This window comes from Acidithiobacillus sp. 'AMD consortium' (assembly GCF_008926505.1).
Classification (GTDB): domain Bacteria; phylum Pseudomonadota; class Gammaproteobacteria; order Acidithiobacillales; family Acidithiobacillaceae; genus Acidithiobacillus; species Acidithiobacillus ferridurans.
Genome location: NZ_CP044411.1, coordinates 1838519 through 1953861 on the forward strand (window position 1 = coordinate 1838519; position 115343 = coordinate 1953861).

General features: G+C 57.2%; 109 protein-coding genes, 5 tRNA genes and 2 pseudogenes (2 of these 116 running past the window's edge). 58 read left to right on the forward strand and 58 right to left on the reverse strand.

Annotated elements, in window-relative coordinates; genetic code table 11:
• Both nhaA and nadC read left to right on the forward strand, forming a co-directional pair.
• Window positions 1-891, forward strand: partial view of a Na+/H+ antiporter NhaA gene (gene nhaA / locus F6A13_RS09470; protein WP_172959315.1) — the 3' portion only. The gene continues 465 nt to the left of window position 1, outside the view; the window shows 891 of its 1356 coding nt (coding positions 466-1356); its start codon lies beyond the left edge, outside the window; it ends in the stop codon at window positions 889-891.
• Complete coding sequence (gene nadC, locus F6A13_RS09475; RefSeq protein ID WP_113525375.1) at window positions 888-1715, forward strand: carboxylating nicotinate-nucleotide diphosphorylase; 828 nt, start codon at window positions 888-890, stop codon at window positions 1713-1715. Before nhaA ends, nadC begins: the two co-directional genes overlap by 4 nt.
• A 12-nt stretch (window positions 1716-1727) precedes the next feature.
• Here the strand turns inward: nadC and F6A13_RS09480 are convergent, their stop codons facing one another.
• A complete protein-coding gene (locus tag F6A13_RS09480) occupies window positions 1728-2966 on the reverse strand; it encodes a hypothetical protein (RefSeq protein WP_126604247.1) in 1239 nt (412 codons plus the stop codon).
• Between the two features lie 160 nt (window positions 2967-3126).
• On the opposite strand from F6A13_RS09480, the gene F6A13_RS09485 reads away from it, so the two are divergent.
• The 3 genes from F6A13_RS09485 (at window position 3127) to F6A13_RS09495 (ending at window position 5635) form a co-directional block, all read left to right on the forward strand.
• Window positions 3127-3744, forward strand: a complete 618-nt coding sequence (locus tag F6A13_RS09485; RefSeq protein WP_225981788.1) for a TetR/AcrR family transcriptional regulator — start codon at window positions 3127-3129, stop codon at window positions 3742-3744.
• An 89-nt stretch (window positions 3745-3833) separates the two neighbouring features.
• Complete coding sequence (locus F6A13_RS09490) at window positions 3834-4562, forward strand: dienelactone hydrolase family protein (RefSeq protein ID WP_113525373.1); 729 nt, start codon at window positions 3834-3836, stop codon at window positions 4560-4562.
• Window positions 4559-5635, forward strand: a complete 1077-nt coding sequence (locus tag F6A13_RS09495; RefSeq protein ID WP_126604248.1) for an NADH:flavin oxidoreductase/NADH oxidase — start codon at window positions 4559-4561, stop codon at window positions 5633-5635. The genes F6A13_RS09490 and F6A13_RS09495 overlap by 4 nt, the downstream gene beginning before the upstream one ends.
• Before the next feature lie 50 nt (window positions 5636-5685).
• Here F6A13_RS09495 and F6A13_RS09500 read toward each other — a convergent pair whose 3' ends face one another.
• Window positions 5686-6312: a nucleotidyltransferase gene (locus tag F6A13_RS09500; RefSeq protein WP_113525371.1), complete on the reverse strand. Its 627-nt coding sequence runs from the start codon at window positions 6310-6312 to the stop codon at window positions 5686-5688.
• Between the two features lie 54 nt (window positions 6313-6366).
• On the opposite strand from F6A13_RS09500, the gene F6A13_RS09505 reads away from it, so the two are divergent.
• From F6A13_RS09505 to F6A13_RS09520, 4 genes are all read left to right on the forward strand, one after another.
• Window positions 6367-6451, forward strand: a tRNA-Leu gene (locus tag F6A13_RS09505).
• Between the two features lie 69 nt (window positions 6452-6520).
• A complete protein-coding gene (locus F6A13_RS09510; RefSeq protein ID WP_126604249.1) occupies window positions 6521-7087 on the forward strand; it encodes a DUF805 domain-containing protein in 567 nt (188 codons plus the stop codon).
• A gap of 32 nt (window positions 7088-7119) precedes the next feature.
• Window positions 7120-7914, forward strand: a complete 795-nt coding sequence (locus F6A13_RS09515; protein WP_126604250.1) for an FkbM family methyltransferase — start codon at window positions 7120-7122, stop codon at window positions 7912-7914.
• A gap of 152 nt (window positions 7915-8066) precedes the next feature.
• Window positions 8067-8921 carry an alpha/beta fold hydrolase gene (locus F6A13_RS09520; RefSeq protein ID WP_225981789.1) on the forward strand — a complete coding sequence of 285 codons (855 nt, stop codon included), beginning with the start codon at window positions 8067-8069 and terminating at the stop codon, window positions 8919-8921.
• Here the strand turns inward: F6A13_RS09520 and F6A13_RS09525 are convergent.
• The 3 genes from F6A13_RS09525 to rluC all read right to left on the reverse strand — a co-directional run bounded on the left by F6A13_RS09525 (window position 8914) and on the right by rluC (window position 11222).
• Window positions 8914-9483, reverse strand: coding sequence for a methyltransferase family protein (locus tag F6A13_RS09525; RefSeq protein WP_113525367.1), 570 nt, complete (start codon window positions 9481-9483; stop codon window positions 8914-8916). The two genes, F6A13_RS09520 and F6A13_RS09525, sit on opposite strands and share 8 nt — an antisense overlap.
• 123 nt (window positions 9484-9606) lie before the next feature.
• Window positions 9607-10272 (reverse strand): HAD family hydrolase, encoded by a 666-nt coding sequence (locus F6A13_RS09530; protein WP_113525366.1) that lies wholly within the window; start codon window positions 10270-10272, stop codon window positions 9607-9609.
• Complete coding sequence (rluC, locus tag F6A13_RS09535) at window positions 10269-11222, reverse strand: 23S rRNA pseudouridine(955/2504/2580) synthase RluC (RefSeq protein ID WP_126604252.1); 954 nt, start codon at window positions 11220-11222, stop codon at window positions 10269-10271. The genes F6A13_RS09530 and rluC overlap by 4 nt, the downstream gene beginning before the upstream one ends.
• A 197-nt stretch (window positions 11223-11419) precedes the next feature.
• On the opposite strand from rluC, the gene F6A13_RS09540 reads away from it, so the two are divergent.
• Window positions 11420-13771, forward strand: coding sequence for an Rne/Rng family ribonuclease (locus F6A13_RS09540; RefSeq protein ID WP_126604253.1), 2352 nt, complete (start codon window positions 11420-11422; stop codon window positions 13769-13771).
• A gap of 42 nt (window positions 13772-13813) precedes the next feature.
• Here the strand turns inward: F6A13_RS09540 and cysS are convergent, their stop codons facing one another.
• On the reverse strand, window positions 13814-15202 hold the full coding sequence (cysS, locus tag F6A13_RS09545) for a cysteine--tRNA ligase (protein WP_113525363.1): 1389 nt from the start codon (window positions 15200-15202) through the stop codon (window positions 13814-13816).
• On the reverse strand, window positions 15199-16647 hold the full coding sequence (gene gltX, locus F6A13_RS09550; RefSeq protein WP_215886242.1) for a glutamate--tRNA ligase: 1449 nt from the start codon (window positions 16645-16647) through the stop codon (window positions 15199-15201). Before gltX ends, cysS begins: the two co-directional genes overlap by 4 nt.
• A 97-nt stretch (window positions 16648-16744) precedes the next feature.
• Between gltX and F6A13_RS09555 the strand changes: the two genes are divergently transcribed.
• From F6A13_RS09555 to F6A13_RS09570, 5 genes are all read left to right on the forward strand, one after another.
• Entirely contained in the window at window positions 16745-19234 is a 2490-nt protein-coding gene (locus F6A13_RS09555; RefSeq protein ID WP_151528163.1) for a penicillin-binding protein 1A, read from the forward strand.
• Window positions 19235-19399, forward strand: coding sequence for a hypothetical protein (locus tag F6A13_RS15390; protein ID WP_172959316.1), 165 nt, complete (start codon window positions 19235-19237; stop codon window positions 19397-19399).
• Between the two features lie 81 nt (window positions 19400-19480).
• Window positions 19481-20017, forward strand: coding sequence for a hypothetical protein (locus F6A13_RS09560; RefSeq protein WP_126604254.1), 537 nt, complete (start codon window positions 19481-19483; stop codon window positions 20015-20017).
• Complete coding sequence (locus F6A13_RS09565) at window positions 20014-21012, forward strand: aminoglycoside phosphotransferase family protein (RefSeq protein ID WP_126604255.1); 999 nt, start codon at window positions 20014-20016, stop codon at window positions 21010-21012. Before F6A13_RS09560 ends, F6A13_RS09565 begins: the two co-directional genes overlap by 4 nt.
• A 4-nt stretch (window positions 21013-21016) precedes the next feature.
• The gene (locus F6A13_RS09570) at window positions 21017-21763 is read left to right on the forward strand and encodes an HAD family hydrolase (protein ID WP_113525358.1); all 747 of its coding nucleotides are present in this window, start codon (window positions 21017-21019) and stop codon (window positions 21761-21763) included.
• Window positions 21764-21816: 53 nt separating this feature from the next.
• On the opposite strand, the gene F6A13_RS09575 is transcribed toward F6A13_RS09570, so the two are convergent.
• Together F6A13_RS09575 and F6A13_RS09580 are read right to left on the reverse strand one after the other, a co-directional pair.
• Entirely contained in the window at window positions 21817-22560 is a 744-nt protein-coding gene (locus F6A13_RS09575) for a winged helix-turn-helix domain-containing protein (protein WP_126604256.1), read from the reverse strand.
• A 3-nt stretch (window positions 22561-22563) separates the two neighbouring features.
• Window positions 22564-25305 (reverse strand): sensor histidine kinase, encoded by a 2742-nt coding sequence (locus tag F6A13_RS09580; RefSeq protein WP_151528164.1) that lies wholly within the window; start codon window positions 25303-25305, stop codon window positions 22564-22566.
• Window positions 25306-25666: 361 nt separating this feature from the next.
• Here F6A13_RS09580 and F6A13_RS09585 point away from each other — a divergent pair, with 361 nt between their 5' ends.
• The 10 genes and pseudogenes from F6A13_RS09585 to F6A13_RS09630 all read left to right on the forward strand — a co-directional run bounded on the left by F6A13_RS09585 (window position 25667) and on the right by F6A13_RS09630 (window position 35845).
• Window positions 25667-25759, forward strand: coding sequence for a K(+)-transporting ATPase subunit F (locus F6A13_RS09585; RefSeq protein WP_113525355.1), 93 nt, complete (start codon window positions 25667-25669; stop codon window positions 25757-25759).
• Window positions 25756-27507 (forward strand): potassium-transporting ATPase subunit KdpA, encoded by a 1752-nt coding sequence (gene kdpA, locus F6A13_RS09590; protein ID WP_126604257.1) that lies wholly within the window; start codon window positions 25756-25758, stop codon window positions 27505-27507. The genes F6A13_RS09585 and kdpA overlap by 4 nt, the downstream gene beginning before the upstream one ends.
• 12 nt (window positions 27508-27519) lie before the next feature.
• Window positions 27520-29589 (forward strand): potassium-transporting ATPase subunit KdpB, encoded by a 2070-nt coding sequence (gene kdpB, locus F6A13_RS09595; RefSeq protein WP_113525353.1) that lies wholly within the window; start codon window positions 27520-27522, stop codon window positions 29587-29589.
• Window positions 29590-29601: 12 nt separating this feature from the next.
• Window positions 29602-30222 (forward strand): potassium-transporting ATPase subunit KdpC, encoded by a 621-nt coding sequence (gene kdpC / locus F6A13_RS09600; protein WP_151528165.1) that lies wholly within the window; start codon window positions 29602-29604, stop codon window positions 30220-30222.
• Between the two features lie 242 nt (window positions 30223-30464).
• Complete coding sequence (locus F6A13_RS09605; RefSeq protein WP_113525351.1) at window positions 30465-30689, forward strand: hypothetical protein; 225 nt, start codon at window positions 30465-30467, stop codon at window positions 30687-30689.
• A gap of 50 nt (window positions 30690-30739) precedes the next feature.
• Window positions 30740-30985: a hypothetical protein gene (locus tag F6A13_RS09610; protein WP_113525350.1), complete on the forward strand. Its 246-nt coding sequence runs from the start codon at window positions 30740-30742 to the stop codon at window positions 30983-30985.
• A gap of 190 nt (window positions 30986-31175) precedes the next feature.
• Window positions 31176-32174 (forward strand): glutamate 5-kinase, encoded by a 999-nt coding sequence (proB, locus tag F6A13_RS09615; RefSeq protein WP_126604259.1) that lies wholly within the window; start codon window positions 31176-31178, stop codon window positions 32172-32174.
• A 79-nt stretch (window positions 32175-32253) separates the two neighbouring features.
• Complete coding sequence (locus F6A13_RS09620; RefSeq protein WP_126605659.1) at window positions 32254-33450, forward strand: porin; 1197 nt, start codon at window positions 32254-32256, stop codon at window positions 33448-33450.
• 54 nt (window positions 33451-33504) lie between these two features.
• Window positions 33505-33822, forward strand: a pseudogene (locus F6A13_RS09625) (P-II family nitrogen regulator); the annotation flags it as partial.
• A 400-nt stretch (window positions 33823-34222) separates the two neighbouring features.
• On the forward strand, window positions 34223-35845 hold the full coding sequence (locus F6A13_RS09630) for a cation:proton antiporter (RefSeq protein WP_126604260.1): 1623 nt from the start codon (window positions 34223-34225) through the stop codon (window positions 35843-35845).
• A 16-nt stretch (window positions 35846-35861) separates the two neighbouring features.
• Here F6A13_RS09630 and F6A13_RS15835 read toward each other — a convergent pair whose 3' ends face one another.
• The 5 genes from F6A13_RS15835 to F6A13_RS09650 all read right to left on the reverse strand — a co-directional run bounded on the left by F6A13_RS15835 (window position 35862) and on the right by F6A13_RS09650 (window position 40343).
• Window positions 35862-35990 (reverse strand): hypothetical protein, encoded by a 129-nt coding sequence (locus F6A13_RS15835; RefSeq protein ID WP_264158123.1) that lies wholly within the window; start codon window positions 35988-35990, stop codon window positions 35862-35864.
• A gap of 213 nt (window positions 35991-36203) precedes the next feature.
• Window positions 36204-36809, reverse strand: coding sequence for a thioredoxin fold domain-containing protein (locus tag F6A13_RS09635; RefSeq protein WP_126604261.1), 606 nt, complete (start codon window positions 36807-36809; stop codon window positions 36204-36206).
• Window positions 36810-36925: 116 nt separating this feature from the next.
• Entirely contained in the window at window positions 36926-37366 is a 441-nt protein-coding gene (locus F6A13_RS09640) for a hypothetical protein (RefSeq protein ID WP_126604262.1), read from the reverse strand.
• Between the two features lie 655 nt (window positions 37367-38021).
• On the reverse strand, window positions 38022-39143 hold the full coding sequence (locus F6A13_RS09645) for a carbohydrate porin (protein WP_126604263.1): 1122 nt from the start codon (window positions 39141-39143) through the stop codon (window positions 38022-38024).
• A 12-nt stretch (window positions 39144-39155) separates the two neighbouring features.
• The gene (locus F6A13_RS09650) at window positions 39156-40343 is read right to left on the reverse strand and encodes a PQQ-binding-like beta-propeller repeat protein (RefSeq protein ID WP_126604264.1); all 1188 of its coding nucleotides are present in this window, start codon (window positions 40341-40343) and stop codon (window positions 39156-39158) included.
• Window positions 40344-40762: 419 nt separating this feature from the next.
• On the opposite strand from F6A13_RS09650, the gene F6A13_RS15630 reads away from it, so the two are divergent.
• Window positions 40763-42097 carry a hypothetical protein gene (locus tag F6A13_RS15630; RefSeq protein ID WP_225981790.1) on the forward strand — a complete coding sequence of 445 codons (1335 nt, stop codon included), beginning with the start codon at window positions 40763-40765 and terminating at the stop codon, window positions 42095-42097.
• A 21-nt stretch (window positions 42098-42118) separates the two neighbouring features.
• Here F6A13_RS15630 and F6A13_RS09660 read toward each other — a convergent pair whose 3' ends face one another.
• From F6A13_RS09660 to F6A13_RS09680, 5 genes are all read right to left on the reverse strand, one after another.
• Complete coding sequence (locus F6A13_RS09660; RefSeq protein ID WP_225981791.1) at window positions 42119-42478, reverse strand: roadblock/LC7 domain-containing protein; 360 nt, start codon at window positions 42476-42478, stop codon at window positions 42119-42121.
• A 17-nt stretch (window positions 42479-42495) separates the two neighbouring features.
• Complete coding sequence (locus F6A13_RS09665; protein ID WP_113526601.1) at window positions 42496-43287, reverse strand: MBL fold metallo-hydrolase; 792 nt, start codon at window positions 43285-43287, stop codon at window positions 42496-42498.
• 142 nt (window positions 43288-43429) lie between these two features.
• Window positions 43430-44185, reverse strand: a complete 756-nt coding sequence (locus F6A13_RS09670; RefSeq protein WP_113526600.1) for a TIGR02186 family protein — start codon at window positions 44183-44185, stop codon at window positions 43430-43432.
• Entirely contained in the window at window positions 44186-45103 is a 918-nt protein-coding gene (locus tag F6A13_RS09675; protein WP_113526599.1) for a sulfite exporter TauE/SafE family protein, read from the reverse strand. It lies immediately after the preceding gene.
• A gap of 1 nt (window position 45104) precedes the next feature.
• Window positions 45105-45638, reverse strand: coding sequence for a universal stress protein (locus F6A13_RS09680; RefSeq protein WP_113526598.1), 534 nt, complete (start codon window positions 45636-45638; stop codon window positions 45105-45107).
• A 249-nt stretch (window positions 45639-45887) separates the two neighbouring features.
• On the opposite strand from F6A13_RS09680, the gene purH reads away from it, so the two are divergent.
• The 7 genes from purH to F6A13_RS09710 all read left to right on the forward strand — a co-directional run bounded on the left by purH (window position 45888) and on the right by F6A13_RS09710 (window position 52419).
• Window positions 45888-47453, forward strand: a complete 1566-nt coding sequence (gene purH / locus F6A13_RS09685; RefSeq protein WP_113526625.1) for a bifunctional phosphoribosylaminoimidazolecarboxamide formyltransferase/IMP cyclohydrolase — start codon at window positions 45888-45890, stop codon at window positions 47451-47453.
• Between the two features lie 13 nt (window positions 47454-47466).
• Window positions 47467-48729: a phosphoribosylamine--glycine ligase gene (gene purD / locus F6A13_RS09690; protein WP_113526597.1), complete on the forward strand. Its 1263-nt coding sequence runs from the start codon at window positions 47467-47469 to the stop codon at window positions 48727-48729.
• A gap of 15 nt (window positions 48730-48744) precedes the next feature.
• Window positions 48745-49308 (forward strand): L-threonylcarbamoyladenylate synthase, encoded by a 564-nt coding sequence (locus tag F6A13_RS09695; protein WP_126604265.1) that lies wholly within the window; start codon window positions 48745-48747, stop codon window positions 49306-49308.
• 4 nt (window positions 49309-49312) lie between these two features.
• Window positions 49313-50203 carry an oxygen-dependent coproporphyrinogen oxidase gene (gene hemF, locus F6A13_RS09700; protein WP_113526595.1) on the forward strand — a complete coding sequence of 297 codons (891 nt, stop codon included), beginning with the start codon at window positions 49313-49315 and terminating at the stop codon, window positions 50201-50203.
• Window positions 50200-51291 (forward strand): quinone-dependent dihydroorotate dehydrogenase, encoded by a 1092-nt coding sequence (locus tag F6A13_RS09705; RefSeq protein WP_126604266.1) that lies wholly within the window; start codon window positions 50200-50202, stop codon window positions 51289-51291. The genes hemF and F6A13_RS09705 overlap by 4 nt, the downstream gene beginning before the upstream one ends.
• Window positions 51292-51452: 161 nt before the next feature.
• Window positions 51453-51602 (forward strand): hypothetical protein, encoded by a 150-nt coding sequence (locus tag F6A13_RS15405; RefSeq protein ID WP_172959317.1) that lies wholly within the window; start codon window positions 51453-51455, stop codon window positions 51600-51602.
• Window positions 51603-51870: 268 nt separating this feature from the next.
• On the forward strand, window positions 51871-52419 hold the full coding sequence (locus F6A13_RS09710) for a GNAT family N-acetyltransferase (protein ID WP_172959318.1): 549 nt from the start codon (window positions 51871-51873) through the stop codon (window positions 52417-52419).
• 3 nt (window positions 52420-52422) lie between these two features.
• Here the strand turns inward: F6A13_RS09710 and F6A13_RS09715 are convergent, their stop codons facing one another.
• The 6 genes from F6A13_RS09715 to F6A13_RS09740 form a co-directional block, all read right to left on the reverse strand.
• Window positions 52423-53994, reverse strand: a complete 1572-nt coding sequence (locus tag F6A13_RS09715; RefSeq protein WP_126604267.1) for an alkaline phosphatase family protein — start codon at window positions 53992-53994, stop codon at window positions 52423-52425.
• A 60-nt stretch (window positions 53995-54054) separates the two neighbouring features.
• On the reverse strand, window positions 54055-54774 hold the full coding sequence (locus F6A13_RS09720) for a TonB family protein (protein WP_126604268.1): 720 nt from the start codon (window positions 54772-54774) through the stop codon (window positions 54055-54057).
• Between the two features lie 21 nt (window positions 54775-54795).
• On the reverse strand, window positions 54796-55197 hold the full coding sequence (locus F6A13_RS09725) for an ExbD/TolR family protein (RefSeq protein ID WP_126604269.1): 402 nt from the start codon (window positions 55195-55197) through the stop codon (window positions 54796-54798).
• Entirely contained in the window at window positions 55197-55880 is a 684-nt protein-coding gene (locus F6A13_RS09730; RefSeq protein WP_126604270.1) for a MotA/TolQ/ExbB proton channel family protein, read from the reverse strand. The genes F6A13_RS09725 and F6A13_RS09730 overlap by 1 nt, the downstream gene beginning before the upstream one ends.
• Window positions 55881-55944: 64 nt before the next feature.
• Window positions 55945-56706, reverse strand: coding sequence for a winged-helix domain-containing protein (locus F6A13_RS09735; RefSeq protein ID WP_225981792.1), 762 nt, complete (start codon window positions 56704-56706; stop codon window positions 55945-55947).
• A gap of 176 nt (window positions 56707-56882) precedes the next feature.
• Window positions 56883-57404 (reverse strand): DUF3568 family protein, encoded by a 522-nt coding sequence (locus tag F6A13_RS09740; protein ID WP_113526588.1) that lies wholly within the window; start codon window positions 57402-57404, stop codon window positions 56883-56885.
• Window positions 57405-58143: 739 nt separating this feature from the next.
• Between F6A13_RS09740 and F6A13_RS09745 the strand changes: the two genes are divergently transcribed.
• Window positions 58144-58365 (forward strand): type II toxin-antitoxin system Phd/YefM family antitoxin, encoded by a 222-nt coding sequence (locus F6A13_RS09745; protein ID WP_113526587.1) that lies wholly within the window; start codon window positions 58144-58146, stop codon window positions 58363-58365.
• Entirely contained in the window at window positions 58365-58778 is a 414-nt protein-coding gene (locus F6A13_RS09750; protein ID WP_113526586.1) for a type II toxin-antitoxin system VapC family toxin, read from the forward strand. Before F6A13_RS09745 ends, F6A13_RS09750 begins: the two co-directional genes overlap by 1 nt.
• Before the next feature lie 653 nt (window positions 58779-59431).
• Here the strand turns inward: F6A13_RS09750 and F6A13_RS09760 are convergent.
• From F6A13_RS09760 to F6A13_RS09795, 8 genes and pseudogenes are all read right to left on the reverse strand, one after another.
• Window positions 59432-60910 carry a hypothetical protein gene (locus tag F6A13_RS09760; protein WP_225981793.1) on the reverse strand — a complete coding sequence of 493 codons (1479 nt, stop codon included), beginning with the start codon at window positions 60908-60910 and terminating at the stop codon, window positions 59432-59434.
• Between the two features lie 13 nt (window positions 60911-60923).
• Window positions 60924-61213: pseudogene (locus F6A13_RS09765) on the reverse strand (transposase); the annotation flags it as partial.
• A gap of 37 nt (window positions 61214-61250) precedes the next feature.
• Window positions 61251-62609, reverse strand: a complete 1359-nt coding sequence (locus tag F6A13_RS09770) for a sugar porter family MFS transporter (RefSeq protein ID WP_126604271.1) — start codon at window positions 62607-62609, stop codon at window positions 61251-61253.
• A gap of 514 nt (window positions 62610-63123) precedes the next feature.
• The gene (gene sixA / locus F6A13_RS09775) at window positions 63124-63606 is read right to left on the reverse strand and encodes a phosphohistidine phosphatase SixA (RefSeq protein WP_126604272.1); all 483 of its coding nucleotides are present in this window, start codon (window positions 63604-63606) and stop codon (window positions 63124-63126) included.
• Window positions 63607-63715: 109 nt separating this feature from the next.
• Window positions 63716-63802 (reverse strand) — tRNA-Leu (locus F6A13_RS09780).
• 95 nt (window positions 63803-63897) lie between these two features.
• Window positions 63898-64434, reverse strand: coding sequence for a Slp family lipoprotein (locus tag F6A13_RS09785; RefSeq protein WP_113526583.1), 537 nt, complete (start codon window positions 64432-64434; stop codon window positions 63898-63900).
• Window positions 64435-64548: 114 nt separating this feature from the next.
• On the reverse strand, window positions 64549-65820 hold the full coding sequence (locus F6A13_RS09790; protein ID WP_225981794.1) for an ATP-binding protein: 1272 nt from the start codon (window positions 65818-65820) through the stop codon (window positions 64549-64551).
• 20 nt (window positions 65821-65840) lie between these two features.
• Entirely contained in the window at window positions 65841-66521 is a 681-nt protein-coding gene (locus F6A13_RS09795; protein WP_113526581.1) for a response regulator, read from the reverse strand.
• A gap of 577 nt (window positions 66522-67098) precedes the next feature.
• Between F6A13_RS09795 and orn the strand changes: the two genes are divergently transcribed.
• From orn to F6A13_RS09850, 11 genes are all read left to right on the forward strand, one after another.
• Window positions 67099-67683, forward strand: coding sequence for an oligoribonuclease (orn, locus tag F6A13_RS09800; RefSeq protein ID WP_113526580.1), 585 nt, complete (start codon window positions 67099-67101; stop codon window positions 67681-67683).
• Between the two features lie 145 nt (window positions 67684-67828).
• Window positions 67829-68914 carry an LLM class flavin-dependent oxidoreductase gene (locus tag F6A13_RS09805; RefSeq protein ID WP_151528166.1) on the forward strand — a complete coding sequence of 362 codons (1086 nt, stop codon included), beginning with the start codon at window positions 67829-67831 and terminating at the stop codon, window positions 68912-68914.
• Window positions 68914-69876: an SDR family oxidoreductase gene (locus F6A13_RS09810; protein ID WP_151528167.1), complete on the forward strand. Its 963-nt coding sequence runs from the start codon at window positions 68914-68916 to the stop codon at window positions 69874-69876. Before F6A13_RS09805 ends, F6A13_RS09810 begins: the two co-directional genes overlap by 1 nt.
• A gap of 21 nt (window positions 69877-69897) precedes the next feature.
• Entirely contained in the window at window positions 69898-70788 is an 891-nt protein-coding gene (locus F6A13_RS09815) for a diiron oxygenase (protein WP_151528168.1), read from the forward strand.
• A gap of 59 nt (window positions 70789-70847) precedes the next feature.
• Window positions 70848-72479, forward strand: coding sequence for an alpha-D-glucose phosphate-specific phosphoglucomutase (locus F6A13_RS09820; RefSeq protein ID WP_151528169.1), 1632 nt, complete (start codon window positions 70848-70850; stop codon window positions 72477-72479).
• A gap of 15 nt (window positions 72480-72494) precedes the next feature.
• A complete protein-coding gene (locus F6A13_RS09825) occupies window positions 72495-72857 on the forward strand; it encodes a YtxH domain-containing protein (RefSeq protein ID WP_113526576.1) in 363 nt (120 codons plus the stop codon).
• A gap of 34 nt (window positions 72858-72891) precedes the next feature.
• Window positions 72892-72968: transfer RNA gene (locus F6A13_RS09830), tRNA-Pro, on the forward strand.
• Window positions 72969-72986: 18 nt separating this feature from the next.
• Window positions 72987-75554 carry a magnesium-translocating P-type ATPase gene (gene mgtA / locus F6A13_RS09835; protein ID WP_113526575.1) on the forward strand — a complete coding sequence of 856 codons (2568 nt, stop codon included), beginning with the start codon at window positions 72987-72989 and terminating at the stop codon, window positions 75552-75554.
• A 301-nt stretch (window positions 75555-75855) separates the two neighbouring features.
• Window positions 75856-76446 (forward strand): cytochrome b, encoded by a 591-nt coding sequence (locus tag F6A13_RS09840; protein ID WP_113526574.1) that lies wholly within the window; start codon window positions 75856-75858, stop codon window positions 76444-76446.
• A gap of 213 nt (window positions 76447-76659) precedes the next feature.
• The gene (locus tag F6A13_RS09845) at window positions 76660-77454 is read left to right on the forward strand and encodes a hypothetical protein (RefSeq protein ID WP_113526573.1); all 795 of its coding nucleotides are present in this window, start codon (window positions 76660-76662) and stop codon (window positions 77452-77454) included.
• Between the two features lie 544 nt (window positions 77455-77998).
• Window positions 77999-79315, forward strand: a complete 1317-nt coding sequence (locus tag F6A13_RS09850; protein ID WP_113526572.1) for an MFS transporter — start codon at window positions 77999-78001, stop codon at window positions 79313-79315.
• Here F6A13_RS09850 and F6A13_RS09855 read toward each other — a convergent pair.
• The 7 genes from F6A13_RS09855 to rpsU form a co-directional block, all read right to left on the reverse strand.
• Window positions 79197-80123 carry a LysR family transcriptional regulator gene (locus tag F6A13_RS09855; protein ID WP_126604275.1) on the reverse strand — a complete coding sequence of 309 codons (927 nt, stop codon included), beginning with the start codon at window positions 80121-80123 and terminating at the stop codon, window positions 79197-79199. The genes F6A13_RS09850 and F6A13_RS09855 overlap by 119 nt on opposite strands.
• A gap of 440 nt (window positions 80124-80563) precedes the next feature.
• Window positions 80564-80640 (reverse strand) — tRNA-Ile (locus F6A13_RS09860).
• A 56-nt stretch (window positions 80641-80696) separates the two neighbouring features.
• Window positions 80697-82592, reverse strand: coding sequence for an RNA polymerase sigma factor RpoD (rpoD, locus tag F6A13_RS09865; protein WP_113526571.1), 1896 nt, complete (start codon window positions 82590-82592; stop codon window positions 80697-80699).
• A gap of 110 nt (window positions 82593-82702) precedes the next feature.
• Window positions 82703-84445, reverse strand: a complete 1743-nt coding sequence (gene dnaG, locus F6A13_RS09870; RefSeq protein WP_113526570.1) for a DNA primase — start codon at window positions 84443-84445, stop codon at window positions 82703-82705.
• A 3-nt stretch (window positions 84446-84448) separates the two neighbouring features.
• The gene (locus tag F6A13_RS09875) at window positions 84449-86773 is read right to left on the reverse strand and encodes an endonuclease MutS2 (protein ID WP_113526569.1); all 2325 of its coding nucleotides are present in this window, start codon (window positions 86771-86773) and stop codon (window positions 84449-84451) included.
• An 11-nt stretch (window positions 86774-86784) separates the two neighbouring features.
• Window positions 86785-87231 carry a GatB/YqeY domain-containing protein gene (locus F6A13_RS09880; RefSeq protein ID WP_113526568.1) on the reverse strand — a complete coding sequence of 149 codons (447 nt, stop codon included), beginning with the start codon at window positions 87229-87231 and terminating at the stop codon, window positions 86785-86787.
• The gene (gene rpsU, locus F6A13_RS09885; RefSeq protein WP_009564692.1) at window positions 87231-87446 is read right to left on the reverse strand and encodes a 30S ribosomal protein S21; all 216 of its coding nucleotides are present in this window, start codon (window positions 87444-87446) and stop codon (window positions 87231-87233) included. Before rpsU ends, F6A13_RS09880 begins: the two co-directional genes overlap by 1 nt.
• A gap of 287 nt (window positions 87447-87733) precedes the next feature.
• On the opposite strand from rpsU, the gene F6A13_RS09890 reads away from it, so the two are divergent.
• The gene (locus tag F6A13_RS09890) at window positions 87734-88591 is read left to right on the forward strand and encodes an RNA polymerase sigma factor RpoD/SigA (RefSeq protein ID WP_113526567.1); all 858 of its coding nucleotides are present in this window, start codon (window positions 87734-87736) and stop codon (window positions 88589-88591) included.
• Here the strand turns inward: F6A13_RS09890 and rdgB are convergent.
• Entirely contained in the window at window positions 88558-89181 is a 624-nt protein-coding gene (gene rdgB, locus F6A13_RS09895) for an RdgB/HAM1 family non-canonical purine NTP pyrophosphatase (RefSeq protein WP_113526566.1), read from the reverse strand. The two genes, F6A13_RS09890 and rdgB, sit on opposite strands and share 34 nt — an antisense overlap.
• Window positions 89178-89906, reverse strand: coding sequence for a ribonuclease PH (gene rph / locus F6A13_RS09900; RefSeq protein ID WP_113526565.1), 729 nt, complete (start codon window positions 89904-89906; stop codon window positions 89178-89180). Before rph ends, rdgB begins: the two co-directional genes overlap by 4 nt.
• A 139-nt stretch (window positions 89907-90045) precedes the next feature.
• Between rph and F6A13_RS09905 the strand changes: the two genes are divergently transcribed.
• Complete coding sequence (locus F6A13_RS09905) at window positions 90046-90540, forward strand: Crp/Fnr family transcriptional regulator (RefSeq protein WP_113526564.1); 495 nt, start codon at window positions 90046-90048, stop codon at window positions 90538-90540.
• A gap of 26 nt (window positions 90541-90566) precedes the next feature.
• Here the strand turns inward: F6A13_RS09905 and F6A13_RS09910 are convergent, their stop codons facing one another.
• Window positions 90567-91124: an LON peptidase substrate-binding domain-containing protein gene (locus F6A13_RS09910; protein ID WP_113526563.1), complete on the reverse strand. Its 558-nt coding sequence runs from the start codon at window positions 91122-91124 to the stop codon at window positions 90567-90569.
• A 24-nt stretch (window positions 91125-91148) separates the two neighbouring features.
• Between F6A13_RS09910 and hemW the strand changes: the two genes are divergently transcribed.
• Window positions 91149-92306, forward strand: a complete 1158-nt coding sequence (gene hemW, locus F6A13_RS09915; protein WP_126604277.1) for a radical SAM family heme chaperone HemW — start codon at window positions 91149-91151, stop codon at window positions 92304-92306.
• A gap of 14 nt (window positions 92307-92320) precedes the next feature.
• On the opposite strand, the gene F6A13_RS09920 is transcribed toward hemW, so the two are convergent.
• A complete protein-coding gene (locus tag F6A13_RS09920) occupies window positions 92321-92632 on the reverse strand; it encodes an encapsulin-associated ferritin-like protein (protein ID WP_113526561.1) in 312 nt (103 codons plus the stop codon).
• A 23-nt stretch (window positions 92633-92655) separates the two neighbouring features.
• Here F6A13_RS09920 and F6A13_RS09925 point away from each other — a divergent pair, with 23 nt between their 5' ends.
• The 3 genes from F6A13_RS09925 to F6A13_RS09930 all read left to right on the forward strand — a co-directional run bounded on the left by F6A13_RS09925 (window position 92656) and on the right by F6A13_RS09930 (window position 95485).
• Entirely contained in the window at window positions 92656-93450 is a 795-nt protein-coding gene (locus F6A13_RS09925; protein WP_113526560.1) for a pseudouridine synthase, read from the forward strand.
• Window positions 93451-93565: 115 nt separating this feature from the next.
• Window positions 93566-93724 carry a hypothetical protein gene (locus F6A13_RS15410; protein ID WP_012537140.1) on the forward strand — a complete coding sequence of 53 codons (159 nt, stop codon included), beginning with the start codon at window positions 93566-93568 and terminating at the stop codon, window positions 93722-93724.
• Between the two features lie 225 nt (window positions 93725-93949).
• Window positions 93950-95485, forward strand: coding sequence for a DHA2 family efflux MFS transporter permease subunit (locus F6A13_RS09930; protein WP_113526559.1), 1536 nt, complete (start codon window positions 93950-93952; stop codon window positions 95483-95485).
• 9 nt (window positions 95486-95494) lie between these two features.
• Here F6A13_RS09930 and F6A13_RS09935 read toward each other — a convergent pair whose 3' ends face one another.
• A complete protein-coding gene (locus F6A13_RS09935) occupies window positions 95495-96445 on the reverse strand; it encodes a D-alanyl-D-alanine carboxypeptidase family protein (protein WP_113526558.1) in 951 nt (316 codons plus the stop codon).
• A 167-nt stretch (window positions 96446-96612) separates the two neighbouring features.
• On the opposite strand from F6A13_RS09935, the gene F6A13_RS09940 reads away from it, so the two are divergent.
• The 4 genes from F6A13_RS09940 (at window position 96613) to F6A13_RS09955 (ending at window position 99646) form a co-directional block, all read left to right on the forward strand.
• On the forward strand, window positions 96613-97374 hold the full coding sequence (locus F6A13_RS09940) for a sulfite exporter TauE/SafE family protein (protein WP_113526557.1): 762 nt from the start codon (window positions 96613-96615) through the stop codon (window positions 97372-97374).
• A gap of 15 nt (window positions 97375-97389) precedes the next feature.
• Entirely contained in the window at window positions 97390-98397 is a 1008-nt protein-coding gene (locus tag F6A13_RS09945; protein ID WP_126604278.1) for a class I SAM-dependent methyltransferase, read from the forward strand.
• 72 nt (window positions 98398-98469) lie between these two features.
• A tRNA-Ala gene (locus F6A13_RS09950) sits at window positions 98470-98545 on the forward strand.
• A 102-nt stretch (window positions 98546-98647) separates the two neighbouring features.
• Entirely contained in the window at window positions 98648-99646 is a 999-nt protein-coding gene (locus F6A13_RS09955; RefSeq protein WP_151528170.1) for a site-specific integrase, read from the forward strand.
• A gap of 187 nt (window positions 99647-99833) precedes the next feature.
• Here the strand turns inward: F6A13_RS09955 and F6A13_RS09960 are convergent, their stop codons facing one another.
• The 13 genes from F6A13_RS09960 to F6A13_RS10015 form a co-directional block, all read right to left on the reverse strand.
• The gene (locus F6A13_RS09960; RefSeq protein ID WP_151528171.1) at window positions 99834-100547 is read right to left on the reverse strand and encodes a hypothetical protein; all 714 of its coding nucleotides are present in this window, start codon (window positions 100545-100547) and stop codon (window positions 99834-99836) included.
• A 155-nt stretch (window positions 100548-100702) separates the two neighbouring features.
• On the reverse strand, window positions 100703-101488 hold the full coding sequence (gene istB, locus F6A13_RS09965) for an IS21-like element helper ATPase IstB (RefSeq protein ID WP_172959310.1): 786 nt from the start codon (window positions 101486-101488) through the stop codon (window positions 100703-100705).
• 11 nt (window positions 101489-101499) lie between these two features.
• Window positions 101500-103023: an IS21 family transposase gene (gene istA / locus F6A13_RS09970; RefSeq protein WP_215886354.1), complete on the reverse strand. Its 1524-nt coding sequence runs from the start codon at window positions 103021-103023 to the stop codon at window positions 101500-101502.
• Between the two features lie 126 nt (window positions 103024-103149).
• Window positions 103150-103626 (reverse strand): hypothetical protein, encoded by a 477-nt coding sequence (locus F6A13_RS09975; RefSeq protein ID WP_151528172.1) that lies wholly within the window; start codon window positions 103624-103626, stop codon window positions 103150-103152.
• A gap of 398 nt (window positions 103627-104024) precedes the next feature.
• A complete protein-coding gene (tnpC, locus tag F6A13_RS09980; RefSeq protein ID WP_126605549.1) occupies window positions 104025-105662 on the reverse strand; it encodes an IS66 family transposase in 1638 nt (545 codons plus the stop codon).
• Between the two features lie 49 nt (window positions 105663-105711).
• Window positions 105712-106059, reverse strand: a complete 348-nt coding sequence (gene tnpB / locus F6A13_RS09985; RefSeq protein WP_012536650.1) for an IS66 family insertion sequence element accessory protein TnpB — start codon at window positions 106057-106059, stop codon at window positions 105712-105714.
• Window positions 106050-106382 carry an IS66 family insertion sequence element accessory protein TnpA gene (tnpA, locus tag F6A13_RS09990; RefSeq protein WP_151528173.1) on the reverse strand — a complete coding sequence of 111 codons (333 nt, stop codon included), beginning with the start codon at window positions 106380-106382 and terminating at the stop codon, window positions 106050-106052. Before tnpA ends, tnpB begins: the two co-directional genes overlap by 10 nt.
• A gap of 75 nt (window positions 106383-106457) precedes the next feature.
• The gene (locus tag F6A13_RS15415) at window positions 106458-106622 is read right to left on the reverse strand and encodes a hypothetical protein (protein WP_192796457.1); all 165 of its coding nucleotides are present in this window, start codon (window positions 106620-106622) and stop codon (window positions 106458-106460) included.
• A gap of 166 nt (window positions 106623-106788) precedes the next feature.
• Window positions 106789-107574: a hypothetical protein gene (locus F6A13_RS09995; protein ID WP_151528174.1), complete on the reverse strand. Its 786-nt coding sequence runs from the start codon at window positions 107572-107574 to the stop codon at window positions 106789-106791.
• Between the two features lie 13 nt (window positions 107575-107587).
• Window positions 107588-108088: a hypothetical protein gene (locus F6A13_RS10000; protein ID WP_151528175.1), complete on the reverse strand. Its 501-nt coding sequence runs from the start codon at window positions 108086-108088 to the stop codon at window positions 107588-107590.
• A 762-nt stretch (window positions 108089-108850) separates the two neighbouring features.
• Complete coding sequence (gene dinB, locus F6A13_RS10005; RefSeq protein WP_151528176.1) at window positions 108851-109975, reverse strand: DNA polymerase IV; 1125 nt, start codon at window positions 109973-109975, stop codon at window positions 108851-108853.
• Window positions 109976-110385: 410 nt separating this feature from the next.
• Window positions 110386-112206, reverse strand: coding sequence for an SLC13 family permease (locus tag F6A13_RS10010; RefSeq protein WP_225981796.1), 1821 nt, complete (start codon window positions 112204-112206; stop codon window positions 110386-110388).
• Window positions 112207-112305: 99 nt separating this feature from the next.
• The gene (locus F6A13_RS10015) at window positions 112306-113070 is read right to left on the reverse strand and encodes an IS1595 family transposase (protein ID WP_151528177.1); all 765 of its coding nucleotides are present in this window, start codon (window positions 113068-113070) and stop codon (window positions 112306-112308) included.
• Between the two features lie 121 nt (window positions 113071-113191).
• Between F6A13_RS10015 and F6A13_RS10020 the strand changes: the two genes are divergently transcribed.
• Together F6A13_RS10020 and F6A13_RS10025 are read left to right on the forward strand one after the other, a co-directional pair.
• On the forward strand, window positions 113192-114529 hold the full coding sequence (locus F6A13_RS10020) for a phospholipase D-like domain-containing protein (protein ID WP_151528178.1): 1338 nt from the start codon (window positions 113192-113194) through the stop codon (window positions 114527-114529).
• Between the two features lie 567 nt (window positions 114530-115096).
• Window positions 115097-115343, forward strand: the 5' portion of a protein-coding gene (locus F6A13_RS10025; protein ID WP_151528179.1) for a hypothetical protein. It continues 197 nt past the right edge of the window; only the first 247 of its 444 coding nucleotides appear in the window; the start codon lies at window positions 115097-115099; its stop codon lies off the right edge, out of view.

Sequence of the window (115343 nt, forward strand, 5' to 3'; positions counted from 1 at the left end):
GTCCTGCTCGCCTGGCGCATCCCTCGTAATCTGATCATTTTTCTGACTGCACTGGCCATCGCCGATGATCTGGGCGCAGTGCTGGTCATCGCGATTTTTTACACACCGGCGCTCCATATCAAAGCGCTGATGATCGCCCTGCTCTTGCTACTGGCCTTGCTTTTGTTCAACCGGAGCGGCGTTCGTCATACCCTGCCCTATCTGCTGGTCGGGCTACCCTTCTGGTATTTCGTGATACTCTCCGGAATCCATGCCACGGTGGCCGGGATTCTTCTGGCTTTTACCATCCCGGCGCGGGGCCGCATACTGCCGGGCGAACTGGCGGACAACCTCAGTGCCCACGGACAACACCTGCGCGATACCATAATCCACGGCAAACGTCTGGATCCTCTGGTCAACGAACAACTTGCCGGGATCATTCAGGACATCCGCAACATCAGCGTCGCCGCGCTGGCCCCCCAACAACGTCTGGAGCATGCCATTCAGCCCTGGGTGACTTTTGCGGTCCTTCCGGTTTTTGCGCTCGCCAACGCCGGCATCCATTTTGCGCACATCTCCGTGAACATGCTGTTCAGTAGCGTTACCATCGGTATTTGCCTGGGATTGGTATTGGGCAAATTCCTGGGCATCGGCCTCAGCAGTTGGTTGGCCGTGCGCCTCAAAATCGCGCGGCTGCCTGCCGGGGTACGATGGCCACACCTGCTGGGCGCTGCCTGGCTCGGCGGCATCGGTTTTACCATGTCTTTATTTATCGGCCAACTGGCCTTTGGCGATCCGCAGCTGCGAGAAGAAGCCAGGCTCGGTATCCTGCTCGCATCGCTGATAGCCGCAAGCATAGGTTTGCTCTGGCTATTTCAGGTAAGCCGCAAAAAAGGAGACCTACCCGCATGATCCCCGCTGACATATTACACACGGTACAAGAGGCTCTTGCCGAAGATATCGGCAGCGGTGACCTGACCGCAGCACTCATTCCGGCAGATCAGGAATTGCGCGCGCGCATCATCAGCCGGGAAGCCGGCATTCTTTGCGGACGCCCCTATGCGGATGCCACTTTCGCCGCGCTATCCCCCGCCCTTCAGATCCACTGGCAATTGGCCGAAGGCGCGTGGATGCTGCCCGATCAGGAAATCTGCAGCATCGCCGGTCCTGCCAGGGCTCTGCTCAGCGGCGAGCGCACCGCACTGAATTTCCTGCAGACGCTCTCCGGTACCGCCACCCAGGTCAGCGCTTTTGTCGACATGCTGCGCGGCCATAAAACCCGGCTGCTGGACACCCGTAAAACCATCCCCGGCCTGCGTCAGGCGCAAAAATATGCGGTGCGTATCGGCGGCGGACACAACCACCGGCTGGGCCTATACGATGGCATTCTCATCAAGGAAAATCACATCGCTGCCTGCGGCAGCGTCGCGGCGGCACTGCAGGCGGCCCGGCAACTGGCTCCGGCACTCACCCGCATCGAAATTGAAGTGGAAAATCTGAGCCAGTTGGAAGAAGCGCTGAGCGCGGGCGCCGACATGATCCTGCTCGACAACTTTACCCTGGAGGATTTGCGCCTTGCCGTGCAGCGAGTCGCAGGGCGTCTGCCCCTGGAGGCATCGGGGAATATGGACCTGCACAATATCACTGAAGCAGCGGCCACCGGCGTGGATTTCATTTCCGTGGGCAGCCTCACCCGCCATCTGCGCAGCCTGGATCTGTCGCTGCGTCATCGCTGAGCGTTCCGCCGCTCAGGAGGCACGTGCCGCCGCATCCAGACTGCGCAGGGTCTCATCCGCACCTGCCGCCGCCGTCAGGTCGGCGACATTATCCTTGGTGAAGAAGCCCTGAAAACCTCCGAAGCGCTGTACGTACTCCACGATCAGCGAGGAATGCTCCGAAGCGCTGGAGAAAATCTGCTTCAGCCCTTCCCTCTCCGAACCAGCAACCTCCAGCAGAAATTTCTGCCCGCAATTCTGCAGGACGTGCACCACATGGTCGATATTGGCCTGACCTCCGGTGTGTCCATCCCGCACCGCCACCGCCAGATGATGTAAACGCGGCCCGAAGTTGCGCACGAAGGCCTCGGTGGGGGACGGTCTGCCGATCAGGTGATTGCAAAAATACGGATGGTTGGCGGCGGTAAAAACCTTGGCCGGGCTCTGCAGTTCACTGGTAAAATGCATGCTCTTGGTCACATTCGTGGAAGAATTCTGATCGGGAATATCGTAGGAACCCCAATAGTAATAACTGGAGAGAGTCAGATACTCGAGAATAGCCGCCTCCCGATTCTGACTGTAGACCCTGGTCGCCAGGTGATCGATGGGCAGAAGGAGCTTGTCCAGACCGAGCCTCTCACGCAATTCCTTGGCCCGTTCAAAGGCGGCCTGCATGTCCTCCCGGATCGAGGATAGCCCCAGGGAATAGACCCGGATGTGGTCGTCCGGGCGCTCCCAGTAACCGACGACATTGTGGGTATAGGGAGACGGTTTGACGATGGCCATATTCCCCGGCAACTCCAGGTGGCGAACCTGCTCCTGATTGAAAAAACGGATTTCCCGGCCCTTCTGCACCTCCACCACCTCATGCAGGTTTTGAACCTGAAAGATCTCCCCCATATACCGGGAGTTCGGCCGCTGCGCCCCGATGGGATAGACCTCGTTGAGACTGCGAAAAATACCGTGCAGGTTGGGATCTTTCACCTCCCGCACCAGCACGTCGGGGGCACTCATGTCGATCCGCAGGATGTGCGTCGAGTGCTGCTCTGTTTCCAAGGTAACCAGGTAGTCATAAGGCGTCATCAGGCAGAGTTCGCCGACATAAGCCACGGAATGCCCGGGCTCCACCGTGATCATCAGACTGTCGATACGGCCGATATTTTCGCTCAGGCCCTGGCGGTCACGGTCTTCCAGCAACCGTCCCAGCCACTCCTCAAAAAAAGCGGAATTCTGCTTGTCGCCCTGCCGCTGAAAATCTGCCGATGCCTGCATATCCACTTCTCCATTCATGTCGTGTCGATCAGTGTAACCCCCCTGATCCAGGCAGCCAACGTACCCCCCTTCGCACTGCCCTTGCTTCATCGGCCGCGTCTTGCCGGAAAAGCACATGCACTTCTTGACAAGATACCGATTGGTCGGTATCCTTAATTTTATGATGACACAGCCCCTACGAAAAACCCGTAACCCGGAGCAGACCCGCAGCGATCTACTGGATGCCGCCTATATCGAGATTTTGGAATCCGGCTTTCAGGCGGCCAGTCTGGAACGCATTCTTGCCAATACCTCAGTAAGCAAAGGCGCGCTCTACCACCACTTTGGCACCAAGCGCGAACTGGGGCTGGCCGTAGTCGAAGAAGTGATTGCGCCGCAACTTGCGGTGCGGTGGTTCGCCCCTTTTGCCGAGCACAATGACCCTTTGGTCAGCCTCCATCGTATTCTCGAAGAAAAAATCAATACCGCCGACGAATCCGTCATCCGCTACGGCTGCCCCCTCAATAATCTCATCCAGGAAATGAGCCCCCTCGACGAGGCGTTCCGCTGCGGGTTACAGCAGATTCTCGATCGCTGGGTCTCGGTCATGGCCGACGCCCTGGCCGAGGGGCAGACCGCCGGCAAGGTGCGCACTGACGTCGAGGCGAAAGAGGTAGCACTCTTCATCGTTGCCGCCATCGAAGGCTGCGTCGGCCTGGGCAAAAATGCGCAGTCCGTCGAAGCCTATCGGCGTTGTTTGCGACAGTTGCAACTCTACGTCCAGTCACTGGCGGCCTGAAGGGTATCCCGCATCGTGCCGTGAACATCCGCTTCTCCATTTCCGGCGTGCCGCTTTTTTCTGCTTTCTGACCGCAGCAAGGAGATATCATGTCGCAAATCACATCTGAATGGGTTCAACTGGAAAACGGCCTACGCGCCTGGTATGCCCGCCCTGCCGACGTGGGTCCACACCCGGCCGTGCTGATCTTCATCGAGGCATTCGGAGTCAACGCACACTTTCAGGACGTGGCCCAACGTCTTGCCCGGGCGGGTTATTGCGCCATAGTGCCCGACCTGTATCACGGCAAGACCTATGAATATTCCGATTTCAACAGTGCCATCGCCCACCTCAAAACTCTGAACGACGCAGTCGTCATGCAGGAAGCGCACATGGCCATCCAGGCACTGCAGCAACGCGCTGAGGTGCGTAAGGACGCCATCGGCACGCTGGGGTTCTGTATGGGTGGACGCTACGCCTTCATGGCCAACGCCATCCATGCAGAACATCTCCGCGCCGCAGTCGCCTTCTACGGCGGCGGTATTGCTCCCGATCAGGATTCCGTCGGACGTAAATCGGTGCTGCACCTGGCGGATCAGATGGGGGCGCCGCTGCTGCTGCTCTATGGCGCCGAGGACCAATCCATCACCCCCGGAGAACATGGCCGCATCGCCACTGCGCTCAGCGCCGCCGGCAAGCGCTATACCCTGACCGTGTTTCCAGGCGCGCCACACGGTTTTTTTGCGGATCCTCGGGACAGCTTCCGTCCCGATGCCGCGCAGGAAGGCTGGCGCCTGACCCTTGACCACTTCACCCGTTATCTCGGAGCATCCGCATGACGCACAAGCTGTTTTCCTCCTGGACGTTGCGCAGCGTCACCCTGCGCAACCGCATCTGCGTGGCGCCCATGTGCCAGTACTCCACGCCCGATGGCGTCGCCGGGGACTGGCATATGGTGCATCTCGGCAGCCGTGCCGTAGGTGGCGCCGGGCTGGTCATGGTTGAAGCGGCCGCCATCAGCCCGGAAGGCCGCATTTCCCCCCGCGACCTCGGTATCTGGACGGATACGCAGGCGCAGGCACTGGCCCCTATCGTGGCGTTCATGAAGGCGCAGGGGGCGGTCACCGCCATTCAGATCGCCCATGCGGGACGCAAGGCGTCCACCCGGCCGCCCTTTCTCGGTGGCGACCCCATTGCGACCGACGCAGAGGACGGCTGGGAGCCTCTGGGACCCAGTGCCCTGCCCTTCCACCACAGCCATACCGTGCCCCACGCCATGGACGCCCAAAACCTGGAGAAGGTACGTAGGGACTTTGTGGCCGCGGCCAGGCGCGCACTGGCCGCAGGATTCGAGGTTCTGGAACTGCACATGGCCCACGGCTATCTGCTGCACAGCTTTCTGTCCCCCATCAGCAACCAGCGGACCGACGAATACGGCGGCAGCCTGGAAAACCGCATGCGCCTGCCACTGGAAATCACCGCTGCCGTGCGCGCGGTGTGGCCCGAAGATCTGCCCCTCTGGGTGAGGATTTCCGCCACGGACTGGGTGCGCGGCGGCTGGGACCTGGAGCAGTCCGTCGTCCTCTCCAAGGCGCTGAAGGACCGTAGCGTGGACGTTATCGATTGCAGCAGCGGCGGCATGACGCCGGATGCCGTCATCCCCGCCGGCCCCGGCTTCCAGACGCCTTTCGCCAGCGCCATCCGCCAGGAGGTCGGCATACCCACCGTCGCTGTCGGCCTCATCACCGAGGCAATGCAGGCAGAACACATCCTCGTCACCGAGCAGGCCGACGCCGTGGCCCTGGCCCGGGAACTGCTGCGCAATCCCTACTGGCCCCTGCACGCAGCCCGAGAGCTCGGCGTCGAACTCGCCTGGCCCGTACAGTACGATCGCGCCAAAGCTCGTCCATAATCCCCCTGCCATTCGGGGACTGCCATCGGGGTGGCGGTAATGAGGGGATGTCAAACGGGGTTCGGGACGGATTCCACCAGCAGCTTCTGCAACTGCGCGAGTGTCGCCCTGCGCAGGGGTCGACCGTCCACGGGGGATGCGGGACTGCGCCGGTCCTCGTCCAGATCAAAGAGGACCAGACGCAGATCAGCCCCGGCAAAATTCAGTTTCAGGCAAGGATAATCCCGGGCCGGGGCATCCCCATAATGAAGCCGCTGCCAGACCTCTTCATAAGCCACCTTCTGATCCATCAGAAAAAAAATCACGCTCTCCGGCGTGTCCACAAAAAGATGGAGGGTGACGGGCACGTGACGCGTCGCCGTCCCGGTCAGAACCGGCCCGGTCAGACGCGGCCGAAACTCCGCCAGCCACTGCATGGCCTGCGCAGCCTGCTCGCGGAGCAGGCGCAACTCCGCCTCATGCGCCTGACCATGGAAAAGCTGCAGACGTGACTGAAGCTCTTCCTCGATCTCCGCATTACTTGGCCAGTCCTGTTGAGCATCGCCACCAGCGCCCAGGCGGCGCGCCGCCTTTTCCTTGGCCACCCGGAAGTCCACCACCCCTTCGTCAGCCATGATCCGCGCCGATTCCACCACTAGCAGGCGCCGCAAACGGGATTGTTGCTGTGACTTAACCATTTCCGCACCCCGCTCATTGTCTACAAACGACATTCCGCATAAGATAGCGCGAATGCGAGAGTGGCGGAATTGGTAGACGCACTGGATTTAGGTTCCAGCGGTTACGGCCGTGCGAGTTCGAGTCTCGCCTTTCGCACCAACTTCTCAAAATAGCCGTTGCGCCGTAAGGTTGTCGCGTGCTGCAAGTTGGGTACAAATGGGGGCATAAATGAATATGCAACAATCCATTATGTCAGGATATCAAAAGTTTTTTACCAGAAGCGGCCGGGCACCGCGCTCAGAATACTGGTATTTCCTTTTATTCTATCTATTGTTGAATATTGCCGTACAACTACTGGGTATCTATCTCCGGACCCACGATCATTCCGGCACCACTTCCATTCTCCTTTCGATTGTCGCGATGGGGTTCTGGCTGGCAGCCCTGGCCACTGCCGTACCAATGCTGATGGTCACGGTCCGTCGTGTTCACGATATTGGACGGACGGGTTGGTGGGTAGGCGTCTCCTTTATCAACGGGCTCCTGCTCGACGGAGCGTTTGGATATGTGATCTTCAGAACCACTATCATGCACAATACCCAAAATCTGCAGGCTGGTCTGCCCAGTGGCGGTATGGCAATCGTCTTGGGCATATTGGGCTTGATCGGCATCGCGTTGGGCCTTACGATCTTCATCTTCACCCTCCTGCCGGGAAGCCCAGGAGAGAACCGTTATGGCCCGAATCCTCTGGACTCCCACGCCACGCCTGTTTCCGGGCGCGAGTTCGATAGATCCTGATCGAGGCACCTGTAATTCATGAGGATTTAACATTGACCACCTTCAGACCAATTGCATTTGTCATGGCGTCAACCAATCATGGAACCATGATAGTCAACAGAAATGACTACAGAATCGTTCCCGGCGGGGAATTTGGCGTTGGCCATCAAATACTCACGTCGTCATCTTTCGACCAGCCCGAAGTGGATCTCGTCCTGCAGTTGTTATCCGCCAGAAGAACCCACCATGGCGATGGCGTCTTTGCCATCGATTGCGGCGCCAATATAGGCGTCCACACCATAGAGTGGGCAAAGCTCATGTATGGCTGGGGATCGGTGGTCGCCTTTGAAGCGCAGGAAAGAATTTTTTATGCGCTGGCGGGGAACATCGCCATCAACAACTGCTTCAACGCCAGAGCCGAATGGGCTGCCGTCGGCGCCGGCAACGGATTCATCGGGGTTCCGTCACCGGACTACAACCTGCCGTCGAGCTACGGCAGCCTGGAGTTGAAAAAATCGGCGAGCAACGAGTTCATCGGCCAGGAAATAGACTATTCAGAGGAAAAAACCATCCGGACGCGGATGGTTGCCATTGATCAGGCGATAAGTGGACGGGTTGATTTTATCAAAATAGACGTCGAGGGAATGGAAATCGATGTGCTCCATGGCGCAAGGGAAACGATCATACGCAATAAGCCAGGCATGCTCATTGAAAAAATAAAATCAGAGGAAAACGAACTGATCGGATTCGTTACCGGGCTAGGCTATAAAACATTCCAATTTGGGATCAATATAATCGCCGTACACGAATCGGATCCGGTGATCTCCATCATAAATACCACGGTGTAGATTCACGCCATGGAGCGGAGCACGACGTGTGCGGCGGCCGGGCAGAGCATCCTTACCGACGGCGCGAAGCGGATTGTCCTGGCAGATCGCCTGCGACCGAACACAATGCCTGAAAAATGAAACGGTCATTCACCTCGGATTCCGGCCGGATCGTGTCCTATGAAGACATCGGTGACCCGAACGGAAAGTTGCCGGTATTGTTCCTTCACGGTACGCCCGGCTCCCGCCTGCAACTGGAGTTACTGCCTGCAGCCCTGCGTAGCGGTCTGCGCTGGATCGCCTTCGACCGGGCGGGTTATGGAGCATCGGACCGGCAGCCGGGACTGACCATGACCGAAGTGGCGGCGACGGGCGAAGTTCTGGCCAACCATCTGGGGCTGGACGCCTTTCACGTGCTGGGTTTCTCGGGCGGTGGTCCCTACGCGCTGGCCTGCGCCCGCGCCATGCCGGGGCGGGTGCGCACCGTGCATCTGGCGAGCAGCTCGGGACCGGCGGAGCTTCCCGAGGTACGATCCGCCTTCGGTCTTCAGGACCACACCATCTTTATCCTGGTGCGCCATGCACCGTGGCTTTTCAGGGCGCTGTTGCGCCTCAGAATGGCGGGCGTGCAGCGGAGGCCGGAGCGCTTCGTGGCGCAGTTCGCGGCAAAGATGACTACCCGGGACCATGCCCTGCTGGCGGCGCCCGACGTTCTGGCGAAGCTTTGCGACGATTTGCGGGAGGCTTTGCGGCAAGGGACTGCGGGGTTGGCTGACGATTTCGCGGTGCTCAACCGCCCCTGGCCCTTCCGCCTGGAGGATATCCGGGTGCCGGTGCATGTCTGGCAGGGTACACAGGATCATGTGAACAATCTGCAGGTCGGTCTGGCGATGGCCGCACATTTGCCAAGTGCGCAGATCCATCTCCTGGAGTCAGGCTCGCATACGCTGTTGCTGACCCATGCCGCGGAGATCCGTGCGGCGTTGGACCAGGATGAGGCCCTGGCTGCTCAGGAACCCGCTAAATGATACCGGGAACAAGGCAGTACGTGCAGTTGCGGTATTCCTGATAAGCGATCCCGAAGGCGTCCACGAGTATGCGTTCCTCTTTGACGATTCTCCAGAGGTAGGCCAAAATAACAGGAACGACGATCAGGATGGCGGTGGCCCAGTAGCCAAACGACAGCGCCAACCCCAAAAAACAGAGTAGCGCTCCCGTATAGGATGGATGGCGCACCATGCGATAGGGTCCATGTCGGATCAGCCGGTGCCCAGGCTGAATGGCCAGATCCACGGTGAAATATCTCCTCAACGTCATGATCGCGTATGTTCGCAACAGGAGTCCCGCCATGAGTAACGAAACCCCCACCCGCGGTAGATAGAGCGCGATATGTGGCTCCTGACGGATTTCCAGAGCCAACACGCAAGCCCAACTTCCTACGCTGGACAAGATCACGACGTTGAATATTTTTGAAGACCCGCCATCCTGCCTGTTCGCATTCATGGGGGAACGGAAAAAGTATTCCAGGTACAGCTCCAGCAATATCCACGCTGACAACAGCGCTAACAGCAGAACAGCAGATACCATCATTCCTCACCGCCCTTGAGCCCCTTGCCCCGATCACCAGCGATGAAACAGTGTACCACCATATCTCCACATCCTGAATCCTTGAGATTATCCCGAATGTTACGACAGCTATTCAACGCCGGTGCGTTAGCGGATGAGCCACCCAGGCAAGGCGGTGGGGTCGGCAAAACACATCGCGGCACCGCTGGCATCCAGGCGTTCCGCGCCGTGTACGCCGCACAGCACCCCCACCGGCAGGACCCCGGCGGCCACGGCCATTTCCATGTCATGCACAGTGTCGCCCACCATGATGGCCGCTGCTGGGGGCAGGTCATAGTGCCGTAGCAGTTCGCGGAGCATCAGGGGGTCGGGTTTGGAGCGGCTTTCATCGGCACAGCGGCTGGCGCTGATGCAGGCGGCAAGGAGGGGATGTTCGCCCAGCACCCGATCCAGCCCGCGACGGGTTTTACCGGTAGCCACCGCAATCTCGTAACCAGCGCCAGCGAGTTGCACCAGCGCGTCTTCCACCCCGGGAAAGAGGGGCATTTGGCCGACCGGGGTGCCGAAAAAGCACTCCCGGTAACCCGCCAGAATCCGTTCCCGGGTAGGCTGATCCGCATCGGGGGCGAGGGCCGCCAGGGCGTCTTCCAGTCCCAATCCGATAATTTCCCGGTACTGCTGTACGCCGCGATCCGCCAGCCCTGCATAGGCAAACGCATGGGACAGGCAGCCGCAGATGGTAGAGATGCTATCCATGAGGGTACCGTCCCAATCGAAAACGATCAGCCGGCAATCACTGGGGGGCGGGATCATCCGGCGGATTCCTTGCGCAGTTGGGTCAGGACGGCCTGCAGATCAGCCGGCAGCGGGGCCTCGATGCGCATGGGTCGGCCGTCCTGCGGGTGGCGGAAGGCCACCAGGGCCGCATGCAAAAAAAGTCGCTGCAGGCCCAGGATACGCAGGCGCTGGTTGAAGATCGCATCGCCATATTTCTCATCACCCGCCACCGAATGCCCTATCGCTTGCAGGTGAACCCGAATCTGGTGCGTACGCCCGGTATCGAGGTCCGCCTGCAACAGCACCGCACCGCGGAAACGTTCCAGTGGTAGAAAACGCGTATGTGCAGCCTTACCCTCCACCGGGTCCACCCGCACCATGCGCTCGCCGGACTGCAGGGTGTTCTTGCGCAGGGCCAGACGCACGGAGCGCACCTTGCCCTGCCAGTCACCGGCCGCCAGCGCCAGATAACGTTTCTCCATGAGGCCTTCCCGCAGGGCTTCATGGAGCGCACGCAGCGCCGAGCGCTTCTTGCTGAATATCAGACAGCCGGAGGTGTCGCGGTCCAGGCGATGTACCAGTTCCAGTTCACGGGCATCAGGCCGCAACTGGCGCAATGCCTCGATGACGCCCCAGCTCAAGCCCGACCCCCCATGCACGGCCAGCCCGCTGGGCTTGTCCAGCACCAGCAGATAAGTGTCTTCGTAAAGGACAGCGGCTTCCAACTGGCTCTGCAGGTAGGTGGGCAGCACGGCGGGATCGCTGGGCGCCGCCACCCGCACCGGCGGCAGGCGCAGCACATCGCCCTCAGCCAGGTGGTAGTGCGGCCGCGCCCGCCCTTTGTTCACCCGAACTTCGCCACTGCGCAGGATTTTGTAGATATGGGAGCGCGGCACACCTTTCATCACCCGCAAGAGGAAGTTGTCCAGCCTCTGCCCGGCTTCCGCGTCGGTTACCTGCCATTGCCGCACCCCGTTTCCCGTCATTTTCCCTGCCTCTGTGCTTTTTTCATTTGCGATTCTATTCTTTTATGGCATATATTTCGACCTGGGCCGCTGCGCTTCTCGGAGCGCGGCCCCAATTTCAGCATCGACGGGTAACCCCGTCGGTCCCAATTACAAACGCTGCGCTCCCTGGTGGGCCCTTTGGGCTTGCGGGTTGAGCGCCGGAGAACGAAGAACTTATGAAACGGATGTTGATTAATGCCACCCACGCGGAGGAGTTGCGGGTGGCTTTGGTAGATGGTCAAAAACTCCTCGATCTGGATATCGAACGTGCGTACCGGGAACAGAAAAAAAGCAATATTTACAAGGGTCGAATCACCCGTGTGGAACCGAGCCTAGAAGCCGCCTTCGTCGACTACGGCGCCGAACGGCACGGTTTTCTGCCCCTCAAGGAGATCGCCCGGGAATACTTCCAGCAGCAGGAGCAGGGCCGCAAGCGCATTCAGGATCTGGTGCGGGAAGGTCAGGAAATCATCGTTCAGGTAGACAAGGAAGAACGCTCCAGCAAAGGCGCGGCGCTCACCACCTTCGTCAGTCTGGCGGGACGCTATCTGGTACTGATGCCGAACAATCCGCGTGCCGGTGGCGTCTCCCGGCGCATCGAAGGCGAGGACCGCACCCAGATTCGCCAGCACCTGCAACTCCTGGACATCCCCGAAAACATGGGCGTCATCGCCCGTACCGCGGGGATCGGTCAGGAGCTGGAGGCTCTGCAGCGCGACCTGGAATACCTCAAACAGATCTGGCAGGCCATCGTCGATACCGCGGCGCCGCGTGCCGCGCCTTTCCTGATTTATCAGGAGGGCAACGTCGTGGTCCGCGCCTTGCGCGATCACTTTTCCGAAGATATCGGCGAGGTGCTGATCGACGAGGAAGGGGCCTACCATGCCGCGGTGCAGTTCATGGGCTCCATGATGCCGAAAATGGTGCATCGCCTGAAATACTACGACAACGACGTACCTCTTTTCTCCCGCTATCAGATCGAGCAGCAGATCGAGTCCGCATTCAGCCGCGAAGTGCGCCTGGAGTCGGGGGGAGCCATCGTCATCGACCACACCGAAGCGCTGGTGGCCATCGACGTAAATTCGGGGCGCGCCACCAAGGGACAGGACATCGCGGAGACCGCATTTCAGACCAACCTGGAAGCCGCTGAGGAGATCGCCCGGCAGATTCGTCTGCGTGATCTGGGCGGGCTCATCGTGGTCGATTTCATCGACATGGAAATCCCCAAACACCAGCGCGAAGTGGAGAACAAACTCAAGGAGGCACTCAAGCTGGATCGGGCCCGGGTACAGTTGGGGCGTATCTCCCGCTTTGGCCTCATGGAAATGTCCCGGCAACGTCTGGGTGCGAGTCTGGAGGAAGCCTCTTCCGAACCCTGCCCGCGCTGCAACGGTACCGGTCAGATACGGGGCTGCGAAGCCACCAGCATGCACGTCCTGCGCCTGCTGTATGAGGAGTGCATGAAAACTGGTGCCGCCGAAGTGGAGTGTCAGGTCCCGGTGGATGTAGCCGTCTATCTGCTCAACGAAAAACGCCGCCAGATTCTGGAACTCGAGGCCAAAACCGACACCCGTATTCTGATCCGTCCCACGCCAGAGATGGTTACGCCCCATTATCAGATTCAGCGGACGCGCGTGGAGGGGGGCAGCAGCCGGACGGCTCCGGCGCCTGGCGGTGAAGGCAACACGCTGCCCACCCGCCCCAACCGCCCGACGAACGAATCCGCGGCGCTGAGTCCGTTGACCGCGCCGCCACCGCCCGAGGTGTTGCCACCACTACGCACACCACCGGCACCCAGCAGCCCGAAAACGAAAGCACCCGCCAAGGTCGTTCCGCCGGAAGAGGGCATTCTGGCCCGGCTGGTGCGGGCGCTGGTATCCCGTTATGTGCCCGTTGATGCCGCGACTTTCCTGGCGGAAACCAGTGGTGCCGAGATGTCGGCAAGCACGGAGCAGGCCAACGAGACCAACAGCGATGAGCAGGAAAACGGCAGCGAAGGGCGCAGCAGTGGCCGGCGCCGCCGCCGCGGTGGACGTCGGGCGCGCGCCCGGCGTTCCACCCAGGGTGGAGAGAATGGTACGGAATCCTTTTCGGCAGATGAGGAAGTCCCTGAGGAGAGCTATACGACAGAGGGATTTCAGGATAATGATCTGCTGGCAGGCCCCGAGGATGACAGCCATGTCCTGGAGGAACTCGTCTATCCCGGCTCGGTACCCGCCGCTGCCGACTGGCACCAGATGCTGGTCCCCGTCACGACGCGGACTCCGGTTGCCAATCTGACCGTTCAAAGTGATCCGGCACGGGAAGTAGAAAGCCTGCCCGCAGAGGAGCCCACGTCCTTGGCCGTTCAAGAACCGGCCAAAGACACCACTCGGGAATCCTTGCCGGTGGCCGTGCGACAGGAGCCCACTCCGGAACCCGTGCAGGGTGACCTACTGGCCGTGGAGGCCATAGAACAGGGGGGAGCAGAATCTGTTGACGTCCCCGGTGACGCCGAGCAACGGTCTTTCCCGCTGGGCGACGGTTGAGCAGCGGCTACGTCGCGCTACCAACCGGGGCGTAGTGGTGCCTTATCCCCGCCGCCATGTGGTGCCGCCGGGGCCATCTTCGAGGATGACTCCAGCGCCTGCCAATTCCTGCCGGATGGCGTCGGCTCCGGCAAAATCACGGGCCTGCCGCGCCGCAGCGCGCGCGGCAATACGCCCATCGATCCAAGGCACGTCCGCGTCGTCGCCGCGAAGAAAACCCTCGGCATCCTGTTGCAGCAAACCCAGCACACCCGCCAGTTCCCGTAACAGGGTGGCGAGCGGCGCTGCCACCTCACTGCCTTCGTCCCGCAGGCGATTCAGTTCGCGGGCCAGATCAAAAAGCACGGCAAGGGCTGCCGGTGTATGAAAATCATCACTCATGGCGGCATGGAAACGCTCCCGCCACTCGCTACCCATCTCCGCCACGATTTCAGGCCTGGGCATTCCACGCAGGGCAGTATAGAGCCGCGTGAGACCCGCCCTCGCCTGCTCCAGCGCCTCTTCCGCATAGTTCAATGGGCTACGGTAATGGCTGGAGAGAATGAAAAAACGCAACACTTCGCCGGAATAGCGGGGCAGAAGCTCCCGCACCGTGAAGAAATTATTCAGGGATTTTGACATTTTCTCGTCGTTGATGCGGACAAAGCCGTTGTGCATCCAGTAATGGGCAAAAGCACAGCCCGCGCCCTGGGACTGGGCGATTTCATTCTCATGATGCGGGAACTGCAGATCGGCACCGCCGCCATGTATATCAAAGGCACAGCCCAGGGCATCGGCGGACATGGCGGAGCACTCGATATGCCAGCCCGGCCGCCCCTCTCCCCACGCTGAAGGCCAGGACGGCTCGCCGGGCTTGGCCGCTTTCCACAGGGCAAAATCCAGAGGATCGCGTTTTTCTTCGCCGACTTCGACCCGCGCACCCGCCGTCAACTCGTCAATGGACTTGCCGGATAGGCGGCCATACTCCGGAAAGCTGCGCACTGCGTAGTATACATCGCCATTGGCCGCCACATAGGCATGCCCTCTGTGGATGAGTTCGCCGATCAGGGTTTGCATGGCGCCCACATGCTCCGTCGCCCGCGGTTCCAGATCAGGTCTCCGGCAGAGCAACGCCGCCTCATCTTCATGCATGGCGTCGATGAAACGTGCTGTGAGGGACTGAATCGACTCGCCACACTCCAACGCCCGACGAATGATCTTGTCGTCGACATCAGTGATATTGCGAACGTAGGTCACCTCATATCCGCGCTCACGCAGATAGCGCACCACCGTATCAAAGGTGACCATGACCCGGGCATGGCCGAGATGACAGAAGTCGTATACGGTCATCCCGCAGACATAGAGTCCCACATGATTGGGACGCAACACCTCTAGCGGCGTTTTACTGCGGCGCAGGGTGTCAAAGAGGGTCACTACGGGCAGATTGATCATGGGGTGGTCTCGATGGGCGTTGAGGGGCGTTGGGCCGCGGCATGGAGACGCGCCAGAGCGCGCTCTTCACCGATAAGGGGAAGGAGCGCCGCCAGTTCCGGGCCGTGAGTGAGCCCGGTGAGCGCGGCGCGCAGGGGCATGAACAACGCCTTGCCGCGATGCCCGCTAGCCTGCTGCAAGGCTTTTGTCCAGCTCCGGTACTCTCCACCGGACGCCTGCAGCGTCGCCTGAGCGACGGACCAGAACTCCGGACTAACGCCGATGATGGCCTCGACCGCGTCGTCAGCCAACGCGGGAACGCCAAAACAGCGCTCGGCCCAATCCAGGGCATCGCCGGGCAGCAGGATATTGGCACGCACCGCCGCCACGAAAGGCATTTCCAGCCCCATCGGCACCTTACCCCGCAGCAGTGGCGCCAGCCAGTTCCAGACGGCGGCCTCGTCCAGCGACTGCACCGCCTCGTGCTGCCAGTGCTGCAACTGCGCCATATCAAAATGGCTGGGCGCCCGGCTGATCTGGTTCAGCGCAAAGCCCTGCGCCAATGCCCTGCTATCCAGAAAGCCAGTCGCACTGTAATGATGACCCAGACGGGCGAGGTAGTTGCGCAGCGCCGCGGCCAGATAACCGTCCTTGCGCAAATCACGCAGGCTGGCAGCTCCGTATCGTTTGGACAGGGGCTGACCGTCGGCCCCAAGCAACAAAGGCAGGTGCCCATAAGCGGGAACCGGTAACCCCAGCGCCTGCAATATCAAAACTTGCCGGGGCGTATTGGTCAGATGATCCTCGCCGCGCAAAACCAGATTCACCTCCATCAGCGCGTCGTCGACCGCATTGGCGAAAAAAAAGGCGGGGCTGCCGTCGCTGCGACGGATGACAAAATCCCCCAGATCGGCCAGCGCATAGTGTCGCTCACCCCAAACCAGATCCGGCACCGTGAGGGTGCCCTGATCTGGCACCCGGAACCGCAGGGTAGGCAATAACCCGGCAGCCTCGCGCTCGGCCCGCGCCGCGGCGTCGAGGTGCCGGCACCGCCCCCCATAGCGCGGCGCCTTTCCGGCGGAGCGCAGCACGGCGCGCTCGGCGGCCAGATCATCGGCACTGCAATAGCAGGGGTAAGCCTGCCCGGCCGCCTGCAACTGGGCATAATACGCATCATAGAGGCGCAGACGTTCCATCTGCCGGTAGGGGCCGTGGTCGCCACCACGGTCCGGGCCTTCGTCCCAGTCGATGCCGAACCACCGCAGATCTTCCAGCAGGGCTCTCTCATAGATCTCTGGAGAGCGCTGCTGATCCGTATCTTCCAGACGCAAAGTGAATGTTCCACCCGCGCCACGCGCCGCCAGCCAAGCGAAAAGGGCTGTGCGGGCATTGCCAAGGTGCAGGTAACCGGTGGGGCTGGGCGCAAAGCGACTCTTCAGATTCATGGTGGTATAGTATTGCGCCATCGGCCGCATCGCAATGCAAAAGCCGGGATAGGATACTTCGCAAAGTGCAGGCCAGCATGCGCTTTGCGAAGTACTCATACACACGGAAAGAAACGGAATGGCTCAAGCGAATACCCCGCGCGCGCGCGCCAGGCAACCGAAGCGCCACCATTATGGACGCTGGATTTTACTGATCATCCTGCTGATTCTGATCAATATCGGGATCGGCGTCGGCATTTATGTCTACCGCATCTGGCAAACTCTACCGCCTGTCCACGAACTCAAGGAATGGCATCCGGATGAACCCTTGCGGATATACGCCGCGAACGGCGCGCTGCTGCAGGAGGTCGGTCCTCAGATGCGCTATGCGCTGCCCCTCGACCAGATTCCGGCCCGGTTGCAGGAAGCCTTCATATCCGCCGAAAACGCCCGTTTTTACAGTAACAACCCGCTGTATTACCCGGTCAGCTATCCCGGGATTCTGCGGGCGGCGGTGGTGGACGTCATTCATATGGCGCCGATGCAGGGTGCCAGCACCATCCCGGAGCAGGTGGCCCGGAACTTTTACCTGACTCCGCAAAAAACCATTTCCCGGAAGATCGCGGAAATTCTCCTGGCATACAAACTCGCCGCTCATTTCACCCATAAGCAGATTCTTGAACTTTATCTGAACAAGATTTATCTCGGGCAAGGGGCCTACGGCGTGCAGGCAGCGGCCCGGACCTATTTCGGAAAAGGCGTCAGTGAACTGACACTGGGGGAGATGGCAACTATTGCCGGGCTACCGCCGGCGCCTTCGGTCCTAAACCCCGTAGTGAATCCCGATCTCGCCAGGAGGCGCCGCGGCTATGTGCTCAAACGCATGGAAAAGCTCGGCTATATTTCTGCGGATGAGGAGGCGAAGGCCAATGCGGAGCCCATTCTCTCGCGCTATCATGCCGCCGCCAGCAATGGCGCGCCCTACGTCACCGACTGGATCGCCAGTTGGCTTACCCAGCAATTTGGCAGCGATTTCACCTACCGTTCCGGCCTCAAGGTGTATACCACCATCGTGCCGCAAGATCAGGAAGCGGCGAATGAGGCGATTGCCGTGGGCCTGGAAAACTACGATATGGGGCTCTCCAGCATGGATCCCAAAAGCTACCGTGGCCCCATCGCACGTCTCAGCGGGGCTGCGCTGCAGGCGGCTCTCGCCGGCAAGCGGCCGGACATGTTGCCACCACATGATCCGGCCAACCTCAAATGGGGCGTAGTGGTCAGCGCCGACCCCAAAAGCGCCACGGTCTCTCTGGAAGGCGTAAAAAATGTCACGCTGACCCTGCGCGACGTCAACTGGGCACGCCCCCGTGTGGGCGCACCCATGCCGCGTACGGTAAACGCGGTCCTGCACAGCGGCGACCTGATCTGGCTGCGCCCTTATGTCCACGCTGTCACGGCGGGGGCTGGCCAGGAATGGGGAGCCAATGTCTGGTCCTCGGCCGGGAAGAACGCGGGCTGGCAGCTTTCACAAGTTCCCCAGGTACAGGGCGCCCTGGTCAGTCTGGACAGTCGCACCGGGGCCATCCACGCCTTGGTGGGCGGCTTCAGCTATGAACTCAGCCATTTCGATCGCGCCGTGTTTGCCTACCGGCAACCCGGATCGGGCTTCAAGCCGTTCGTCTACGCCGCGGCCATGGATGCGCCGGCACTGCTGGCTTCGGGCAAGAACACCTACATGACGCCCCAGACCCCGATTCCGGACACCCCCCTGTCCATCACCCTGCCTACCGGCCAGGTCTATGTACCGACCAACTACAGTAACCAGTTCTCCAATACGCCGATCCCGGTATGGTCGAATCTGGCGTACTCCCATAACGTGCCCAGTGTGCGTATCCTGATGGATATCGGCATTCCCTACGCGGCGCAGTATGTGCAACGCTTTGGTTTTCCGGCAAAGCAGGTGCCTCAGGTGCCGTCCATGGTGCTGGGCGCGGGGGACTACAGTCCCCTGCAACTCGCTCGCGCCTATGCGGTCTTCTCCAGTGGCGGCTTTTTGCCCAAGCCCTATCTCATCACCAGAATCGTGAACAGTCGTGGCACCCAGATCTCCCTGCTCAACTGCCCCATGGGCTATACTCCGCCCCCCCAGCAGACGGCCATACCCCCCGGGGTGGCCTACCTGATGACTGAAATGATGCAACAAGTGATCAAAATCGGGACCGGTGTCGCCGCCCAGAGCCTCGGGCGCAATGACATCGCCGGCAAAACCGGCACGACCAACCACGAAAACAACGCCTGGTTCAACGGGTTTAGCCCGCGCATCACCACCAGCGTCTGGGTGGGCTACGACGATAACCGCACCATGGGCCGCTGGGCTGCGGGCGCGCGGGAGGCGTTGCCGATCTGGATTCACTATATGCGTACGGCCATGGCGGGCAGCCCGGCTACCGGATTCTTCCGGCCGCCCTCGGTGACCGGCCCGACCATCAGCGGTGGCAGCAATATCATCGGCGTCAGTGATTATCTTGCAGGATATCCGCCCGTTGCCGCGCCCACGGCGTCAACGACAAGCGGCGCGGGAACGGATATCGGCGACCGACTGATGAACACTATCAAGAGCCTTTTCTGAGTGGATAACCCAAGCCAAGCGCCCGCTGCCGCCTGGCGCCGCCCCGTCTGGTCCACCGCCCGGGAATCCTGCGTGGGTACGGCGCTGGGCAGCAGCCCCTTCGTCCAGGTCCCCTGCGCCATATTGCTTTTAGCGGCCTCGCCCGTGCTGCAACCGCCTAACTAACCACATCGCCCATGTTCCTTGCGGGCAGGAAGGGATATCGCACAGGCAGGCCCCGTTCAGCCGGGAAAGGAGAAACGGAGATTGGCAACACGTCCCAAAAAGTGGGCCCGGTCCAACCGCGGTCGATGGGCGATTTTTGTCATCCTCGCCGTGCTGCTCACAGCCATTGCGGTGGGTATAGCCCTCCATCTGCCGGTTCGTCCGCGGAGTGTCGGCGCGCCGCTCGTGACACGGAAACCGGCGGCGCCGATACCCTCCCAACGCGCCGTGGACCTGGGGTCTTATGGCGTCACCATTACGGACCATACCGGGCGAATCCATGTCCTGACCATTCATCCGGTGGCCATCCTGCAGGGCGATGGCCCTTGGAAGAGCCTTCTCCCATTGCAGGGGCAACTGGATGCGCGCATCGCCAACCCCTTCATGGCGTTTCCTGACCTGGCCGGCATCACCAGCTCCACCTCAGCCAGGGCTGCGCTGGAGCAACAAATCCAGCGAAATATCGCGCCGTTGCTGAATGGTGCGGAGTCGGGCTGGAAAATCATCGGGATAGAATTACATCCGGTACTGCGGCCTCCACCCCCGGAGATTCAGGGCAAGGCAAACGGCGCCCAATGAAATACCTGGGCCGTCTGAATCCCTACGATCCACTCTACGCGTATCTCGATAGGCAGATATTTCCACGACCAGACCATGGGCAGGGCTCCAGTCAGTTTCGGGTATTTCAGTTTCCGGCATCCAATGCGGTATTTCTCTATGAGGAAACCCATTCCCAGCAGAAAGTGATCGGCAAGTTCTTCAACCGTATCCATAGGGACCCGCAACAGGCCTGGGACCGGGCGCACAATGAATGGCGGCATATGCATCTGTTGCGCGACCTGGGTTTCCAGACCGAACGCCTGTATATTCCGCAGCCCCTGGGAATTTCACGGGATATCAACAGTGTCATCATCGAGGAATTCTGTCCTGGACAATCCCTCTCCAGCGTCATCAGAGAGTGTATTGAACACAACGATGCGGCGTTATTATATGCGCGCCTGACGGACCTCGGCTATTTCCTTGCCAAATTGCATAACCGGACAGCTCGCGTGGAGACCGTACGCTTTGATGCCCAATTTGCCTATTTCGACAAGATCACGGCGCGCCTGCAGAGACGCCAGCGGATATCCACCCATCAGACCGGAGAACTCCATCATTACCGGGAACGCTGGCAGTATATGGGCTGCATGTGGGCGGACCGGCAGGTGCTGATCCATGGCGATGCCACGCCCTCCAATTTTCTCTTCGCAGCCCGTCGGCGTACCATTGCCATCGATCTGGAACGGATGCAGTATGCAGATCGCGCGTATGATCTTGGCATGATCGCGGGAGAACTGAAACATCACTTCATGCGCAGCACCCATCATGGGGAGCATGCCGAACCATTCATCGGCCATTTTCTCTGGGAATACAGCACCCATTTTCCGGATCGTCATGCCGCTTTCGCGTCGATTACCGAACGGATCCCCTTTTACATGGGCATGACCCTGTTACGCATTGCCCGCAATTCCTGGCTGGACTGGCGTTACAGTCAGGTCCTGATCCACGAAGCCACTCACATTCTGCGGAGATAACACCATGTCCATACGCGCCGTATTTTTCGATCTTTATGGCACCCTGATCAACATTGAAACCAATGAGGAAATGGAGGAGATTTATCGCGGCATATCCCATTATCTCACCTATCACCGGGTCTTCATGAACCGGCGTGAGGTCCGCGAACGCTACTTTGCCATCCTGAAAGAAGGAAAACGCCAATCTGCGGAAAGATATCCGGAAATCGACGTCGAGGCGATCTGGCACACGCTGCTCGTCCAGGAGAACAGCAAACCCCTCAAAGGCCGGGCGAAACTGGCCAGAGAACTGGCCCGCCTGCATCGTGGTCTCTCCCGCACCCGCCTGGAGCGTTACGACGGTGTCAAACGCATCCTGAAAAGTGTTCAGGAAAGCTACCGGATGGCGACCGTTTCCGACGCGCAACGCTGCTTTGCGCTCCCCGAAATGCGCGCGCTGGGTATCAAGAAATATTTTGACGTACGGGTTATTTCCGGTGACTACGGCTATCGCAAACCAGACCCGCGATTATTCACTATGGCCGCAGAGCAACTGGAAGTGGCTCCCCATGAAACGATCTATGTCGGCAATGATATGTATCGGGATATTTATGGCGCCCAACAGGCGGGGATGAAAACCATTTTTGTGGACTCCAATCAGGGCAGCAAATCCTATAACGACGTAGTGCCCGATTATTATGCGAGAGATCTTTATCAGGTGCTGGATGGCATCGGGTTCCTCGCACTGAAACATGCGGATGGCGATGACTGATTACTGTTTTACCCTCGCCGTCAAAGCCCGTGGTATCTTTCCTCTGAGCACGGTTATTTTGAGACCTCCGGATTGCCAAATCGATACCCAACTCCTTTTTCGGTTACCAGATATTGTGGCATTCCGGGATCATCCTCAATCTTCTCCCGCAGTCGTTTGATATATAACCTTACATAGTGGGCCTGATCGCTACTGTGCTCTCCCCACACTGCGCCGAGAATTCGTCGATACGACAATATTCGCCCCTGATTCATCACAAAAAGGTGGAACAGTTGATACTCCTTGGGCGTAATCGGAATGGGCACCCCGCCCTTGCGAAGGGTATGGGTGAGATCATCCAGCTCCAAGACACCAATGACCCAACGGGAAGATTCGGCGGATGAGCCTACTGGCCGTCGCCGCAAATGGGCGCGCAGGCGCGCCAGCAGCTCGCCAATGGTAAACGGCTTGGTCAGATAATCGTCGGCGCCACTATCGAGAGCCTGTATCTTGTCAGCCTCGTTTCCACGCGCCGAGATGACGATGATCAATGCCTGTTCCCCGCCGTGGTCGCGTAATCGACGGATCAGTCCCTGCCCATCCCCATCCGGTAAACCAAGGTCCAGCAGAACCAAAGCGAATGGCCGACCTTCCTGGATTTGTCGTTTTTCCCAAGCCTTCCAGGCATCTTTCAGCGTGGTTTCCCAGTACAAGTGATATCCTGGTTCGCGGTCCATCGCCGCCTGTAGAAACCCGCCGATACTCGGGTCATCCTCCACCAACAGGATATCCAGATCACCTTCGTGTAGGTTTGTCATGGCTTAATCTCCGTCAGACGGCATAGGCGGCTCGGGCTCCCGAAGTACGGTAAAACAAAACACCGCACCGCGCACTGCGACCCGGTTACGCACCCAGATACGTCCGCCATGCAACTCTATAATAGCCGCACAAATGGCGAGGCCCAGTCCGCTACCACCCAGTCCGACGGGTGGCTGGACCTGGCTGAAGCGGGTAAATATTTCCTCTTCGCGGCCCGGTGGTACGCCAAAGCCGTGGTCGATGACGCAAACGGTGATCTCGGCATCGTTCGCATAGGCTTCCAGTTCGATAGCGCGGCCACTCGGGCTATATTTACAAGCATTTTCCAGCAGGTTGGTGAGCACTTGCACCATAAGTTGCGGATCCACGAGGAGCAATGGCAAATCTTTGGGTATCCGCGCCTGAAAAGGACGATCAGTGCATACGGCCTTAACCTGATCGCGTGCGGTAACCAGCAGGTCTTCCAGGGGAACCCATTCTTTCTTGATATGGAGTCGCCCGGACTGCAATGCGGCCATATGCAGAATGCGGTCCACGGTATGTTCCATCTTTTGGGTTTGCTCGCGAATATTCTCCAGGAGATCACGCTCCTCGGCAGTCAGGCCCTGCGCATTGCGCGAAAGTGTCGTCGCGGTGCCCAACACGCCAGCCAAAGGCGTCCGGAGATCATGGGAAACGGCGCCTAAAAGCGCATTTTGCAATTGCTCGACCCGCAAACGGACATCGGCTTCAGTACGCTGAAGAGAAGCTTGCGCCGAATCCAGAGCCACCGCGATGAGCCGCGCTACTGTTTCGAGAAAGCGCAACCAGTCGGCAGGAGCCCGGCGCAGGTCGAGATCCGACAGCATCATGACCCCCAGCACCCGCTCACCAGACAGCATGGGCATAAACAGTGCGGGAATATCCGCCAGCGTATCGGTGCTCATCCCGGCGTTCTTTTTATTCAGAAAACTCCACCGGGCAGCAGCCCGCAGGTTGCGTTGCGGAGCTTCCAGTTCGGTGGACGCTGGAAACATCTGCAAAAGACCATCCGCGTTTTCCGCAGGCGGCAGCCAGAATGCGGCCGCAATACCCAGGGTCTGGTTCAACTTCTCGATGCTGGCGTTCAGAATCCCCTCGACGCCACGGGCACTGCTGAGCGCCTGAACCAATTGATAGAGATTGCGAGCGCGCCGCTCGCGGAGCCGGGCCATGAGTTCCTGCTCGCGGGATCGCGCCACCAGCTGACTGATGAGCAGGATCAGAGAGAGGATCAGCGTAAAATAAGCAAGCGAGCCCACTGTGGTTGGCAAACCGCGATCCAATCCAAATGAATAGTAGCTCACCACGGCGGCAATGAACGTGATGAGGGAGGGCCAGCGACCATACATCAGGGCGGTGCCCACCGCGCCCAGCATATAGAGCATGAACACTCCGGCAAAACCCAGGTAGGCCCCCAAAGACCATGCCAGACCGCTTAAAGCAAGACCTATGGCCCCGCTGATCACAAAGGCGCGATTCCGAGTGCGGCGGCGCAGGGAGGTGTCCACGATGCCAAGGTATTGTTGATTCCGCAGGCGGCGATCTTCGGGTATGGCTTTTTTTACCGGCAATGGATGAATTACCACATCGATGCCGCGCTCGCTGTTCAACAGATGGGCCGTCAAAGAACCGGGCCACCACCAAAGAAACTTGCGCAGGCCTTGCGCCTGTCCCAGTACAATCTGGGTGACGTCGCGCAGCCGCGCATATGCCAAAACCTCCGCGCCGATATTTACTCCGGTCAGACGTGCGGTTTCCGCACCCAAACTTTCCGCAAGATGCAGGTGATTCCATATCCATGCCTGGGTCTGGGGGTTCTGCAGCAGGCCGCGTGGAGTGTCCACATGAATCACCAACCAGTCGGCCCGTTGGGCGGTCGCCAGGTGATATGCCGCGCGCACCAGATGCTCATCTTCCGGGCGGCCACTCACGGCTACCAGCAAACGATCCCGGCTTCCGCTACGTCGCCCCTCCTCCGGATTCTGTTGATGAAACTGTCGCAGTTCCAGATCAACCCGGTCCGCTGCCAGTCGCAATGCCAATTGCCTCAGGGCGATGAGGTTGCCTTTACGGAAAAAATGCGTCATCGCGCGCTGACCGCGATCGCCCAGGTACACCTTGCCCTCCTTCAGCCGTTGCAAAAGATCCTCGTCACTGATATCTACCAGAATCACTTCATCGGCCTGCTGAATGATCTGATCCGGCAGGGTCTCCTGAACCTGTATCCCGGTAATCTGCTGGACGACCTCGTGAACGCTCTCCAGATGCTGAACATTCACCGTGGTCGCCACGGAAAGACCCGCGTCCAGCAGTTCCTCCAGATCCTGCCAGCGCTTCTTGTGGCGAGAGCCAGGGGCGTTGCTGTGGGCGAGTTCGTCCAAGAGGAGCAGTCCGGGACGACGGGCAAGCGCCGCGTCCAGATCAAACTCTTCAAGCACAACGTTTTTATAGGGAATATGCACTCGCGGTAACGTCGGCAGGGCATCAGCCAACGCTTGAGTTTCACTGCGCTGGTGGGTTTCGACGACGCCCACCAAAACGTCCACCCCCTTGGCCATCTCCTGTTGCCCGTAGCGCAACATGGCGTAGGTCTTCCCAACGCCCGGGGCGGCACCAAAGAAAATCTTGAGGCGGCCGCGCTGGCGCGCCTGCTCCTCCTGCTGTACCTGTGCCAGCAGGGCATCCGGATCGGGTCGTCCGTCTTTGCGATCTTCAGTCGACATCTGCTACTACCAGGTACCGGATACCATCATCCATAATGCTCCTTTGTTGTCGCATCTTCCGGCGTTTGAGCATAGGGCAAAGCCCGGTCATTACCAAGCGGGATAACGCCACCATGATCTGCAATGGGTATGGTTTACCCAGAAAATATACCATTTATATAGAATTTATAGATGATTTATATGGAATTTATAGAGGCAATCTTGCTAGGCTTTCTGGCGACTACATGATGAATACGTGCGAGACATTGCCTAGCGCACACCAAGGAGGCTACATGGAGCTTATATACCTATTGATTATTATCGGTTTTTTCCTGGCGTCCATAGGGGTTGTTGAGCTATTGGATCGCCTGAGGAGCATAAAATGAACGCTTTTGTGTGGATAGGCCTCGGATTGGGCGCCATGCTCTTCATCTATCTCTTGGTATTCCTGATTAGTCCGGAGCGCTTCCTATGATATCTACCATCATACTGACAGCCGCGGTTTTGCTGTTGACCATTCTGCTGGCCTTGCCGCTGGGACGCTATATGCATCGCGTCTATGCGGGTGATCGATTCTGGGCGACACGCCTGATGGGTCCCGTGGAGCGGGGACTGTACCGCGTCATCGGTGTTTCGGCGAGCGAGGAAATGGATTGGAAGCGCTACGCCATCGCCCTGTTGATCTTTAACCTGATCGGTGGCGTTTTTCTCTATGCCTTGTTGTTGGCGCAAGGCGCGCTGCCCCTGAATCCTTTACACTTCGGTGGCGTCCAGGGTGGCTCCGCATTCAATACTGCGGTGAGCTTTCTCACCAATACCAACTGGCAGGATTACTCCGGTGGCTCGACCATGAGCTATCTCTCGCAGATGCTGGGCTTGACCGTGCAGAATTTCCTCTCGGCGGCGACGGGTATCACCATCGTCCTGCCCATCATTCGCGCGATCGCCCGTCATAAAACCAAGGATCTCGGCAATTTCTGGGTCGACATGACCCGCACCGTTTTATACGTGCTGCTTCCCCTCTCCGCGCTCTTTGCGTTGATTCTCATGGAACAGGGTGTGGTCCAGACCCTCACCGGCGAGGTGCGGGCGGATCTTGTTGCCCCCTTTGTATCCGGCGGCAAGACCATTCTTCATCAGATAATGCATGTGGGACCGGTAGCCTCTCAAGAGGCCATCATGATGCTCGGCAACAATGGGGGCGGTTTCTTCAATATGAACGACGCCCACCCTTTTGAAAATCCCACCGCGCTTACCAACTTTCTAGAAACCCTGGCCATGATTCTCATCCCCTCCGCACTCGTGTTCCTATTTGGGCATATGGCCAAGGCCAAGCGCACGGCATGGGCTATCCTGATTTCCATGCTGGTGCTTTTTATCCCGCTGACGCTCGTAAGTCAGCACTATGAACTGGCCGGGAACCCCGTGCTTACCCAGTTGGGGACCTCCCAGGCCAACACCGCGAGTCTTGCCGGTGGTGGCAATATGGAGGGAGTGGAAGACCGTATCGGCGCTGGCGCGACCGCGCTCTTTGCAACATTGGCCACTGCGACCTCTACGGGGGCGGCCAACGGCGCCTACGATTCCCTCATGCCATTGTCCGGGGGGGTAAACCTTTTTCTGATGCAATTGGGTGAGGTCGTGTTTGGCGGTGTCGGTTCCGGTCTCGCCACTTTCCTCGCCTTCATGATTTTTGCGGTTTTTCTCGGTGGTCTCATGGTGGGACGCACGCCGGAGTTTCTCGGCAAGAAGATCGAGTCCTTTGAAATAAAAATGGCCTCTCTCTCCATACTGGTCATGCCGTTGCTGGTGTTGATCGGTACCGCCCTCGCCGTCACCACGGTGGCGGGGCGGGCCGGTGTATTCAATCCCGGGGCGCACGGTTTCAGCGAAGTGCTCTATGCCGTAACAAGTCCGGCCAACAACAATGGCAGCGCATTCGGCGGTCTGAGCAGCAACACGCGGTTCTACAACCTGCTTACCGGCATGTGCATGCTGCTGGGCCGGTACTGGACCTATCTGCCGTTGCTGGCGCTGGCGGGTGCCCTGGTCGAGAAAAAGAAAATCCCCGCAGGATCGGGGACACTGACGACTTACACGCCTATTTTCATTGGCCTGACGGTGGGCGTCATTCTCCTGGTTGGCGCGCTCAACTTCTTTCCGGCGCTGGCGCTGGGTCCGATTGCAGAGCAACTGGCGCCCCTTGCCACCCTGACTCATTAAGGAATCATATCCATGGAATCTATCCACCATAAACATGCGGCATCTCCGATCCACTGGAAAGATCAGAGCCGGGGCGCCCTCTGGGACAGCTTCAGCATGCTCTCCCCGCGTCGCCAGTTGCGCAATCCGGTGATGTTCGTCGTCTACGTCGGCTCCTGGCTGCTCCTGGCCCTCTTTTTTCACGATCTGATCGTGCATAACAGTGAAGCGCCTTTTACCGCTGTGATCGACCTCTGGCTCTGGCTCACACTGATTTTTGCCAATTTTGCCGAAGCGCTGGCCGAGCGTCAGGGCGAGGCCCAGGCCAACAGTTTGCGGCAGAGCCGGCAGGAAGTTACGGCCAAAAAACTGCCGAAACCGGTGCGCGAGGCGAGCTATAAGGAGGTTCCCGGCGCCAGCCTGCGCAGCGGCGACTTTGTCCTGATAGAAGCGGGAGACCTCGTCCCCACCGACGGCGAGGCGGTGGCGGGGGTCGCCGCCGTCGATGAAAGCGCCATCACGGGCGAGAGCGCACCCGTCATCCGCGAAAGCGGTGGTGATCGTAGCGCGGTGACCGGCGGTACCCGGGTGATCTCGGACTGGCTCATCATCCGGGTAACGCAGGAGGCCGGACACACCTTCCTCGACAAAATGATCGCCATGGTGGAAGGAGCGGCACGGCGCAAAACCCCCAACGAAATCGCCTTGAGCATCCTGCTGGTGGTGTTGACGCTGGTCTTTCTCGTGGTCACCGTCACCCTCTTTCCGTTTTCCTGGTACAGCGTGCATTATGCCGGCCACTCCGGATCGGTGATCAGCCTGACGGTGCTGGTAGCCTTGCTGGTCTGCCTGATTCCCACCACCATCGGAGCGCTATTACCCGCTATCGGTATTGCCGGCATCGTGCGCTTGCTGCAGAGCAATGTGGTGGCGACTTCCGGGCGTGCCATCGAGGCGGCGGGTGACGTGGATGTGCTGCTTCTCGATAAAACCGGCACCATTACCTACGGCAACCGATCCGCAGCGGCGTTTTACCCCGTTTTAGCGGTTACCCAGGAAATCCTCGCGCAGGCGGCCCGCCGCGCCTCTTTGGCCGATGAGACGCCGGAGGGCAAAAGTATCGTGACCCTTGCCGACAAACATTACCCGCAAAGCCGGGAAGCCTTGCCACCGGAAGCCCAATTGATCCCTTTTACTGCCGAAACCCGCATGAGTGGGGTGGACTGGAATGGGCAGCAATTGCGTAAGGGATCTCCCGACGCCATGAAGGCGTGGGTCCAGTCGCTGGGGGGCACCTGGCCTAACGAGCTGGACGGCATAGTGCAGGAAATCGCGGGGGGTGGCGCAACACCCCTGGTGGTCTGCTCTGGCGCAGCGGTATTGGGTGCCATCGAGTTGCGGGACATCGTCAAAGCCGACATCAAATCGCGCTTTGCCGAATTGCGGGCGATGGGTATCCGCACCGTCATGGTGACCGGCGACAATCCGTTGACTGCCGCCGCCATTGCCGCTGAAGCGGGGGTCGATGATTATCTCGCGGAAGCCAAACCGGAAACCAAGCTCGCGCGCATTCGAGAATACCAGAATGAGGGTTACATGGTCGCGATGACCGGCGATGGCACCAACGATTCCCCGGCTCTTGCTCAAGCGGATGTCGGACTTTGTATGGCCAGTGGTACCCAGGCGGCGCGCGAAGCCTCCAACATGGTCGACATGGACTCCAACCCCACCAAGCTTCTGGAGATCGTCCAGATCGGCAAGCAACTGCTGATGACTCGCGGCGCCCTTACCACCTTCAGTGTGGCGAACGATGTGGCCAAATACTTCGCCATCATCCCGGCGGCGTTCGTGTCGACTTACCCCCAATTGAGCGCGCTGAACATCATGGATTTGAGCTCACCCACTCATGCCATCATGGCCGCGGTCATCTTCAACGCGCTCATCATCCCCTTTCTGATTCCTCTGGCCCTCAAAGGCATCAAGTTCCGTGCCGACTCGGCACAGCACATCCTGCGCCGCAACGTGTGGATCTACGGATTGGGCGGCGTTATTGCGCCATTTATCTTTATCAAGTTGATAGACATGCTGCTGGTTGTGCTGTAGGAGGATGACGCCATGATCAAAGACATCAAAACCGCGCTGTTGCTGTTCCTGATTCTGGCCGTGATGACCGGCCTGATCTATCCCTTGGCCATGACGGGTATCGGTCAGGTGGTGTTTCCCCATCAGGCCAACGGCTCGCTCATTCGTCAGCATGGACGGGTCGTGGGCTCCAGCCTCATTGGTCAGTATTTCCGCGAACCGCAGTATTTCTGGAGCCGCCCTTCGGCGACTTCACCGGTACCATACAACGGGGCGGGGTCCAGTGCCTCCAATCTGGGTCCGAACAATCCTGTTCTGGCACAGCACGTGGCGGCGCGGATCAAGGCCCTTAAAGCCGCCGATCCCGCGGAAAAGGGGCCGGTTCCGGTGGATCTCGTGACTTCCTCGGCGAGCGGGCTTGACCCGGATATCAGCATCGCCGCGGCGCGCTATCAAATCCCGCGCATTGCGCAGGCTGGCGGTATCGCCGCCGCAACGTTGCGCCACTTGGTCCAGCAAAATACGACGGAACCGTTGCTGGGTTTCATCGGAGAACCGGTGGTCAATGTGGTGAAGCTCAACCTCGCGTTGCATGCGCGATATGTCGCCGCACATGTGGCAACGGGATCCCTCACGAAAGGGCCACAATCATGATGGCCTTCTGAGTGTGCGCAGCTTTGGTCACCCTGCTCACGATCGCGCTTGGCATATACCACTGCGAGGCGCGGAGAGTGGCACTTCTTCGCCGCAAAATCAGCGCGTTTCAGGGCGGAGCAATCCGCCCGGCAGGCCCACCCGGCGCCTAGGGGTAATACGACACCACCAAAACCTACCGTTGGCGGAGGGGGTTTCTCTCTTCTACTAACGGCAGGATATCTACGGAGGTACAAAAACACATGGAGACGTTGAAAGAAAGCATCCTCGCGGCCGAGTGGGCGGGTTACCGTTGGGCGCTGCAACACCCGGATGCTACCGCCGATGAGCTTGAGGACGCCTGCGAAGCGTATTTACCCGAACACATGTCTGGCGTGCTGGCTTACGCATTTGAGCGTGGTTGGGCGATGGCGCGCGAGGGAAAGACACCGCAGTCCATCCATTCCGATGAGCCCTCGCTACCGTGACTTGATCATGGTCGATGTGCCGACGCTGCCAACCCACTAAGGAACTCCCCATGTCACCATTAACGCTCTTCGGCGTAATCGCTGTCACATGGATGATGATCTTTTATGCCCTGGAGGAGCGCTCCCTTTGGTGGACTCTGGCATTTTCCGTATCTTGCCTCAGCACCTCCATTTATGGATTCCTGGCCGGTACCTGGCCTTTTGGCGTGGTCGAGTTTATCTGGTGCCTGCTGGCGTTGCGTAAATGGTATCTGCTTTATGCTCGGAAAGAACACGTTACGGGCAAGACGGAATAATGCAAACCGGTGGAAATACTAACTCCTGTCCCATAATATTACGTTATCGTATGTGTAGTTTGCTCGTCGTGTTACGGGCAACAATATACGCAAATTATATACTATTTATATGGAATTTATAGATGATGACCATATACAATATCCGTTGATGACATAACCAAACCGGTTTATCAACCAATGGAGTCTTTCAATGCGCATGAATACCGTCGGTAAAACGACACTGCATTCCGTAGTGCCCGACCGTGCAGCGCTACAGCAGCACGCACGCCGCTGGGTTATCAAGATCGGGAGCAGTCTGCTGACTCAAGACGGCCAACGACTGGATTTGTCGGCCATGCAGAACTTTGTGCAGCAAATACTGCGACTTCGCGCCGACGATATTGAGGTCGTATTAGTTTCCTCCGGTTCCGTCAGTGCCGGCAAATGTCACCTGGGATGGGCACAGAAGATGACCACCACCGAAGAGCGTCAGGCGGCGGCCAGCGTGGGGCAATCCGCCCTGATTCATGCTTATGAGAATCTCCTGGCCGAGGGAGGGACGCATTGCGGGCAAATACTGCTGACGCGCGATAACTTCAGAGATCGGAAGCGCCTCAAGAAGACCCGGTCCGCCATCGAAATGCTCTTGAGAATGCAGATGTTGCCCATTATCAATGAGAACGATGTGATCGCCGATCTGGATAATGCTCTGGGCAACAACGACCATTTGGCCGCCCTGGTCAGCAACGTCTGGCATGCCGACCTGATGGTATTGCTGACCGATCAATCAGGGCTATTTACAGCCGACCCGCGCGCACGGCCTGATGCCGAAATGATCACAGAAGGTATGGCGGGTGACCCACGGTTTGAGCGTATGGCGGGTGGAAGCGGTGGCACCGTGGGTACCGGCGGGATGCTCACCAAAATACACGCCGCCACCCATGCGGCGCGCTCTGGTGCGACCACGCTCATTGCCGATGCCCGAATCCCGGATGTGCTCCTGCGCTTGCACAAGGGAGCACTTTTGGGGACGTTTCTGCGTTCTGGAAAATTCGACCGGAAATTGCGTCGGGATGCCTGGACACGTCTTCAGATCCACCACGGCCAACAGTGGGTGATCCATCCCGTGCGCCGGGTAAAAGATGAGGTGGTGTCTTTTTATTCGGAAACGCTGCCTTTTACCGCAATACCAATATTCAACGGCCAATAAATTTGCACATTCATTGGCTACGGGATCGCGCCAGTCATACCTGGTGTACAGGCCTCTTTTACCCAATTGGAGAAACATGATGAACCGCTTCACCACGAAAAAAGCCCCTCGCACCGGTAGCAAACTGGCTTTAACAATCCTGCCACTGGCGGTTTTGTCCACACTGGCGATGGTATCAGACACCGCTCAAGCCGCCCCCTTCGCATTGCCAGCCCCCCTGAGCTTTGACGCCGGGCCCTTGGGCAAACTTGATGTCCAAGGGGTGTTGAGCGGCTATGGCGTCTGGCAGGACAACAAGTTCGCAGGATCAGGCAATCCTGGCAACAAGTCTGCGTCCGCCGACATCAGCAACGGTCAGGTGATCATCCAGAAGAACTCCGGTCTGGTGCAATTTTATCTGCAGGCAGGGGCGTATAACGTCATGACCCTGGGCTCCAGCTATTTCTCCACCGGTACCTTCACTCAGAACACCTTCGGCGCCCTGCCGGTCGGTTATCTTGAAATCGCCCCCACCGATAACTTCAATGTCCAGATCGGCAAACTCCCGACCCTGATCGGCGCCGAATACACCTTCAGCTACCAGAACTGGAACATCGAGCGCGGCCTGCTCTGGGGCCAGGAGAATGCCGTCAACAAAGGCATCCAGGCCAATTACACCATGGGGCCGGTCACCGCTTCCTTGTCTTGGAATGACGGTTTCTACTCCGATCGCTTCAACTGGGTGACGGGCGCCCTGACCTGGGCCATCAACAAGGAAAACAGTGTCTTCTTCCAGGCTGGCAGCAATATGGGACATACGAATTTCGCCTATTCGTCCATTGCCACCACGCCGCTACAGAACAACGAGAGCATTTACGACCTGGGTTATACCCATACCGGCGCAAACCTCGTCGTGACGCCTTATGTGCAGTATACCAGCGTGCCGGCGAGCGCAATTCAGGCGCTGGGTGCCGGCACCAGAAAGACCAGCACCTTCGGTGCCGCCATTCTTGCCGATTACAGCCTGACGGACAAAATCTCCGTCGCCGGGCGGGTGGAGTACATCAGCAACTCCGGCACTGCTACAGATGGTGCCGCCAACCTCACCGGCTTCGGCCCCGGTTCCCATGCCTGGTCGCTGACCGTGACGCCGACTTATCAGGACGGCGGCTTTTTCGCTCGGGCCGAGCTTTCTTATGTTACAGCATCCATGCAGAGCGGCACTGGTTTCTCGGGTACCAACGGCCTCGCCCAGAACCAACTCCGGGGCATGGTCGAAACCGGCTTCATGTTCTAACCCCCGGGGTCGTTGCCCCCCGAGATGTTCCAACCCTGCGCAAGAGGTGTCGTCATGAAATTGATTACTGCCATAGTAAAACCCTTCAAGCTCGATGATGTCCGTGAGGCATTGTCGGCAGTCGGGATCCAGGGCCTCACGGTCACCGAAGTCAAAGGTTTCGGGCGCCAGAAAGGTCATACCGAACTCTACCGCGGCGCGGAATACGTGGTGGATTTTCTCCCCAAGGTCAAAATCGAGACGGTAATCAGCGATGACGTCGTCGACCAGGCCATTGAGGCCATCGAAAAAGGTGCCCGCACCGGCAAGATTGGTGACGGTAAAATCTTCGTCTCTGAAGTGCTGGAGACCATCCGTATCCGCACCGGGGAAATTGGCGATGGCGTCTGTAACCCACCTTTTACGGTGCGCTTTCGGCGTCATGAGCGCTCTGTCACTGATCGGCGATCTGGCAGAAGGCGTTTTTGTGCTTGGCGAGATATTCCTGCTGAAGCGACTCGATTCCTCCTTTTTCGGCTATCATCGTGAATCCAGACGGATTGGACGATTAAAAAAGTTCAATAGGAAATCTGTGGAAAAGCAGACGTAAAGCTATGCCTATGAAATGATTGATTATAATGATACCATACCCATATACCATCGTCGTCAGGATATTTGATGGCTCAGGTGGACATGGAGGCTGAAACTTGGCAGGCCGTTCACTGACGGTTGTCCAGATGCGCTGTAGTCCCGATGTCTGTCTTTCACCCTTCATGAACACTATGCAGGAACGATGATACCGGAAACTGCCATTCTCTATCTCTTTGTGGCGGCCTCATTGCTATCGGTACTGGCGAACCGCTTTCACATGCCCTATACCGTTGCGCTGGTGCTGGGCGGCCTAGTGCTGGGGGCGTTACACCTGTTTCAGGCGCCGGTACTGACCCATGATCTGGTATTCACCCTCTTCCTGCCTGGGCTGATTTTCGAGTCCGCCTACCATCTTTCCTCCGGCGCCCTGTGGCGTGACCGTCTCGCCATATTTGGCCTGGCGGTGCCGGGTGTGCTTATTTCCATGATTGTGACCGCCTTCGTGTTTCTTTGGAGCAGTCAATATCTGCCCAATTTATCGAATGTGGTCATGCCCGTCAGTGTCGCACTGGTATTCGGCGCCGCTGTGGCAGCCACCGACCCAATTTCTGTGGTCTCCATGTTTCGCAAACTGCAGGCGCCCGCACGGCTGACCTTTATGGTAGAGAGTGAAAGTCTGCTTAACGACGGTACGGCTATCGTCTTTTTTAGCCTTTTCCTTGCCTTGGCGGAAGGCAAAACGGTATCCGCTTCGTCACTGGGCATTCAGTTTTTCGCAGTGGTCGGCGGTGGCGCGCTGGTGGGCGTGGTCATTGGCTGGCTGAGTTCCGAAATCATCAAGCGCGTCAATGATGGCATGGTCGAAATCACTATCACCATTCTCGCGGCCTATGGCAGTTTTCTCGCTGCGATGCAGCTCGACTATTCCGGCGTCATCAGTACCGTCGTCGCCGGGCTGATCTGCGGCAATTACGGGGCCAAACAAGGGATGACGGCATCTGTTAAAATGGCGGTCGACACTTTCTGGGAATATATCGGTTTTGCCCTGAATTCACTCATCTTTCTGCTCGTTGGTTTCACCATCCACTTGCCTGACCTGCTCGGTATCTGGCCCTTGATTCTGGCCGCTTATGTAGCGGTCACCATTGCCAGAGCCGCGGTCATTTACGGGATGAGCGGATTATTGAGCCGCACGCGGGCCAGGATACCTCCTGCCTGGAATTTTGTGCTGGTCTGGGGCGGCATCCGCGGGGCGCTATCCATGGTGCTGGCCCTGAGTCTTCCGCATGACTTTCCTCATCGCTCCCTGCTGATTAACCTGGTCTTTGGCGTCGTATTACTGACCATCCTGATTCAGGGACTGAGCATTTCGCCGCTGGCACGGGCGCTCAAGGTGCTGGGTAACGGCCAGTCCTCCCAGGATTTTGAAATGCAGAGGATGCGCGTCGTCCTGGCGCAAATCGGTAATCAAGAGATCGGGCGGCTGCAGCAGGAAGGTCTGCGGGACGGGCACGCGCTGGACCTGCTGGCCACCTATTACCAGCAGGCGCAGAAGGATGCCGAAAAAAAGCTGGCTGGCCTGGATAAACGGGACGAAAAACGTGTACTTCAGGGCGATTTCTCCCGGTTATACCGGCGCCTACTCCTTAAGGAAAGACAGAAACTTCTTGATGCCCGCAACGAAGGTCTGCTCAGCGAGGCAAGTGGCGACCAGATGCTGGCCGACATTGACGCCAACCTGCTGGAAATTGAGTCCCAGCCAGAGGCCGTTATGGAGCGTTTATCCGCAAAACAGAAACCTGCGGAGGGAGTCACTCCGGGGTGATTCGTTTCAGCCCGGTTCAGACGACATGCTTAACGCCCTGGTGATCCAGCGCGGATACCATACCGGGGATAGCCCCCGCCAAAGGACGCGTATCCGTATCTGCCGAGAGTCCCAGCATCAGGACCGCATTCGCTCCCACTGGCACAAAGGTAATCAATCCTTTTACAGTGAGGTTGCGACATTGTGAGCACCCCGTCGTTGCTCGGCGATTTGATGGAAGGCTTATTATTCTCGGTGGCATATTCCTGCCGTGGTACAGGATCGCCGGAATTGTCAGCGGCTTCGGCGCAAAGGGGCCAGGATGGCGGGGTATGACTGGGCGGTAACTCATCCTCTGGCTGTGCTTTTCAGATGAACCCTATCTGAAATACGGCAACATGCTAACCAACCTGTGCCTGGATATCAATCCCATAACTGTTTTAATCCTACCGTCTTCAGCCCGGTATATAAGGGCGGGTGTTCCTGTTACACCCAATGACCTAACAACAAGAAGATTATCATGAAGCTTGATTCTCGTCGACGCGCTGGCTGGCACTGTCGGCAGGGTGCTAGTATTTTCGCTACGAAAAGCATCACCAACGATGTTTTCAAAGTGCTGCAACGCAAACAGTGGATGTGGGGCCTGCAACCATGCCGCCGCTTCCCCCAGGCTTCCAGGAGTCAGGATCGCTACTGGTATATACCTCACGGTTAGTTTCCCGGACTCAATCAGGGGGATCTCATTTTCGTATAGTACATGACAATATGGACAATTCGGATCCTGAACATCATATATAACCGGGCCATGCGTTCCATCCTGGATATAGGTAACACGATGCCGGAGTATTTGCGTCCATAATCTATTTGCTTTGCCGCCACTATGCGGCGCATCACCGGCCATGGCAACGCTCATGCTCATCAAACACAACACACAGAACATCAGCAATGAGTTCATGATATTCCGGATACCGCTATAATTCGTCATCACAAATATCCGGCATGACTGACAACATCACAATATTGCATATCAAAGACCGCTCCACATCATTTGCCTAGTCCACGTCGAGCGTTACAGAACCATGGCGAACGCTGGCATGGGCTCTACCTGCCATCGCCGTTGAAACGGCACAAACGCCCGGAACTGGCAGGATAAATTTCCGATATTCTTATCCATCTCTCATGGTCGGCCATCTGAATCTTGACGATTGGTCGTCTTATTTTTACCACCATACCGCACTGGGACATATCACCGATTTTGAGATGCTCACGAAACCTCACCGTTTCAGCGAAACCATTTCCTTCAGGGCGGGGCGTTTCTGTTTTTTGTGTATCAATAACCTGATGTGCATGATCGGTTATCTTGTTAGACTGGTTTACAGCAATCGGCGTTTTTTTTGCTGGTATGGCGGAGATTTTTTGGAGATCCTGCTGCGATGCGAGCCCCTCATAATAACTAGCCTGGCCCTTGTCCTCAGACATTGCGCATCCGGAGAGCAGTTGCACAACAACAAGCGCCATGATTACTTCAGCTATCCTTACCATTTTAATTTCCTTATAATGCAATAGTTATATGTTACCAAGGACGGTATTCCGTATTTCTTCGAGCCAGACTTTACACTAATAATCTAGATATTTTCCGGCAATCCTCTTGCCCGGCCAGATTCGGCAGATGGCGCCGTCACCGAAACCAACCTTACGGCACTCGCAACTGCTGCGCAAGCAGCCCCACGGAGCCCCCCATCGCGGCGTTTCCGGACCCAGCCTTAAAACCCCTGCCGCGGGTCATGACACCCCCACGCAGCACGCCCGGCAACTTGATAGCCCATGGCCAGAGCATGGTGATGCGAATCGGAACATGACACACCCCGCTACATCTCCCCTGTTGCATATGTATAAGCGAGATCTTGCTATACTTCAAGTGAATCGCTGGCATACATAAGCATGATCATATCATTTACGAAGAACAACAGTAAATCATGTAGCGCCAATACAGGTTTCCGTGATCCACTTCGGGGATCACCCTTGGAGGCATTTCTGCCTGGATATAAAAAAGCCGGGGTAAATCCGCCCGGCAATCAAGGAGAAGGTACTACACGACAACGCTAAATAAAACGAGGTTCTTTATCCGTGATCTGGACGCCCGACTTGGGCAATCATTCGATATAATCATATAAATGCAGAATTCGTTCCCATTTTACTAGGAAAAAGTGACATGCAAGCGTACGATGCCGACCAGCGCATTTGGATATACTGCACTGGGGTGAACGACATACTGAAGGTCTGTTTGTAGATATAAACGACGGACTATCCGCGCCGAATAATAGCCCTCAAAGTCTGTCTCCGCATTATAAGGAGCGCCCCTCAACCATGCCCGGGCCATGCCGATACCAGCACTATCGCGCGGGCGCACCGCCCAGAAGTGTTTCAGGCGCAACCCGGCACCCATATACCAAGGCAGACTATTCACCGGATTAGGCGCAGCTTCAAACTCCAAAAAGCTGCCCCAATCGATACCGTCCATCTCCCAGCGGTATTCTCCCGTGGTATACATACCACTGGCGTCATTACCCAGCGTTGCCTGATACTGTGGCAACTGGCGGTTACGCCACCCGCCCACTTTCACCGTATATTTTCCATCACCCAGAGAACCACTCTTGTCGGCCTCCAGCCAGATCATGTCTCCACGATGCGTAGGATCCCTGAAAGGATGAATGGCATCTCCCTCGAAAATGCCGACCATTCCCGTCCAGCCGTCAGCGCTATAGCTCCCCATCACCCCAAGGCTGGAAAATGGGTAAGAAGAAGCTCCTGGAACATTGATTCCCATAGCGGACCCAAACCCATAAGAAACATTCAGAAAATTACTCGCTACACCGGTGGAATCGAAATAATCATTGGCACTGATGAGTCCCGCCCTCAATGTGGCATTATCTATATTTTGCCGGTAGTACAGTTGATAGAGTGCGCCCCGGTTAAGTCCGGTAAAGGCGTTAACCCCTTGGGTATCGCCCACGTAGTTCTCCGGGTTGCCATTCTGAATGGCCAGAAACTGTGCGACCAATCGCCCGCCGGTCCACCAGCCGGCGCGACTGGTATTGAAGGCAAAACCGGCCCTAGCCGTAGCATTACCCACGGCACCCGGGGCGATTCCTCCGGAGAAATTGTCGATACCCTCCAGACTGAGGTGCAGATTCCAGGACACCGCCGAGCTCAGATAGTTCGCCTCGGCTATCGATGGCAATGCCGACAGGCAGCTTAAAATAAGTGCTGCCAGGCAAGCCGGACGACATGCGCGATATCGGTTATATAAATCACTCATGCGCCGTCCCCATCACTGGCCAATGGCTACCAAGGTCCCGCCGATGGTGCCGACATAGACGCTATCGCCCTTGGGGACGGGGCTGGTGACCACATTCTTGCTATGATAGGTCCACACCAAGCCTCCGCTCTGTGCATTGAATGCCATGATTTTGTGATCATTTACTTTAAGTACAGCGTCACCTTTCCAAAGTGCCGGTTGTGACTTGGGAATACCATGCAACTCGCTGCGCCAAAGTACTTCTCCGGTTGTTGCGGAAAGGCCCAGTATATTTCCGTCCTGCGACGCAACAACCACGATTTGCTTGGCCATGACCGGAGCGTAGGCCGTGTAGTCCGCCATCCGGGTATACCATAGTTGCTTCCCGGTTTTAGCGGAGAGGGCATAAACGCCACGATCCCCAGCCCCTGACGCAATAAAGGCACTGTCATGCCAGATGAGTGCGGTGGTACTAATGGGTCCGTTGGTCGTAAAATTCCATAACGATGTGCCGGTCGTTGTCGAGTACGCATGTACGGTACCACCCCGATTTCCGATGATCACTTCATGCTTCCAAACGGCGGGTTGCGCCACAAAGCCATAACCAGTCTTCTGTTGCCAACGAATTTTCCCGGTTTTATCGAAGAGCCCATAAACACTATGATCGGCAGAACCAAAAATGACGGTATGATCCACCACTACCGGTGCCGTCAATTTGGCACCATCTCCCGTAAATGCCCATAACCGGCGGTTCGGAATATTTCCGACTGGGTAAAAGGCATATAGACTATGACCATCCGTCTGTGCGAAAAGCAAATGATGCTCGTAATGTGTGAGATGGCTACACATGCACTCCGGAGGCTCATGTCGGGTGTAGTCCCATATCAACTTGCCAGTTTTGGCCTCGATCGCCCGTAGATAATGGGTGCTGCCCACGTCAGACGCAACCCAAACCTGTCCATGACCCACGGTTAGGGGCATTAGAATTGTCCCACCGGTCGTAAATTGCCAAAGAATTTTCCCATTTTTCGCCGAGAAGACATTGGGGCCCTTGGATTGAGCCGTATCGAAATAAACTACGCCATCGGCTACCCGAGGTGAGTTGTAGATCGGCGCATGGACATCCACCGACCACTGCACCGGCACACCGGCCATGGCCGTCGACACCGCCACTGACGAAAAGATCATCGTTGCCAAAACGATATTAAGTCTAAACCGCATGGGAATACCTCCTTAGGGGTTGTATGCGCGCTAGTAACAACTATTTCTATCATGTAATTCGTAGGAATATTACACGCTATGCAGCCCGTATTACCTGCGACAAATTGTCGCACCGGCGCGCAGGATTTATATGTCATAATATTTAAGATTATCGGAATACGCTAAATAAACATTCCGCTCTCCTCGCAGGCGTCTCTGGCTCCACGCATCATTGAGCCACACGCGCCTTGTTCGGTTACGGAATTTGAGCAGGTGGTTTGGTTTGACCGAACGGCCAAGAACAATGCATTGATCAAATCACTGTAGAAAATGATAATATAGCTCAGTAGCCGTAACCCAAGGGAAGCAACGATGCCGCAACGTAAAAGCCGTCGCCGGATTACACTGACAGTGGCAGCATTCCAGCCACCCCTGAGGCATTGCCTACGGCGCTGACGAACTCCGCGAGCAGTGGTACCACGCTCCCCTTGGTCAACCTGTCCCGCGCCCTGCCCGGCTTGGGGAACGATGCGGAGACTTATGCCAGCAATCTGGAGTCCTCCAAGCTGGGGCACCGCTTCCGTGCGGCAGGCCGGGCCAACGACCAGGCGATTCGCGCGGCCCTGAAAGCTGGCGACACGGCCAAGGCCGCACGCCTCCAGACCCAGCACGAAGCATGGAAAAAGCAGCAACGTACCCATGCCCTGGACACAGCGGAAAAGGCATACGCCGCGGGCGACTGGTCATCGGCTGTCGCCGACTACCAGCAACGTATCGGCCTTGGCCATAATGGTAATCCGCAGATCTGGTGGCACCTGGCCAACGCCATCCGCAACAATGGCGCGCCCTTCGAGAAAGACATCGCGTACTCCGCCTATCTCGCTTATGAGCGCACCATTCAGCAGCACAAAGCCGATGTCGCCATACTCCTTCCCGCCCTGAATCTCTTGCGGCAAACTCTGGCGGCGCGCGGTAATCACCTGGCTGAAATTCATCTTCTGGAGGCCATGTATCGCGCTTATCCCGCAGATACGCGGATTGCTGCCGATTTGAAAAAAACGGTGATGACCTACGGCTTCCAGGTGCAGAGCGTCACCCCGGATGCCAACCAGTTTCCAACCCGCACCTGCGTGAAATTTACCGCCCCGCTCTCCGATGCACCGGATTTTCATGCCAGTAACTGGGTAACCTTCTCCCCCGCCCGGCCCCATGCGGCGGTGGTCCGCGAAAACGGCGGCATCTGCGTCACCGGTCTGCCTGCGGGCAGCAGCACGCAGATGCATATCCGGGCAGGCCTGCCCGCCATTGCCGGAGCGGTCATGACGGCGGCGAAAAGCATTACGTTAACCCTGCCCAATCGCTCGCCCAGCATTATCTCCGATACCGGACGCTTTATCATTCCGGCATCACTGCCACCGGCGGTGGGCTTTTCCAGCGTCAATATTTCACGGGTCAAACTACAGATCAACCGGGTGCCGGAACGCACCCTGCTGGAGATCGCCGCACCCCCACCGGGCGCACAACTGACCGCCGGTGAGCCGGTCAGTATTCGCGTGCTCGGCGGCAGCCGACCTTTTCATTTTCTGGTCGATGGCCGCCCCATTCCGTCCAACCCGGCCTTGAGAAGTGTGCGCTGGACGCCCTCTGTGGCGGGCTTTTATCATCTCAGCATTCTCGACGCCAACGGCAAGCTGGTGAAGCGGGCGTTGCGGGCAGTACCGCCGATCAGCGCGGGAAATGTGGAGTGGGGCAGCACTACCGTTGCGCAGAAGTAGAAAACTCAAAACACCCGCCAGTCAGAACCGCTCCAGGCGACTTCGGACGGCCCTCGCCAAAGGGCGCGTGTCCGTCTCTGCCGATAGCACCAGCATCAGGAGCGCATCCGCTCCCACGGGCACAAAAAGTGCCGTATATCTGTCACAGCGAATGCTGATCTCCTGTGCCGGACATTCGGCAAGACCAGAGCTGATATGCTCTGCAAGACGCATAATGGCAGCCCCGGCGATACCGATAAGATGCTGGTCCACTATTGTTTCTCCCTCCTGAAAAATCACCGCCCCTTCGTTGGAAATCAGCGCGGCACCTTGTATTTCTGGCGATATGGCGCCGAGTTGTGCGTAGAGATCGTCAAACATGTCCTGATTCAAGATACCCATCTTTCGATGCACCTCTTTCAGAGATACTCGGGAATAGGAAACTGAAAGTCCTTCTGGGTCAACAGATCAGGCCCCGATTCCAGCCCCTCGAACCAGTCGAGGAAAGCCAGGACCGTCTCCCGCCCCTTGAAGGAAGCGCCGTGTTGCGGCACGATCCATTCGATGTCCATGCCCCGCGCCATATTGGTCCAGAGCCTGCAGACTTTCTGGCCACCCATATAACGACGGTGGAAGCCATCCATGGAGGTTGCCGCACGATGTGCCGCAAACGCTTCCGCACCTTCAATTACCTTGGAAGCATCATGCCCACTGACCAGGTTAGCGCCCAGATCTCCGGAGAACAGAATCTTGCTCACCGGATCGTAAACCTGGAAATTGCCCACCGAATGCATGTAATGCGCGGGCACGATAAAGAGTTCCTGCCCCGCCAGATTGACCCTCATGCCCTGCGGCGGAATACCGATAACTCGCCCGGCGGTCATCCCCTTGGAGCAGAAGTGCGGCAGGAAACGGGTCCATTCATTGGCGATGAGGATCTTCGCGTCGGTGATCAGCAGCCAGCCGTTGGCAGAGGCGACGATATCCGGATCCTCATGAGAGGCAAATACATAATCGAGATGCGCCGGCAGGAAATAGCTCGCCATTTCCGCCAGCAGATTCTTGTAGGTGAGGTTACCGCCCGGGTCGAGCAGCATCCCTTCGCCATTGTTGACGATGAGGAACTGATTGGCCTGAATCCCCTCGCCTTCCACCAAGTCGGTGAAGGCGATGCATTTATGCGTTCCGTTGTCATAGAGCAACTGGGACATTATGAACTCCTGATGGAAGTGGCATCGGCCAACATTTGTGCAGCCCGATAGAATGTTAAAATACCCAAATCAAATATTATAGCAGTTTGCTATTTCTTTTAAACGCCCCTACGAATGGCTGATCTGTGAGCACACGGAGAAGTCAGTTCAGACGCCGCTGCATGACGATACCCAGGCCGAGCCCCATGGCAGCCAGCATCAGGGTCAGTACGATGCCGTAGAGCCAGCCATCCTGGCTGACGAAACGCGCGATCCAGGCCTGAAAGCCGGTCTGCTGTACCTCGATATGTTGTTCCTGCCTAGCCACCACCTGATCGTGACGGACCAGGAAAGTATCCAGGGTATAGCGCCCCAAAGGCAGAGAAGCCGGCAGGGCCATACGAGCCGAAAAAAGTTGTCCACCCTCAATATGCACCCCTTGCGACTGCACCACATAGTCACGACGGCGCAGTTTGTTCTTCAGAAAAGCCTGCTGCCACGCAGCCACGTCCGCCGGCTCCGGCTGATAGCTGGCCTGCCGGGACAGATGGTCGGGGTCCAGACCCAGCAACTGCCGGGTCGCCAAGGGCAGCAACTGGTCTACAGGCGCTGAGGAGAGCATCTCCCAGATACCGGGGGCACCTGTCACCGTCACCCTGGCGCCGGTCAGCCAGATGGGCCCAGTCCGGGTTTTGCGTAACATGGCCTCGGTAGCCGCGGGAGAGTGCAGCAGGACAATCACCTGCCCCGGTTGGGAGAGAGCACCGTAAACCAGTAGTTCCCGCCCTGTAAAATGGCTGGTGACCTTCACCACGTCGTTACTGGTGCCGACCACCAGAGGCTCCGCCGCCAGCACGGGTGTCATCCATACCGTCATCAACGCGGCGAGACCCATGAGGCAAAGCTTTACCAGACGCATCTAAACCACTCGTGCCATGCTGTAGAGGTGCTCGGGCGGAATCACCAGCCCCAGACCCATCTTGATGGCGACGCCCAAAACCACCAGCGCCAGCACCAGACGCAACTGCTCCCCACGCATCAGCGCCCCCAGCCTGGCACCGAACTGTGTCCCGAATATGGAGCCCAGCACCAGCGCCAGGACCAGGTAAGGATCAACGGCGTGGTTCATGCCGGCCTGCAAAATGCCCACTTCCGCGCTGGTAAACAGCAACTGAAATAGCGAAGTCCCTACCACCACCCTGGTCGGCATCTTGAGCAGATACAGCATGATCGGGACCATGACGAAACCGCCGCCCACCCCCATCAGCGACGCCATGATTCCCACCGCGAAACCCAGCAGTACAGGTGCCAGAATGGAGAGGCGCAGTCCGGAAACAGGGAATTCCATCCGCCAGGGCAATCGATCCAGCCAGGAAATCCCTGCCTGCACTTTCTTTTTGTTTTTACCGGGATGATGGCCCCAACGCATGGCGAGGGTCGACTCCACGAGCATGGAGATGCCGATAAATCCCAGCAGGCCGACGTAAAGGAAGGTGACCACTAGTCCAAAATACCCGGACGCATCCAGGATACGCGCCACATGCACACCCAGCAGTCCACCCATCCAGCTCCCCGCGAGGAGGATGAAGGCCATGCGCATGTCTACATTACCCATACGCCAGTGCGCATAACTCCCGACAGCCGACGCCCCAACGATTTGCGCCGCGCCGGTGCCCACTGCCACGAGGGGTGGCACACCGACAAAAATCAACAGCGGAGTGATCAGAAACCCGCCTCCGACCCCCGTCAACCCGGAGAGAAAGCCGACGATCAGACCAAAGCCGATGATCAGCCAGATATTCACCGCCATATGAGCGACCGGGAGGAAAAGCTCCAACTTACGCGTCTCCGGGGGATCTGACAGAAACCATCACGCCGGCACAGATCTGATCCATCGGGGTATCGGGCGGAACCATCAGGACCGGCACCTTCAGCGTCAGGCTCAGTCTGGCGCCCAGGCCACCGAGCAAATGCGGCAGACCAAGGGGCCTGCTCTCGGTGCCATAGCCACGCTGGCCCACCACCACCATGATGATATGCGGATCCTGTTCGACCAGCCTGGGGATTTCCACCTCGGGAGCACCTTCGACCAGATAGTATTCCGGCAGGAGAATTCCACAGTGTTCCTGTATGCGCTCTGCGACACCTCGCAGATTTTCTTCCGCCTCGATGCGGGCATCCGCCAGCAGCCGGTTTTTGAGATCACTGGAAAAAAGCCCACCGCCAAACCCCAGGGGCACCGTCGGCACCTGCAAGGTCGTCACCAGACCCAAATGACCACCCAGCAGGTGGGTAAAGCGCGCAGCCACCGCTGCGGCCAGCAGGGCATTTTCCGAACCATCCACGGCCGCCAGTATCACATGCTCGGACATAGCCGCCTTTCCATACTGAGGAGTCCCGGAAATATTAGATTATCCGCATAGGTCTGTCGAGGACGGCGTTGTCCGCAGCGCACTTGCATCGCAATGGAGGCTCTTTTACAATGGTCTCATTCCGCCGGTGCGTGCGTTTGCACGGGCGTGAGCAAAACGCTCCCTCCATCAGGAGGTTTGGGTACGACAGGTCTCCTGATCGTACCTTTTTTAGTTTGGACTGCCACTTTTTCGGAGGCCGTGGGATTTATGGGTGAGATTACAAGGGCGCTCATCAGCGTTTCCGACAAGCGTGGCATTGTGGAATTTGCCCGGCGGTTGCAGGATTTTGGGGTGGAGATACTCTCTACCGGCGGTACCGCCAAAGCCCTGATGGCCGATGGTGTCGCGGTGCAGGAAGTGGGGGACTATACCGGTTTCCCGGAACTGCTGGAGGGCCGCCTCAAAACCCTGCACCCCAAAATCCACGGCGGGCTGCTGGCGAAGCGCGACGACAGCAGCCACACCCGGCAAATGGCCGAGTACGGCATCCCCGCCATCGATCTCCTCTGCGTCAATCTTTATCCCTTCGCCGAGACCATCGCCAGCGCCGATTGCACACTGGAAGAAGCCATCGAAAACATCGATATCGGCGGTCCGACCATGCTCCGTGCGGCAGCGAAGAACTGGGAGGGCGTCACCGTCCTCGTCGACCCCAATGATTATGCCGCCGTACTACAGGAGATGGAACAGAGTTACGGCGGCGTCGGCGCCAGTACCCGCTTCCGCCTGGCCACCAAAGTCTTCGCCCACACGGCGCGCTATGACGGAGCCATCGCCAACTATCTCTCCAGCCTGGGCCCCGATGGCAACCGGACAACCTTCCCGCAGACTCTGTCCCTGCAATTTAAGAAAGCGCAGGATCTGCGCTACGGCGAAAATCCCCATCAGGCCGCCGCCTTCTACCGCGATGGCAGCGGCGGCGGACTGGCGGACGCCCATCAGTTGCAGGGCAAGGAACTGTCTTACAACAATATCGGGGACGGTGACGCCGCCGTCGCGCTGGTGATGGAATTTGCCGAACCCGCCTGTTGCGTGGTGAAGCACGGCAATCCCTGCGGCGTGGCCGTGGGACCGGATCTGCTCGGTGCCTATCAGCGCGCATGGGCCGGCGATCCGATATCCGCCTTCGGCGGCATCGTCGCCTGTAACCGGCCGCTGGATGCACAGACTGCCGAACTCATTAGCGGCCAGTTCATCGAGATGGTACTGGCGCCCGCCATTTTACCCGATGCCCGGCCCATTCTGGCCAAAAAGAAAAATCTGCGGGTGCTCGCCTTTGACGATGGCCGCGCCTGGCGGCGGACAGGCTGGGATTACAAGCGCGTGCGGGGAGGCTTGTTGGTACAGAACTTTGATCAGGCCATGGAAGCGGAAGCGGACTGGAAAGTGGTCTCCGAACGCGCACCGACGGCACAGGAAGCCCGTGATCTCGCCTTTGTCTGGCGGGTTGGTAAATACGTGCGCTCCAACGCCATTGTCTATGGCCGCGAAGGCCAGACCATCGGCATCGGTGCGGGGCAGACGAGCCGGGTGGATGCGGCCAGATGCGGGGTAGCCAAGGCCCTGGAACTGGGCTTCGATCTGCACGGTGCGGCGCTGGCTTCTGACGCTTTCTTCCCTTTCCGCGATGGGGTCGATGCGGCGGCGGCGGCGGGCGTAAAGGCGATCATCCAACCCGGCGGCTCCATCCGTGATGAAGAAGTCATCGCCAGCGTCAATGAACACGGCATCGCCATGGTTTTCACCGGTGTGCGCCATTTCCGGCATGGTTGAGGAGAAAACGCAGATGGGCGCGAAAGTCATGATCCTCGGCGGTGGCGGACGCGAACATGCCGTCGCCTGGAAGCTGGCCCAGTCGGCGGAGGTCGCGACAGTCTACTGTGTGCCCGGCAATCCCGGTACGGCGGCCGAGGCCAAAGTCCACAATCTGGCCCTGAAGCCGACGGATGCCGACCAGGTGATCGCCGCCGCCCGTGGGTTGAACGTCACGCTGGTGGTCATCGGCCCCGAAGCCCCTCTGGTGGCGGGTGTAGGTGATGCGCTGCGCCGGGCTGGTATTCCCGTCTTTGGTCCCAACGCCGCCGGAGCGATGCTGGAGGGTAGCAAGGCCCACGCCAAAGCCTTCATGGCGCGGCACGGTATCCCTACCGCCCGTTACGGACGTTTTGACGATACCGACGCGGCCCTCGGTTACCTGCGTGACCAACCGTTGCCGATCGTGGTCAAAGCCGATGGCCTCGCCGCCGGCAAAGGAGTCGTCGTGGCTGCGGAGCGCGCCGAAGCGGAGGCCGCCGTGCACCAGTTCCTGAAATGGGGTTCTATCGTCATCGAAGAGTTTCTGGAGGGGGAGGAAGCCAGCTTCATCGCCATCGTGGTGGACGGTCAGGTCTTGCCGCTGGCGGGGTCGCAAGACCACAAGCGTCTGCTGGACGGCGATCAGGGTCCCAATACCGGCGGCATGGGTGCCTATTCCCCCACCCCCATCCTCGACACCGCCATGAGCGAGCGGGTGTTGCGCGAAGTGATGCGCCCGGCAGCGCAAGGATTGATGACAGATCGCACGCCCTACTGCGGGTTTCTCTATGCCGGTCTGATGATCGGCCCCGCCGGACCCAAGGTGCTGGAATTCAACTGCCGACTGGGCGATCCCGAGACGCAGCCGCTGATGATGCGCTTGCGGTCCGACCTCTATACGCTTCTGCTGACCGCGGCCCGCGGCGATCCGCTGCCGACGGCTCTCGACTGGGACAGTCGCGCTGCACTCTGCGTCGTACTGGCTGCCGCGGGTTATCCCGATCATCCGCAGACGGGAGACCCCATCTGCGGTCTCGACGAGACGCAGGGGGATACCGTCAAAATCTTTCATGCCGGGACGGAGGCGCGCGACGGCACCGTCGTCACCGCGGGTGGGCGGGTGCTAGGCGTCACGGCATTGGGAGAAAATCTGGCGATCGCGCAACGACGTACCTATGCCGCCGTCGCCGATATCCACTGGCCGGGCTTGCAGTACCGGCACGACATCGGCCACCGCGGCCTGCGGCGTGCCTGACGCCGTTTCCGGCTGATGCTGCCCCGCCATCCGCGTCGTCAGGATATTCGCCGAGGGGTTGCGCATATACGGCGCGGCGGGGTCATCGCCTATCCCACGGAAGGGGTCTGGGGGCTGGGCTGTGACCCGCGTCGGCGCCGCGCCCTGCACCGAATTCTAGCCCTAAAGGGGCGACCACGGCATAAAGGCGTTCTTCTGGTGGCAGGTCGGACAGCCGAAACCCGGCGTTACTGGTCTGCGCAAGATGATACAGATCAGGCGCTGCTGGCGCGATTCTGGCCCGGTACGACGCTGGTGCTCCCGGCCACGCCCCGGGTCCCCTTCTGGATACGCGGACGCCATACGGGCGTTGCGGTGCGGATCAGTAGCCATTCCGCCATCGTCGCGTTGTCGCGGGTCTTCGGCGGCGCCATGGTCTCCACCAGCGCCAATCCGGCGGGGAGACAACCGGCCCGTGACCTGCGCACCTTATACCGCTATTTTGGTCGCTCTCTGTGGGTACTGCCGGCACGGTTGGGGCAGCAACAGCATCCCAGCCGCATTGTCGATGCCCGCAGCGGTCGTGTCTTACGGGAGTAAAATCATGCAACAACCACCCCTGGATGAAATGGAAAACTTTCTCCGCGGCTTGCAGGATCGCATCTGCAACGCCCTGGAAGAAGCAGACGGCGCGGCGAAATTCCGCGAAGATCTTTGGGAACGGCCCGGCGGTGGCGGCGGGCGAACCCGGGTTATTGCCGACGGCGCTTTGCTGGAAAAAGGCGGGGTCAACTTCTCCAAAGTCCATGGCGACCGGCTTCCCCCCTCAGCTACCGCACATCGCCCTGAACTGGCGGGACAGACCTTCACCGCCCTTGGCATCTCTCTGGTACTGCATTCCCGTAACCCCTACGTCCCCATCGTTCACATGAACTACCGATTTTTCTCGGCGGGACCCGTGTGGTGGTTCGGCGGCGGCGCCGACCTGACGCCCATCTACGGCTTTGAGGAAGACGCCCGGCATTTCCATGGCGTCCTCAAAACCGCCTGTGACCGTCACGACCCGGGCTTTTATCCGCGCTTCAAAGCCTGGTGCGACGATTATTTCACCATCACGCACCGTCAGGAAATGCGCGGTATCGGTGGCATCTTTTTCGATGATCTCCATGGTGATGCCAGCCTCCTACGGGCCTTCTGGGAGGATATGGCTAACAGCTTCCTCGACAGCTATCTGCCCATCGTCGCCCGGCGCCGGGACCTAGCCTACGGTGAACGCGAGCGCCAATTTCAACTCCTGCGCCGGGGGCGCTATGTGGAATTCAACCTCGTCTATGACCGCGGCACCCTCTTCGGCCTGCAATCCGGCGGGCGCACCGAAAGTATCCTGATGTCCCTGCCGCCCCTGGCGGCCTGGGCCTACGACTGGCAGGGCGAAGCCGGTAGCCCCGAAACCCGCCTCAAGGAAGACTTCCTCACACCCAGGGATTGGGCATGAGCTACGGCCTGCTGCGCCCTCTGCTTTTTACGCTGGACCCGGAGCGCGCCCACACCCTGAGCATCGCGGCGCTGGAAGCACTGGGACACATGCCACGCGGCCTCGCCCGTGTGGCCCGGCGCTACACCCTCCATGACCCGCGTCTGGCGCAGGACTTTTGGGGCCTGCATTTTGCCAATCCCGTCGGTCTCGCCGCCGGCTATGACAAGGATGCCCGCGCCGCAGTCGCCCTCCCCGCTCTCGGCTTCGGCTTCATCGAAATCGGCACAGTGACCCCGCGCCCGCAGCCCGGCAATCTGCACCCCCGGGTCTTTCGTTATCCGGCACAGCAGGCGGTCATCAACCGTATGGGTTTCCCCGGTGAAGGGGCTGCGGCAGTTGCCCGAAGACTGGCGGCGTTACCTGGCCATCCGGTGCCTATCGGCATCAATCTCGGCAAAAACAAGGACACCCCGCTGGAGCGAGCGCAGGACGACTATATTGCCGCGCTGGAACTGCTTTTCCCCTATGGCGATTATCTCTGTGTGAACGTGAGCTCGCCCAACACGCCGGGTTTGCGCTTGCTGCAAGGTGAGGAAGCCTTACGGGGACTGCTCAATGCCGTCGCCGCAGCCAACCAGCGTCTGGCCCTACAACATCAGCGCCCGCCCCTGCCACTGCTCCTCAAAATTGCACCGGATCTGGACAACGATAATCTCGACGCCATCGCTAGTCTGGCCTTAGGCACGGCCCCTCTGGTGCATGGTTTTATCGCCACCAATACCACTATAGAACGCCTGGCCTCTCAACCCGGACTCTCCGAAAGCGGGGGCCTGAGCGGTGCACCATTGCTGGAGCAATCCAATGCCGTCATCGCGCAACTCTATCGTGCGACCCAGGGACAGGTACCCATCATTGGCGTCGGCGGCATTCTGAGCGCGGCAGATGCCTATGCCAAGATCCGGGCGGGAGCCAGTCTATTGCAGGTCTATAGCGGGCTGATTTTCCGCGGGCCCGGGCTGGTACGGGAGATTCTGGAAGATCTGCCGGGGCTTTGGTTAAGGGATGGTTATCCCGATCTTGCGCATGCGCGGGGTAGTACCGCCTGATATCCTCTCCGCCACCGCATCCAGACAGATCTTATAGAGATTTTCCGCTTGCTGAAAATCCATGGACATGTTAAACCGCTAAAAACAGGTTTCATGAGACATCAATGAATAACAACTGTTATCGGGGCCGGTTATTCCCAATTATACAAAGAGTATTTTCCATGGCTCATAAAATCCATATCATCGGTTTCATAATGCGCACTGCAGGCCTCCTGGTTATTTTCGGATCACTGGCGAGCTGTGCTGCCGTCTCCGATACCACATCGGCGACCGGGGATATGGTCAGTGCCGGGGCGTCCCTGATCCCCTGAGCAACCCGGTGACTGTAAGGCTGCCGGATAATCTGCAGATACCAATCAGACTTTAGAACTTGGCCGCCACGCTGGCACCGACAAAAACCGGTGTACTCGCCTGCGCGGCAACGAAGTTTCCGCCATATTTTGTGCTCCGCAACCGCGCAGTATTGCAGCACCAGAATATGACATTATTAATAAGTTTTAACAATAAAATTGTGACAAATGACGCTATTATTTGGAAGCGTCATAGATGACCACGGGATCACAATGTAAGGAAATCGAAATGGCACATTCAAAGTCGTTATATTCTTTCCGTATGGCGCAAAAAGCAGAAATGACTGCCCTTTGCGCGCTCATCAATAGTGTATATCGAGGCGAAGCTGCCAAAGGTGGGTGGACTACAGAAGCAGAGTTGCTGGGCGGCCAGCGCTGTGACGTGGCGATGCTGGAAAAACTCTCCGACAAACCGGACAGTGGTTTCCTGGTGGCCACGAAAGAAGGCGAGATCATCGCCTGCTGTCATGTACAACTTGCCACAGCGGCGGTCGCCGAGTGCGGAATGCTTTCCGTGACTCCGGCGTGGCAGAATCAGGGCATCGCCAAAGCGCTGCTCCGTACGGCGGAGCAATATTCCCGGGAAACCTGGCAGGCGACGCGCATGCGCCTATGGATCATCAAACAACGTCCGGAACTGGCGGAATATTATCAGCGGCGCGGCTACCGGCTTACCGGCGCTACTCTGCCCTTCCCGGATGATGTCCGCTACGGCATCCCCAGAGTCAACGGGTTGTACCTCCTCGCACTGGAGAAAGTCATCGCGTCCGCCGGGTAAGCATCAGATGCGGAAACCTTGGGGCCGCTGATCCCAGTCAAAAGCCCCCATCAGGTCATACGAGTCGGCGTCGCGTTGGTTGAGGGGTTGCAGACCGAAACGGGTTTCGATGAATTTGAGGATGCTCGCCGTACTGGCGAGGTGGTGATCCACCAACCCTTGCCGCGCCCAGGGGCTGATGAGCAGGGCCGGAATACGGGTGCCAAATCCATAGTCGTCCACCACTTTAGGCGGCAGCGAATCCCAAAAGCCACCACCTTCGTCATAGGTAATGAAGATGGCGGTTTTGTCCCAGGCCGGACCATCCGCAGCGGCGCGCACCAGTTGCTCCACCCATTCCATACCGTAGGCGGGTGCGCAGTCAGCCGGGTGTTCGTCATGGGCGGCACTGGCCCTGACAAAGGAAACACCGGGCAGCTTGCCGGCATGGGCGTCGGCGAGAAAGTCTTCGCTATCGCGCATGTGACCGTTCTTCACATATTCTGGCCAGCGCGGGTAATACTGGAAGGGATTATGGTGGGCCACATACAACTGACCCGTATCGATCACCGCCGAGCCGTCGCCGGGACCAAACGCGGTCTTGAGCGCCCATGGCTTCACCCGGTCCCAATTTTCGTTATACCAGGCCCAGGACACTCTGGCGCCATCCAGACGGTCACCGATATTGTCGTAGGTCTGCGCCTCCGGCGGCGGAGATATCTTCAGCGCCTTCACGGCATCCGCGTTGGTCGGTCCCTGCACCGGCGGCAGGTCGTTGACCAGCACTTTTTGGTGGTCATAGGGCAGATCAAAGAAACGGTGCTCCAGACCCGCTTCCTTCGGATCGAAGGGCGCACAGACCTCCCTGGGTGCGTGGGGATGGATACAGGAACGGGCGGCCGCCAGATAAAGCGCATTACCGGTGCTGCCGCCGCTCATAGCCTGAAAGAAATGATCGAAGAGCGTGTACTGGTGCGCCACCTGATGATAGAAGGGCAAATCTTCGCCAGTATAGTAGCCCAGCACCGGGCCGCTGGGGCGGGCCAGATCGAAGGCGATCTGCTCGGGGCTCATTTTCCGGAATTCGTCCCGCGACAAAAGGGTTTTGCTGCCACCCGCCAGAGCCACGAAGCGATCCATTTTGCCGTTGTGCACTTCCGCCATCATACGAAAAAAGCGATGCGCAGGATCCCAATGCACATTGCCCCTGACCGGAATATAGGGCGCCATGTGAAAAGGCTGGTTCGGCAATTGCACATTCTGAAAACCCGGAATTTCCGCAGGTAACGGAAGATTATCATAAGCGATGCCCGCGGGGTTTTTCTGTAAGCCGAGGAAACGCGGATCCAACTGTCCCTGCCCATCCAGCAGGTTGACGACCTGCTGTCCGTTTTTCGGCTGGAAAGTACCGAAGTAATGATCGAAACTGCGATTTTCCTGAAAGATCACCACCACATGCTCGATCTTCTGACGCAGGAGATGCTCTCCGCTGACGCCTGCCGCACGTGCCACCCCCAGCAGATGCGGAGCAGCGACAACTGCACCACTCCCCAGCCCCAGCCGCTTCAAAAACTGCCGGCGATTCTGTCGCTCCATGAAAAAAACTCCTGATTCCATTAATGATTGGCAAGTATCCGCCCATATAGCCGACGGATACTAGGAAGCGCGTCCTGACAAATGCACCTCTACCGTAAAATTGGTGGCATGCTTCGGCATATCTTTGGAGAAGGGCGGGTACTGTCCTTCTTTCACTGACTTCAATGCCGCCCTATCGATGGGCCCAGCCCCGCTGGATCGGGAAATTTTCGCCCACTGCAATCGACCCGAAGGCGCAAGCCGGAATGTGATGATCGCGGTGCCGCTTAAATGCATCAGGCGGATCGCTTCGGGCACATGGGCATCCGCCTGAACCTGGGCCCGCACCAGGGCTGCGTATTCGGCTAGCGCTGCCTGACGTGCGGCCATGCTGGGCGCGGGCGGCGGCGGTGGCGGTGGGACCACCGGCGGCCTAGGCGGTGCCACCGGTGCGAGAGGCAACGGTGTTTTGGCTATCAGCGGTTTGGGCACAGGCACTTGATGCACCACTGGTTTCGGCAACGGAACGGGACGCGGCAGCGGTTTGGGATGCACCATCGGCTTTGGCGGCGGAGGTACCGGCTTCGGCTTCGGCTTCGGCGGAACCGGCTGTATCATGTGGATTGCAATAATTTTCTTTACGACCGGCTGGGGGGGTGGCGTATTACTTCCCACCCAGATCAATCCGCCCACCAGCAACGCCTCCAATACCGCGCCGACCAACAATGCCCGGCCAAAATGCTCTTTATTCGTATTTAGTGGCGGCGGCGTCCAGGATGGATTACCAACGATTGTATTCACCAATTACCTTCCTTGTTTTTCCTAACCACGCGCTTTCGCGGCAATCCCGATATCACTCACTCCTGCCTTCTGGCAGCGATCCATCACATGGACGAAATCCTGAAAAGGCACGCCCTTATCGGCAGCGATGGTGATCTGGGTCTTCGCAGGGTTACCATCACCGGCGAGCATTTTCTGCAGGCCGTCGAGATCATAGTGGTGACCCTTCACATCCACCGATCCATCCTTATCGATATTGATGGTGTAGTGCGGATGCGGAAGCTGCTGCGCCTGGCTGGACCTGGGCAACTGCAGACTCAGCCCTTTGTCGGGGATCATTTGCAGCGTGATCATGATAAAAAACACCAGCAGGAAGAGCATAATGTCGATCATGGGGATGATCTCCACCCGGCCCTTCTTCTGCTCGAAATAACGGCGCTCCATCAACTGGCCCTCGCCACAGACAACATTTCACTGCGTTGCTGCTCACCGTTGTCCGGCGTGATCATGGGTTGACCGTCCATCCGATTGATCAGCATGGTCTTTACGGAATCCAGTTGCAGGAGAATCTGCCGCACCTGGTTATTGAAGGCATTGAAGGCCATCAGACCGAGCATGGCGATAAACAGGCCAGTTGCCGTGGCGACCAGCGCGTCAGCCACACCGCCGGTGACCGCCGTAGGCGCGTGTCCCGGAGTGGCCAGCACCGAAAAAGCGTGGAACATACCGATAATCGTGCCGAACAAACCCAGCAGCGGCGCCAAGGTGATGATAGTGTCCAGCAACCACAGACGGCGATCCAGTTGCGGCGCCAACACCAGCACACTTTCTTCAAGACGGCTGGCAAGGCCTTCGCCTTTCACCTGCCCATGATGGGAGGCAGCCATACGCAGCAACGAGGCTTCGGGCAGATCACTCGCCCCATCAGCCATCTGATTCAGCGTGTCACGATCCAGGCGACCATGGCTGCCCAGTTCATGTACAAAGATCAGCCCACGCAGGATGGTGCGCCGCAAAAACCAGAACCGGTCCACGATAACGGACAATTCGACCAATAACAGCGCGCCAAGCACGTAGAGAACGCCATCTGAATAATTGGCGAGGTGAATGAGATATTGCAGGTTCATAAGGACTCCCTCTCTAACCGGAGGGAGTACCATAGCAAATCAATGTGACAGTTTTATGAACCTGTTATGACAAATTTACATCAATGGCGTTTTTCGGCGGCAAACTCAGGCGATACCCAAACCCATGTACCGTTTCCAGCCACTCCGCAGCGCCAGCCTTTTCCAGACCTTTGCGCAAACGATGCACCTGAGCCGCCACCGAATTTTCCTGGATGAGGCTGCGGCCGTCCGTCAATACATTGGCAATTTCTTGGGGCGAGAAAGTCCGATCCGGGTGCAATGCCAAATAGTGCAGAAACCGGAAAAGTCGTCGACTCAGACGTATTTCTTCCCCATTCACCCATACCCGACAGCTTCCCGGATTGACCTGGATCAGCGACCCCCGCTCTACCGGGAGGCATTTCCAGTGCTGGTTTTTTTTCAGCAGCGCCGATGCCTGCGCCAGCAACAACGTCTCGCTACACGGGGTCGATACATACGCGCTCGCTCCAGCATCCAGAGCGGACATGGCGTTTGCGTCATCATCCACCCCGATAGCCAGCACCGGCAAACCGGCACAAACCGGGTAAGCGCTTAATTCCATGAGCCACGGCGCAAATCGGGCAGACCAGTCCTGCAGAATCAGCAGGGCCGGGTGCCATCCCGTAACAAGCTGAAAGGCGTCATTCATTGCGCTCGTCGTGCGCAGGAAGGCGCCCGATCCCTGCAGGCGGAATATAAGCCCACTCGGCGGCGCCGTTTCTGCCAGCAGCAGAATGCGTGCCTGATAAAGCGGATCCATTTCCACATTGTTATTCGTTGTGCTGCCTTGCGGTATGGCCATCATGGTTTCCTGCCGAAACTGGACCTTATGACAGGATATACCCACAATATGACAGTTTTATGAAACTACAATGACAATTTTATGACAAAAACCCAGCGCCATACGTACTGCAACACACAGGATTTGCGGAGACCGCAGTGGTCTCCGGCAACTCCAGCCAGGCATGGAAGATCAGTGAATTACTGAAGCGGGATGGTTTGCTGTTGCGGCTGCTGTGGCTGTTGCGGCGCCGCTGGTTGACTGCTGGTCTGAGGCAATACCACCCCTGCCGGGGCCTGAGGACTGGCGGTCATGCCCAGCCGTTGCGAAAGCAGCTTCTGGAACTGCAAAGATAGTGGCTTGTCGCCAAAAGTCCCGATACGGATGTTGACCTTGGTAACATCCGTGGCCATGGAAGTCAGCGTTACCTTGGCGGTCTGGCCGTCCGTGGTGGTACCCTCGATCAGATACTCGGACGGACTCTTGCGGATTTCGCCGTTATAGTGGATGCTCATTTCTCCGAATGCCGCCTTCGACGCTGCACTGACCCGCGTCACCGACGTCGGATAGTAGGCGTAGAAATTGGCGACCCCGCCATTTTCCACATAGGCCACGGCCCCACCACCAGCCCCGGCCGCGAGAAGCGCCACGCAACCACCAAGCGGCAGAGCTGCTACCACACCCACTACCGCCAACCACGCCAACCGCCGTTGCGTCGCCATGCCAACCCCCTAGCTCCAATCCAAGAAATAGTGACAAAAACCCGGCAGAACCGGGCTTCTTCGCTATTGTCTGAAATCCTATCACAGCTCACCCATGAACATCCACACCGACCAGCCAGTCTCCATTCCGCGCCTTCATGGGTTCCAGAGACAGGTTTATATCGAACGCGGAAGACAAAGGTGCATATTGTCACCAAAAAGTCACCTCAGTGACGCATTGCTGTCACATTGGACTGCTAATATTGTCACCATTCCAGGTGGCAAAAGATTGGCATTTGTTAGGAGGTAGCCGCATGAACACCATAAACCAAGGCCCGGCACACCCGCTGGATCGGTTATCTGCCTATAGCGGAACGATCTTTTTGGTCAGCGGGACCTGCGCCGTTGCAAGGCCGTCCTGGGCGCAAGGCTCTGCCCTCCGCGCGTCGCTTTGGCGCCGCCCCCTTCTGATATTTTCAGAACCTGCATCAAAGACCGGATATAAGGCAGCAACCAGACCTCAACATGTCAGAAGTCGAAAACCATCTTACGAACATGGAGGCATCCATATAAGCGTTTTCAAATCGTCACCAAGGATATCACTAAGTTGCGAGATTAACTGTCGAACTCGGCGGCGCGCGATGTCGGCCAATACAACGTCAGCGCCTGCCTGCCGGTGGACGTGATCGGTGTCTACGTGTTGTTGCCGGACGCTCTGTAATGTACACTTTGATGTACATCATCTGACGGGAGTACATTCATGCCGGAAACCACCTTCACCGAATTACGCAACCACGCCAAGACCTGGTTCGATCTGGTCGAGAGCGGACAGACGGTGCGCGTATTGCGCAACGGCAAACTCATCGCCGAAATTCACCCCATCCCGGCGCAACTGCCTTCGTGGAAGCAGCGTCCGGCGCGCCCACTGGCCATCGGTGGCAAGGAGATCAGCCGGCTCATCCTCGACGAGCGCGGAGACTGATGCGCGTCTATTTCGACTCGTCGGCCTTTGCCAAGCGCTACATCGACGCAACCGGCACTGCTGACGTCCTGGCGTGGTGCGAACGGGCCAGCGAACTGGCACTGTCGGTCATCGCCGTGCCTGAACTGATCTCCGCCTTCTGCCGTCTGCAACGGGAAGGACGCCTGACGGAGGCGCAATACCAGATCATCAAGCGCGCCCTTATGCTCGACATCGCCGATGCGCTGATCTGCGATACCACTCCCCAGGTCCTCCAGCACGCCGTCAAAGCCTTGGAAAACCACACGCTGCGCGGCATGGACGCCATCCACCTGGGCGCCGCCCTCGCCTGCACCGCCGAAGTGTTCATCTCGGCCGATGCCCGCCAATGTCGCGCCGCCGAGGCCTTCGGTCTGCAGGTGGTATCGCTATGAAACACCAGCCACGCCACCATCTCGCCTTCGCTACCCTGCCTTTCACTCGCGCCCAATGGAACCCTGCGCGCACAAAACCGCGACCAATATACTTGGCTGAACCACATGCCCGCCAGTTCACGCGCCTTCCCACTTGGCTGGCGCAGCATGACGAAGCTCTGCGTGCCGTGCTTACACCCGATTTGATGCTGAAAATAGCCCTACTTGAAAAAACCGGCCATAACCACGGCGTTGAGCATGTCCTGTCCGCCAACCCGCAAGCCGTCTGCCTCGCCTCTGCCAGACACCCCACCCGCGTCACGGTTACGGGCACTGTGGATGACGGGTACCAAGTCTATTTCGAGACAAACTCAGCCACACTACCGGGAGAGTTGGCCCGTTGTTTCCCAGGTGGACATAGGAATTGGACCGCCAATTAGGTGCTAACCGGCGCTGGATAGGCCGGTCGTGGTAGAGAGATGGGGTGATGGTGCGAGGATAAATCCTGGGCTGTGTTTTCTGGGGCGGTTCCGTCGTGGGCGGAAGGCAGGGCCACTATTTGGCCAGGGAAGCAACCCGAAACAAGAAGTCAGTCCAGCCCACCCAGCCCTGCAATAGCCTCAATGTAGAACATAATCGGGGGTCGTGAATTGCTTTTCTCTCGAAGTATTTCCTTAGAAGCGATATTTGAAGTAAAAGCGATTACTGAAATACGGGTTCTGATAATGTGCATAACCAGCCTCATTTTGTGCTATAGATATATCAGTATAATCAGCAATATAAAGCCCATTAAGAATACTGGAAAGATCATAGGAAAAGCCCAAATCCATGGACCAGAGTTTCTGATTAGGAACAGCTTCGCCCGTTGGAAAGCCGTATGCACCATTATAGGAGTAAACACTCCCCCCAAAGCCATAACGAACCAGATACCGAATAAAGCTGGCGTTAAACTTGAGCCGGTTGGCAAAAAAACCAAAGTTGGACGCTATACCATACGCATACCCAGGACCATAATCCGAAATACCGGTTTGCATGGTGGTGGTATAAAGTGTCCCGCTGATATCATTGTACGGATGAACCATGCCGCCATGGCGAAAAGAATTATAATTTCTGGGACTATAGTCTGCTACCAGAGCCACATTATCATCATAATTTCTAGCGAATTTCACCCCGATTCGACCGCCGTAAATATGGGCATCTACCGAATCTGCGTTTAGCGCATTCAAGAAGCTTGTACTTACTCCTGAACTTCCTTCGGAAACCATCTGGAAGTTCCCGAACAAGAAAACGCCGTTGGAGATCGGACGGCTGATTTCAGCGTCTCCGTAACACATATTTGCAAAACCATAAAAATGGTAATCCCAGACCTGGAGTTCCAGATGATTGCCTAGGAATGGGGTTTGGTAGCGTGCTCCTAACACGTAGAAACCATTGGTATGCGCACTGGTATAACGATTACCCGTGGTGAACGTTGCACTGAAACGACTGGCATAACTGTATATACGTGCAGCCATGAAGCTCAGTGTCGCGGGTGAACCACCAATAGCTAAAGGACTGTTGCCAGACCACTGTTCATCCTTGGGATGACCGATAATGTCCACGACTGCACTGATGCCAGTAAAAGCCCGTGGATTATACGTATAATCATCCCAGTTGGCATAAGGAGTATCGATAAACTGACGGCCAGCACGGATAATAAAAGGACCATGGTGATATTGCAAATAGGCCTGACGCACTATGGCGATGCCATGACTGGGATAAGGGCCAGTCAGTTCCGGATCTTCATGCTGATAAAAACCGGTCCAGGTGGCAAAATCTCCACCGACCCCCAGACTGAATCCTGCAAATTGTGGACTATGCACATATAGATGACCACCCAGAGCCAGCGAATGCGTGTCTTGTCTCGTATGCGCATGATTCAGATAGCTGAAATTAATAATCCCCAACATCGCGGAAATTTTGCTGTTGGAAATAGCACTGTCGATGAGGGTATTGGAAGGGATCAAAGAACTTGAGGGCGTCCCCGCCGTGGATAATGTGGACATTCCAAGACCAATGGCACATAATACGACCATACTACAAGCCAGACTATTTCTGGATGGGCTTCTTCCGGAAAGCGCTCTACGAAATCCACATTTATAATTTTTAATCATGGAATTCTTCTTACCCCAGCCCCACGAACCAGCGGAACGGAAGGTGGTAATCCATCTGCTCCATCAGTCGTCGCTCGGGGCGGATGCTGTAAAAGCCTTGCAGCAGCAAGGCACGAAGGAGATGCTCCGGGGAATGGAAGGACAGCCAAGGTGTGAATAGATGCGCCTGAAATGACCACCCAGTTCCGCAAGGGACAGGTCCACAATCACCCGGATGACATGTAGAGGATGATCCGCAGGAACCCGCTGTTCCGGCGACAGATAGCTGAACATGCTCTGTGTCTCCACTTTAGCCCCGCGCATCCCTTCGTCCTCCAGATTCCTAAATCCGAGCTTCAAATTATAGACTATCTTCGATCTGCTCCAAGGTCTTACCCTTTGTTTCTGGTACAATCCATAGGGTAAATAGGATCGCCAAAACAGTCATTGACGCATAAAATATGAAAGTAGGGCCGCGTCCAATCATCAATAACAAGTCTAGGAATATACCGGAAATCACCATGTTTGAGACCCAATTAGCGACGGTTGCAATACTCATGGCCCTACCCCGGATAGCGAGCGGAAAAATCTCAGAGATCATTAGCCAGAAAATAGGTCCAAGGCCAATAGCAAAAAAAGCGACAAAGATAGCAACCATACCCACGATGATATAAGTCAGTGCGCCGTGAAGCTGTATCATGAATCCAGTACCAATAAAAATAAGACTGACCAGCATACCATAGAGACCAAAAAGCAGCATTTTGCGACGACCGGCGGTGTCCAATAACCGCATTGCGACGCTTGTCATGATCACATTGACGGCACCAATACCCACGGTGGCGAGAATGGAAGCTGAAGCCGAAGATAAACCGGCATCCTGGAAAATGGTCGGTGCAAAATAAATAACCACATTGATACCCGTTATTTGTTGAAAAACTGCCAGACCGATACCGACGATAAGGGGCTTACGGACCTTACGTTTCAGCAGCAACGACCAGGGCGCTGCCCGATGGCTGCCCTCAACAACATCGCGACGTAGATCTCCAAGCTCTTCGGAAACGTCCTGACGTCCCCGCAAAAAACGAAGCCCTGCCGCCGCCTTTTCTATGAGATCACGCCCCGCCAACCATCGAGGACTTTCCGGCAGGATCATCATTCCCCCAAGCAAGATAAAGCCGGGAATGGCACCGATTGCCAGCATCCATCGCCAACCATCGGTGACACCAGAGAGCATATAATCAACCAGATAAGATACAAAAATACCCACGGTAATATAAAATTGATTAATGGTTACAATGGCACCGCGCCAATGCGCCGCTGTGATTTCTGATAGGTACAGAGGGGTAATCATGGAAGATACCCCAATGGCGGCTCCTACCATAACCCGGCCCAGGAAGAGAAGGGGTATGGTCCAAGCCACTGAGGCCAAAATCGCACCCGCTGAGAAGAGAACGGCGGCAACGATCAGTACGGTGCGACGTCCAAAAGCATCTGCAAGTGCTCCGGCAAATGCTGCGCCCACGGCGGCAGCGGCCAGTGCGATTGCAACAAATAGCCCCTTCATGCTTGCATCAAAGTGAAAAACTTGATTTAAAAACAAGAGAACACCAGCGACGACACCGGTGTCGTAGCCAAATAGCAATCCACCGAGCCCAGCGACAATTGCAATCAAAATAAATCGCCAGTCTTTCTTGGGTTGGCGTGTCTCTATCTCGCGCATCCGACGAATCTCCTCATGAGAACTTATAGGCTCTTTCAATATCTTTTTGTATTATTAACAGCTAGTTGCAGAGAATTCAATAACGCTTGTGGACTGGATAATGCCACACAGAATTGTTGCAAGAAATTTTATTTTACGTGCAACGCCTAAGTGCAGTTCGATAGCGGTAGAGAAATTCGAAGAGTTCTGGAACGGTCACTTTGAAATACAGGTTGCCGCAAAAAACAGAGTCAGTATGGAGCACATCCATGGAGAAATCAACGCAAGTCCTTTTCAGGTTTACCTGTCTCAACCCGGTTCTTCGCCATTTCAAACCCCGGTCTTCATCCACATCCGCGATACCGTTCGCTGCGCCGAGAATGAATTGCGGGTGGCAAACCAGGGCCTACGGAATCTGAGACTGGAGTTTGTCACTCTCTCAGCATTACCGGAATTAACCGCATTTTTAGAATTACCCACCGCACCTAATGCTGGTGTCCGGGGTCGGCTTAGGATATTGGTCCCGCTTCCCGGCTCAACGGTCTGCAAGACTGGCCAGCACCTTGGGATGGGCGTACCAGCGCAGCATACCGCTCAACGCGCCGTCCTCATCCAGGTCCACCGCCAGCGCCGCTGCGGTCTTGATCGGCAGCACGGCACCAGTGAGGCGTTCTGCCCAGTTTCCCAGGTGGGGCTGATGCCCGACTAGGATCAAGGCCTTGGGCTGGGGATCCAGATCCCGCCAATCGCTGGCGAGAACCTCCAGATCGCCCGCCGCTATGGCGTCGTGCTCCCGAACCTTTTTCACCTTAAAGGCGTTGGCCAGGATATCGGCGGTCTGGCGAGCACGTGGCAAGGGGCTGGTCCAGATCACGACCTTCCCTGACACGCAAAGTCGCAATCCTTGCGCCATCCCCTTTACCGTCGAACGTCCTGTAGTGGTCAGTTCCCGCTCAAGATCAGACGACCGTGCCGCCGGGTCTTCCGCCTTGCCGTGTCGCACCAACACGAGTTGCATAACTATTCCTCCTCCGAACCAGAGCGAACCACGGCGAACGGAAAAACCCACGAAGCCATTAAAAGAAAAGGCGCTCGTGAACTTCCACGAACGCCCACCTACTTAATAATGGTACCGAGAGTCGGACTCGAACCGACACGATGTCACCACCACCGGATTTTGAGTCCGGCGCGTCTACCAGTTCCGCCATCCCGGCAAAATACCAAGCCGTATAGTAAATCGTCTGGCCGCCCCAGGCAAGACGCATCGGACTCACCCGGTAGGCGGAAAACCGAGACGCCGTGCCGCACCTCACCAACCCCATGGGCCCCACGGCCCCCAAGGCCCCCACGGTCCCCAGGGTCCGCCGTACCAACCACCGTTGATAAACACCGCACTCGTAGCGGGTTGCGGTACCTCCACCGGCCATAAATACACGGTGCTGGCTTGCAGTTGGGGATAGGGATAATCATACCCGCCGACCTTTTCCACTTGCACCCCGGTCACGGTACCAATAAAGGTAAGCTCCCGTCCCGCCGCATAGAGCACCGGGTCGTAGAACCCGGGCGCACAGGCAATAAACCGCCCTTCATCCGATTTTTCCCCACCCTTGTAAGGCCGTCCATCCTGACGCAGCGGCAGCGCCATTACCGTAAAGCACGTCTCCTGAGCCTTCGGCTGCGCTTTGATGAGTGTGCCGCCCCAACGCACCAGCTTGCCGTTTTCCGCGCCTGTTTGCGCCTGACGCGGCGTAACGGACGGGAACTGCCCACTCACCGGCGTTACCGTCGCGCACCCCCCCAGAGCCAGCGCTACGATCATACCCGTCAAGACCTTCGATATGTTCATTTCACCCTCCTGAGCATCGCCATCGTTGACCGGTAAACACCTCAGTATAGACCATCTTTCCGGGCACATTACTGCGTAAAACCAAGCGCATGTTGGATGCCCCCACCGGAACGGTCATGCGGTCCAGGACAATTCCGCGCAGAGCCCACCGCCGACATCGTTGAAGAGGCGCAGGCGCATTCCCTGTGCCTCTGCGAGCTGGCGGGCGATGGCGAGACCCAGGCCGCTGCCCTCCCCATGTCCCCGGGCGTCATCCAAGCGGATAAAAGGCTCAAAAACGGTCTCTAGATCCGCCTCCGGAACCCCTGGCCCCTCATCGCAAAGGCGCAACTGGGTGCGTCCCTGAGTTTTCTGGAACTCCGCCCTCACCCTCCCGCCGCCGTAACGCAGCGCATTGTCCAGCAAATTGGACAGCAAGCGGCGCAGCGCCTCCCGATCCCCCCGGAAGGGATAACGGCGCGGCAAAGTCGCCTGCCAGTGACCGCCCTCTCTTTCGAAATCCGCCCCCACCTCGGCCAGCAACACCATCAGATCAAAATCCGCGACCTTCGCCGACATACCGCGCCCCAACGCCAGCGATTGGGCCAGTAGCGCATCCATCCGCTCAATATCCTGCAGCATACCTTCCCGCAGGTGCTGCGGAGTGTTGTCCGGCAGCAGCTCCCAGGCCATGCGCAGACGCGCCAGCGGCGAACGCAGATCATGGGAAATCCCGGTCAGCAGCAACGACTGATGGTTGATCATCGCCTGCAAACGGGTTCGCAGGTCGGCGAAAATGTTGAGGATGTTCTGGAACTCATAAGCACCACCTTGGGGCAGACTCGGCAGAGGGGCCTTCAGCGATCCGCGCAAGGCTTTCGAAATCACCTCCAAAGGCCGCAAGACCCGGCGTACCAGAATCATGGTCAGTACCAACAATGCCAGCGTGGAAAAAACGATCACAAAAATCATCGCAACGGGGAGGGAGGAAACCAGGCGTCGACGATCAAAATATACCCAGATCTTGTGTCCGCCGATGGGAACGGGTACCCAGAAGGTATGGGTACTTCCTCCCAGTACATACACCCTAGCGGGCGCACCCAGGCGTCGGGAGAGTGCCCGGCTCAGCAGCCAGCTATAGACGTGACCATGGGTGTGGGATACCGAACGGTCAAGATGTTTGGCAATTTCCATTCCGTTATCTGCCCACAAACTGGTCAAGAAAGCAGGACGATCTTCAGGCGACAGTTCGGTATAGGTTTTCGCGCTGATCACAATCAATCCGGCGAGATCCTCCGCTGAACGTTCGGCCAAGGGATACAGCACCGTGGCAACAACAATCAACAGCGTCAGAACCTGCAGAACGACGATACCCAGCCCCAGGGTCCACGCCGTCTGGGAAAACAATCTGCGCCCACCCTGCGAACTCATGAGGATGGAGTGAAGCGATATCCGGCGCCACGCTCGGTCTGCAAAAAGCGGGGTTGCCGGGGATTTTCTTCGATCACCTTGCGCAGGCGCGTCACCCGCACGTCAATACTGCGATCAAAACGGCCGTCCTCCTCCCCACCCAGCAATTGCAGCAACAAATCGCGGCTGAGTATTCGGCGTGGTCGTTGTGCAAAGACCAGGAGCAGATCCATCTCTGCAGGATTCACATCGACCTCGGCGTCGCCCCGGTAGAGTCGCCTCTCCGCCACATGCAGACAGAAGTCGCCAAAGCTGAGTTTGTCGCTGCCCTCATCCTTCCCGCTGCGGCGTAGCAGCACCCGCAGCCGCGCCAGCAGCTCCCGCGCGTTAAACGGCTTGGCCAGATAGTCATCCACGCCGCTTTCCAGCCCGAGAATACGCTCGTCCTCCTCTCCACGGGCAGACAGCATCAGAATGGGAGGCCCTGCCTTGCTGCGCAGGTCTTTGGCGAGGCTGATGCCGTCCTGCCCCGGCAGCATCCAGTCCAGAACGATGACGTCCACCGGCCCCGCCGCCAGTTGTTGACGCATCTGCTGCCCATTGGCGGCGAGCAGTACGGCGAGGCCCTGGGCCTGAAGAAACTCCTGCAGCATCTCCGCAAGCCGCCGATCATCATCCACTATCAAAACCACTGCCATCCCGGCCTCACAATATCCTGAAAACGGGTACCATCCTGCATCAGGATACCAAACCAGCAGGAAGACGCTTTCCGGAAATATTCTCGAAATATGATGGATACAGTATACACCACAGGCAGCATCGGTATCCAAACCAAAAGATTGAGCGGAGCGAATAAGTCGGGCAGTCCAAAGCATCTCAGATATTAGACAGATGGGCTGCGATACGAGTTTTGTAGCGGTTGTTTTGCGGCTATTAGACGGACCTTTGGTCCGTCTTTTTTTATGTCTCGGGCCAAAAAACCGCAGGTGGATCCGGCACCAGACCGCCCAGAAAATCATTTTAGACCGGAAATATTCCAGAAACAAAAGGGCCGTAGTCTACATCCCATGGCACGGGGCCAAGGCCCAACCCCATTCTAAAGATGGGGGATCGTCCAACAGGATTTAGCGCACTGACGACCAAAGGCCGCAGTGCTTAGTTTGAAATGGTTTTGTAGCGGTTGTTTTGCGGCTATTAGACGGACCTTTGGTCCGTCTTTTTTTATGTCCCGGAAGCAATGGTATACTAGGTGCATTCGCTCATCAAGGATGCCGCATGGACCCCAAAGCACACCGCCTCGTCTGGATCGATCTGGAGATGACAGGTCTGCAGCCGGAACAGGATCAGATTTTGGAAATCGCCACGCTGGTCACGGACGATAGTCTGAGGATTCTCTGCGAAGGGCCGGTATTGGCCGTCCATCAACCGGAATTCGTGCTCGCGGCTCTGGATGACTGGAACCAGCGTACCCACAGCACTTCGGGCCTCCTGCAGCGGGTCCGCGACAGCCGCCTGGATATGGCCGCCGCAGAAACCCAAACCCTGGACTTCCTGCACCAGCATGTTACCACCGGCACATCACCGATTTGCGGCAACAGCGTATGTCAGGATCGCCGATTTTTAGCCCGCCTGATGCCGCGGCTGGAACGTTTTTTTCACTATCGGATGATCGATGTGAGCACCGTCAAGGAACTCGCCACCCGCTGGTATCCGCACCTGCCCAGATTTTCCAAGGCCGAGCGCCACGAAGCGCTGGCCGATATTCGCGAATCTGTTGCCGAACTGACTTATTATCGCGAACGACTTTTCCCGCAGACACCTTTCCCAGGCTCTGGGGCTGGAAACTCCGCCACTGAATAGGTGCCGGTAGTGGGCACACCCACCGCCGCGGCTTCTTTGCCGACACGGTGCAGACGCAACCACGCCAATGTTAAGATGGCCGCTTGCAGCCGGTCGGCAACCTGGGCAGGGCGGATGCGGCATTTATTTTGGAGGCACCAACGCGGTGGATATTGATCTCTTTTACGAACTCGCCGTACCCGCCCACATGGGTCGCAGTGAGGCTCAGGTTTATCATGAAACACTGGATGAACTCAGTCTCGCCGATACCCTGGGTTTCCACGGCGCGTGGTTGGTGGAACACCATTTCATGCGCGAATACTCACACTCCAGTGCTCCAGAAACGGTCCTTGCCGCAGCCAGCCAGCGTACCCGGAATCTGCGTCTCGGGCACGCCGTCGTCGTCCTGCCCTACAATCACGCCATCCGGGTTGCGGAGCGCGCCGCCGCCTTGGATATTCTCAGCCATGGCCGTCTGGAGATGGGCATCGGGCGAGGGTTTTCTCCCAAGGAATATCAGATTTTCGGCAATCGGATGGCAGACAGCAGGCTGCACCTGCAGGAGGGGCTGCAAATCCTTCGCCAGGCCGGCGGCGGTGCTTTCAGCCATCACGGAAAACTCTACGACTTCAGTGAGCTGGACATTCTTCCCAAGCCTCTCCAGCAGCCTCACCCTCCCCTGTGGGCGGCGGCCGTGAGTCCGGCGACTTTCCAGTGGGCGGCACAAGAGGCCATTGGCGTGCTTTCCGGGCCGTTCAAACCCTGGTTCCTGATCAAACAGGATCTGCGTGCCTATAAAAAGACCTGGCGAGAGCAGCACGGAGACGGCCCCGTGCAGGCGGGCCAAAATGGGAACTTCGCCATGACCATAGGTTGTTTATGTTTGGAAGATGCTGCCGAGGCGCGTCGGCTGGCGGAAGGTTTCACCTGGTATTACCAGCGACTTCTGGATCAGACGCGACCGGTGCTGGTACAGCTGCGCGAAAGCTATGAATACTACCATCGCCTCCGCTTTCTGGAGCCGCTGCTGCGCCGCGGCCTCAGCCTGCAACTACTGGAGACCATGGGCATGGTCGTCGTCGGTGACCCGGATACCTGTCGCCGGCGGCTGGCCCGTTATGCCCGGGCAGGGGTAAATCGCCTGATTTTGGCCGTAGGTGCCGGGATGGTCCCCAGCGAGGTCACCCAGCGCTCATTGCGCCTGCTGGCCGATGAAGTACTGCCGGCCCTGCGCACCCCCTCCCCCCACTGATGCAGGTGTTGGTCACCGGCGCAGCGGGGCATACGGCGGCGGCTCTGCTGCCGGCCCTGCTGGCCTGGCCGTATATCCGCCGGATTATCGCCCTGGACCGACGACCGCCGGCATTGCAGCATCCCAAGCTATATTACCTGCCTCTGGATATCCGTGACCCACAGTTGGCGGAGCACCTGACTGGCGTGGATTGCGTCATCCATCTCGCCTTTATGGTGCTCAGCCCTCGCCTTGGACCACAGCAGCGCTGGCGTGCGGAAATGCGCCAGGTCAATCTTGACGGCAGTCAGCACCTGTTCCTTGCGGCCGCAGATGCCGGTGTACCGCAAGTCGTCTATTCCAGCAGTGTGGCCGCCTATGGCGCCTGGCCGGATAATCCGGTGCCCATTGGCGAGAACCAACCTTGTCGGCCAGTACCCGGTTTTGCCTACAGTGAGGATAAGGCCGCACTGGAGCAGTGGCTGGATGGGTTCACGGCTGCTCAGAAAAAAACCGCTGTCACCCGCCTGCGCTTGCACGCCATTATCGGCCCCCATGGGCAGGCCCTGGTGAATGAGATTGCGACGAGCCCTTACGGACTCCGACTAAGCAATCCGGACCTGCCCATCCAATGTCTCCATGAAGACGACGCGGCCAGCGCAATACTGGCCGCGCTCCGTTATGGACAGGAAGGCATCTTCAACATCGCGGCGCCTGATCCCATCCCCTGGTCCAGCATTCCCCGCCGTTGGCAGTTGCCCCTCTCACCCACGCAACTGCACGGTCTGCACAGGTGGCTGCGGCCCCTCAGCACTCGCCTTGGCGATCCCGGCTGGCTGCAGGTACTGGAAAATCCACTGATCGTCGATATTTCCAGCGCCTGGCAAAAATTGAAGTGGCAGCCTCGCTATGACGTACGTCACGCGATAAACCAGGTGCGTGATACCTGCGGACGGAGCCCGATACACCCTTGGAGCGGCTGAGCGTCCGTGGCAGAATGGCTTATGAACTTTGCTCATCATATTCCTGCGCAAGCGCAGATCCAGCGGCACCATGACGCCTTGGTCAACCGGCTCACCGAGCACAGCAGTCACTACCGGGACCCGGTCCAGACAGTCCCCTGGGAAAGCCTCGACGCGGAAGCGGCTTGGCTCCCGGAAGAGTTGCTGTCCCTGTATGGGTTGCCTGAATACTCACAGCTGAGTCCGGAGGAGCGTATCCGCCTTTCCCAGGTCGAGTTCGTCTCCTTTTGCGAGTTGGGCTTGTGGCTGGAAGCACTCTTTATCCAACGCCTTGGCGCCAACTCACTCCAGGAGATGTACCGCGACCCAGTCAGTTACCACTATCAGTTGCACGAACTGCGGGAAGAAGTGGGGCACAGCCTCATGTTTCTGGAGCTACAGCGACGTTCACAGCGCTCCTTCATGACACCGCTGAGCCAGCGCCCGCCACTGGCGCGTCTTTTCGCCCGCTACGCCCCGGAAGGCTCGGCCGCTTTCTGGGCTACCATCCTCATCGGCGAGAACGTGCCCGATCGCGTGAACCGTATCATCTTCGCCCACAAAGAGTTACCCGCTGCGGTACTGACCATCACCCATGTGCATATGCGCGAAGAAGCCCGCCATATGGCCTTCGCGCGCACCACTATCCAGATGCGCAGCCAGGCCATGAGCCGGGCGAAAAAACTTCTGATCAGCCCCGTCCTGCGCGAGGTTTTCCGGCAGTTTTTGCGGACCTGCTTCTTCCCGTCCGAACAGGTCTATGCGGCAGCCGGACTGGGCAATCCGCGGATCTGGGCGCGACGTGCGCGCCGCAATCCACACCGTATCGATCTGATGAACCAGTGTGCGCTTCCCAGCCGGGATTTCCTGCGCACCCAGGGCTTTGCCTTGTGATCCGCGCTTTCCTGCTATAGTTTGAGAGTTGACGTTCCACTTGACCACTGAGGTGTGCCATGGCGGTATTGCAGATTGCGACCCGACCCTTTGCCGACCAACGCCCCGGCACCTCTGGCCTGCGTAAAAAGGTCAAAGTGTTTCAGCAGCCGCATTACCTTGAAAATTTCGTGCAATCCATCTTCAACGCCATTCCGGATCGTGCCGGGAAAACCTTAGTGCTCGGCGGTGACGGGCGGTTTTATAACCGCGAAGCCATACAGGTCATCCTCCGGATGGCAGCGGGCAACGGCTGGGGCAAGGTCATTGTGGGGCGGGGTGGGCTCTTCTCCACGCCTGCGGTCTCTACTGTCATCCGCGCCCGCGGCGCCCACGGCGGCATCATCCTGAGCGCCTCCCATAACGCGGGGGGCCCCGACCAGGACTTTGGCATCAAGTACAATACGGCCAATGGCGGTCCCGCTCCGGAACAGATCACCGACGCCATCTGGACTGCGAGCAGGTCCATCCAGGGCTATCAGATACTGGACGGCGCGGATGTCGACATTGACCACGCTGCCACCTTTTGGCTGGGCGACATGCAGATAGAAGTCTGTGACCCGGTAGCCGAGTATGCAGAACTGATGGCCCGCATTTTTGATTTTGACGCGCTGAAACAACTCATGCAGGGGCCTTTCCGGATGCGTTTCGACGCCCTGCATGCCATTACCGGCCCCTATGCCCATGAGATTTTTGAAAAGCAGCTCGGGGCACCGGCAGGCACGGTGGTCAACGGCACCCCCCTCACGGATTTTGGGGGCGGACATCCCGATCCGAATCTGGTTTACGCCAAGCCCCTGGCCGACGAACTCTTCGCAGAGAACGCACCCGACTTTGGCGCCGCATCCGATGGAGATGGGGATCGCAACATGATCCTGGGACGCCATTTTTTTGTGACCCCCAGTGATTCACTCGCGGTACTCGCGGCACATGCCACCGCAATCCCCGCTTACCGTCAGGGTCTCAAAGGCATCGCCCGTTCCATGCCCACCAGCCAGGCTGCGGATGTGGTGGCCGAGGCCCTGGGTATCGCCCATTATGAAACGCCCACCGGCTGGAAATTCTTTGGTAACCTGCTGGATGCGGGCAAAATCACCTTTTGCGGCGAGGAAAGTTTTGGTACCGGCTCGGATCACATCCGTGAAAAAGACGGGCTCTGGGCCGTATTGGCCTGGCTCTCGGTGATCGCTCATACCGGACAACCGGTGGCGGAGATCGTCACCCGGCACTGGCAGCGTTTCGGGCGTCATTACTACACCCGCCACGATTACGAAAACCTTCCGGCGGAAATCGGGGAACAGATCATGCACAGCATTGCCGCCCAATTGCCGGTGCTCCCTGGTCAGACGCTGGCAGGACGGGAGATCCTCATTGCGGATGACTTTGCCTATGCCGATCCCATCGACGGTAGTATCAGCGCGCATCAGGGCCTGCGTCTGCTCTTTGCCGACGGTGCCCGGCTGATATTCCGCCTATCGGGTACCGGAACCGAAGGTGCCACCTTGCGTATATATCACGAGCATCTGGAGAAAGACCCGCTGCGCCAGCACCAGGATCCGCAACGTACCCTGCGCGATCTGATCCAGGTCGGTAGGAATCTCAGCCGAATCGAAACCCTCACGGGTCGCAAGGCCCCCACTGTCATCACCTGATATAGGAGTCTGATCATGATGAATTTTGAAAACGATAGCGACAATGGCATGGGCTACAGCGCCTTGGGGATCGCCCTGCTGGCAGGTGCGGTAGCGGGCGCGGTCACGGCTCTGCTCTTCGCTCCGCAGACGGGCGACCGCACTCGCGAGCAATTGCGGCGGCAGGCCAATCGGGCCTGGGATCGCGTCGTCGCGTCGCGCGAGCGGATAAATGAGCGAGTTGAGGAACTGCTCGATACCATCGCCATTTATAGCGAAGAACTGGTGCAGAAGGGCAAGGAACTGAGTGACAAAGAGCGCCAACGCCTGAATGACGGTATTGCTCTTGCCCGCGGCGAACTGGACCGTCTGCGCCGTCGTCTCTCGCGCCTCGATTGACCGCAGCGGGGCGAGCGGCTATTCTCCTCCGCGACGGGGCGTAGCGCAGCTTGGTAGCGCGCCTGCTTTGGGAGCAGGATGTCGGAGGTTCGAATCCTCTCGCCCCGACCAAATAAAACAAAGTGAGCCATGTCTGAGTCTGAGCCCACGGAAGTGGAAGCGGCCTTTTGGCGGCAGCCTTTGCCAAATCTTTTTCATGCGCTCCATACCAGCCCTCGTGGCTTAACGACGGAAGAAGCCGCTTCGCGATTGACGTCTTTCGGCCTGAACGCGCTACGGCCCGCGCTGCGCGGCACGCTCCTCCGGCTGTTTCTCTCCCGCTTTCGCAATCCCTTGGTCATTATCCTTCTGGTCGCCAGCGCGATTTCTGCCGTGACAGGCGACAGGGCCAGCTTCCTGATCATCAGCGCCATGGTGTTGATGAGCGTGGCCTTGGACACCGTGCAGGAATACCGCGCTGGGCAGGCGGCCGAGCGACTCAAGCGATCCGTCGCCGTGCGCGCCACGGTCCTGCGTGATGGTCGTCCGCGTGACATTCCGATTTTCGAGGTGGTGCCAGGAGATACGGTGCTGCTGGCCGCAGGCGATTCGGTCCCCGCAGACGGGCGACTCATCGAGGCGCTGGATTTTTTTGTCAACCAGGCGCTCCTCACCGGCGAGCCGTACCCGGTGGAAAAGCATGCGATCGAGCTTTCCGACAAGGCAGATCTGGATGCCGCCGATAATGCGGCCTTTATGGGCACCTCCGTCATCAGCGGCAAGGCAACTATCCTGGTCTGCCGCACCGGTCTGGGCACCGCCCTCGGCGAGATCGCCGACAGCCTGGCCAGCAAGGCGCCCCCCACTTCCTTCGAACGGGGCACACGCCAATTCGGCTTGCTGATTATGCGTCTAACGGTTTTTCTGGCGCTGTTCGCGCTTTTCGTCAACACCGCGTTTCACCGCCCCCTGCTGGAGTCCTTTCTATTCGCCGTCGCCCTGGCCGTAGGTCTCACGCCAGAACTTCTACCGATGATCGTTTCGGTAACCCTCGCGCGCGGGGCTATTCGGATGGCTCGGAAAAAGGTGATCGTGAAACGCTTGGCGTCGGTACAGAATCTGGGGTCGATGGACGTGCTCTGCACGGACAAGACGGGAACACTCACCGAGGCGCGCATCCGGCTTGAGCACCACGTGGATCCCATGGGGCGAGAGAGCGAAAGGGTGCTGGAATTAGCTTATCTCAACAGCCACTTCGAGACTGGTCTGAAAAGCCCTCTGGACGATGCCATTCTCTCCCATCAAGAAATCAACGTCAGCGCCTGGCGAAAAATTGATGAAGCACCCTTCGACTTCGAGCGGCGGCGGGTCTCCGTGCTGGTGGAAAAAAACGATAGACGGCTTCTGGTCGTGAAGGGTGCTCCCGAGGACGTACTTCGACTTGCCGTGGCATATGAGGCGGACGGGATCCAAACGCCATTCGACGCACCGGCACGGAGTCGGGCAGGGGCGTTGTGCGACGAATTGGGACAGAATGGCTTCCGGGTGCTAGGTATCGCCTGGCGACGAGTGCCACTTGACCATCCCCACGCAGTGGTGGGCGATGAAACCGAGTTGGTATTTGCCGGCTTTGCCGCTTTTCTGGATCCCCCAAAGGAAACGGCGGCCCGTGCGGTTGGCGATTTGGCCAAAAGCGGTGTGGCAGTGAAGATTGTCACCGGTGACAACGACCTGGTCACCCGTCATGTCTGTGCGCAGATCGGGCTGCCTGTGAACAAGGTCCTGACCGGCGCCGAGATCCAGAGGATGGACGACTTTGCCCTGCAGGCGCTGGTGGAGGAGGCGAACCTATTTTGCCGCGTCACCCCCACCCAGAAAAACCGCATTATTCTGGCCCTCAAAGCACGCCAGCATGTCGTAGGTTTTCTCGGCGACGGCATCAACGACGCTCCTTCGCTCCATTCCGCAGATGTGGGGATCTCCGTGGACGGCGCGGTGGACGTGGCCAAAGATGCAGCGGACATGATCCTGCTCGAACGCGACCTCGATGTGTTGTACGAAGGCATTCGAGAAGGGCGACGCACCTTCGGTAACGTACTGAAGTACATCATGATGGGCACCAGCTCCAATTTTGGGAATATGTTCAGCATGGCGGGTGCTACCCTGATCATCCCGTTTTTGCCCATGCTGCCGGTACAGATCCTGCTCAACAACTTCCTTTACGACCTCTCGGAGGTTCCGATCCCGTTGGACAATGTGGATGAAAGCTATTTATCGCGCCCTCACGAGTGGGACATGGCCTTCATTCGCAACTTCATGATGGTGATCGGCCCGATCAGTTCGCTCTTCGACTTCCTCACTTTTTATGTCATGTTGCACGTTTTCCATGCCGGTGAGGAGATGTTCCACACCGGCTGGTTCATTGAATCCATCGCCACCCAGGTTCTGGTAATATTCGTCATTCGTACCCGCTTTAATCCCTTGACCAGCCGTCCGCACCCTTTGCTGGTGGGAACCTCATTAGCCGTGGTTGCCGTAGCAGCCCTGCTGCCTTTGACCCCGATAGGCGCCACGCTGGGATTTGTAGCACTGCCGATGGATTTCTTCGCGATACTTATGGCCATGGTCGTCGTGTACCTGATGGCGGTGGAAGGAGTGAAGAGATGGTTTTATCGACGCCTGGCAGGGAGAACTGCCGGAATCCCATCACCGATTTGATGATGCCAAAGGCGGGCTCTACGGTTTATTTGCGTAGCCGGTAAACGTTGCGGCCCGCCTGTATCTTCAGATGTTGGATCATGGCCTGCCTCATGGCACCACATAGTTTTTCTATCTGCCTGCTGACCAATATAGCAGCCTGTGGGAAAATCTCTCAACATTGTTGACTTTGGAAATTTTTACTGTTACAAAAACCCCGCCCTGTTGCTCCAAAATGGCTTTGCTATAGCAAACTCCTGTAAAATGCGGCTTCGCCGAATCCCGGCTAAGGAAGGGCACATATCAGAAAGAGGGAAGCGAAATGAACGAGAATGCAGCATTACTGAACAAAGAGGTACCGGACTCGGGTGGGGATCTGCCCGTGCGCTACGACCGGACAACCATCATTCTGCACTGGCTCACCGTGGTTCTGGTCGTCGTACTCTTTGCCCTGGCCGAAATCTGGGATTTTCTCGAGCATGGGGCGCCGCTCCGGAAGGAGTTCCAGTCCCTTCATATTTCACTGGGCATCCTGCTGACGCTGGTGCTCATAATACGGCTGGGCTGGCGTACCACACGCGGCACGCGCATGCCGGCGGCGACAAACTTGCAGGAAAGGCTGGCGAAAGGGATGCAACATGCGCTCTACCTTCTGCTGGCAGTACAGGTAGCACTAGGCTTTCTGCTGCGCTGGGCACAGGCGGAATCCTTCACGTTCTTCGGGCTCTTCTCCCTGCAGTTTGCGACCGTCAAAAATCACGCCCTGGAACACACCTTCGGCAACTTCCACAATATCATTGCCTGGACCATCATCATCCTCGCTGGTCTGCATGCTGCGGCGGCACTGATGCACCACTACATCCTCAAGGATGACACGCTGGAACGGATACTCCCCAGAAAAACCGGCCGTTAAGCCGCCCGCGCAAGGCGTTTTCCGGTCAATTCCACCGCGGACCGCCCTGGAGCAAACCCGGCGCCAATGCTCCGGGAGGACCGTGGCCAATCCTCCCCATTCATGAGGGTTAGGCTGCCGGGCAGAGGGAACTCATCGGGCAAAATATCGGTCCATGAATCTGGTTGCAGTATTCCCTCGGCGACCATGCCCTTAGAAAAATGAGGAACGTCAATGACTACAGCCGCACTTAGCCCAGCCAACGAAAAGAACGCCATGCTCAAGGTACCGAAGATCACCATGTATTTCTGGATGGCGAAACTCCTGACCACCGCCATGGGAGAAGCCACGTCGGATTTTCTCGTTTTCCACACGAACCCCTATCTGGCCGTGGTAGGTTGTGGATTGTTATTCCTGGCTGCTATCTGGCTGCAGATGCGGAGCAATCAATATACCGCACACTATTACTGGTTTGCCGTCATCATGGTGAGCATCTTCGGCACCCAAATAGCGGACGTCACCCATGTCGTGCTGGGCGTTCCCTATGACATCTCGACATCCGTTTTTCTGGTTACCTTGATCGGGATTCTGGGTACCTGGAAACTCAAAGAGAGAACCCTTTCCATTCATAGTGTGCATACACCTCGGCGAGAGGCATTCTATTGGGCGACCATCGTCGCCACCTTTGCCCTGGGCACCGCCGCCGGTGACATGACAGCATCGACCCTGGATTTAGGCTACCTTGGATCGGGCTTACTATTTGTCCTCTTGTTTGGCATTCCCGTCGTTGCATATTTCATGTTCGACCTTAATGAAATCGCCGCCTTCTGGATAGCCTATATCCTGACCAGACCGCTGGGGGCTTCTTTCGCGGATTGGACAGACAAACCGATACGGTTCGGTGGCCTTGGTCTTGGCACGGGCCCGGTGAGTATATCGCTGACGCTGGTCATTTTGATGCTGCTCATCTTCCTGATGATTTCCAGAGTAGATGACCCCAACCGAGCGCAAAAGATAGAGGTACGCTAGTAATCTGCCGCTAACAACCAAGATGTAATCGCTAGGCTATAGGCCACTGAGAAAACATTTAATAGCCCAAAAAATGAACACTTATAAAGGTTTCGTGGGGAAGCTATAGCTTCCCCACGAAGGCCATCGCCGAACCTCTTGGCTGACCAGTTTGTTCAACCGGTCTAGAGATGGCGGCACACCGGTACGCATCGGCAGCGAGAGGGGCTCGAACACGTGCTGCACGTTATCAACGCTCCGTCCTCGCCTATCACTTCTGGCCGATGATTGGTGTAGATACCTGCAAAGCCCATCGGATACTCAAATTTTTATGGGGATTGAAGAGCAGGTATCATCCTTGCGGGTCATGCAAGAAAAAATGGCTGATGTATCTGTGCGATGTAATCGTCGCCTAATCTTGGCTAAGGTCGGTGGATTAAAACCTTGTGATTGATATTTAACATATATGGAAGCATATCCTAAATGCTCTGGTACCTGGATTTACGAAGGACTAGGATCCCTCAAGTTCTATTCAGCCTTGCCATGAGTCATTTTTCATTAGCCAATGCGAAAACAATCCCTGATTCCCAGCCCACCGTCCTCTGAATCCTCCGCAAAAAACCATATTCGTCACGGCACCCGCTCATTCCGAAACACGAGCCTGGCGCTTTTCGCTGCGGGATTCGCCACATTCAGTATGATTTATTGTGTACAGCCCCTGATGCCTGCCTTCAGCAGAGAATATAGGGTGGCCGCCACGAGTAGTGCTCTTTCCCTGTCTTTGACTACGGGGATTCTGGCTTTCACGATGCTCCTGGTCGGGAACTGGTCGGATCGTCTTGGACGTAAGCCAATCATGGTCTGGTCACTGTTCATGTCCGCATTTCTAGTGCTCGCCACGGGATTCTCTCCAAATTGGGATGTTTTTCTGCTGGCGCGGGCTTTGCTGGGCATCAGCATCAGTGGCTTGCCGGCGGTAGCTATGACGTATCTCAATGAGGAGGTGCATGCGGACTCTATTGGCATAGGCATGGGGTTATATATCAGTGGAAGTGCAGTGGGTGGTATGTCAGGTCGGCTGATTGCTGGCGTTTTGGCCAATTATTGGGGTTGGCATGTTGCCATTATCAGCATCGGCGTCATCAGCTTGATCGCTGCCGTTCTATTTGTTCGCAGTTTGCCGGATTCGCTGCATTTTTCCCCACAGCATGTGTCCTGGAATGGCAGAGTCCAGCAAATACGTATGTTGTTCAAAGATTCGGGGCTCCCTTGGTTGTTTGCGGAAGGCTTTTTCCTGATGGGCATTTTCGTGACCTTTTATAATTATCTGACTTATCGCCTGATGGCTTCTCCTTACAACTTCAGTCAGGCTCAGGTGGGACTGATCTTCAGCGTCTACGGGGTTGGTATTTTCAGCTCTCCGATGATGGGACATATTGCCGGGCGGATGGGGCGTCGAAAAGTGCTGTGGATGGCTTTTGCGTTGGTGATTACTGGAGTCCTTCTCAGTTTTGCGGGGCCCGAATGGGCAATTATGCTCAGCACCATATTATTGACTTTTGGTTTTTTTGGAGGACATTCCATTGTCAGCAGTTGGGTGGGTCGGAGAGCGCATGGAGCCAAGGCGCAGGCGGCATCATTGTATCTCTTTTTTTATTATCTGGGTTCAGCGGTACTGGGAAGTTCCGGAGGATATTTCTATTCTGGCTGGGGTTGGGATGGTGTGGCTGGGCTGCTGATTTTTCTGGCAGCATCTGGACTGCTCATCGCCTGGAAACTGCGTGCGCTGCCGCCTCTGACTTCAATATCGTCAATAACTGTCGGAGAAGCGGTGAATGGTCCATACAGCGGTAAACCACATGGATATCAGAACGCGCACTAGGGGAAGACAGCGGTATGTAACACACGCTATCTTGCTGTAGGTATGAATAGGAAACTGGAAGAATGGTAATCCCCAGACCTGCCGCTACCAATCCTATCATTGTCGATGCTTCCTGCACTTCCTGAACAATTTTGGGATTAAACCCGGCATCGTGGCAAATCTGAAAAAACTGATTTCGTATACCGGTACCGGCCGAGTCTGCAAAAATAATGAACTGCTCGTGGACCAGTTGTGCCGGATCAAGAGGTACAGACAGGGTTGGAGAAATCGGACAGAGCGGGTGTTTGGCAGGTAGAACCGCTACGAGAGGATCGGCGTAGAGCATATGGGATTGAAGCATTACCGGTAAATGCTGAACCCGCATAATACCTACCTGTATTTTTTCGTGGATCAATGCGTCTATTTGTTCGAGAGAATTCAACTCTTCCAGACCCAGGTGCACAGACGGGAATTGTGTCCGAAACTGGAATATGGCTCTGGGGACCTGTTTTGCCAACATGGTTGAGCGGGTCATGCCGATGTGCAGTTCCCCTTTCTCTCCGCGCTCCACACGGCGCACATAGTCCACGGCACGATCCACTTGGACAAGAATGGCACGGGCCTCTTTCAGAAATGCCTCTCCTGCATCGGTTAGCGCTACCCGACGGTTAGTGCGTACAAGCAGCCGCGCTCCTAGCATTTCTTCAAGCGTATGAATCTGTTGGCTGAGCGGCGGCTGGGAAATGCCCACACGCTCTGCCGCGCGGCTGAAATGCAGCTCTTCAGCCACCGCGATGAAGTAGCGGAGATGGCGGAGTTCAAGTGACATTAATAATGAAGAGCCAACAATAAAAAGTTAAATAGACAGAATGCTTCATCGTATCTCTTGCTGATCGTGGCGTATTGATGTTCTCATAGCAAGTTACATAAGGTGCTCATAACGCGGCCAAATACAAGTCTAATCCTATCCATTCCCCGTGGTCATGTCTGCCAATTTGCATGACTGCCTCTGTATTAGCATGACCTGCTCCCACTGATTCAAAAAAGCCTGCACGCACTGGGGTGCTGGAGTTACCAGAACCAATCCCGATATTGCCCGTGTACGGGTGTGCGTCATGGGGTGCTGTGGCTGTCCATGACGGGTGGACGGCTACCAGATCGGAGCCAGCGCCAGCGCCTAGCTAACGCTTAGAGCCATCAAATCCTAATCAAAACCGACTACCAAGGATTTTGTCGTGCCGGGCGTAACGTATAACATATTGTTTTAATTGGTGGGCCCGCACGGACTCGAACCGTGGACCAAGGGATTATGAGTCCCCTGCTCTAACCAACTGAGCTACAGGCCCTGAAGAACGGCGTGGAATGCACTGACCCCACGCCGCATACCGCTAAAAAACATCCGTCACGATGGAATCGTCACTTCACCGTCCACAAAACTGCGCAAACGCTCCGATCGAGAGGGATGGCGCAGTTTGCGCAGCGCCTTGGCTTCAATCTGGCGGATACGCTCACGAGTAACGTCAAACTGCTTGCCGACCTCCTCCAGCGTGTGGTCGGTATTCATCCCGATGCCAAAACGCATACGCAATACCTTGGCTTCCCGCGCTGTCAGGCCATTATCAAGCAACTCCTCGACCACTTCGCGAATGGCGGCGTTAACGGCCGAATCCGCTGGCGCCGTCACATTCCGATCTTCGATGAAGTCGCCCAAGTGCGAATCTTCATCGTCACCGATGGGCGTCTCCATGGAGATAGGCTCCTTGGCAATTTTCAGCACCTTGCGGATTTTATCCTCAGGCATTTCCATCCGTTCCGCCAACTCTTCAGGCGACGGTTCACGTCCCATTTCCTGGAGCATCTGGCGACTGATTCGATTGAGTTTATTTATGGTTTCAATCATATGTACCGGAATACGAATAGTCCGCGCCTGATCCGCAATACTCCGCGTAATGGCCTGGCGTATCCACCAAGTCGCATAAGTCGAGAATTTGTAGCCACGTCGGTATTCGAACTTGTCCACCGCCTTCATCAGGCCGATATTTCCTTCCTGAATCAGATCCAGGAACTGCAGGCCACGATTGGTATACTTCTTGGCGATAGAGATTACCAAACGCAGGTTGGCCTCCACCATTTCCTTCTTGGCACGCCGCGCCTTGGCCTCACCAATGGACATCAGGCGGCTGGCCTCTTTGATCTCGGCAATCGGCAAACCGGCACGCTTCTCAATATTCGCCAAGCGTTTCATGATCGCCACGATATCATCACGAAACTCCACTAAACGGTTACTATAGGCATGACCAGCCGCGATTTGCTGATCAATCCAGCCGATATCACCCTCATGACCAGGATAACTACGTACAAAGTCTTTACGCGGGAAGCGCGCACGTTCAATGCACAGTTCCATCAACTCTCGTTCGCACTGACGCACCTCTTCCGTGAGCCCGCGCAGGGCGTCGGTCATGACGTCAATCTGACGACCGTTGAGTTTGATTTCCAGGAAACGCTCGGCGAGTTCCCGGCGCTGCTGCTGATAGCTTTCACCATGCATCTCACCCTCGGCATGGCTGGCCTGCAGCGCGGTATACGCAGCACGGATGACCGCAAAACGTTCCAATGCATCTTCGAGCTGTGGTCCCTTGTCTACGACTTCGATATCATCGTCTTCGGATTCTTCCTCATCCTCATCGACGTCCAGATCGTCGCCTTCCACCAGCACGCTTTCTTCCGCCTCACTGACGGTTTCTGCGTCCAGCGCGCTAAGATCAATAAAGGCGTCGACCACCTCATCCAGGCGCGTCTCGCCGCGCTCCACCCGATCCGCGGCGTCCAGAAGAAGAGAGATGGTCGTCGGACAGGTCGATACCGCGCGCAACACCTGCATCAGGCCATCTTCGATACGCCGGGCAATTTCGATTTCGCCTTCACGCGTGAGCAGTTCCACGCTGCCCATCTCACGCATGTACATACGCACCGGATCACTGGTTCGCCCAATATCCGCCTCGACCACAGCCAGGGCTTCTTCTGCCGCTTCTTCCGCTTCCTGAGCGGCGACTACGGTACCACCTTCCCCATCCATCAGCAGGGTATCGTCGTCCGGAGCCTCCTCAAAGACTTCAATACCCATGTCATTGATCATGGAGATGACATTTTCCATCTGCTCGGGGTCGAAAACCTCTTCCGGCAAATGATCATTGATCTCGCGATAGGTCAGGTAGCCTTGCTCTTTACCACGCGCAATAAGCCGCTTCAGCTCAGACCGCTGAGATTCATTATCCACTACACTCTCACCGTCTCTCATAACCAACCTGCACTCGCGGAAAGCCGCGCATTATATAGGAAAAACCATACGCATGGAAAGGTGCCCCATCACAGAACTGCACCCTCAGCCCATTTTTCATTTCATTCCGATCAAACGTCGTTGTGCCTGTCGCGCCGGGACAAACGCACCACTTCAGCCCTCTCCTGCTCAGAGAGTGCGCTCAAACCACCCTGATCTGCGGCCCGGCTGATAAAGTGACTGCGCGCCGCAGCAAGGCGCTGGTTCACTCGCGCCACACAACCGGAAATTTCAAGCCGCATTAGCACCTGTTCTTCCTCGTCGCCAGAGTCGCTCATCACCAGCGCGTAGCATGCCTCCGCATGTTTCAGTACCGACAGTTTTGCGAATAGTTCGTGAGAGCTTAGATGGGTCATGTTGGCCAAAATATCAAGGGCCTCTGCCAGAATTTCAGCCATGGGATCACGGTCGAAGAGGAAAGGCAGCAAATCGCGGTCCAACGCCTGCCAGGCGGGGTCTTCGGGAAAATTCAGCAATAATCGCAAAGCCGTTTTAAAAAGCGATCGTCCTCCGGGAGCGGAGAATGTCGCTTTACGCGGTGTGCGCGACGGCGCGCGCCGGGCGACGGGCGCCAATCCGCAAAGCATCTGCACCCGTTGTTCATAAACCTCCCGCAACACCGGATCGCTCACCCGCTTCAGAAAATCGCGCGCTGCATGCAGGAAAAGTGCCTTCTCATCTTCTGCGGCGAGGTTGTGTCGGCGTTGCAACTCCTCCAGAAAAAAATCGATGGCTGGACGCGCGGTCGGGAGCATCGATTCAAACGCCGCGCCTCCCTGTTCACGCACCAGCGAGTCCGGGTCCTGGCCATCCGGCAGGAACAGCAACCGTAGTAGACGCCCCGCACGCAGATGCTCCGGCGCTGTCTGCACGGCCCGCCAGGCCGCATTACGTCCGGCAGTATCGCCATCGAAACAGAGCAGCAACTCGGGCGCTGCCCGGAAGAGCATTTCCATCTGGCTGTCCCCCAAGGCCGTTCCGCTCGCCGCGACAGCGTAGTCGATGCCAGCCTGATGCAGGGTAATGACATCCAGATACCCTTCCACCAGCAACACCCGCCCTGCTCGGCGCATCCCCTCCCTGGCATAGTGCAGACCATAGAGCACCCGCCCCTTGTGGTAGAGCGCGCTTTCCGGCGAGTTGAGGTATTTGGGTTCATGACCATCGAGACTGCGCCCCCCCAGTCCCACCGCCTGTCCTCGCCCGTCGCGAATCGGAAAAATCACTCGCCCGCGAAAACGGTCGTAGACCGATCCATCTTCACGGCCGCTCACCAGACCCGCGCCCAGCAACTGCTGGCGCAACGACGGTTCCTTGCCCAGTTTCTGGCTCAGAAACCCGGCCGCAGACGGTGCGTACCCCAGCTCGAAGCGCCCAATGATCTCATCGCTCAATCCCCTTCCACGCAGATACTCCTGCGCCGACGGGTGCTCTGCGAGAGCAGATCGGTAAACACCAATGGCTTTTTCGAGAATCGCCCGCAGCGGCCGAAGACTTTCCTGCTCTCCGGCAGGGCCGTCTTCCGGCAGGGCGACACCGACTTCGTCGGCGAGCGCCTTCACCGCCTCCGGAAAAGACAGTCGATCATGAGCCATCAAGAATCCGATGGCATTCCCATGGGCGTGGCAGCCAAAGCAGTAATAAATCTGTTTGTCGGCACTGACCGAGAAAGACGGGCTCTTTTCCTGATGAAAGGGGCAGCAGGCCCAGAAATCCCGGCCTTTTTTCTTCAGCGGTACGCGGCTATCGATGAGGCGCACCAGATCGCTCTGCTCCAGCAGGGCGTCAATGAATGCGGGAGAAAAGTTGGCCATGGCTCAGCGTAACTCCAACTCACTGACGCCGCCACCGCCATGCTCTGGCCGCGCCATACGCCATAGGCTGACCCGAGGGTCTTGCTCGGCAAACTCGCGCACCATTTCTGCAAGCACCCCGTTGCCCTTACCATGCAGAATCTGGACCTGTCGACGACCGGCGGCTACGGCGCCATCCACATGACGACGTAGCGCCGCCAGGGCGTCTTCCCGAAGCTGTCCGCGCAAGTCCAGACGCCAGGGGTGCTCCTCGGGGGTAGCATACTGGGTGCTGCCGGTTTCGTTTGGGATCTGCAGCGCGGCGTCCACGGCAAATTGTGCGGCGGGCACCCACAACTGCTTGCCCCGTAATTGAATCTGCACCCTGCGTTGTGCGGGGTCCGCACGCAGCACTTGGGTCACCTGCCGGAGCGGCAGAAACAAACCCCTGGCCCCCACCGCAGGCAGGCTGTCCACTCGCTGCTCCTCCGCCCGGAAGGGGACCTCCAGACGTTGCAAAGCGGCCGTTGCCGCCTGGGTATCCCTCCCGGACTTGAGCGCCGCAATGGCTTGCCGCACCTGCTGGCGCGCTGTTGCCAGTATATCTTCCCATTCGGCGCGGGCGGCGGCTGCGGCTTTGTCACGCTCCTGTCTCGCTGCCTCCAGTTCGCGTTCCAGGCGGCGGGCCACCCTGGTGGCTTCGTCACGCGCCAGTACGGCCTCGTCCATAGCCTGCCGGGCGGCCTGCAATAGGGTTCCCCGTTGCGCTTCCCAACGTTCCCAATCCTCCCGGTCATCGGCATAGAGTGCCTCGGCGCGGTTCATCAATGGTGCAGGCATCCCCACGCGACGGGCAATGACCAGGCCCTGGCTCGCGCCACCCACGCCCCACTGCAGACGGTAGGTGGGTTTCAACGACTCTGCATCAAAGCCCATACCCGCCAGGGCTACACCCGCATGGCTCAGGGCATAACGCTTCATCACTTCCAAATGGCTCGTGAGCAGCGTGCAGCATTCGCCCGCCAGCAAGGCCTCTGCGACCGCCTGGGCCAGTGCGCCTCCTTCCCGCGGGTCGGTACCATTGCCCAGTTCGTCGAGAAGCACGAGACTGTGGGCGTCGGCATGCTCCAGCACTTCCCGAAGACGCTGCACCTGCGCCGAAAAGGTGGAAAGATCCGTGTGGATATCCTGGGCGTCGCCGATGACCGCAAAGCACTTCGGGAAATAACCCAATGTACCCTCCGCAGTTACCGGCAATCCCATGTAGGCCATCAGATGATTGAGTCCGAGTGCTTTCAGGATAGCCGTCTTGCCACCGGTATTGGGGCCAGTAATGACCAGTTGCCGCGCGTCCGCCCCGAGACGCAGGGCGTTACCCACGACCTGCCCCGGATGGCGCAGACAAAGCAGCGGATGACGCAGGGCCTGCAGATCAAATGCCGCAGCCGCATCGACCTTGGGCAAAATCCCGCCACAGGCGTCCCCCAGTTCCAGTCCCGCCCGTACCGCATCCAGCCGGCCCATATGCCGCAGGGCGGCGGCAATACCCGGCGCTTCCAGCCCTACCGCTGCGCTCAGGGCACGAAGAATGCGCTCCTGCTCCTGAATTTCGGCACGCCGGTCCTGGACCAGTTGATTATTCAGATCGACGGCTGCCAGCGGCTCCACAAAAAGAGTCTCACCACTTGCCGACCGGTCATGGACGATCACCTTGATACGCCCTTTATGGCTCGCTTTGAGCGGTAGCACATAACGCTCATTACGCTGCACGATGACCTGATCCTGCCAGTATTCCTGCCAGTCCCGATTACGCAGAAAGCCCTGCAGAAAACGCTGCAATTCGCTACGGCTGACCCGCAGGCGCTGGCGCAGAAGGGCGAGATCCGTACTCGCGGTATCCAGGAGCTCACCCTCCTCGTCCAACGCCACGCTGAGACGGCGCAACAAGGCTACCGGGGGATCAAGCTCACCTGCCAGCCCGGTCAGGGCATCCCGAGTCTCGCGCAAAGCCGCGGCGTAGCCTTTCTGTGCCGTCAGCACATCGAGCACCGCGCGCAAATCTCGCCCGCTGAGCACAGCACCAGGGCGCTCTGCCAGAACCAGCAGAGTGTCGACATCGGGAAGATCAGAAACGGGGAGAAGAAAACCGGCGGAAAACCGCTGCGACAACCAGGCCAACCAATTCAAACGATCATGGATCTCCGCAAGCGGCACCCAGGGAGTAGTCGCCGCAACATGTCTGCGGCCATAGATGTGGCCACAATGCTGTGACCACGCGCTCTGCACATCACTGGCATCCAGAGCCCGCCAGAAGCTGTCCTGCCAAGGAACAACCCCGGCCACAGCCATGCCCCCGTCCATCAACTGCCGAGGCGGGCCTTCACTTTATCCGCCACCACGGCCATATCCGCACGTCCCTGCATCTGCGGGCGCAGAAAGGTAAGTACCTTACCCATATCTCTAGGTCCGCTGGCCGCCACCGCTGTCATCGCCTCGTTGATCAACCCGTCAATCTCGCCGGGTGACAGCGCCTCCGGCAGATAGACTGCGAGAAAAAGAATTTCTGATTCTTCCTTTTCGGCAAGGTCCGGACGCCCACCGGCAAGAAACTGACTGGCAGAATCTTTGCGCTGCTTGATCAGCTTATCCACGATGCGCAACGCTTCAGCATCATCAAGCTCGCGGCGCTCGTCAATTTCCCGCTGTTTGATCGCCGCGAGGAGCATACGAATAGTCCCAAGACGCTCGGCTTCCCGGGCGCGCATGGCGGACTTCATATCCTCCTGGATGCGCTCACGTAATGTCATCAGTAAAGCCGAACCAGACGCATGGACTGACGACGCATACGCTTCAACGCCCGCTTGCGGGCAGCAGCGGCCTTACGCTTGCGCTCTTCCGTGGGCTTTTCGTAGAATTCGCGACGTCTTACCTCGGTAAGGACACCTGCCTTTTCGCAGGAACGTTTGAAACGCCGCAATGCGACTTCGAAAGGCTCATTTTCTTTGACACGAACAGTTGGCATAGAAGGATTCCGACCTCTTTGGATAAGGGTAGCGAGAAAGGGGCCGATTATAGGCAGATCAACGACCAGAGTCAAAAATCCCCTGGCCGCCTGCGCCATGGCCCCACCGGAGTCGGCTCCCATCGGAAAACCAGCACCGTTGTTGCTAAAACCGCAAAACATTCGTTGCCAGCCCTTGACAGCCCGATCAAAAAGAATCCTAATATACGGATGGTTAAAGCGCTTTTAAAATAAAAAATTAGGCGATAATGTTACAACGCCTTGTAATCAGGATCGGGGAGGTAGTGATGCACACCGAAGCCAGAGAGTTAGCGGGGTCAGACATTCCGGAGATGGGGCCTGTCACCGACCCGCCGCCTCTGAATGATTTCATGGACGACCAAAACAACGGGCCGTTTCTCAGCCAGAAGCAGGAACTGCAACTCATCCAGCGCTTGCGGCTGGGCGACGAGTGCGCCCGCGCCACACTGATCTCCGCGCACATGCCCTTGGTGCGGGCGGTCGCCAGGGGTTATCGCAATAAAGGGCTCAGTCAGGAAGACCTCCTTCAAGAGGGTTACATGGGTCTGCTGCGTGCCTCCGACCGCTTTCAGGAAGGCCTCGGCACACGTTTCTCCAGTTATGCGACCTGGTGGGTCCGCGAGGCGATGCAGCGGGCCCTCATCCGTTCCCGCTTCATCCGCCTGCCCGATTACCTTGCCAAGTCCCTGCACGCTTATATGCAGCGCGGAGCGGAGGAAGACAGCGACGCCGATGTGCGCAGGGAGCAGCGGCGTGAAGCCCTAGGGGTGCGCGAGAGCACCATGCGCGCCCTGGATTTCGCCGACATCCGCGTCTTCTCGCTCGACGAGGAAACATCCGACGGACCGGGCCGCATGGAACAGGTGACCGGTGACGTTGCCAGTCCGGACAGCGACTATGACCATGATGCCATCTGCAAGGCACTACGGGAACACCTGACCGAACTCAATGAAAAACAACGGGAGGTCATGGTCTTTCGCTACGGCATGCATGGTGACGCGCCCATGACCCTGGAAGCCGTCGCCGAGCGCATGGGCGTCAGTCGCGAGGCGGTAAGACAGTTGCAGGTGCGGGCCCTGACCCGCCTGCGTCAGTCGTTGAGCGAGAGCGGCTGGGGTTGCTGACGCTCCGCCAGCAAACCCAGCAGCCTGCGTAAGGCCGCCGCCCTGTGGCTGTGTTCGTTTTTTTTCTTCAGGCTCCACTGCGCCGCGCTGCCAGATCCTTGCGTGGGCCAAAACAAAGGATCGTAGCCAAACCCCCCATCGCCGGCAGGACGCTCACCAATAGTCCCTCTCCAAAAGCCTTGGGCTACCAGTGGCGAAGGGTCGGCGGCAAATTCCAGAAAAACCATGCAAGTCACGTAATAGGCAGCACGGGCCTCGCCCCGCGCCTCGGCCAGCATGCTCAGCAACTTGGCGTTATTGGCTGCGTCGCTGGCGTCCGGGCCGGCATAGCGCGCGGAGTAAATACCGGGTGCCCCCTGGAGATAGGGCACACAAAGCCCGGAATCTTCGGCGAGCGCCGCCATACCACTTTGCGAGGCTGCGTGACGTGCCTTGAGCAATGCATTTTCCACAAAGGTAGTGCCCGTTTCTTCAATGCCGGCGATGCCCAGTTCCGTCTGGCTGACGAGCGCGAAGCCACGGGCGGCAAGCAGCGGTTGCAACTCTCGTAATTTGCCTGCATTACTCGTGGCCAGCAACAAGGGCGTCATGAACGGGCTTCCGGACACTCCTGATGCTGACGGGCCACCAATTCGGCGATCCCCTTGCGCGCCAGAGCCAGCATTTCAGCCATCTGCTCCGCACTGAACACCGCGCCCTCCGCGGTTCCCTGTACTTCCACAAAGGCGCCAGCGCCGGTCATCACCACATTCATATCCACATCGGCATTGCTGTCTTCGGCATAGTCGAGATCCAGCACTGCCTGTCCCTGGTAAACACCCACCGAGACAGCGGCCACCCAGTCCCGCAGGGGATTATTCTGAAGCCGCCCCGCAACACGCAGATGCTGGATGGCATCGGCTACCGCCAGACAAGCGCCGGTAATGCTGGCGGTGCGGGTTCCGCCATCGGCCTGAAGCACATCACAATCCACCCAGATAGTGCGTTCGCCTAAAGCTTGCAGATCCACGGCGGCGCGCAGACTGCGCCCGATAAGGCGTTGGATTTCATGGGTGCGCCCACCGATACGGCCTTTGGCGGACTCCCGTGCCACCCGCTCCCGGGTGGCACGCGGCAACATGCTGTATTCCGCCGTCACCCACCCCTTGCCCGCGCCGCGCAGGAAGGGCGGTACCTTTTCTTCGACGCTGGCGGTGCATAGCACCTTGGTATCGCCGCAGGCTATCAGCACCGAACCTTCAGCATGCTTGGTAAAATTTCTGGTGACTTGTACCGGACGCAAGGCGTCTGCATTTCTTCCGCTAGGACGTATCATGGGAATACTCGTTGTAGGTGGTGAGGCATTGTATCGTGAGGAGGCGGGAGGATTCAAAATGCGGCGCTGCGCAGCACTGTCCCTCATCCCTCTTCCCCCCCTATAATGATAAAAAGTCCGCTTCTCAGAGGAATAAACCATGTCCGGCATTGACCACATAGAAATCGCCCAGTTTCTCAAACAACATCATCTGGCTCAGTCTCTGACCATCAGCGAAATCCAGACTCTCGCAGAATACGTCACCCACGCCCAATTTCATCTGGATCAGGTGATTGCCGAATGGGGCTCTCTGGGAGAGGCGCTGTTCTTCTGCGTCAAGGGCGAAATGGCCATCGTTCACCACACAGCCGACGGCGACGAAGTAGAAGTGGTCCGGGTGCGTGACGGAGAAATGGCCGGAGAGATGTCCTTTTTTGACCGTCAGCCACGTAGCGCCCGAATCATTGCCAAAAGCGAAGACACCCAGGTGCTGGTCCTGACCCGCGCCCGGTACCAGCGCCTGAAGGTGGAAAAGCCGTACATCACCGTCAATATTCTGGAGCAGGCCATCATCAGCCTGGACCATTTGTTCCGCAATCTTTCTCAGGGCTACACGGACTTCTCTACCTATATTTATGGCAAGGGCAAGCGCTAGATTTTGTCGCCGCCCAGCGCTTTTCCCTACGCGCCGTCGCGCTGGCTGAGCAACTCCGCAATCCGGCGCAAACGCTCCAGAGGATCCTGAAGAACCAGCAACTGCTGCTTTTCTTCGGGGGAGGCGGGCAGTGCCTGTGCCAGGATCATTCCGGCGCTACTGGCGTCTATCCCGGCGGCAGGCACCTTGCCGATCAAATCTTCCAGAATGGCGTGCAACGGCTGACTTTCCCGATCCATTGGCACAATGGGCTCTTCGGCCCAGGGGTGGATAGAAGCCATCGCCAGTTGTCCCTCATAACGCCAGTCCTGAATGGTGAAACGTTTCTGGCCGCGCACCTGAATCTGGAGAATGCCGGCCTCTCCCCCCCAATCCACAATACGTGCCAGGGTACCCACCAATTCCGGCTCGGCGTGGCCATCGCCCCGGGGGTGGCTAAGGCAAATGCCAAAATCCCGACCCTGCCGCAGTGAGGCGCTGATCATGTCCAGATAACGTGGCTCAAAAATACGCAGCCCTAATAAAGCCTTGGGGAAAAGTACCGTTCGGAGTAAAAATAGGGGCGTCCAGTCCGTATCCGTCACCTGTCACACCTCTCGCGAGTACCCATGAACCCCACCCTGAAACCACCGTCGTCGTATTCGCTCTACGTACATCTGCCTTGGTGCAAGGCCAAGTGCCCCTATTGCGATTTCAATTCCCACGCGGCCGACCGCATCCCGGCAGAACGCTATCTGGCTGCATTGATCGCCGATCTGGACCGCGAACTGCCGCGCATCTGGGGACGCCATGTGCGGACTGTTTTTATCGGTGGCGGCACCCCCAGCCTCTTTCCACCAGAAATCATCGACCGCCTGATCTCCGCGATCCGCGCCCGCCTGCGGCCGCACTCCCATATGGAAATCACCCTGGAGGCCAACCCGGGAGCGATAGAGGCAGCCTCTTTCCGCGCCTTCCGGGAGGTGGGCATCACCCGGCTCTCCTTAGGCGTCCAGTCTTTCCATGACGATTCTCTGCAACGCCTCGGACGTATCCACGATGCCGCCGCAGCCCACCGGGCCGTGGAACTCGCCATCGCGGCTGAATTCGAGAGCTATAATCTCGATCTCATCTTTGCCCTGCCGGGGCAGGATCTCGCCGCGGCGCAGGCCGATCTGCGCGCGGCGTTGGACTATGCACCCCCTCATCTGTCCCTCTATCAACTCACGCTGGAGGCCGGAACCCCATTTTCGACTCATCCACCCGCCGATCTGCCGGACAGCGACCAGGCCGCCGACATGGAAGATATCCTGCGCCGGCAACTCCGGGAGTCCGGCATGGAGCGCTACGAAATATCCGCGCATGCCCGGCCCGGTCATCGCTGCCAGCACAACCGCAACTACTGGCTTTATGGTGACTATATCGGCATCGGCGCCGGAGCGCACGGCAAAATCACCCTTCCCGAAGGCATCTGGCGCAGCTGCAAACCCAGCCGCCCTGAAAGTTATATGGACGATGCGCTCAGTGTTCTCGACATCCTCGGCGACCGGGAGCCGATTTTACCCGCCGACAGGCCCTTCGAGTTCATGCTCAACGCGTTGCGCCTGACCGACGGCTTCCCGGTGGCGCTCTTCCCGGAACGGACCGGCCTGTCTCTACCGCTTATTCAACCGCTACTCCGCCGGGCCGAACGCGACGGGCTGGTGGTCATGGAAGATGACATCCTGCGACCTACCGCGCTCGGGCTCAACTTCTATAATGACCTCTGCGTGCGTTTCGTACCGTGATAACGGCGCCTTACTCAGCCCCGTCCCACCGTCCTGGCTTCGTGGCCGGCGATCGAGCCTTCGCTGAACAAATAGGCATGCAATTCCTTATCCAGACGCGGCATTTTGCGGCGCAGCCACTCGAGGACCATAGCAGCATGTTCAATTTCTTCATCTCGGTTGTGTTCCAGCACCTGCCTGAGAATAGGATCGGTGCAGGCATCCGCGCGCTGCTGGTACCAGTCAACCGCCTCAAACTCCTCCATGAGCGAAGAAATGGCTCGGTGGATATCTATGGTTTCAGGAGACAGAGACTCGGGGGATTCATGCAACGCTTCATGTGCCATGATCGGCTCCTTGGGGCAGTCTGGTGAAACATCCTTCAGATCATAGTCCAAAGTTTGGGCAAGACCAAAGTACCCCCCGCTTTGGGCTTGCCCGCATCCTGTCCAAAGCGGGGCTGTGTTCCCGGACCGTTGCGGTGGAATGGATTCGTGCCGGGCGGGTAGAGGTAGACGGTCGCCGGATCCTCGATCCCGAGGCACGCTTCCCTCTGTCCAACCCCGGTATCCGGATCGATGGTCTCGACATCACCGCCAGCACCCGCCAGGTTTTGCTGCTACACAAGCCGCGTGGCGTTCTTACTACTCGCCGGGATGAAAAAGGACGTGCCACCGTATACGACCTGCTGCCCGGGAGTCCATGGCTGGCCCCCGTCGGACGCCTGGATCAGGCCAGCTCCGGCTTGCTGCTTTTCAGCAACGATCCACACTGGGCACAACGACTGCTGGATCCGGATCAGCATGTGGCCAAGACCTATCATGTGCAGATTCGCCCGCCTCTCTCTACTGACGCCGTAGCCCAACTCGCGGCGGACTCCGTGCTCGACGGCGAACCGTGCCTGCCGATGCAGATCAGGGAGTTACGCTGCGGTGGCAAAACCCAATGGCTGGAGTTTGTCTTGCAGGAAGGACGCAATCGCCAGATTCGGCGCCTCCTTGCCGCCTGTGATAGGGAAGTGTTACGACTGATTCGTGTAGCGGTGGGAAATCTGCCTCTCGGCGAACTGCGGGCCGGCGAATGGCGCTGGTTGCGTAGTGATGAGGAAGAGTTGCTACGTCAGACGCCCACGCCCCGTGATACCCACTGCCTACCGCCGGAATGAACCTGGCGGAGCCTTATGGCGCATAAGCCTCCCTATATTAGATATCTATGGTATTTACAGATCAATAGAATCAGTGTATGTTAGAACTGTCTTATTTACTGATGAGGATGATGCCATGGAACAGGAAATGGAACAGGAATTCGAGCTCATCTCCCTAATTTATCAGCTGGAAGAAGCAGGATACTGTTTTGCTGATGTCTCGGATGAGCAACTTCAACAAGCATTTTCAGACGGCCGGGACCTGCGGGATCTAGCCGTCTTGCGTTCTGCCTGAGCGCCTACTGTCTGACCTCTGACCAGCCGGCCTGCGGGCCGGCTTTCTTATGACGACCAGGTGGTGTCTCACACCATGAAGCCGCAGGTCTTGCCAGACCGTGGCACCCACCTTATAGTGACCGAACGGTCGGTATCCGGGCGGGCGCATTCGTCGGACCGGCGTCGGTGTGCGCAAAGCGGATCGGTACTTGCGGGACCATCCGCCCCAGAGAGGAGCCCATCCGTGGCGCAAGAGAGCCCGGCTTCACGTCTTACCATTACGGTCGCGGTCATGCTGGCGGTAGTCATGCAGGTGCTAGACCTGACCATTGTCAACGTAGCGCTGACCTACATGCGCGGCTCCCTGCATGCCAACAGCGATCAGATCACCTGGGTGCTCACCAGTTACATGGTCGCCAATGTCATCATCCTGCCCCTTACCGGATTGCTGGTGGAACGCTATGGTCAACGTACCATCATGCTTTGGAGTGTGGTCGGCTTTGTGATTTCTTCCATGCTCTGCGGGCAGTCCCATGGTCTGGTGGAAATCGTGCTCTGGCGTTTCCTGCAAGGCATTTTTGGTGCTTCTCTGGCCCCCGTAGGGCAAACCATCATGCTCGGCGCCTACCCGTCTGACAAGCGTGGCCAGGCTATGGCCATTCTCGGCATGGGCATCATGCTGGGTCCGATCCTGGGTCCTACCCTAGGTGGCTATCTGACGGACACGCTCAGTTGGCGCTGGGTGTTCTATGTGAATATTCCCTTTGGTATCCTCGCGTTCCTGCTCATGAGGACCATTCCCGACGGTGGCAAGATCACCACTCCCCGTCCAGTGGACTGGACAGGCTTCACGCTGATGGCCGTAGGGCTGGGCTGCCTGCAAGGCATGCTGAGCCTCGGTGATCAGGATAACTGGTTCAGCTCGCGGACCATCATCATCCTGACCATCTGCGCCATTTTGGGTATGCTTTTTTTCGTCTGGCGCTCTCTGAGCACATCCTATCCCGTAGTGGATTTGCGTCTGCTCAAAGACCGGAATCTGTCCATCGGCAGCATGGGGATCGGTATATTTGGTCTCGCCCTCTTCGGAACCATGGTGATTCTGCCCATCATGCTGGAGGGTCTGATGCGCTATGAGGCATTTACCGCGGGACTGGTGATGGCACCGCAGGGTATCGGTGCCATGATCGCCATGATGTTCGCGGGGCGCATGCTGGGACGCGGCGTCAATCCACGCAATATCGTGTTGGTGGGCATCGTTTTCGGAGCATTCGGCACTTATCTCACCACCCTCTACAATCTGGACATTAGCATGGCCTGGGTAATCTGGCCCAGTTTCATTCGCGGTATCGGTTTTGGCCTGGTGACAATCCCGCTCTTCACCCTGGCTTTTACGACCCTCAAGAAAGCCGAACAGGCGGAGGGCTCAGGCATTTTCAACCTGATGCGGACCTTGGGCGGAAGCATCGGTATCGCCATCGTTTCGACGGTGATGACTCAGGAAACACAGGTGGGCTGGAATCAGATGGGAGGGCTCATCAATCCGTTCAATCCCGCTTTTCACCGGTATCTTACGGCAGCAGGCCTGACTCCGGGGCCGACGACCTGGCAAGTGCTGGGTAACGTCGTCGTTTATGACCAGGCGAACATGCGCGGAACGCTGGACGCCTTCATGCTGGTTTTTTATGGATTTCTGGTTTTGATTCCGCTGATCATGTTCCTGAAGAGGCCACCTGGCAGCGCAGCAGGCGTGACACAGGTAACGCACTTCGGCGAATGAAGGCCGGGTTCACCGGGCGGAGGTTCGCTCCAGATGCGGTACCGAAGGCAGCCACAGGGTGCGGGCGAAACCCCAGTCCAGTAACTTGAGGCTCTGCCAGGAAGCCCGCCAGAACCCGCGTCCTTCGTCACGGAAAGATGGTACGCCGAGAATCACCGCGATCAGGCGGATACCGTCCTGCGTGCCCGTAGCGACAAGGCAATGCCCTGCAGCGTCGGTATAGCCACTTTTCATTCCGGTGATAAACGGTACACGTCCCACCAACAAATTGGGATTGGGGCTGGTGATACCCGCGTAGGTGAAGTTTTCATGCCGGAAAAAGGGCATGAACTGTGGGAACTGGGTCATGAGCGTGCGGGTGAGGACGGCCACATCGTAAGGACTGGCCATGTTGTTAGGGTGCGGCAACCCATCGGGGTCATAGAAAGTGGTGGAAAGCATCCCGATCTTGCGCGCTGTTCGGTTCATCTCGGCAACAAAGGCAGGTACGCTGCCAGCTACCAGATGCGCCGCCTCCACGGCGGCGTCGTTGCCAGACGGAACCGTCATCCCTAGGATCATTTGTGCAATGGTAAAAGGCAGGCCAGGATGCATAAACATGCTGGACCCCCCCGTCTGCAGCGCCGCCCGGCAGGGCACAAAACGCTGGTTCAACTGCAGATGACCGCTGTCGATATCCTTGAAGAGCAGATACAACGTCATCAGCTTGGTAATGCTGGCGATAGCGTAGGGCCGATAGGCATTTTTGGTGGCGATGATCGCGCCGGTATCGGCATTCATCAAGATATAGGCACGCGCATCTATGGGTGGGAGGCCGCTCTGGGCCTCAGCGCGCGGTGTGCAAAATAGAAAAATCGCCACTAACGAAAGCAAGGGAAAGAGCCACCACCCTATGGAAGGGAAATATTTTACCGTCGAGGGTCCAAAATCTGTGTCGGGTACAGGAATGGAAGCCAGCATGGGAACACCTCGCCGCATCGGCTAAATCAGGTTCAAGTAATTTCTCAGGATGCTTTGATATTAGGCTATTTTTTCACGGTTGCCTATAGACCAACGCTCGACTCGGATGAATCCATCCTACCAGCCCTATATGGAAGGTCATCCACAAACCATATAGACTGGTCGGTATGATAATGCATGCCTCTCTGTCTTATGCCACGCTGATCCAAAATCCATTGCTCTGGGCCATCGCGGGGGTGATCATCCTGGTCGCCTTTTATGTCCGCGCAGTGATCGGCTTTGGCTCCGGATTGATTTCGGTGGCACTGCTGACACTGATCTTCCCCATCAAAGAAGTAGTGCCCGTAGTGCTGCTACTGGACCTGCTCGGTTCCGTGCTGCTCGGCGCCTATGACTTTCAGGAAATGCGCTGGCCGGAGTTACGCTGGCTGATTCCCGGCAGCCTGATCGGGCTGGCCTTCGGCTCCTTTATCCTCGCCGATACCAATGCCCAGAATCTTACTCGCTTTCTCGGCGTGTTCATTCTCGCCTACGTGGTTTATGCGCTGGTCATGAAGCCTGAGCGACTACCCCAGGTCGCCTTGCCCTGGGGAATGCCGCTGGGCATTTTCGGCGGGGTGGTGGGCAGTTTGTATGGCGGCGGGGGTCCGCCCATTGTCGCCTATCTGCAAATGCGCCATCTCGACAAACGCGCCTTTCGCGCCACGTTTCAAGGTATCGCCCTCACGGACAATATTCTGCGGGCTTTTATGTACATAGCGCTGGCCTTGCTGACCTGGCAACTGACGGTGGGTTTTCTCCTGCTGATTCCACCGGTGCTGCTCGGTTTGTGGACAGGTAATCGCTTGCATCTGCGCATCAATCAAAGGGCTTTTCTCATGGGGACTCTCGCGGTACTTGCGGTGGTCGGTTTGAAATATCTCATCTGAATGAGGGAGTGTGACATGGCGTTACGCAGCATGGATGAACTTCGGCAGCAGGCTCAGGGCGCATTATCCCTGAATATCGCTTTCATTGGCGTCGTCAACGGGCTTTTTAGCACCCTCCATACTCTGGGCAACGCGGACAGCACAGCGCTGGCGGCCGCTGCCGGGATGGATACCGGCTACGTGCTGCGCTGGTGTGATGCCGCCTATGCGTTTGGCTGGCTGGAACTGTCCGATAGTGAGCAATGGCGACTGAGTGAGGATGGCAACAGCATGCGCCCGGAAGCCGAAAACAGCCGCGTTGGCGTAGCGGTAGGTGCCGTACTTTCTGCACACATGGCGGAGCGGGCGGCGGGTCTCATGCGCACGGGGGAGCGCCCCGGTGAAAAGGTGCTGGCCGAACGCGAAACTATTCTGCCCTGGTTTGGGCTGATGCTGGAGAACAATTTTCGCAAGACGTTCGAGGAGAAAATCTGCCCGGCCGTCCCCATCTTTGCCGAAGTCGATGCTCGCGGTGGGCTGGCGGTGGACCTGGGATGCGGCAATGGCTGGTATTTGCGGGCACTCGCCGCACGCTGCGGACATCTGCGTGGTCTGGGGCTGGATGGTTTCGCCGAAAACATCCGCCAAGCTACGGAAAAGGCCCAAAGCGAGGGTATTGCCGATCGCCTGCATTTTGATGAAGGTGATATCCATCAGTTTTCCCTGCCAGAGCCCGCCGACCTCATCACCATGAATCGCGCCCTGCATCATGTCTGGGAAAACCGTGGTGAGATTTTTCAGCGACTGCACGCCAGCCTGAAACCTGAAGGCGCCATCGTCATCTGGGAGCCAGCCTGGCCGGACAATCACCGCGTGCTACGTGAGCCGCCGCTACGCGGCATGGCCTTTCAAAATCTGACCGAACACATACAGGGCAACCATTTCCTGCATCCGGAGGAAATTGCCGCAGCCCTCAGCGAGGCGGGATTGAAGCCAGAAATATTCCCCTTTGGCAGCGATGTCGTGGTGGTGGGCCGGGCGTAAGGCTCGGCCATTTCCAACACCATGTGCCGCCCATTGCATTACGGGGGAGTTGCCTTTATCCTACGCGGCAATGGGGCGGTAGCTCAGCTGGGAGAGCGTCGCGTTCGCAATGCGAAGGTCGGGAGTTCGATCCTCCTCCGCTCCACCAAACAAAACAAGGGGTTAGGCGAAACGGCCTAACCCCTTGTTGCTTTTTCGCTGCAATTATGCTGCACTTAGTCCGGAAACAGGGTGCAGCGTGAGGTGCAGCATGGCGACCATCAACCCCAGGGAAGACCAGGATAAAAACGTGATTGGCTGGCAAGCCATCATTCGCAAACGCGGGTTTCCGTCCCAGACGCGGACATTCCGCACAAAGAGAGACGCCGAGTCCTGGGCCAAGATCACAGAGAGTGAAATGCTCCGGGGCGTCTGGTGCAATCGGAGCGAGGCTGAGAACACTACCCTGGCGGAAGCTCTGGATCGCTACTCGAAAGAAGTATCCAGTCGCAAAAAGGGTGCTGTGCAGGAACTTTCCATCATAGGAAAGGCCAAGGAATCCCCCTTGGCCCGCATGTATCTGGCAGCTATCCAAGGCAAAGACATTGCGAAGTATCGGGATGCCATGCTGGCCGATGGTTATAGCCCCATCACGATCAAGCGTCGTCTGTCCTTGCTCTCCCATCTCTTTACTGTGGCGACCAAAGAATGGGGTTTGGCCGGATTGATCAATCCTGTGCCCTTGGTGTCCGTGCAGAAGCCCAACAATGCGCGAGATCGGCGACTGGTGGGTGATGAGGAAAAAAGGCTGTTGGCGGCTGCGCAAGAGTATGGTGAACCTCTCCCCACCATCATTCGCTTCGCCCTGGAAACGGGCATGCGTCGAGGCGAGATTGCCGCAATGCTCTGGCGGCATGTAGATATGAGGACACATGTGCTTTCAGTGCCAGATTCCAAAACTGGTGATCCGCGCCGAGTACCGCTGTCCAGTCGCGCTTTAGCCGTACTAGATGCCCTACCCCGCCGTATGGATGGTGAGGTGTGGGGTGTCAGGGCAGATAGCATCACACAAGCCTTTGCTCGCGCCTGCCACCGAGCAGGTATCGAGGACCTACGCTTTCACGACCTCCGCCACGAGGCCACCAGTCGTTTCTTCGAGAAGGGCTTGAATCCCATGCAGGTGGCGGCCATCACAGGGCACAAGACCTTGCAGATGCTGAAACGCTATACTCACTTGAGAGCGGAGGACCTGGCGAAGATGCTGGGGTGAATATTACCCGAAGGGCCGGTACAGGAAGCGGACGTTGTTGGATGTATCTTGTCATCGACATCGTAAATTCTGACTCGCGATAACTCCGCTCAGTTACAGATTAAATGCCTAAACACACTGCCAACTGAAGCCAGCCAAACCAAGAAATGACTTAGGCTAGAATTATTTTTGTGACATCATTTAATCGCTAGAAGTAATCAGGGTATGGCAACCCTATAGCATGAAGAATAGGTGCGAAAAAGAATGGTATTTTGCCATTTAAATCATCATATTCCAACTTCTTCAATGCCATATTTTGGCCATCAATACTGCGAATTATTTCCCAGCCAGCACTCTTGGATATACCCGTATCGTCTAGCAAATTAATGTAAAGTCTTTCACCAATAATTGAGAGTTTGTTGATAGCCAAAGAATTAAGCTTGTTCGCATCTCTGATCCATGCTTCACAAATCCAAACAACACTAGCGGCTTTATTCGCGACGAATCGATCAGATATATTGCGCCAGAATATATATTTCTCTACTTGATCATTAAATTCTACCGACATAAAATCGATTATCGTGTGGTGTCGATCTAGCATAAAAAGCATTGGCACATGGAAGCCGTCACGCTCAAACATCCTCTCTGCCATTTCGGATAGCGCCTCAAATATCTTTTCGGTTGAATCTGCACGAGAGACATTGTCTTGAATTCGATGCATCGTGGCTGCCATTGTTTCCGGCGGCTTATACATCCGGTCTACAGGCACTCGCTTAATATGCTGATAGTGGCATTTTAAGTCTGACAGCTTCAGATAACGAACTTGGCGAGCAGTTTCATATACATAAAATAGCGCTGTTGGATCTGGCACCGTGGCATCAATAACGCTACCCAGGTGCTTAGCCAGATCCCTACAAGTCATATATAACGTCCTGTAAATATAGTTGAAGGCATGAAGGAGTTCCCAGCCAGGTAGAGAGTTAGCAACCCATCTGTCACTGACCGGCAATATGGCGCCACCGATGTGCGGCGTAATGGCGCCATTTCAAAGTGCCTGAAATGGGGTCTCGAACGGTGTTAAGAATGGGTGTTTTTGGCTCCTTTCGCAATGGTGTTTTTGGGGGATTCCGGGAGCGGTCGTGGGGCGCGAAAACTATCGCCTTCCAGGATCAGTCGATAGGCGCCGTGGCGTAGCCGATCCAGTGTGGCTACCCCGAGCATGCGGTTGGCCGGGAAGACGTCCCCCCACTCGGCGAAGTCGAGATTACTGGTCAGCATGGTAGAAACCCGTTCGTAACGTTCGGCGATGAGGTCGTGGAAGTCCTCATCATGGGGCGGGCGCATGGGTTTGAGTCCGAAGTCATCGATGATAAGCAGGGTTACCTTGGCGAGTTGGCGGAAGCGCCGGTCAAAGCCACCGGTGGCCCGCGCCGCATGCAGGGAGCCCACCAGATCACCTTGGGTGATAAAGAGCACGTCCACCCCCTGGCGGATGGCACAATGCCCCAGCGCCTGGGCGAGATGGCTCTTGCCGGTGCCACAGGGCCCGACGATCAGGATAGGTGCCTGCTCCTGCAGGTAGCGACCCGTAGCCAGATCATGCACCAGAGAGCGGTTCAGGTTCGGTAACCGGTCAAAGGCGAAGTCTTCCAGGGTTTTGTGATTCCGGAAGTGGGCCTGACGCAGGAGGGTGTCGAATTTCCGTTGGTCCCGGCGGGCCACTTCATCCTGCAGGAGCATGGCGAGGAACTCGGTATAGGCCATTTGACCATCCACCGCTTGCCGATTACGAGCTTCCAGGGAATCCAGGATACCGGACAGGCGCAGGGCGCGAAGATTACTGCTCAACTCTTGGGTTTGCATCAGAATTCCTTTCAATGAAATAGCGTAGCGCTGTCGCGCAGAAAGCGACCGCCACTGGTATAGGTGCTTCCGGATTCGGGAGTTACGGGCGACAACGGCTCTTGATCCAAGCCTTTCTTGAGGATCTGAGCGATCGCCCCATAACGCGGATTACTGAAGCGCAAAGCCCGTGCGCAGGCCGCCTCCAGCCGTTGAGGGGTGTGCTTGTCCCGGAGTCGCAGGATGTTCTGTACGGTGCGCAGATTGACCAGCACGCGATCGGCAAAGAGCTGGTGAACGACGCCGTAACAGTGCGGTCCGATAGCCTCCGCCATCCGCAGGCACCACTGGATATCCTGACTCTGCCAGGCCTGTGCTTCTGGCGGCATGTGGTCGGCCACGGTGGAGGCGGTGCCGTGCTGGAACAGCCGGGGATGGGTGGCGACTAATTCATGTTCCTGGTAAATCCGGATGGTGGTATCGGTAGCCCGCAACCAGAGCTGTTGTCCTATCAGACGGAAGGGAACGGAGTAGAAGCAATAGGCATATTGGACGTGAGCATCCCGGTGCACCTTGGGTTGCTTCCACTCGGAGATCTCGGGAGGCGTCTCCGGTAGGCGCTGCAAGAGGGGTTTCTCCACCTCGACGAACTGGGTGAGAGGCGCCTGACGGGTAGTGCCGTGAATTCGATGGCCCGCCTCTGTTCGGATCCACTCCTGAAGCTGGCGATTGGCATCGTCGCGGTCACGGAAATCGCGCAGGGGCAGGAAGGCTTTTTTGATAAATTTGACCCCTGACTCCACGATTCCTTTTTTGGCAGGATCATGTGGAGGGCAAGCATCGATCTTGAACAGGTATCCTTCGGCGCATTCAGCATAAGAACGCTGGACCGTGGGGTCGTTGATGCAGGCCTTGGTGATGGCGCACTTGGCGTTATCAATGATGATTCGACCCGGAACACCACCAAACCATTGGAAGGCATGGCGGTGACAGGCCAGCCAGGTCATCGTCGTCTGATTCCAGACAATCTCGGCATACTGATGCCGGGACCAGCAGAGGGTTATGACGAAGAACCAGGTCTTGCGGATCTCTCCGGTCACCGGATCGATCATGGCGGGGCCAGCGCCGAAGTCCACCTGCGCGGCCTCGCCGGGTGCAAAAATGAGGCGCATAGTGGCATCGGGCACCTTCACCGGTGCGACACGCAGCAGCACGCGACGCACTGCAGAGTAGCTTCCGGTGTACCCGTGATTGCGCACCAGGGCAGCGTGAATGGTAGTGCCCTGTATGCCTTCAGCAGCCCACTTGGCGATTTGCTCCTCATGGTCTTTGAGGGTGGACACACACTGGGCAGGCACGGCCTGCTGGCGGTGCTGCTGCAGGATGGCGAGCGCGCAGTCGTCGGGTAAAGGCTGCTGGGGATCGAGCCAGCCGTGCTGCGCAGCCTGATTACGTAGGGCACCCAGTTTCTTGCGCCCCATGAGTCCGGAACGGGCGATCTCTCGGTCCCGATCCCCTTGGCGCATCCGCACCAGGATTTGGCGAATCGTAAACATCTCAAACCTCCGATTACTCATGGTCACCCCCCAAAAGCTGGGAGGGTAACCGATCCAAGGGAAGTTCAAGACCCTACTGAAGCACTATGTGGGTGGCGCCATTACGCCGACTCCGAACTGGCTCCTTTATGCCGATCCGGAAGTGGCGCCATTACGCCGATCCCAAGGTGGCGCCATTACGCCGACTACGGTTTGGCTCCATATTGCCGATCCGTGACACCATCTTCTTTCAATTTTTATAGCAGATGATTCGATCACGTGAGATGGCATATTTTTCCGAGCAAATCGGATAAGCTTTTTTGTACCAGCTTTAAGTAACTCAGATCTTCCAGTGATTATTTTGACATCCTGCTCAACGATGTATGAGAAAATTAAGCATAGATTAAGGGTGCTGTTGAGTTCAAGATCTCCTTCTTTCTCAATCTTGTTCCGTGAGTCTTTAGCCCAGACCATGATGGGATTTGTGGCCCAGTCTTGTATTGCGCCTCCATACCAAGTTTCAAAGTCAGGAATAGATGCCTTGTTCTTTTGAATAATAAAAGTGACCGTACGCGATGTTTGTAGAAACTGATTTATGTTCATTCGAAAGATGTCGGGTTCCATGTAAGTAGCATGGCAGTGCTCTAGAAGAATCCAGAGGTCTCTTAGCCTTTTTTCCCATTGACGAATAGTCATTGTTTCAGTTTGTCACCAGACACATAGAAGGATTCGCTTATGGAACATCTAAAACACTTTTATTAGCGTCTTCGCCAAGGTGTTACGGATGAAAATTGCCTCGATTCTTCACGTTGATTCATATGAATAGCCCAACTACGGAAAAGATTAGGGCGGCAAGTGAAATTATAGCTGCACATTGTGCCCAGCGAGCTTGCTGAACCGCTGCATCTTTCGCTTCCTCGGATATTTTAAGTGCACGCTCAGCGTGCATCAAGGTTCGTTCTTCTCTGCCATCACGTATTTCGTAAACGTTCAGCCAACCCACCCTTGCGGGTTGGCGCCAATCAGGCTAATGCAGATTTTTTCCAGTTCCACGGCAAGAGTTCGTGGAGTTTTTTGTTGGGCCAGGTCGGGAGCTTTTCGAGCACGTCACAGAGGTACGCGAAGGGCTCGATGCCGTTGAGTTTGCACGTTTCGATGATGCTGTAGAAGGACGCGGCACGCTCGCCACCGGCATCATTTCCAACAAATAAAAAATTCTTGCGACCAATGGCCACGCCCCGCAGCGCTCGCTCCACCGGATTATTATCGATGCTGAGTTGTCCTTCTTCGAGGTAGAGCGTCAGTGCTTTCCAACGGTTGAGGGCATAGCCGATGGCTTTAGCGATGCCACTTTTCGGCGCCACCTGCATCTGGGTTTCCGTGAGCCAGGCATGGAAGGCTTCCAGCAGGGGACCGGCACGCTGCTGCCGGGCGGCGACTTTCTGATCTGGTAGAGATTCCTTGATCTCCGCTTCGATGGCGTAGAGTTTGACGATCCAGGCCAGGGCCTTCTGGGCTACCGGACTGGGACCCCGCTGTTCCACGTCATAGAAGTGGCGGCGGACATGCGCCCAGCATCCCGCTTCGATGATCTGTTCCTTGCGGTAGAGGGCATCATACCCCCCATAGTCATCGGTCTGGAGAATGCCTTTCCAGTCGCCCAGGAAGTGTTGCGCGTGGATCCCCTTACGGTCCGGGGCATAATCAAAGACCACGACGGGATGCGGGGCATCCGCCTGGCTGCGATACACCCAGAGATAGGCTTTGTCCGTCTTGCCGCTGCCGGGGTTGAGGACGGGCAAGGGCGTCTCGTCGGCGTGCAGAATCTTTCCTTCCAGCAAGGCCCTTTTGCAGGCTTCGGCGAGCAGGCTGATCCAGTATTCGCCCTGACCCAGCCAGCTGCAGAGGGTGGCGCGAGAGATCGGTACGCCCGCTCGCTGGTACTGGGTTTCCTGCCGGTACAAAGGCAGGTGATCCACGTGTTTCGCCGTCATCACATGGGCCACCAGGCGCGCCGTGGGCAAGCCCTTGTCAATCACCTGTGCCGGTAATGCCGGACTTTCGAGGGTACCGCAGGGGCGGCAGACCAGTTTGGGGCGGATATGGCGAATCACCTGGAAGCGTCCGGGGATATAATCCAGTTTTTCGCTGATCTCTTCCCCGACCGTTTCGAGTGGACCCCCACATTGCGCGCAAGTGCAAGTCTTGGGATCGTGACGTACTTCTACCCGGGGCAGATGGGCGGGGATCGCCATGCGGCCGGGGTGCCGGCGTACGGGACGGGCGGGGACCGCTACGGTCTGCGCGTCGGCGGCTGCTCCCTCTGCACGGCCAGCGGTCACGGCCGCACTGTCTTCCAGAACGGTTTCGAGGAGGCTTTCCATCGCCGCGATTTCGGTATCCAGCGCTTCTTCCCAAAGACTGATCTGGTCGGGAGAGAGCTTTTCCGAACGGCGTCCGAATCGCCAGCGCTGCAGTTTGGCGATGGTGCTTTCCAGGCGGGCGATGGTTTCATCGCGCAGGGCAATGGCCGCTTGCTGTTGGGCGATGATCCGGGTGCGTTCCGCTTCCTGTTCCTCCTGCTGTTGCAGCAGGCTCAGCACCAGATCGCGCAGGGCGTCCGGGCTGGTGGGAAGAGGCGTTTGCGGCGCTGAAATCATCAGAAAATAGTATCGGAACTGGGCTATTTATACAAGAAATTCCCGCTAGTTACAGCAGTGTTGGTGTGCATTTTTCCAGGCTCGGTAACGGCGTCCACGGGCGCCCCTCTACCAGCATCGCCCACTGCGCAGCGGAGAGTTCTATGGCACCGGCATCGGCGCGGGGCCAATGGAGTCGTCCCTGATCCAGACGGCGATACACCAGCCAGAAGCCCAGTCCATCCCACAGTAACAATTTCAGACGATCCCCTCGGCGGTTGCGAAAGACAAAAGCATGACCGCAAAAAGGATCGGCAGCCAATACCCCCTGTACCTTGGCCGCCAGGCCATCAAAGCCTAACCGCATATCTACGGGCGCTGCCGCGAGCCAGATCCGGCTGCTCGAATTTAGCCACATGGTCTTTCCAGAATCTGCACCAAGGTCTGGAGCCAGCTGGTATCTACCGGCGCCGCAAGCTTCAGGCTACGACCGGATAACAGGTGAATTTCCACCGGTGAAACAGGCGTCCTGACCGACGCAGCCAGAGTCACCGGAAAAAACCCTTCAGGCACGGCGGACAGCAATGGCGTTTGTGCAGAATCAGCAAAGCGTTTGCGCCAGTAATGCAGCGTGGCTACGGCGATCCCCGCCTGCGCACAATAATTCTTGACCGACTGTCCGCTCGCCTGAAATCCCTCTACCTGCTGCCGCCAATAAGCGACTTTCTCTTCTTTCTTCATCACCATCCCTCCGCGCTGAATGCAGATCAGGATCGGTCAGGTCAGGAAATTTGGGAAGGTGGGTTGCTTAGACGCTTACCGTATTTCGGCATTACGGCGTTCGAGCACATAGTTAGCCAATGCTGCCCTGTTGCGGCTATCGATTCCGATTCCAGTATAGACGGACAAAAGCGCAAGTTCCACATCGCTTCTAGATTCATACTCTTTTAGCCATTGCTGCTCTTGCGGACTGAGATTCATGTGAATTCCTAAAAATAAAATCTTACCATATTTTACTACACTCAAAATTTTTTAGAACATCGTCCCAAGAAAATAGGCGATGCACTTTATGCCCGTGGAGACTCGTGTGACTACGATAATTATCTGGCGAACGTGCGCTTTTGAGCCGTCCCTCTTGACTGCCGGGTTAGACAAGGTTTCCAAGCTCCACGGGTGAGATGAACTTCACACCGTAATCTCTTTCAAGCCAGACGCGATTTGCTGGAGAGAAAACAGAGTTGGAGCCAGCAGCCTTCGCGGCATCTCTTGTGCATATATAGTGGTTTTGATAAGCAACGTGAGCCGACACCATGTCGCCATCTGCCCACTCTGCGACAGCTGAGGCAATTATTTTGTCTTCTGTCGAGGGCGCATTAGCTAGCCCTTGCGACCAATGCTCTGTGGGCTGTGCATTGGCTGCACCGATGGATTTTATCCATGCGATACCAGCTCCAGCAGTTTCAATTTTTCGCCCAACCTCTCCGAGTTTGTTTGCAACGTCAGTAGTGGTTATCTGGGTTTTGGCGTACCACTCGGGTTTGATGTCTTGGTTAATTAATCCAGCAATCCTATGGCAGTGCATCAGTTTGAATCCGAGAGCCAGTGCGTCATTTAGATGCAAACTGAGATAGCTGTTGTTTCCAGGATGTGCGGCAAGGTCAGGGCCAATGCTGAATCCGAGATGAATTGATCCGTCTGGGCGTACATCTTCTGTTATGTCAATCTTCGGCTTGTAACCGCCAAGCAGGTTCTTTCGATCCGCTTTGGCGATGCCTTCAAGCGTAAAAACAGTTTCCGATAATCGGCCCTCAATTTGACCGCTTTGAAGAGCCGCATGGATTTTCTTGAATGAAGCGTGCATTGGGTCGTTTGGGAATCTTGAAGGATCACCTACAGGTCGCCAAACATTTGAATCGAAGGTTACGAGTAGCACATGGCCCCCTTGTCTAACGCTCAAGCTTAGTCGACGCCTGCGAGCGCAGCGAGTAGGCGGTCGGCTGCAGCGCTTTGTTGGGCGTCATTTCGTCCCCCCCCCGTTGCATCTTGGCTTTGGTCGCCACCAAAGCTTCATTGATATGGGGTTGAGCGCATAGTTTGGGATACCTTTGTGCACGAAAGGCCTCTCCGCGCGGGCCGTCGCGGCGAGCAGTTAGATACCCAGTTAAGAAGCCCAACTGGTTGTAGAACTCCACGATCTCCTGGGCGATGCGTTCGAGGGTTCCAATCTCATATACGAACTGTTTCTCTTTGAGATCGAAGGTCTTTTGATTCGCCTTATGTGCGGCAGTGAATGTAAGAAAGTCTGATTGCGCCACCCACACTATATGGTCAGGGATGCTCACAGATACCCCAAAACAACCATGTGCCAAATCGTTCCGCTCTTTCTCAAGTGAAGCCTTTCTTGCGATATAGGCCTGGAAGAGCAATAAGTCCTGATCATTAAGCACTGCTTCTGCGGCTGCAATAGCGCATCAGATTGTGAGCGACTATTTCTTAACGAACCGAATACCGCTGCAACCTGAGGGATGTTTGCTCCCATGAGTTCAGCTAAGAGCCTAGTGACCTGAATTTCGATATCGGCCCACGAGGTAACTATGCGCCCCACAAGCGCGGCAGCCTTCGGGCGATCCTCGATGTAACCTACCCCCATTGTGGCCTTTGCATTTGGGAACGACTTAGCGAGTGGCTTTCTCGACGCCCCGGAGATGGGTTCTCTTTCCGGATACGTTGAGGGAAATGATTCTGCCGCATGAACAATGTGCAGATCATCTGCGGAATACAGATCATCGTGGACGCACCGTCTGCACGGGACGCTTAGGTCGCCGTCGCCGACCATCCGGACCGGATTTGCACCGCGAGATGCGTCGTCGAGCACATGCATGAGTTTGCCGCAGCCTTTGCACTTCAAGGCGTAATACCAATCCCCCTTTAGTACAGTGTCTCTCCGATACAGGCGGTAGGTCATTGCTCACATGCCCAAAAAGATTATTTCAGCGCGTGTCATAAGAAGGCACTTGCGGCCATGTGCTTATGATGCCCAACGTAAATTCGACTGCACTGACAATGCAGCGTAACATTCTAAGTTGCAGTATAACATTCCCGCACCTTCCTCGGTCACAAGCAGCTGTTATTCGCCGATAATACTCGTCCCCCGGCCGCACGGGAAGGACCACTCCCGCTGCATCACCGCCCATTCTCTTGCCATGTTATTACCGCAGATCGGGGATTCCGTCCAGCAAGTTCAGCTGGCGGGCGCCTCGGCTCGCCGCCTGGATTTGGACGAGGCCGCTCACTGTGATTCCTAGCAGGCGCACGGACGCACCCTGGGGAACTGCCCGATCCAGTAGTTCTGGTAGCAACGCCGCGATGGCTTCCGTGTTCCCGGTGACCTCGGTCGCCGTATGCGCTCGGGTGACCGTGGCGAAATCGGGAAAACGTGCCTTGATGTTCACCGTGTAGCCCGCCAAGGCGAGTGCCTGGAGACGGGCCGCAACCTGCTCGGCCATCTGCTGTAACGTAGCCAGCATGGTCCTTCGATCCTCCAGGTTTTCCGAGAAGGTTCGCTCGGTACCCACCGATTTCCGTTGGCGGGTCGGCTGCACGGGCCGCCTATCGATCCCCCGCGCCACTTCGTAAAACCAAGCTCCAGCCTTACCGAAACACCTAATCAACCTCTCCTGCGCCATCGCCCGCAGATCCGAGACGGTGTCGATACCCATAGCGGATAGTTTTTTTACAGTGGCCGGGCCCACACCATGCAGTTTGCCAACGGGCAGCGGCGCCAAGAAGTCGAGACCACGTTCGGGCGGGATAACGAAAAGCCCATGGGGCTTGCGCCAGTCGGAGGCGAGCTTGGCGAGCAACTTATTATAGGAGACCCCTGCCGAAGCGGTCAGCCTCGTTTTCCGATGAATGCGGTCCAGTATCTCGCGGGCGATTTCGACCGCCAGGATACCATCGGCGGTGGCAGCAGTGACGTCCAGAAAGGCCTCATCCAGCGACAGTGGCTCCACGAGCGGTGTGTAACTGCGCAGGATAGCCATAACCTGACGGGAGGCTTCTCGATAGGCTTCCATGCGGGGACGGACAAAGATTGCCTGCGAGCAGAGGGAGCGGGCCCGTGCCGCCGTCATGGCGGAGTGAATGCCAAAGCGGCGGGCTTCATAGCTGCAAGTGGCCACAACGCCCCGGCCGGCAGGATCGCCGCCGACGATAACGGGCTGACCCCGCAGCTCGGGATAGTCCCTTTGCTCCACCGCCGCAAAGAAGGCATCCATATCCACATGGATGATCTTGCGGAGTTTGGCACCGTGCTCTGAATGTGGATCCGGCAATGGACAGCCTCCTGGACTGCTCAGATTCTATCAGGAAGCGGCCTGGAGGGGAGACGACACCTTGGGTATCTCCTTGGGCAGGGGACAAGGAGCGATGAAGATGCTTGCCGATGGGCGACGGAAAGCGGTAGATTGCGGAGAAGTGAATGGTTGCGGCAGACTGATTGCAGTCATTCAGCAGCAGAAAGCAAATGGCATCATCTGAGCAGTAGATGTTACACGAAGTTAAACGTCTTCACGGTCGCTAAGGACCTCAAGCCGCCGTTCAAAAACTAAATATAGAATCCAAATCATAGGCTTCGCACTCTGGCGAGCTCTAGCATAATGATCTTTCTGTTGCGGAAGAAGCGACTGAGAAAATAGAACGATTTAGAGTGCGATTGAACATTATGGAAAGACTCTTTATTGATCTAAAAAGGAAAATATATGGGCAAAAGATAGCTGATCAATAGTCCCATGAGAATGAGCAAGGGCAGCCCAACGCGGAGAAAATCAAGGAAAGTATAACCTGCCGCATTCATGGTTAGGACGTTGGTTTGATATGCCATAGGCGTGGCGTAGCCCAGGTTGGCACCAAAAAGCACGGCCAGTAAAAACGGCTCTGGAGAGAGCTGCAAGCCATGTGCGATCTGTACGGCAATAGGAGCGCCGATCAATGCCCCCGTGGTATGGGAAGCGATATTGGCCAAAGCCGCTACAAAAAATAGGATCATGCCTACCACGAAGGTCGGCGGCAAACTGTGGGTAACGGTCAGGAAGCTTTGGGCCAGGAAGTGGGCGGCATTGGTTTTTACCAATCCGATACTCAAGGCGATACCGGCGCTGATTAGCAGAATGACGGAACTATTGACTGACACTCCAAGTTGACGCCATTCGATACAACCGCTAGCTACCATGAAGAGCACCCCCAAGGGGGCTGTGACGGCAATGGGCAACCAATTGAAGGCCGCCGGCAGGACGATGGCCAGCATGATCAGCAAAGCCAAATTAGCCTTGTTACTCCGAGGCAGATCGGTAGTGGCATCGAGAAGAGTCAGGTCACCTTTTTGCCGTAACTCCGTAATAGTATTACGGCTGCTCTGGACCAAGATCACATCCCCACTGCGCAAGATTTCCTTTTCCAGATCCTTGCTTAATAAACTTGCGCCACGGCGGTAGATTCCCAGTGACGCAAGATCAAAACGCGCGGCAAAAAGACTGTTTGCCAAACTTCGTCCCACCAAGAAAGAATTGGGCATCACCACCACCTCTGCCAATTGCTGATCATCGGCCTGTAATGGGTTCTCCTCACTCACCGCTTGCTCGCCACTGTATAAGGTGGCCTTTAGAATCTCTTCGTACTCTTTGAGCTTGTTGGAGTAATCCCGCACCAACAAACGGTCCCCTGTCCGTAGAACGATATCTGCAAGTGGGACCATGGTCTGCGTGTTTCCGCGCAAGACTTGTCTCACCCGTAGACCGGGGGCTATTTTCTGCACATCTGCCAACGTCTTGCCCACAGAGGGACTGTCCTCCCCTAGGTGCAGGGTGGCGTCGAAAAGTCGCGGAGATTGATCGCCCAATGGGGTTTGGCGTTTGGGTAAAAGCAGTGGCGCTATCAGCCATAGATACAGCATGCCAACGCCCGCAGCGATGATGGCTGGCATCGTGAAGTAGAACATCCCCATGGGCGGTAGCCCCAGACTTTGCGCTACTGAAACGACCACGAGATTGGTCGAAGTTCCGATGGTCGTCGTCATCCCGCCCATGAGCGCTGCGAACCCCAAGGGCATGAGCATACGTGATACTGGGCGCTGAGTACGTATGGCAATACCGGTGAGCAAGGGGATCAGCAAAACGACCAAGGGAGTGTCATTGACAAAAGCACTGAGAAAAGCCGTAACCATCAGTACCAGGAGAAACGCCAAGGGTGGTGCATAATTCCAGACCTTGCTCAAAAAACGCCCTAGGGGATCGAGGGCACCGGTATGCACGATCGCGCCGCCCGCGATCATGAGCGCCACGATGGCAATCAGCGCTTCGTTGCTGAAGCCGGAGAAGAAGATCATCGGGTCCAGGGTGCGCCCAAGCCATTGCGCGGGATAGATGCTGAACACAAAAGCCAAGAGCACTAACACGCCCAGGCTCGTAGTAGCCATGGGGATGTTTGGGCGACTGTAAAATACGAGAGCTACCGCTGTTATTACCATAACGATAATGGCGTGAATGCTGGGCGTGTCAATGGACGACAAGGACACTCTCCTTCGTGGGATTCTGGCAACAATTTTCACTGAATAACTGTACACGCTCGGTAGCGCTCAGGAAAGGTAGAAAGCGTGCTTATCCGGTTGTCACAGACACCCACCAGATGTAGTGGGGCGTGATTTTTTGGAATAAAGCTCGGCATAAGTTGGCGCGGTGACATCGCCGGCGATGCCAAGCAGGGAGCGGAAGGCATTGAAGGGGTAGAAGCGGCGATTGAAGCGGAACGTAAATTCGTTGAGGTACGCCTGCAAGTGCTGTGGGCTGACGCCATGATGAATGCCGCGCAACCAGGTCTTGAGATTGGAGAATACGAGGTGAATGATCGGCAGGAAGGTCTCGGCAACTTGTATGTCGCCACGCTCTGCGACGGCGGTGTGGGAATAGCCACACTCGCCCAGCTTCGCGTAACCGCTCCAGTCGTCGGTGATGATGGCAGCGCCCGGCTTACCCGCTCGCTCAATGAAGCCACCCAGCGATTTGGCACTTCGGTCTGGCACCACTGTGAGTCGAACACGTCCGGCGTACCGTCCGGTTTTTCGCTTGTTGAGGCTGCTGGTACGCTTCCGCTGCCGAACCTCGACAGCGCCGGCCACCAGGACCATGTCGTGAACGCCATGCCCCTTACCGCGAGTACGTCCGCCCACGTAGGTTTCATCGGCCTCGACAAGTTCGTCGGGATTGCCGCCGAAAGGCTCGCCGGGCGTCCCGCGGTGCGGACAGATGAATCCGTCGCTCCAACGCGCGCGCTCAAGGTAAGCCGCGCATGCCGCTTCGTTCGGGAACAACCGCTGAAACTCCGGCAGCGAGTTCGGAAACGGTAAATCGTCTCGGTCAAGCACGTCGATAACCATGGTCGCACTAGGTTTGCGCAGATGCTCAACATACTACTAATAGTGGGTGTCTGTGACAACCGGATAAGCACGCTTTGATCTATACTGCATTGTAATTTTCCAGTCTAAACTAGAGGCATTTATGGCAAAAAAAATATTCCTCTACGCGCTTCTCACACTGAGCATGCTCATGTCTGGCTGTGCTTCAAACCTGCCTAACGCTGAACGCTTGGCGGCATTGCCGGTGACCGGGCCACCCGAGATCCAAAGCAACGGAAGGGAACTGCCTCCGGCCAAGAGCAAGGCGCTTATGGACAATCTCGAGAAGGAATCAGGCGCCACGAGTATCCTGACGCGGCAGTTAAAGCTGATGGAGGAGATAACCGGCAAGCCGATTATCGCGGGCAACGAAGCGACGCTTCTGACTGGACCCGAGGCCATTGCAATGATGCTGGAGGCCATTAGCGGCGCAAAGGACAACATAAATCTTGAGACGTACGTATTCAGCAACGATAAAACTGGCCGGAAATTCGCTGGTCTTCTACTTCAAAAGCAGGCTGAGGGTGTGCAGGTAAACCTTATATACGACAGCATCGGCAGTATAGATACGCCCGCCGCCTTCTTCCGACGCTTGCGGGCGGGTGGTATCAACGTCATCAAATACAACCTAACAGATCCTTTCCACCGCGATCACCGCAAGATATTGGTGGTTGACGGAAAGACGGCATTCACGGGTGGAGTCAACATCACCAGCGATGAGGCTAGCAGCGGGGACGAAAAAAACGCGGCAAAACCTTGGAAGGACGCGGACGTCATGATTCAAGGCCCGGCGGTCGCCGCATTCCAGAGACTGTTTTATGATACCTGGAAACGGCACAAAGGCCCCATATTACCAGAACAGGACTACTTTCCTCCTCTCAAGAAAGAAGGCGATGACTACGTCATGGCCATAGGGAGCAGACCCGGGGAGCGGAATCGCCTGACTTATTTGATGTATTATACCGCTTTCTCAAATGCCACAAATTACATCCACGTTACAGCGGCTTATTTCGTGCCGAATAGGGCAATTATAAACGCACTAACCGGCGCAGCAATGCGGGGGGTAGACGTCCAGTTAATACTTGCGACCGAGGACGACGTCCCGATCGCAGTATATGCCGGGCAATCTTACTATACCCATCTCCTTAAGTCCGGAGTCCGAATCTACCAGCTGAAAGGGCGTATCCTCCATGCGAAAACCGCAGTGATAGACGGTATATGGTCAACTGTAGGTTCCACGAATCTGGACATGTGGAGCTTCGCAAACAACAAGGAGGTTAACGCCGTCATAGTAGGGAAGGACTTTGCAGGCAAAATGGAGGCGATGTTCGAAAACGACTTGCGGAATTCAAAGAAGATAACTCTGAAGCAATGGCGGAAGCGGTCGATCTTTGAAAGATTCAAGGAATCGTTCGCGCGCCTGTTCGCGAACTGGCTTTAATCTGCGAAATTGGAGTCCGGCAGAGGATTTCGAGGAAGCTGCGCCGCGAGCGGGTCGGCACGACCTCCAAAAAGCAGGAAAACCGCTCCAAGAGGCGGAGAGAAACGAGACAATAAAGGGTATGGTAGTGATTCTGACTTTTTACCAAGGGTCGGTCGCACAGCACCATTACGGTGTCAAGCACTCTCACCGGAGAAAATGGCAACGAGAACCCGACGGGGTAAGGTCAAGCATCCAAGCAAGAGCGAAACAAGGTGGATTCTGCTTTATGGCTGTAATGTCTGATGATATAAAACCGTTTTGTGGTGTGATAATAGCTGTGTTTAATAGAGAACAATTTCTTAAAAGATAATTTCTTTAATTAAAGACTAAAACGGTTACGAATGTTTCATGTGTCATTGCAGATGACGGCAGTACAGATCATTCACTAAATAAGGTGCGTTCTATTATGGAAGACATGGTGCGTGGCACTTGAATACTCGGTGAATAGCACGATTGGATTCTGATGATGCATATTTACTTGATTACCTACAATCCTGTCTTCAGTATATTCAGGAGCATCCCGAGGTGGATATGCTATTTGGCGGCTTGGTTGTCGATGGAAATTTTTATACGGTGATGGATGCACGAGACAATAGTAGAACCATTCATATAATGGATACGTATCCGGGCGCTACTTCGGTAGTGCGTGCAGAGATTTTTCATGCTTTGGGTGGTTTTCCCAACTTGCGTTTCTGGGAGGATTACTTTTTCTTCGAGAAGGCCATATCGCAAAATCTTTGCGTGCATAAAATACATGATAAGCGATACGTTT

Bases quoted from the DNA above. Each gene is read 5' to 3' on its own strand.
- nadC (WP_113525375.1), top strand. From the start codon at position 888: ATGATCCCCGCTGACATATTACACACGGTACAAGAGGCTCTTGCCGAA.
- F6A13_RS09480 (WP_126604247.1), bottom strand. From the start codon at position 2,966: ATGCAGGCATCGGCAGATTTTCAGCGGCAGGGCGACAAGCAGAATTCC.
- F6A13_RS09485 (WP_225981788.1), top strand. From the start codon at position 3,127: ATGATGACACAGCCCCTACGAAAAACCCGTAACCCGGAGCAGACCCGC.
- F6A13_RS09490 (WP_113525373.1), top strand. From the start codon at position 3,834: ATGTCGCAAATCACATCTGAATGGGTTCAACTGGAAAACGGCCTACGC.
- F6A13_RS09495 (WP_126604248.1), top strand. From the start codon at position 4,559: ATGACGCACAAGCTGTTTTCCTCCTGGACGTTGCGCAGCGTCACCCTG.
- F6A13_RS09500 (WP_113525371.1), bottom strand. From the start codon at position 6,312: ATGGTTAAGTCACAGCAACAATCCCGTTTGCGGCGCCTGCTAGTGGTG.
- F6A13_RS09510 (WP_126604249.1), top strand. From the start codon at position 6,521: ATGAATATGCAACAATCCATTATGTCAGGATATCAAAAGTTTTTTACC.
- F6A13_RS09525 (WP_113525367.1), bottom strand. From the start codon at position 9,483: ATGATGGTATCTGCTGTTCTGCTGTTAGCGCTGTTGTCAGCGTGGATA.
- F6A13_RS09530 (WP_113525366.1), bottom strand. From the start codon at position 10,272: ATGATCCCGCCCCCCAGTGATTGCCGGCTGATCGTTTTCGATTGGGAC.
- rluC (WP_126604252.1), bottom strand. From the start codon at position 11,222: ATGACGGGAAACGGGGTGCGGCAATGGCAGGTAACCGACGCGGAAGCC.
- F6A13_RS09540 (WP_126604253.1), top strand. From the start codon at position 11,420: ATGAAACGGATGTTGATTAATGCCACCCACGCGGAGGAGTTGCGGGTG.
- cysS (WP_113525363.1), bottom strand. From the start codon at position 15,202: ATGATCAATCTGCCCGTAGTGACCCTCTTTGACACCCTGCGCCGCAGT.
- gltX (WP_215886242.1), bottom strand. From the start codon at position 16,647: ATGGCGCAATACTATACCACCATGAATCTGAAGAGTCGCTTTGCGCCC.
- F6A13_RS09555 (WP_151528163.1), top strand. From the start codon at position 16,745: ATGGCTCAAGCGAATACCCCGCGCGCGCGCGCCAGGCAACCGAAGCGC.
- F6A13_RS09565 (WP_126604255.1), top strand. From the start codon at position 20,014: ATGAAATACCTGGGCCGTCTGAATCCCTACGATCCACTCTACGCGTAT.
- F6A13_RS09570 (WP_113525358.1), top strand. From the start codon at position 21,017: ATGTCCATACGCGCCGTATTTTTCGATCTTTATGGCACCCTGATCAAC.
- F6A13_RS09575 (WP_126604256.1), bottom strand. From the start codon at position 22,560: ATGACAAACCTACACGAAGGTGATCTGGATATCCTGTTGGTGGAGGAT.
- F6A13_RS09580 (WP_151528164.1), bottom strand. From the start codon at position 25,305: ATGTCGACTGAAGATCGCAAAGACGGACGACCCGATCCGGATGCCCTG.
- F6A13_RS09585 (WP_113525355.1), top strand. From the start codon at position 25,667: ATGAACGCTTTTGTGTGGATAGGCCTCGGATTGGGCGCCATGCTCTTC.
- kdpA (WP_126604257.1), top strand. From the start codon at position 25,756: ATGATATCTACCATCATACTGACAGCCGCGGTTTTGCTGTTGACCATT.
- kdpB (WP_113525353.1), top strand. From the start codon at position 27,520: ATGGAATCTATCCACCATAAACATGCGGCATCTCCGATCCACTGGAAA.
- kdpC (WP_151528165.1), top strand. From the start codon at position 29,602: ATGATCAAAGACATCAAAACCGCGCTGTTGCTGTTCCTGATTCTGGCC.
- F6A13_RS09605 (WP_113525351.1), top strand. From the start codon at position 30,465: ATGGAGACGTTGAAAGAAAGCATCCTCGCGGCCGAGTGGGCGGGTTAC.
- F6A13_RS09610 (WP_113525350.1), top strand. From the start codon at position 30,740: ATGTCACCATTAACGCTCTTCGGCGTAATCGCTGTCACATGGATGATG.
- proB (WP_126604259.1), top strand. From the start codon at position 31,176: ATGCGCATGAATACCGTCGGTAAAACGACACTGCATTCCGTAGTGCCC.
- F6A13_RS09620 (WP_126605659.1), top strand. From the start codon at position 32,254: ATGAACCGCTTCACCACGAAAAAAGCCCCTCGCACCGGTAGCAAACTG.
- F6A13_RS09630 (WP_126604260.1), top strand. From the start codon at position 34,223: ATGATACCGGAAACTGCCATTCTCTATCTCTTTGTGGCGGCCTCATTG.
- F6A13_RS09635 (WP_126604261.1), bottom strand. From the start codon at position 36,809: ATGACGAATTATAGCGGTATCCGGAATATCATGAACTCATTGCTGATG.
- F6A13_RS09640 (WP_126604262.1), bottom strand. From the start codon at position 37,366: ATGGTAAGGATAGCTGAAGTAATCATGGCGCTTGTTGTTGTGCAACTG.
- F6A13_RS09645 (WP_126604263.1), bottom strand. From the start codon at position 39,143: ATGAGTGATTTATATAACCGATATCGCGCATGTCGTCCGGCTTGCCTG.
- F6A13_RS09650 (WP_126604264.1), bottom strand. From the start codon at position 40,343: ATGCGGTTTAGACTTAATATCGTTTTGGCAACGATGATCTTTTCGTCA.
- F6A13_RS09660 (WP_225981791.1), bottom strand. From the start codon at position 42,478: ATGGGTATCTTGAATCAGGACATGTTTGACGATCTCTACGCACAACTC.
- F6A13_RS09665 (WP_113526601.1), bottom strand. From the start codon at position 43,287: ATGTCCCAGTTGCTCTATGACAACGGAACGCATAAATGCATCGCCTTC.
- F6A13_RS09670 (WP_113526600.1), bottom strand. From the start codon at position 44,185: ATGCGTCTGGTAAAGCTTTGCCTCATGGGTCTCGCCGCGTTGATGACG.
- F6A13_RS09680 (WP_113526598.1), bottom strand. From the start codon at position 45,638: ATGTCCGAGCATGTGATACTGGCGGCCGTGGATGGTTCGGAAAATGCC.
- purH (WP_113526625.1), top strand. From the start codon at position 45,888: ATGGGTGAGATTACAAGGGCGCTCATCAGCGTTTCCGACAAGCGTGGC.
- purD (WP_113526597.1), top strand. From the start codon at position 47,467: ATGGGCGCGAAAGTCATGATCCTCGGCGGTGGCGGACGCGAACATGCC.
- F6A13_RS09695 (WP_126604265.1), top strand. From the start codon at position 48,745: ATGCTGCCCCGCCATCCGCGTCGTCAGGATATTCGCCGAGGGGTTGCG.
- hemF (WP_113526595.1), top strand. From the start codon at position 49,313: ATGCAACAACCACCCCTGGATGAAATGGAAAACTTTCTCCGCGGCTTG.
- F6A13_RS09705 (WP_126604266.1), top strand. From the start codon at position 50,200: ATGAGCTACGGCCTGCTGCGCCCTCTGCTTTTTACGCTGGACCCGGAG.
- F6A13_RS15405 (WP_172959317.1), top strand. From the start codon at position 51,453: ATGGCTCATAAAATCCATATCATCGGTTTCATAATGCGCACTGCAGGC.
- F6A13_RS09710 (WP_172959318.1), top strand. From the start codon at position 51,871: ATGGCACATTCAAAGTCGTTATATTCTTTCCGTATGGCGCAAAAAGCA.
- F6A13_RS09715 (WP_126604267.1), bottom strand. From the start codon at position 53,994: ATGGAGCGACAGAATCGCCGGCAGTTTTTGAAGCGGCTGGGGCTGGGG.
- F6A13_RS09725 (WP_126604269.1), bottom strand. From the start codon at position 55,197: ATGGAGCGCCGTTATTTCGAGCAGAAGAAGGGCCGGGTGGAGATCATC.
- F6A13_RS09730 (WP_126604270.1), bottom strand. From the start codon at position 55,880: ATGAACCTGCAATATCTCATTCACCTCGCCAATTATTCAGATGGCGTT.
- F6A13_RS09735 (WP_225981792.1), bottom strand. From the start codon at position 56,706: ATGATGGCCATACCGCAAGGCAGCACAACGAATAACAATGTGGAAATG.
- F6A13_RS09740 (WP_113526588.1), bottom strand. From the start codon at position 57,404: ATGGCGACGCAACGGCGGTTGGCGTGGTTGGCGGTAGTGGGTGTGGTA.
- F6A13_RS09745 (WP_113526587.1), top strand. From the start codon at position 58,144: ATGCCGGAAACCACCTTCACCGAATTACGCAACCACGCCAAGACCTGG.
- F6A13_RS09750 (WP_113526586.1), top strand. From the start codon at position 58,365: ATGCGCGTCTATTTCGACTCGTCGGCCTTTGCCAAGCGCTACATCGAC.
- F6A13_RS09760 (WP_225981793.1), bottom strand. From the start codon at position 60,910: ATGATTAAAAATTATAAATGTGGATTTCGTAGAGCGCTTTCCGGAAGA.
- F6A13_RS09770 (WP_126604271.1), bottom strand. From the start codon at position 62,609: ATGCGCGAGATAGAGACACGCCAACCCAAGAAAGACTGGCGATTTATT.
- sixA (WP_126604272.1), bottom strand. From the start codon at position 63,606: ATGCAACTCGTGTTGGTGCGACACGGCAAGGCGGAAGACCCGGCGGCA.
- F6A13_RS09785 (WP_113526583.1), bottom strand. From the start codon at position 64,434: ATGAACATATCGAAGGTCTTGACGGGTATGATCGTAGCGCTGGCTCTG.
- F6A13_RS09795 (WP_113526581.1), bottom strand. From the start codon at position 66,521: ATGGCAGTGGTTTTGATAGTGGATGATGATCGGCGGCTTGCGGAGATG.
- orn (WP_113526580.1), top strand. From the start codon at position 67,099: ATGGACCCCAAAGCACACCGCCTCGTCTGGATCGATCTGGAGATGACA.
- F6A13_RS09810 (WP_151528167.1), top strand. From the start codon at position 68,914: ATGCAGGTGTTGGTCACCGGCGCAGCGGGGCATACGGCGGCGGCTCTG.
- F6A13_RS09815 (WP_151528168.1), top strand. From the start codon at position 69,898: ATGAACTTTGCTCATCATATTCCTGCGCAAGCGCAGATCCAGCGGCAC.
- F6A13_RS09820 (WP_151528169.1), top strand. From the start codon at position 70,848: ATGGCGGTATTGCAGATTGCGACCCGACCCTTTGCCGACCAACGCCCC.
- F6A13_RS09825 (WP_113526576.1), top strand. From the start codon at position 72,495: ATGATGAATTTTGAAAACGATAGCGACAATGGCATGGGCTACAGCGCC.
- mgtA (WP_113526575.1), top strand. From the start codon at position 72,987: ATGTCTGAGTCTGAGCCCACGGAAGTGGAAGCGGCCTTTTGGCGGCAG.
- F6A13_RS09840 (WP_113526574.1), top strand. From the start codon at position 75,856: ATGAACGAGAATGCAGCATTACTGAACAAAGAGGTACCGGACTCGGGT.
- F6A13_RS09845 (WP_113526573.1), top strand. From the start codon at position 76,660: ATGACTACAGCCGCACTTAGCCCAGCCAACGAAAAGAACGCCATGCTC.
- F6A13_RS09850 (WP_113526572.1), top strand. From the start codon at position 77,999: ATGCGAAAACAATCCCTGATTCCCAGCCCACCGTCCTCTGAATCCTCC.
- F6A13_RS09855 (WP_126604275.1), bottom strand. From the start codon at position 80,123: ATGTCACTTGAACTCCGCCATCTCCGCTACTTCATCGCGGTGGCTGAA.
- rpoD (WP_113526571.1), bottom strand. From the start codon at position 82,592: ATGAGAGACGGTGAGAGTGTAGTGGATAATGAATCTCAGCGGTCTGAG.
- dnaG (WP_113526570.1), bottom strand. From the start codon at position 84,445: ATGGCCAACTTTTCTCCCGCATTCATTGACGCCCTGCTGGAGCAGAGC.
- F6A13_RS09875 (WP_113526569.1), bottom strand. From the start codon at position 86,773: ATGGCTGTGGCCGGGGTTGTTCCTTGGCAGGACAGCTTCTGGCGGGCT.
- F6A13_RS09880 (WP_113526568.1), bottom strand. From the start codon at position 87,231: ATGACATTACGTGAGCGCATCCAGGAGGATATGAAGTCCGCCATGCGC.
- rpsU (WP_009564692.1), bottom strand. From the start codon at position 87,446: ATGCCAACTGTTCGTGTCAAAGAAAATGAGCCTTTCGAAGTCGCATTG.
- F6A13_RS09890 (WP_113526567.1), top strand. From the start codon at position 87,734: ATGCACACCGAAGCCAGAGAGTTAGCGGGGTCAGACATTCCGGAGATG.
- rdgB (WP_113526566.1), bottom strand. From the start codon at position 89,181: ATGACGCCCTTGTTGCTGGCCACGAGTAATGCAGGCAAATTACGAGAG.
- rph (WP_113526565.1), bottom strand. From the start codon at position 89,906: ATGATACGTCCTAGCGGAAGAAATGCAGACGCCTTGCGTCCGGTACAA.
- F6A13_RS09905 (WP_113526564.1), top strand. From the start codon at position 90,046: ATGTCCGGCATTGACCACATAGAAATCGCCCAGTTTCTCAAACAACAT.
- hemW (WP_126604277.1), top strand. From the start codon at position 91,149: ATGAACCCCACCCTGAAACCACCGTCGTCGTATTCGCTCTACGTACAT.
- F6A13_RS09920 (WP_113526561.1), bottom strand. From the start codon at position 92,632: ATGGCACATGAAGCGTTGCATGAATCCCCCGAGTCTCTGTCTCCTGAA.
- F6A13_RS15410 (WP_012537140.1), top strand. From the start codon at position 93,566: ATGGAACAGGAAATGGAACAGGAATTCGAGCTCATCTCCCTAATTTAT.
- F6A13_RS09935 (WP_113526558.1), bottom strand. From the start codon at position 96,445: ATGCTGGCTTCCATTCCTGTACCCGACACAGATTTTGGACCCTCGACG.
- F6A13_RS09940 (WP_113526557.1), top strand. From the start codon at position 96,613: ATGATAATGCATGCCTCTCTGTCTTATGCCACGCTGATCCAAAATCCA.
- F6A13_RS09945 (WP_126604278.1), top strand. From the start codon at position 97,390: ATGGCGTTACGCAGCATGGATGAACTTCGGCAGCAGGCTCAGGGCGCA.
- F6A13_RS09955 (WP_151528170.1), top strand. From the start codon at position 98,648: ATGGCGACCATCAACCCCAGGGAAGACCAGGATAAAAACGTGATTGGC.
- F6A13_RS09960 (WP_151528171.1), bottom strand. From the start codon at position 100,547: ATGACTTGTAGGGATCTGGCTAAGCACCTGGGTAGCGTTATTGATGCC.
- istB (WP_172959310.1), bottom strand. From the start codon at position 101,488: ATGCAAACCCAAGAGTTGAGCAGTAATCTTCGCGCCCTGCGCCTGTCC.
- istA (WP_215886354.1), bottom strand. From the start codon at position 103,023: ATGTTTACGATTCGCCAAATCCTGGTGCGGATGCGCCAAGGGGATCGG.
- F6A13_RS09975 (WP_151528172.1), bottom strand. From the start codon at position 103,626: ATGGAACCCGACATCTTTCGAATGAACATAAATCAGTTTCTACAAACA.
- tnpC (WP_126605549.1), bottom strand. From the start codon at position 105,662: ATGATTTCAGCGCCGCAAACGCCTCTTCCCACCAGCCCGGACGCCCTG.
- tnpB (WP_012536650.1), bottom strand. From the start codon at position 106,059: ATGTGGCTAAATTCGAGCAGCCGGATCTGGCTCGCGGCAGCGCCCGTA.
- tnpA (WP_151528173.1), bottom strand. From the start codon at position 106,382: ATGAAGAAAGAAGAGAAAGTCGCTTATTGGCGGCAGCAGGTAGAGGGA.
- F6A13_RS15415 (WP_192796457.1), bottom strand. From the start codon at position 106,622: ATGAATCTCAGTCCGCAAGAGCAGCAATGGCTAAAAGAGTATGAATCT.
- F6A13_RS10015 (WP_151528177.1), bottom strand. From the start codon at position 113,070: ATGGTTATCGACGTGCTTGACCGAGACGATTTACCGTTTCCGAACTCG.
- F6A13_RS10020 (WP_151528178.1), top strand. From the start codon at position 113,192: ATGGCAAAAAAAATATTCCTCTACGCGCTTCTCACACTGAGCATGCTC.